The sequence below is a fragment of the Isoptericola luteus genome, assembly GCF_020297055.1.
Classification (GTDB): domain Bacteria; phylum Actinomycetota; class Actinomycetes; order Actinomycetales; family Cellulomonadaceae; genus Isoptericola; species Isoptericola luteus.
The window spans coordinates 192,128-304,133 of sequence record NZ_JAIXCQ010000001.1; the positions used below are offsets into that span (position 1 = coordinate 192,128).

Below are 112,006 nucleotides of genomic sequence, written 5' to 3' on the forward strand. Positions count from 1 at the left end.
GGCGCGCCCCGTCATCCTCCCCCCCCCCCCCCCCCCCCGGGGGGGGGGGGGGGGGGGCCCCGCCCCCCCCCCCCCCCCGGCCCCCCCCCCCCGCTCACAACACTGACTGGGGTCAGCCGAGGAGCGGATGGTTCCCGCGGACGGTGCCCTGCGGGTCGCGGGCGCGCTTGAGGTCCTGCAGCCGTGCGAGGGTCGGCGCGTCGAAGGCGGCGGCGGCCCGCTCGCCCGGGGCGAGGAACGTGACCGGCTTGCGCCCCGAGGCGACGCCGTCCAGGTCGTGCGTCAGCCGGGCGAGACGGTCACCGACCGCCGTCGAGATCCCCGGCTCGAACGCGAGCCCGAAGCCGTAGAGCAGGTAGGGCTCGGTGACCGCGCCGAGCGCGCCCGCGCCCGGGCCCGGCTCGGCGAGCGCGCCGCCCAGGTGCCGCAGCTGGAGCATCAGGAGCGGCGCGACGGGGCTCGTGAACAGGTGCTCGACGGCGCCGCTGTCGACCCCGGTCAGGAGCTCGGCGCGCGACCGTCCCGCGGCGGGGTCGGTCGGGTCGGCGGTGATGCCGCCCACGGCGTCCAGGGCGACGGGTCCGATCTCGTGCGCGACGGCGTCGCCCACCGCCGCGAACGGGCTCAGCAGGTCGCGCGCGGTGGCCGCGTCGCCGAGGAACGCTGCGTGCAGCACCACGACGGCCGGGGCGCCGGGGGCCTCGACCCGCGAGAGCCACAGGCTGAGCTCGCGCGGCGCCGCGGCCGTGACCTCGCGGTAGACGGCGAGGACCTCCCCGGCGCGACGGGCGGGCCATACCGTCCGGCCGCCGGCGAACGCGGGCACGGGCTCGAGGCCGAGCTCCAGCGCCGTGACGACGGCGAGGTCGCCACCGGCCCCGCGCAGGGCCCAGAACAGGTCGGGGTCCCGGGTCGCGTCGACGGTCCGTGGCGTGCCCTCGGCGTCGACGACGTCGATCGAGCGCACATGGTCCGCCGCGAGGCCGAACACCCGGCTGAACCAGCCCAGGCCGCCCCCGAGCGTGTACCCGGCGACCCCGACGCCGGGCGCGCTGCCGAGCAGGCCGGTGAGCCCGTGGGGTGCGGCCGCGGCCTGCACGTCGGCCCAGCGCGCCCCGGCGCCGACCCGCGCGACGCGGGCCGCCCGGTCCACCTCGACGTGGTCCAGGCGACCGGTCCGCAGCAGGATCGTGCCGTCGGCCTCGCCCGTGGCGCCGTGCCCCGTCGACTGCGCCGCCACGGCGTGCCCGGCCGCGCGGGCGAAGCGGACGGTGGCCGCGACGTCGTCGGCGTCCGCGGCCTCGACGACGGCGTCCACGCGCTGCCGCACGGCGAGGTTCCAGGGGGTCGCGGCCCGGGCGAAGGCGTCGTCGCCGGGCCGCAGCAGGCGTCCGTGCAGCGTGTCGGCGAGGGTCTCGGTCGAGGTCGGTGCGGTCATCGGTGCTCCTCGGGGTCTCGCCGGTGTCGGGCCCACATGGTTCCCTGGCACCGGCAGCGTCTGCTGTCCTCCCTCTGACACGACCCGACGCAGGAGTGTGACAGGTGACCGCAGATCTGCTCGCGGAACAGTTCGAGACGTACCGGCCGCACCTGCGGACGGTGGCCTACCGGGTGCTCGGCTCGGGCGCCGACGCCGACGACGCCGTCCAGGAGGCCTGGGTACGGGCCCACGGCGCGGGGGCGGACGGCGTCGAGAACCTGGGCGGCTGGCTCACGACGATCGTCGGCAGGGTCGCGCTCAACCTGCTCCGTGCGCGCACGTCACGCCGCGAGACGGCGTGGGCGACCGGCGAGGAGCGGTGGGGCGACCGGGTGCCCGACCCGGTGCTCGCCGCGGACGTCGTCGCCCCCGCCGGGCCCGAGCAGCGGGCGGTGACGTCGGACGAGCTCGCCGACGCGCTGGTGGTCGTGCTCGACGCGCTGACCCCGGCCGAGCGCGTCGCCTTCGTGCTGCACGACCAGTTCTCCGTGCCGTTCGAGGACGTCGCTCCGATCGTCGGAGAGTCCGTGGCGGCCACCCGCCAGCTCGCGAGCCGGGCACGGCGCAAGGTGCGCGACGCGACCCCGCAGCAGGACGACCTCGCCCGCCGCCGGGAGGTGGTCGCCGCCTACCTCGCGGCTTCGCAGGCCGGTGACTTCGACGCCCTGCTGGCGCTCCTGGACCCCGAGGTGGTGGTGCGGGTGGACTACGGGCCGGGCGCCGCCGCGCGGTGGGTCCGCGGGGCGCGCGCCGTCGCGGACCAGGCCGCGCTGCACTTCGGTACCGCGGCGTTCTCGCGCCGGGTGCTGGTCAACGGCTCGCCGGGCCTGGTCACCGTGCTCGACGACGGCAGCGTCTTCTCGGTGCTCGCGTTCAGCGTGCGCGACGGACGGGTCTCGGGCATCGACATCCTGTCGGACCGCGACCGGCTCAGGGTCCACGACGGGTCGGTGCCGCAGGACTGAACGCTCCGACGCCGTCCCCAGAGCGGCGTCGTGCACAGCCTGCTCGCCGGGTCGTCCTCGGCCGCCCGGCGGCTCCTAGCGTCGCGGCCATGACCAGCCTTCAGCTCCCGGGAGCCGACGTCGCGGGTGCCGCCCGCGCCCATCTGCTCGGCGCGCACGCGCGCGTCACCGACGCGGTCACGACGGCGCACCGCAGCCTGGCGGTCGCGTGGTCGTCGCCCGCGGCGGACGCGTTCCGGGCCGACGTCGGGGACCTCGTCGCGGCGGTCGACGGGGACCTGAGGGTCATCGAGGCGGCGGCGGCGTCGGTGCCCGAGGGGGTGCGGTGAGCGGGGACCCGCTCGGGGGCGGGCTCTCGCCGCGGGACACGCTGACCGTGGTCGGCGGGCAGCGGCTGACCCGGGTGGACGCGGACGCCGTGCTGGGTGCGGCGGCGCTCGTCGCGGACGTCGCGGACGCATTGCGCTCGGCCGCCCTGAGCTGCTCCGCCGTCGCCGGTGACCTGCACCGCTCGACGTGGGTGCCGGTCCTCACGGCGCCGCCGTTCGGCCGTCGTCTCGAGCCCTGGGAGGTCGCCGCGCGCCTGCGGGCCGCGGAGCTCGCCCGCCAGGCCGCAGAGCGTCTGGCGCGGCGGGGCGAGCGGGCGGAGCAGATCGCCCTGCGACTGCGGCTCGCCGCAGGGCTGTACCGGCGCTCCGGGTCGGTGGTGGAACAGATGGTCTCCGCCCGTGTCGCGGGCACCCTCGCCGTCGTCGGTCGGTTCGTGGACGGCGTGGTGCTGCCCCCCGTCCACCTCGCCGCGGCAGTGTCCGGCTGGGTGCTGCCGGAGACGGCGTCGAGCGGGGTCCCGGCACCTCCTGCCTGGGGTGCGGCGCTGCCGCCCGCCACCCGGGAGGTCACCGGCGCCGGCGGCCCGGGCGCCGTCGTGTGGCGGGGGCTGTCGCCCTACGCCGACGAGGTGGTCGCGGGCCTGGCCTGGGGCGTGGACCCGTTCGGCGGCCTCACGGGGTCCGCGGGCGAGCTCGCCGGGCTGGTGCACGCGGCGATGCCCGACACCACGGTGGAGGTCCTCGAGGTCGCGACCCAGGACTCCGGCACCGGACCGCCCGCCTGGGCGGACCGGCCGTCGGGCACCGTCGCCGAGGCGCTCGCACGCACCGCCGACCTCTACCCGCACGGCAGCGGGATCGTGGGACGGCCGGGCACGGGGGCGCCCCCGGGCACGGTCGCGGTCGAGGAGGTGACCCACGACGACGGGACGACGTCGTGGACCGTGCTGGTGCCTGGGACGCAGCAGCTGCTCTCCACCACCCACCCGTTCGACGGGCTCACCGACCTGCAGCTCATGGCGCACCAGGCGGCCGACGTCACCGACGCCGTGAACCAGGCGCTGGAGCAGGCGGGTGCGGCACCCGACGAGCCGGTGGTGCTGGTGGGGCACAGCCTCGGCGGGATCGCCGCCGTCGCGCTCGCCTCGTCCCCGGCGTTCCGGTCCCGGCACCCGGTGGGCGGCGTCGTGACGGCGGGCACGCCCTCAGCCACGTTCACCACCCCGCGCGGGGTCCCGGTGCTGCACCTGGAGAACGACGAGGAGCTGGTCTCCCCGGCGGACGGGCGCTCGAGCGCCCAGAACCCTGGCACCCGGGACCGGGTCACCGTGGGCCGGGCGCTGCGGGCATCCGCGGACCGCGCCGACCGGGCGGCGTCGGGCAGCCTCTCGCTCGCGCACGCGATGCCCACGCACCTGCGCACCCTCGCGGCGGCGCAGGCGTCGCAGAACGTGCAGGTGGCGGGCGTCGTCGAGCGTCTCGAAGGACTGCTCGACGGCCGGTCCGCGCAGACCCGGTTCTACGCCGCCCGACGTGTCGGGGACCCGGGCGTGGTCATGGCGCCCGGGCCCGACGGCGTGGGGGCCCCGGTCAGTCCTTCTTCGGGGCGAACGCCCCGATGATCGCCTGCAGCACCGCGAGGATGAGGGCGATCCAGATGAACCACCAGAACCCGCCGGTGACCTCGACGCCCCAGTCGCCGAACCAGCCCTGGTCGGTGATCCAGGTGGTGAGCCACAGCACGAAGGCGTTGATGACGAGGTAGAAGAGCCCGAGCGTCAGGATCAGCAGCGGGATCGAGATGATGCTGAGGATCGGCTTGACGAAGCTGCTGATCACGGTGAACACCAGCGCCACCCCGAGGATGACGAGGATGCGGTTCAGCGTGCTGTCGTCGCCGCCGTAGATCTCGAGGTTGGTGAAGATCAGGTCGCTCAGCCACAGCGCGACGGCCGTGACGATGGTGCGGACGATGAAGTTCATGCGCGTCATCGTGGCACGTCCGGGGCTCGCGCGGACAGAGGCCCGGCCGCACGGGCCCGCGCCGGGTGGCATCCTTGACGGCTGTGAGCACTGCTGCCGACTCGTCGACCGTCCCGCTGCGCGCCGCCGTCGCCGCGCTGCCCCCCTACGTCCCGGGCGCGCGCCCCGCGCCGGGGGCGAGGCTGTGGAAGCTGTCGTCGAACGAGAACCCGTACGCGCCCCTGCCGTCGGTGCTGGAGGCGATCGCCCGCGCCGCGGCCGAGGCGAACCGCTACCCGGACATGTACGCCACCGACCTGGTCGCGGCGCTCGCAGCGCACGTCGGCGTCCCCAACGACCAGGTCGTGGTCGGCAACGGGTCCGTCGCCGTGCTCAGCCACGTGCTGCAGGCCGTCGTCGAGCCCGGCGACGAGGTCGTGTACCCCTGGCGGTCGTTCGAGGCCTACCCCATCGCGGTCGCCGTCGCGGGCGGTGCCTCCGTCACGGTGCCGGTGGGCCACGACGGGCGGCTCGACCTGCCCGCGATGACGGCGGCCGTCACGCCGCGCACCCGCGTCGTCATGGTCTGCACGCCCAACAACCCCACCGGCCCCGCGGTGCACGCCGACGAGCTCGAGACGCTTCTCGCCGCCGTGCCGGGCGACGTTCTCGTGATCGTCGACGAGGCGTACCTCGAGTTCGTGCGCGACCCGCAGGCGCCCGACGGCGTCGACCTGCTGCGGCGGCACCCGAACGTCGTGCTGCTGCGCACGCTGTCCAAGGCGTACGGGCTGGCGGGCCTGCGGGTCGGCTACGCGGTCGCGGCCCCGCGCCTGGCCGCGGGGATCCGCGCGGTGTCGACGCCGTTCGGCGTCTCGCACGTCGCCCAGGCGGCGGCGCTCGCGTCGCTCGAGGCGGCGGCGCAGGCGGAGCTGCTGGAGCACGTGTCGGCCCTGGTGGCCGAGCGCGACCGGGTCACCGCGGCGCTGCGATCCCAGGGGTGGGAGCTGCCGGAGACGCACGCCAACTTCGTCTGGTTCCCGCTCGCCGAGGCGACCATGGACCGTGCGGCCGAGGCGACCGCGGCCGGCGTCCTCGTGCGGCCGTTCGCGGGCGACGGCCTGCGCGTGAGCATCGGCGAGGTGGAGGCGAACGACGCCTTCCTCGCTCTCGCCGCGACCTGGCGCCCCTGACCCCAACACCCAGGTGGGGTCAGCGGGGGAGGTTGCGCAGGTTCGAGCGCGCCATCGACATGACCTCGCCCATGCCGCCGCCGAAGATCTGCTTGGTCATGGCGGTCGCGAAGCCACGGATCTGACCGGTGGTGATGGACGGCGGGATGGACAGCGCGTTCGGGTCGGTGACGACCTCGATGAGGGCGGGACCCTGGCGGTCCAGCCCGTCCCTGAGCGCCGCGCGCAGGTCCTTCGGCCGCTCGACGCGCACGGACGGGATGCCGACGGCGAGCCCGATGTTGCGGTAGTCGACGGGGGGCGAGTCGGTGCCGTAGGACGGCAGGCCCTCGACGAGCATCTCGAGCTTGACCATGCCGAGGGTGGCGTTGTTGAACACGACGATCTTCACGGGCAGCTCGTGGGTGGCGACCGTGATGAGCTCGCCGAGCAGCATGGACAGACCGCCGTCGCCGGCGAGCGCCACCACCTGACGCCCCGGCTGGGCGAACGCCGCGCCGATGGCGTGCGGCAGCGCGTTGGCCATCGACCCGTGGATGAACGACCCGATGACGCGCCGCTTCCCGTTGGGCGTGAGGTACCGGGCAGCCCAGACGTTGTTCATGCCGGTGTCGACGGTAAAGACGGCGTCCTCGGCGGCCGTCTCGTCGAGCTGCACGGCCGCGTACTCGGGGTGGATCGGCGTGTGCTTCTCGACGTTGCGCGTGTACGCGCCGACGACCTTGGTCATGAGCCCGGCGTGGCGGTCCACCATCGAGCGCAGGAACTTGCGGTCCCGCTTGCGCTTGATCAGCGGGTTGAGCAGCCGCAGCGCCTCGCCCACGTCGCCGTGCACGGGCAGGTCCAACCGGGTGCGGCGGCCCAGGTGCGAGGCGTCGATGTCGATCTGTGCGGTGCGCACGTCGGCGGGCAGGAACGAGTCGTACGGGAAGTCGGTGCCGATGAGCACGAGCAGGTCGGCGTCGTGCATCGCCTCGTGGCACGAGCCGTAGCCGAGCAGGCCGGACATGCCGACGTCGTGCGGGTTCTCGTACTGGATGATCTCCTTGCCGCGCAGCGAGTGGCCGACGGGCGCCGCGGCGAGGTCCGCGAGCTCGAGGACGGCGTCGCGCGCCCCCCGCGCCCCGGCGCCGACGAACAGCGTGACCTTCTTCGCCTTGTTGATCGCCGCGGCGAGGGCCTCGACGTCCTCGTCGTTCGGCACGACGCGCGCCGGGCAGGCGCCGGGCACCAGGATCGGGGCGTCGTCGTCGGGCACGCGCTCGTCGGCGACGTCGCCGGGCAGGGTGAGCACCGCGACGCCGGGGGGCGGCGAGCGCGTGCTGGATGGCGGAGCGGGTGACGCGCGGCAGCTGCGCGGCCGTCGAGATCATCTCCGAGAACACGGACGACTCGGTGAACAGCCGGTCCGGGTGGGTCTCCTGGAAGAACCCCGTGCCGATCTGCGGGCTGGGGATGTGCGAAGCGATCGCGAGGACGGGCAGGCGTGAGCGGTTCGCGTCGTAGAGGCCGTTGATGAGGTGCAGGTTGCCCGGCCCGCACGACCCGGCGCAGACGGCGAGCCCGCCGGTGACCTCGGCGTCCGCGGCGGCGGCGAACGCGGCGGCCTCCTCGTGGCGCACGTGCACCCAGTCGATGCCCTCGGTGCGGCGCACGGCGTCCACGACGGGGTTGAGGGAGTCCCCGACGATGCCGTAGATGCGCTGCACCCCGGCGGCGACGAGCTGGTCCACCAGGTGTTCGGCGACGGTGCGGGCCACGATCGACCTCCGAGAGTTGGGGACGGCGTTCCCTGCCGATCCTGCCCCGGGGCGGGCCCTCGTGCAGGGTGGCCGTGCGGGTCGGCGACGTGGGGCGCACCACAACCCTTGACCTCAACTAAGGTTGAGGTCACACGATCGAGGCATGACGACGACCACCGCACCCTCGACCACGGCCCACGCCGGCGTCCCGCAGCACGTGCTCGACCTCGTCGCCCGCGTCACCGGCGACGAGAAGCACGACCCGAGCGCCCACTCGACGCTCGACGTGGTGTGGACGCTCTACGACCAGGTGCTCCGGGTGGACCCCGAGCACCCCGACGACCCCGACCGGGACCGCTTCCTGCTGTCCAAGGGCCACGGGCCGGCGTCCACGTACGCCGTGCTCGCCGCGAAAGGCTTCTTCCCCGCCGCCTGGCTGGACGACGTCGCCTCCTGGGACTCGCGGCTGGGGCACCACCCCGACCGCACGCTCGTGCCGGGCGTCGAGATCGGCAGCGGCTCGCTCGGGCACGGCCTGCCGATCTCGGTGGGCCTCTCGCTGGGCCTGCGCCACCGCACCGCCGCCCGGGTGGTCGTGCTCGTCGGCGACGCCGAGCTCGACGAGGGCAGCAACGCCGAGGCGATCGCCGTCGCCGGCCGCTTCGGCCTCGGCAACGTCACCTGCGTCGTCGTGGACAACCGCAGCGACAACCTCGGCTGGCCCGGCGGCATCGCCGCCCGGTTCCACGTCGAGGGCTGGGCCACGGCGCACGCGGTGGCCACCGACCACGCCACCCTCGCCGCCGCGCTGCGGCGCACCGACCCGGACCGGCCCACCGCCGTCGTCGTGACCGCCCTGAAGGGGGACGCATGAGCACCGCAGCCCTGACCACGAACGCGCCCACGAACGCGCCCACGAACGCGCCCGCGAACCCGCCCGCCAGCCTTGACATGCGCGAACGGTTCTACGCCGAGCTCGACCCCGTGCTCGACGCCCACCCCGCGGCCGACGTCGTCCTCGCCGTCATCGGAGCCGGCTACATGCAGCGCGCGATCGCGCGCCACCCGGGGCGGGTGTTCGACATCGGCATCCGCGAGCAGGCGCTCGTCGGCGTCGCCGGCGGCCTGGCGCTGGCCGGACGCCGCCCGATCGTCCACACCTTCGCACCGTTCCTCGTGGAGCGGGCCTACGAGCAGGTCAAGCTCGACCTCGGGCACCAGGACGTCGGCGCGCTCCTGGTCAGCGCGGGGGCGTCCTACGACCTGAGCTCGGCAGGGCGCACCCACCAGACGGCGGCCGACGTCGCGCTGATCTCCGCGCTGCCCGGCTGGACGGTGCACGTGCCCGGGCACGCGGACGAGGCCTCCGAGCTGCTGCACCGCGAGGCCGGCGGGACAGGACGCGTCTACGTGCGGCTGTCGGGGCAGCGCAACTCCCGACCCCACCCCGTCGACGGGCGGCTGCACCTGCTGCGCGACGGCGCCGCCGGCGCACCGCTCGTCGTCGCGGTCGGGCCGATGCTCGACACCGTGCTGGAGGCGACCGCCGGCCTGGCCGTCCGTGTCGCGTGGACGGCGACCCCGCACCCGCTGGACGCCGGCGGCCTGCGCGCGCTCGCCGGCCCGGCGCCCGTGCTCGCCGTCGTCGAGCCGTACCTCGAGGGCACCAGCGCGGCCGCCGTGGCCGCGGCGCTCAGCGACCGGCCCGCCCGCGTGCTGCACGTCGGCGTGCCCGGCGAGACCGAGCTGCGCCGTTACGGCTCACCGCGCGACCACGCCGCCGCGCACGGGCTGGACGCCGCGGGCGTCCGGCGTCGGGTCGCCACCCTGCTGACCTGACCCGGCGCCGACCTGACCGACGGGGCGGCGGAGCTCGGCCTCGATGGTGCGCAGCGCGTCGCGCAGTGCCGCCGTCGACGGCGGGGCGTAACCGAGCACGACGCCGTTCAGCACCGGCCCGGAGCCGTCGACGACGTAGTCCTGGAGCTCGGCGACCACGACACCGCGCGCGGCCAGTCGCGCGACGAGGTCGGCCGCCGGGATCTGCTCCAGCTCGAGGACGGCGTGCAGGCCGCCCTCCAGCGCGCGGGCACGGACTCCGGGGACGCCGTCGAACGTCTCGGCGACGAGGCGGCGCCGGGTGCGGTAGTCGCGGCGGCACCGGGCCAGGTGGCGCCGGAACGCCCCCGTCGACATCAGGTGGGCGAGCGCGTGCTGGGTCACCGTCGACACGGTGGCGCCGCGCGCCGCCCGGGCGGCCCGGAGGGCGGCCGCGGCACCCGTGCCGTCCGGCGCCGGGAGCACCAGGTACCCGCAGCGCAGGCGGGGGTCGAGCACCTTGGAGAACGAGCTCACGTGCACGACGACGCCCCCCTCGTCCAGGGCAGCCAGTGCGGGCAGCGGGGCACCGCGGTGGCGGAACTCCGAGTCGTAGTCGTCCTCCACGACCAGCACCCCGTGGGCCCCGGCCCAGGCCAGGAGCTCGTGGCGCCGGGCCACCGGCATCGTCGGGCCCAGCGGGTACTGGTGGCTCGGGGTGACCAGCACGGCGTCGACGCGCTCGCGGGTGTGGGCGTCGTCGAGCGCGGCGAGGTCGATGCCCTCGTCACCGACGGGGACGGGCACCACCACGCCGCCCGCGGAGGCGACGGCGCGGCGACCGGCGCGGTACCCCGGGTTCTCGACGGCGACACGCGGGCGCCCACCGGTCCGAGGCAGGGCGGCGAGCGCCTCCGTGACCAGCGAGAGCGCCTCCGCGGTGCCGCCCGTGACGACGACGCGGCCGGCGTCGGGCGCGAGACCCCGGCTGAGCGCGAGCTGGGCGGCGACCTGGGAGCGCAGGGCGGGCTCGCCGGCCGGGTCGGGGTACGCCGCCTCCATCGGGAGCGACGCCGCGTGCCGCCACGCCGCGCGCCACTCGCGGCCGGAGACGGCGGCGACGGACGGCACGCCCGGCTGGAGGTCGACGACGACGGCGGCTCCGGCGGGGGTGACGGCCCCGACGACGGCGGCGGGGCGGTCCTCGCGGCGGGACTGCGCGGGCCGCCCACCGGCCAGCGTCGCCGCGACCCGCGGCACGGCCCCGTGCCTCAGGATCACGTAGCCCTCGCCGTCGAGCTGCTCGTAGGCGGCCGTGACCGTGCCGCGCGACAGGCCCAGCTCGGCGGCGAGCGACCGCGTGGACGGCAGCGGGTCGCCCTCGCGCAGCCGGCCGTCGTGCACCATGGCGCGGACCAGGCCGGCCACCCGGGCGACCTTCGACGTGACGCCGTCCACGGCATCGGGCAGGGTCGTCATGCTGGTCCAGTCGTTGGCACGGGAAGTGGACCAGACGATAGTCCAGTCGTGCTCCTACCGTCACGGTCGTGAGCAACCACAGCACCCAGACCACCGCCCCGTCCATGCGGGTGGGCCGCAAGCCTCAGCGGCAGACCGACGACCCCGCCGTCCTGGACGAGATCCTCGCCGACGGGTACGTGGCGCACGTCGCGATGGTCCGCGACGGGCTGCCGGTCGTGCTGCCCTACCTGTACGGCGTCGGCGACCTGGGCGACGGGCTGGGCCGCCGCCTCCTGCTGCACGGGTCCACGGGTGGCGGGCTGTTCCTCGACGCCGGGGACGACGGCGTGCCCGTGTCCGTGGGGATCACGCACCTGGACGGGCTCGTCTACGCCCGGTCGTTGAACGACAGCTCGGCCAACTACCGGTCCGCGATGGTCTTCGGCCGCGCCACCGTCGTGCCGCGGGAGCTGCGCACCCGTGCGCTGTGGTGCGTCGGCGACCACCTCATGCCCGGTCGCCGCGAGGAGGTGCGGGAGATGTCGCCCAAGGAGGTGGCCTCCACCCAGGTGCTCCAGGTGCCGCTCGACACCGTGAGCGTCAAGGTCCGCTCCGCCGGGGCAGGGGAGTCGCACGACGACGGCGAGGACCACGGCGTGTGGGCCGGGGTCGTGCCGCTGAGGGTGGTGGCCGGGGCACCCGAGCCCAGCCTGCTCTCGACCGCGACGCGCGTCTCGCCCTCGGTGCTGGCGCTCGCGGCCCGACGCTCAGCGGTCAGCGCGGGGCGCCCCGCGGAGGCGGCGCCGCAGGTCCTGGGGCGCCGAGCCTGACGCTCCCGCCCGCGAGCGCGACCGCGCCACCGAGGAGCAGCAGGACGACCGCCGCCACCCACCACGCCCGTGCCGTCGGCGCCGGCCGCCCGACGTCTCAGGTCGGCACATCTAGTCCAGGCTGCGCAGCGCGCCGGGGATGGGGGTGTCCCCGGCCGAGAAGCGCACGAAGCGGCCGACGGTGGCGGCCTCACGCAGCGCGGCGGCGACCACCTGGGCGACGTCGGCGCGCGGCACGCTCGTGTCCGTGCCCGGCGGGACCGGCCCCGTCTCGGGCAGGACGGCGATGCGGCCGGTGGGAGGCTCGTCCGTGAGCGTGCCTGGGCCGAGGATGGTCCACTCCAGGGCCGTGCCGCGCAGGTGGTCGTCGGCGGCGAGCTTGGCGTCCGCGTACGGGAAGAAGCTCGCGTCGGAGGGGACGCCGTGCTCCGGCGTCGAACCGACCCACGACACCATCACGTACCGGCGTACTCCGGCGCTCGCGGCGGCGTCCATGGAGCGGATCGCGGCATCCCGGTCGACGGCGTAGGTGCGCTCCGGGCTGCCGCCGCCGGCGCCGGCGCACCACACGACGGCGTCCGCCCCCGTGAGCGCGGCGGCGATCTCCTCGGTGCTCGCGTGCTCCACGTCCAGCAGCAGCGGGTCCGCGCCGAGGTCGGCCACCCGGTCGACCTGCTCAGGCTTGCGCACGACGCCGACGACGTCGACGACCGGCCCGGTGCCGCCGTCCGCGAGCAGGGGGACCAGCAGCCGCGCGACCTTGCCGTACGCACCGATGACGACCACGTTCATGACGACCTCCTGCAGGAGCCGGGGAGTCCACCGTGGCGCACTCCGTCGCCTGGCGCCAGCCCCCGCACCGGATCACCGCGGCAGTTCGTGATCACTGCGGCAGTTCGAACTGCCGCGCTGATACCGAAGTGCCGCGCTGATCCGGGACAACGACGCGTCGCAGGGCCGCTCGTCGTGGAATGGCCGTACCTCGCACGGCGCCGGCGGGGGATGATGGACGTCGTGCGCACCATCCGACAGAGCCGCAAGCTGCGCGGAGTCCGATACGACGTCCGCGGTCCCATCCTCGTCGAGGCCCAGCGCCTCGAGGCAGAGGGACACCGCATCCTCAAGCTGAACATCGGCAACACGGCACCGTTCGGGTTCGAGGCGCCGGCGGCCATCCAGGCGGACGTCGTGCACCACCTGCCGGAGGCGCAGGGCTACAGCGACTCGCGCGGGATCTACGAGGCACGCACCGCCGTCGCGCAGTACTACCAGTCGCGCGGCCTGCGGGACACGGCGGTGGACGACGTCTTCATCGGCAACGGCGTCTCCGAGCTCATCTCGATGGTGCTGCAGGCGTTCGTCGACGAGGGCAACGAGATCCTCGTGCCCGCGCCCGACTACCCCCTGTGGACGGGGGCGGTGACGCTGTGCGGCGGCACGGCCGTCCACTACCGGTGCGACGAGGAGAACGGCTGGATGCCGGACCTCGAGGACCTCGAGTCGAAGATCACCGAGAACACCCACGCCATGGTGATCATCAACCCGAACAACCCCACCGGGGCGGTGTACAGCAAGGAGATGGTCGAGGCGATGGTGGACATCGCCCGGCGTCACGACCTCGTCGTCCTCACCGACGAGATCTACGAGAAGATCCTGTTCGACGGCGCCACCCATCACCACGCCGCGGCGGCCGCGGGCGACGACGTGCTGTGCCTGACGTTCAGCGGCCTGTCCAAGGCGTATCGCGTGTGCGGGTACCGGGCCGGGTGGGTCATGGTCTCGGGCCCGAAGGAGACCGCCACCGAGTTCCTCGAGGGCCTCACCCTGTTGGCCAACATGCGCATGTGCGCGAACGTGCCCGCGCAGCACGCGATCCAGACGGCGCTCGGCGGGTACCAGTCGATCGACGAGCTCATCGTGCCCGGCGGCCGGTTCTACGACCAGGCGATGCTCGCGGACAAGCTGCTCAACGAGATCCCCGGCGTCTCGTCGGTGCGTCCGCGTGGCGCGCTGTACTGCTTCCCGCGCCTGGACCCGCAGATGTACCCCATCGACGACGACCAGGAGTTCGTCATCGAGCTGCTGCGTGCCAAGAAGATCCTGGTCACCCACGGCACCGGGTTCAACTGGTTCGAGCCCGACCACTTCCGCCTCGTCACCCTGCCCGACGAGGAGGTCCTCACCGAGGCCATCGGCCGCATCGGGGAGTTCCTGGCCACGCGCCGGCGGTAGGGACGCGGTCACGCGAGGGTCTTGCCCTCCCTCCGCGGGGCTGGTGAGGTGTGCTCATGTCTCGCCGCGTCCGCGCCGTCCTGCCCGCTGTCGCATTCCTGGTCTTGCTGACGGCGTGCGGGACGGAGGGTCCGAGGACCGCTTCGTCACCGTCGGATTCCCCGAGCCCGCTCGCCGCGGCATCCTCTGCCGCCGGTGTCCCCGCGGATCCTTGCGCGCTCGACGGTCGCCTGCTTGCCGGGCTGCTCGACGACGAGGTCTCTGGCGGCCGGCCGGTGTCCGGCGACATGCCGGCGTGCGAGTGGGTCAGTGCCAGTGGTACCGGCGTCGTCGTGATCAGGATCCCGGTCTCGGACTGGCTGGACCTCGGGCAGGGGCTGCCCGGAGGCGTCGACCTCGACTCCGACGACGCCTGTGGAGCCTACCGGCAGGTCTTGGCGCTGACGCCGGAGCCCGACGTCGACCATGTCGTCACGAGCGTCGACGCCGACGCTGGCACGAGGGTGACGTTCATCAAGGGGGCGGAGCAGCAGAGCCTTCACGTCATGACCTGTGCCGCGGGTGTGGTGACGGGGCTGAATCTCACCGGGAGCGGCATCTCGGGGTCGGACGTGGACGTCGCGCGCACGGTCGACGTCGCCGCGCGGCTGTTCGGCGGGGACTGACCTCCTGGCCCGACGCCTCCTGTTGCAACGAATGGTTGCGCATCGCGGAATGTTGTCAGGTGGTGGCCAAGCACCTCGCCGAGGCGGTCCACGACGAACGGCACGGTCGCGAACCGGCTGACGCCGCCCCGGTGTCACGGCGTGCCGGCGGGGCGGCACGCCGTTCCGGTTGCGCCCGTGCGGAGGCAGGGAAGACTGCTTGACCATGGACGACGTGGACTACGACCGGCTCGCGGACGACTACGGCTGGCTCTTCGGGGGCGCGGCCCTGGTGGTCTATCTGGCGATCCTCGTGGTGTTCCTCGTCGCCTACGTCCGCATCATCCAGAAGGCCGGGTACTCGGGCTGGTGGGTGCTCGTCGGCCTCGTGCCGATCCTCAACATCGTGATGTTCCTGGTCTTCGCGTTCGCGCGGTGGCCCGTGCTCCGCGAGCGCGACGCCCTGCGGGTGGGGCAGGTGCCCCCACGCTGACGCTCGTCACGCCGGCCCGGCAGTACGTGTATGCTGAGTCGGCGCACACTGCGAGGACCGTGTCCACGACCGGTTCCACAGCAATCTTCGGTTCCTGAGCATCGAAGCGAGGATCCTGCGCATCACGGCAGCTTGGCTGTCGTCCGACGAATCTCCGCCCATCCGAGCGCGGAGCGAGAGTAGAGAGCATCACTTCTTCCATCCTTGCAAGGCCTGACACCGCATCCGCGGCGCCGGGCGACTCCGGACCGGCCCCCGTGTGGCGCCGCGCCGACGACGACCTGTGGGTCGCGACGGTCGACGGCGAGTACGGCGGCATGGTCACCCGACTTCCTGACGGCTTCCACGTCCACGACCGCTACTCGCGGCCGATCGGCGTGGCGTCATCCTTCGCCGCCGCGACGAGGCTCCAGGCCCCGTCGCGCAGCGGCGCCGCGCGCTCGCACCGGGCGCGCCCCCACCACGTCCGTGCCCGGCTGGGCGCGACGACCGGACCTGTGTTCGCGGGTCCGTCGCATCAACGAGAGAAGACAGCATGACTTCCGGAACTGTGAAGTGGTTCAACGAGGAGAAGGGGTTCGGCTTCATCGCCCCCTCCGACGGCACCGCGGACGTGTTCGCGCACTACAGCGAGATCGCCGGCAACGGCTTCCGCACCCTCGCCGAGAACCAGAAGGTCGAGTTCGACGTCGCCCAGGGCCCCAAGGGTCCCCAGGCCACGAACATCCGCGCCGTCTGACGCGACGACCCGGCGTCTGCCGGGTCGGCACAGGGCGGGGCCGCGATCGCGGCCCCGCCCTTTTGCATGCCCCCGACACCAGGCACCCTTGGAGGATTCCTCCAAAACTGTCCGGGGGACATTGGTACCCGTTGTCGGGGGTGCGCCCCCTGGTCGTCAACCTACGCTTGCGTAGGCTACGAAGGCGTAGGTTCCGGCCGCGAGCGGCAGGAACCTCGTCCATGCCGGAGCAGCCCGCCCTGACGGGGCCGCCAGCGAAGGAGAACGCGTGCCGAACACCCAGCCCGGCGAGATCACCGGCGAGCCCGAGGTCGCGCTCGCCGACGTCACCCCCCTCGTCCAGCTCGTCTCGCCCACCGGCGAGCGTGTCGTCGAACCCGACAACGCGACCTACCGATCGCGTGTCGACCACCTCACCTCCGAGGACCTGCGCGCCCTGTACCGCGACATGGTGCTGACGCGACGGTTCGACGACGAGGCCACGGCCCTGCAGCGGCAGGGCGAGCTCGCGCTGTACGCGCAGGGCCGTGGCCAGGAGGCAGCCCAGGTCGGCTCCGCGTCCGCGCTGGCTCCCCAGGACTACGTGTTCCCCTCCTACCGTGAGCACGGCGTGCTGCACGTGCGCGGCGTCGACCCGGTCGACCGCCTGCGCCTCTACCGCGGCGAGGACCACGGCGGCTGGGACACGGCGGCGTTCAACGTGCACCTGTACACGCTGGTCATCGGCTCCCACGTGCTCCACGCGACGGGGTACGCGATGGGCGTCCAGCGCGACGGTGCCGTCGGCACCGGTGACCCCGCCCGCGACACCGCCGTCGTCACGTACTTCGGCGACGGCGCCACCAGCCAGGGCGACGTCAGCGAGGGCCTCGTCTTCGCGGCCGTGAACAACTCCCCGGTCGTGTTCTTCTGCCAGAACAACCAGTGGGCGATCTCCGAGCCCACCTCCCGTCAGACCCGGGTGCCGCTGTACCGGCGCGGTGAGGGCTTCGGCATCCCCAGCGTCCGCGTGGACGGCAACGACGTGCTCGCCTGCTACGCCGTCACCGCCGAGGCGCTCGAGCGTGCACACTCCGGTGGCGGCCCCACGTTCATCGAGGCGTACACCTACCGGATGGGCGCGCACACCACCTCGGACGACCCGACCCGTTACCGGGACCGGGCCGAGGAGGAGTACTGGCGCCAGCGCGACCCGATCGACCGGCTCGAGGCGCTGCTGCGGGCGGAGGGTGCGTGGGACGACGCCTGGGCGGCGGCCGTCGACGCCGACGCCGACGCCCTCGGCGAGCGGCTGCGCACCGAGGTGCGCGAGCTCGGCGCCCCGCCGACGACCACCATGTTCGAGCACGTGTACGCCACCGAGCACGCGCAGGTCACCACCGAGCGCGCGTGGTTCGAGGAGTACGAGGCAGAGACGGAGGCCTCCCGATGAGCGAGACCCTGACTTTCGCGCGTGCCATCACCGAGGGCCTGCGGTCGTCGCTCGAGAGCGACGAGAAGGTCCTCGTCATGGGCGAGGACGTCGGACGCCTCGGTGGGGTCTTCCGCGTCACCGACGGGCTGCAGAAGGACTTCGGCGCCGACCGCGTCGTCGACACCCCGCTGGCGGAGTCCGGCATCGTCGGTACGGCGATCGGCCTGGCGCTGCGCGGCTACCGCCCGGTCTGCGAGATCCAGTTCGACGGTTTCGTCTTCCCCGCGTACGACCAGATCACCACCCAGCTCGCCAAGATGCACTACCGGTCCCGCGGACGCCTGCAGGTGCCCGTGGTCATCCGCATCCCGTACGGCGGGGGCATCGGCGCCGTCGAGCACCACTCGGAGAGCCCGGAGGCGCTGTTCGCGCACACCCCGGGGCTGCGCGTCGTCTCGCCGTCGACCCCCCAGGACGCGTACGACATGATCCGCGCGGCCGTCGCCTCCCCGGACCCGGTGCTGTTCTTCGAGCCCAAGGGTCGCTACTGGACCAAGGGCGACGTCACCACGAGCGACTACCCGACGACGTCGGCCGCGGGCGCCGCGGACGTGCTGAACCGGGCGCGTGTCGCCCGGGCAGGCACCGACGTCACCCTCGTCGCGTACGGGCCGACCGTCACCACCGCGCTGAAGGCCGCCGACGCGCTGGCCGCGGAGGGCACCAGCGCCGAGGTGATCGACCTGCGCTCCGTCTCCCCGCTCGACGTGCCCGCCGTCGCCCGCTCCGTGGAGCGCACGGGCCGCTGCGTCGTCGTGCACGAGGCGCCGTCGTTCCTGGGCGCAGGCGCCGAGGTGGCTGCGCGCATCAGCGAGGAGTGCTTCTACGCGCTGGAGGCGCCGGTGCTGCGGGTGGGCGGTTTCCACGCGCCGTACCCCGTGGCCAAGCTCGAGCACGAGTACCTGCCGAGCGTCGACCGCGTCGTGGACGCCGTCGACCGCGCCCTGGCCTTCTGAGCACGACCGGAGGAGAACGATGAGCACGCAGCGCTTCCCCCTGCCGGACGTCGGCGAGGGCCTGACCGAGGCCGAGATCGTCGAGTGGCGCGTCGCCGTCGGCGACACGGTGACCGTCAACCAGGTGGTCGTGGAGATCGAGAGCGCGAAGTCGCTCGTCGAGCTGCCGTCGCCGTGGGCCGGCACCGTCACCGCGCTGCTGGTCGAGGAGGGCACCACCGTCGACGTCGGCACGGCGATCATCGAGATCACCACCGACGCCGACGTGCCCGGCTCCGTCCGGCCGGTCGACGACGGCTCGCCGGCCGCTGTCGGCTCGGCGGCCGACGACGGCGGCGCTTCCGGCGAGGGCTCCGGCTCCGTGCTGGTCGGCTACGGCACGGGCGACGGCGCGGGGTCAGGTCGTCGGCGTCGCCGCCGTCCCGGCGCTGCCCCCGTCGTGCCGGCCGCCGCCCCTGCCGTCCCTGCTCCTTCCGCCGCCCCTCCGGCGGCCGCTGCGCGGCCGGTGGCGGCCGCACCGGCCCCCACCGCCGTGCCCGGACCTTCGATCGAGCGGGCGATGGCCAGCGTCCCGGCGGTGGCGGGCGCGTCGTCGTCGACCCCCAGCGCACAGCGTGCGCGGGTGCTGGCCAAGCCGCCGGTGCGCAAGCTCGCCAAGGACCTGGGGGTCGACCTCGCGTCCGTGCACCCCACCGGCCCGGGCGGGATCGTCACGCGAGAGGACGTCGCGGCGCACCACGAGTCCGCCGCGCCGAAGGCTCTCGCCACGTACCCCGACGACGACCGGCCGTGGCTGGCGTCGGGCACGGTCAGCGCGAACGGCCGGCAGACCCGGGTACCCGTGAAGTCCGTGCGCAAGCGCACTGCCGAGGCGATGGTGGCCAGCGCGTTCACGGCCCCGCACGTCACGGTCTTCCAGACGATCGACGTCACCAAGACCATGAAGCTCGTCGCCCGCCTCAAGGAGGACCGGGACTTCGCGGACGTGCGCGTCACCCCGCTGCTCATCGCGGCGAAGGCCGTGCTGCTCGCCGTGAACAGGCACCCCGAGATCAACGCGAGCTGGGACGACGCGGCCCGCGAGATCGTCTACAAGCACTACGTGAACCTGGGGATCGCCGCGGCCACGCCGCGCGGCCTCGTCGTGCCGAACATCAAGGACGCGCACACGCTCGACCTGCTCGGGCTGGCGACGGCCATCGCGGGCCTGACGGCCACGGCGCGCGCGGGTCGCACGCAGCCCGCGGACATGGCGGACGGCTCGATCACCATCACGAACGTCGGCATCTTCGGCACGGACACCGGCACCCCGATCCTCAACCCCGGTGAGGCCGGCATCCTCGCGTTCGGCGCGATCCGCCGGCAGCCTTGGGTGCACAAGGGCAAGATCAAGGCCCGCTGGGTCACCCAGCTCGCGCTCTCCGTCGACCACCGGCTGGTCGACGGCGAGCTGGCCGCCCGCTACCTGGCCGACGTCGCCAAGGTCCTGGAGGACCCGGCGCGCGGGCTCGTCTGGGGCTGAGGGCCGCCTGTCCCCGGGCCGCCTGTCGCCGCGGCCCGGGGGGCGTCCCGTGGGTCAGGGTGTCGTCGGGTCGCCCTGCGCGGGCCTGCGTCCGAGGCGCCACGCCGTCCCGCCGAGCGCACAGGCGACGAGCCCGAGCCCGGTGGCGATCCACGCGGCGACCATGCCGTTCCCCGTGCCGGGGCCTCCGCCCGCCGTGGCCCAGAGGATCGACCCCATGACGGTGGTCGCCGCGCCGAACACGGTCGCGCCGGCTGCGAGCCGCGGGCTCGAGCCAGGGCGACGGGCCCGGGACACGGCGGCCAGGCTCACGCCGAGCGCTCCCGCGGCGAGCAGCGCGGCCGCGGTGGGCAGGAGGCGGCCGGACGTCAGGCCGTAGACGGGTTCCTGGGAGGACATGGCCTCCCACAGCACCTCGGTGACAGTCATGACGTGCTCCTCTCGAAGGGTTCCAGGACTTCATCGTCTCCGGAGGCAGGGGGCCGTGTCGTCGGCCGGAGGTGGGCACTTCGGCCTTCTGCCGGCGCCGTACCGGTGGTCGCGCACGCGGCAGGGCCGACAGGTCCTGCTGCACGCGCAGCAGGCGTGCCTGCTCCGCGGGGACGACGACCGGCCGGCGGTGCCTGGCTAGGGTGACGACGTGGCTGGTTCGAGATCAGGCAGGCGGCCGGGGCGCGCGGGGGTGGGACCGAGCCCGTGGGCCCCGGGCATCGTGGCCATGGTGATCGCTGCGGCCGCCGCCACGGTACAGGTGGGGACGGGCCTGGCCGGGACCGGTCCTCCCCCAGGGCCCGCAGGGGTGCTCGGGCTCGCAGCCCTGGCCGCCGGCGGACTGGCGCTGCTGTTCGCGCGTCCGTGGCCCGTGCCGACCCTCGTGGCCGTGGGCCTGTGCGGGCTGGCCCACCAGGGCGCGGGGCTCGACGTCCCGCTGGTCGCCTTCCTCGTCGCCGTGTACTACGCCGTGCGAGCCGGGAACCGTGCGGTGACGGCACTCGTCGCGGCCGGCATGATCGTGGCGCTGCCGCTCGTCGTTCTGGGCCGCGCGGGCGATCTCGGGAACGCGGTGGCCCAGAGCAGGGACGCCCTGGAGCTGGCGTGGTTGGTGGCCGCCGCCGCGGCCGGGGAGGCGATCCGGCAGGCCGAGCGCCGCGCCGCGGAGGCAGAGCGGACGCGGGAGGAGACCGCCCGGCGGCGTGCGGACGACGAGAGACTCCGGATCGCGCGCGAGCTGCACGACTCCCTGACCCACCAGATCTCGATCATCACGGTCCAGGCGGACGTCGCGGTGCACGGCGCGCGGCGCCGCGGCGAGCCGGTCGCCGCCTCACTGCTCGCGGTCCAGGAGGCAGGTCGCGAAGCGTCGCGGGAACTGCGTGCGACGCTGTCCGCGCTCCGTGACGATGCGACGGCCCCGCCCCGGGGGCTCGCCCAGCTGCCGGACCTCGTGGCCGGCGCGGGGGCGATGGGCCTGGACGCGTCCCTGGCGATCACCGGTGACGTGGGCGACCTGCCGGAGGCGGTCGGCCGGACCCTGTTCCGGGTGGTGCAGGAGGCGTTGACGAACGTCGCGCGGCACGCCGGTGACGTCACCGTCCGGGTCATGGTGGAGCACGAGCCGGACAGGGTCTCCGTGCGCGTCGACGATGACGGTCCGGCTACCACCGGTGACATCGCCCCGGGCAACGGGCTGGTGGGGATGCGCGAACGTGTGCACGCGCTCGGCGGGCGGTTCTGCGCCGGGCCGCGCACCGGAGGCGGATACACGGTCCGGGCGTGCATCCCGGTGCAGGAGCCCCGATGATCCGGGTTCTGCTCGTCGACGACCAGCCCTTGCTGCGCAGCGGCTTCCGCGCGCTGCTGGAGCTCGAGGACGACATCGTCGTGGTCGCGGAGGCGGGTGACGGCGCGCACGGGGTACGGCTGGCCGGCGAGCTGCGGCCGGACGTCGTGCTCATGGACGTGCGCATGCCGGGCGTTGACGGCATCGACGCCACCCGCCGGATCGCCGCAGACCCCGAGCTGTCCGGTGTGCACGTCGTCGTGCTCACCAACTACGGGCTGGAGGAGTACGTCTACGAGGCGCTGCGGGCCGGAGCGGCAGGATTCCTCGTGAAGGACGTGCAGCCCGAGGACCTCGTGCACGCCGTGCACGTCGCGGCCCGGGGCGACGCGCTCCTCGCGCCCACGGTCACCCGGACGCTCATCGAGCACTTCGTGTCCCGGCCGCCGGTGCCCAGCGACCCGTCCGTCCTCGGCCGGCTCACCGGGCGCGAGCGCGAAGCGGTGGTCCTCGTGTCGCGGGGACTCACGAACGACGAGGTCGCCGCGCGCATGGTGATCACGTCACTCACGGCCAAGACGCACGTCAACCGGGCGATGAACAAGCTCGGCGCCCGCGACCGGGCACAGCTCGTGGTCATGGCCTACGAGTCGGGGCTGGTCGCGCCGGGTCAGTACAGCTAGCCCGCGACGCCGCCTGCCCAGGGCGCGAGCTCCCGGGGCGCGGCGACGAGGCCGGGGCGCTCCTCGAGCGGCGTCAGAGCGTGGCGCCCAGCTTGAAACCCTTCTCCGTGTCGCCCTTGCGGGTGTAGGAGAAGCCGTCGGCGCCGACGGTCACCTCCATCTCGGAGTCGTCGGTGCGGGCGACGACGGGCTGCGGGTTGCCGTCGAGGTCCAGCACGAGCGACGCCTCGGTGTACCAGCTCGGCACCACGGGGTTGCCCCACCAGTCGCGGCGCTGGTTGTCGTGCACGTCCCACGTGACCACCGGGTTGTCGGGGTCGCCGGTGTAGTAGTCCTGCGTGTAGATCTCGACGCGGTGCCCGTCCGGGTCGCGCAGGTACAGGTAGAACGCGTTCGACACGCCGTGCCGGCCGGGCCCGCGCTCGATGGCGTCGGACCTCCGCAGCGCGCCGAGCCGGTCGCAGATCGCGAGGATGTTGTGCTTCTCGTGGGTCGCGAAGGCCACGTGGTGCATGCGCGGGCCGTCGCCCCCGGTCATGGCGGTGTCGTGCACCGTGGGCTTGCGGCGCATCCACGCGGCGTACACCGTGCCCTGCTCGTCCTGGATGTCCTCGGTCACGCGGAAGCCCAGGTCCTGCATGAACTTCACGGCGCGCGGCACGTCGGGCGTGACCTGGTTGAAGTGGTCCAGGCGCACGAGCTCGCCGGGCGTGTGCAGGTCGTAGCGCCACGACAGCCGCTCGACGTGGTCGGCCTGGTAGAAGAACTCGTACGGGAACCCGAGCGGGTCGACGACGCGCACGGAGTCCCCGATGCCGCGGGTGAACCCGTCGGGGGCGCGGCGCACCTCGCAGCCCAGCTCGGTGTAGAAGGCGACGGCCCGGTCGAGGTCCTCCGGCGTCCGCACGCGGTAGGAGAACGCGGCGACGGCGGCGGCCTCGCCCCGGCGCAGCACCAGGTTGTGGTGAATGAACTCCTCGGTCGAGCGCAGGTACACGCTCTGCTCGTCCTCCTCGGTGACGTACAGACCGAGCACGTCGACGTAGAAGGCGCGGGAGGCCGCGAGGTCCGTGACCACGAGCTCCATGTAGGCGCAGCGCAGGATGTCGGGCGCCGGGGAGGCCGGGGTGGGCGTGGGGTTGCTGCAGCTGATGGGCGCCTCCTGGGACACGTAGAAACCCGAGGAGGTGAGCGTCATGTCTTTGCGGTCGGTCATGTCAGCGTCCTTGCTGGTCTGCGGCGCGTGGTGCGCGGGGTGGGTCAGTGCTTGCCGAAGGTCGGGTTGTGGACCTTGCCGAGCGTGATGTGCACGGCCTGGGAGTCGGTGTAGAAGTCGATCGACCGGTACCCGCCCTCGTGGCCGAGGCCGGAAGCCTTGACACCCCCGAACGGGGTCCGCAGGTCGCGCACGTTGTTCGAGTTCAGCCAGACCATCCCGGCCTCGACGGCCTGGGAGAAGTTGTGTGCGCGCTTGAGGTCGTTGGTCCAGACGTAGGCCGCCAGCCCGTACCGGGTGCCGTTGGCGAGCTCGAGCGCCTCGGCCTCGGTGTCGAACGGTGTGATCGCCACGACCGGGCCGAAGATCTCCTCGGTGAAGATCCGCGCGTCGGGGGCGACGTCGGCGAACACGGTCGGGGCCACGAAGTTGCCGAAGTCGAAGCCCTCGGGTCGGCCGCCGCCCGCGACGAGCCGGCCCTCGGTCTTGCCGAGCTCGACGTAGCCCATGACCTTCTCGTAGTGCTCCGGGTGCACGAGCGCACCCACCTCGGTCTCGGGGTCGTGCGGGTAGCCGACGCGCACGCGTGCGGCCTGGGCGGCGTAGCGCTCCACGAACTCGTCGTAGACCGGCCGCTCGACGAGGATCCGTGAGCCGGCGGTGCAGCGCTCGCCGTTGAGGGAGAACACGCCGAAGATCGTCGCGTCGATCGCGGCGTCGAGGTCGGCGTCGGCGAAGACGACGGCGGGCGACTTGCCGCCCAGCTCCATCGACAGGCCCTTGAGGTACGGGGCGGCGTTGCCGAAGATGAGCTGGCCGGTGCTGCTCTCGCCGGTGAACGAGATGAGCGGCACGTCGGGGTGCTTCACCAGCGCGTCGCCCGCCTCCTCGCCGAGCCCGTTGACGAGGTTGAACACGCCGGCGGGCAGCCCCGCCTCCTCGAAGATGCCGGCCCACAGGGAGGCGGACAGCGGCGTGAACTCGGCGGGCTTGAGCACCACCGTGTTGCCGGTCGCGATGGCGGGCGCGAGCTTCCACGACTCCAGCATGAACGGCGTGTTCCACGGCGTGATGAGGCCGGCGACGCCGATCGGCTTGCGGTTGACGTAGTTGATCTGGCGCCCGGGCACCTTGTACGTGTCGTCGGCCTGCGCCACGATCAGGTCCGCGAAGAACCGGAAGTTCTCGGCGGCGCGGCGCGCCTGCCCGAGCGCCTGGGTGATCGGCAGGCCGGAGTCGAAGCTCTCCAGCTCGGCGAGTCGGTCGCCCCGCGACTCGACGATGTCGGCGATCTTGTGCAGCACGCGCGAGCGTTCGCGCGGCAGCATGCGCGGCCACGGGCCGTCGGTGAACGCGCGCCGGGCGGCGGCGACGGCGGCGTCCACGTCCCCCTGCTGGCCTGCGGCGGCCTGCACGTACGTCTCGTTGGAGACCGGGTCGAGCACGTCGAACGTCTCGCCGCCGAGGGAGTCCACGAGCTGCCCGTCGATGTAGTGCTGGATGGTGGCGGGCAGGTCGGCCGGGCGGTGCCCGGCCTGGTCGTGCCGGGCGTTCGGCCGGGGGTGCTGGTCGGACATCAGGACTCCTTCGTCGTGAGCGGGGTCAGACGACGCGTGTGCTGGTAGTCCAGCACGGCGTCGAGGGTGGCGGTGCGGTGCCGGCGGGCCGCGATCTCGACACGCAGGGCGGCGTCGCCGCGCGCGTCATCGCCGGTCTGCAGGGTGGAGATGAGGTCGAGGATGTGGTCGTGCTCGGCGACGGACTCCCGTGCCCGGCCGGGCACGAACGAGAATGACGAGTCGCGCAGCGCCCGCATGCGCCGCCAGCCGCGGTGCACCAGGTCGAGCACGTGCGGGTTGGGGCACGGTGTGAACAGGACCGTGTGGAACTCGAGGTTGAGCTCCGTGAACCGGTGCGGGTCGAAGTCGTCGAGGCAGCGGCGCATGCGCTCGTTGACCGCGCGGGCGGCGTCGAGCTGGGCCGGTGTCAGGTGCGGGGCCGAGAGCGCGGTCGCGTGGCCCTCGACCAGGGCGAGCGTCTCCATCGTGTGCTGGTACTCGGTCTCCTTGAGCAGGGCGACCTGGGCGCCGACGTTCCGCTCGAACGTCACCAGCCCTTCGGCCTCGAGGCGTCGGATCGCCTCGCGCACGGGGACCACGGACATGTCGGCCTCGCCCGCGATCTGGCCGAGCACCAGCCGGTAGCCGGGCACGTACCGGCCGTCGTCGATGCGCTCGCGGATGAACGTGTACGCGCGCTGCGACTTGCTCTCGGTGCGAACGCCACCCGTCAGGTCGTCGGTGACCACGGGACCCCCTCGTCGTGTGACCGTGTCGTGTCGTATCCCACATGATATACGATCATCACCATCCACTGCGGAGAGACAGAGAGGTCGACCGCCATGACCGTGCGCACCGATGCCACGACCCTCGATGACGGCCAGCGACGTGAGCTGCGTCGTGTCGCGTTCGCGACCGTCATCGGTACCACCATCGAGTGGTACGACTTCTTCGTGTACGCCAGCGCCGCCGGGCTCGTCTTCGGCACGCTCTTCTTCGAGCCGGCCGGCCCCGCCGTCGCGACCCTGCTGTCGTTCGCGACCGTCGGCATCAGCTTCCTGTTCCGTCCTCTCGGGGCGTTCCTCGCCGGCCACTTCGGCGACCGCCTCGGACGCAAGACCATGCTCGTGGTCACCCTCATCCTCATGGGCGCCGCCACCACCCTCATCGGTCTGCTGCCCACCTACGCCACGATCGGCATCGCCGCGCCGATGCTCCTCGTGCTGCTGCGCATCCTGCAGGGCCTGTCCACCGGCGGGGAGTGGGGCGGCGCCGTCCTCATGGCCGTGGAGCACGCCCCCACCGGCGAGCGCGGCCGGATGGGCGCGTTCCCGCAGATCGGCGTGCCGATCGGCCTGCTGCTGGCCTCCGGCGTGCTCGCCCTCATGACCGGGGTGATCTCGCCGGGCGAGGCGTTCCTCGAGTGGGGCTGGCGGGTGCCGTTCCTGTTGAGCGTGGTGCTCATCGTCGTCGGCATCGTCGTGCGGCGCGCGGTCGAGGAGAGCCCCGTGTTCCTCGAGATCGCCGAGAAGAAGGCGGCGGCGCAGACGCCCGTCGTCACGCTGTTCCGCAAGCACTGGCTGCTCGTGCTGCTGGCCGCGCTCACCTTCGCGGGCAACAACGCCGCCGGCTACATGACCACCGGCGGCTACCTCCAGAACTACGCGACGATGCCGGTCGGCGACGGCGGCCTCGTCGGCATGGACCGCACGCCCGTGCTGCTGGCCGTGGCGGGCGCGTCCGTCGTCTGGCTGGTGTGCACGTTCGCCGCCGGGGCGCTCTCGGACCGGATCGGCCGCCGCAACACCTACATCATCGGCTGGATCGCGTTCCTGGCGACCGTGTTCCTGCTCTTCCCGCTGGTGAACACCGGCAACCCCTGGCTGCTGTTCGTCGGCGTGTCCCTGTTCGCGGTCGGCAACGGGTTCACCTACGGCCAGCAGGCCGCGTACTTCGCCGAGCTGTTCCCCGCGTCGATCCGGTACTCCGGCGTGTCGATCACGTACGCGCTCGGCGCCATCCTGGGCGGCGCGTTCGCGCCGATGATCGCCGCGTGGCTCGTGCAGCGCACGGGCACCGCGCTGTCCGTGGCGTTCTACATCGCGGGCGTCATGGTCGTCGCGTTCGCCGCGACGCTGCTGCTGCGCGACCGCACCGGCATCCCGCTGGGCCCGGAGCACGAGGCCGAGCAGGCCGAGAGCCCGATCTACGGTGTGACCCGAGCCTGACCCGCGCGTCGCGTCCCCGCGCGACCGGGGGCGCGACGACCGATCCTGCTGCTAGGAGAAGGAGCCAACGTGCAGTTCCACCACCACGGCTACGTGTCGGGAGACCCGCGCGTGCTGCCACCCGCGGGCACCGGGCTGGACCGCCCGGCCGAGCTGCCCGACGTCGTCGACGTCCTCATCGTCGGCTCCGGGCCGGCGGGCATGGTCGCCGCCGCCCAGCTCGCGCAGTTCCCCGGCGTCACGACGCGCCTCGTCGAGCGGCGCGCCGGGCGGCTCGTCATCGGGCAGGCCGACGGCATCCAGGCCCGCAGCGTCGAGACGTTCCAGGCGTTCGGCTTCGCGGAGCGGATCGTGGCCGAGGCGTACCGGATCACCGAGATGGCGTTCTGGAAGCCCGACCCCGCGAACCCCGCGCACATCGTGCGCGCGGCCCGGCCCGTCGACGACCCGAGCCACGTCAGCGAGTTCCCGCACCTCATCGTCAACCAGGCGCGGGTGCTGGACTACTTCGCGGAGGTCGCGGCGAGCTCGCCCACCCGGCTCACCCCGGACTACGGCTGGGAGTTCGTGGACCTGCGCGTCGAGGAGGACGGCGAGCACCCCGTCGTCGTGACCCTGCGGGGGTGCGCCGGCGAGCAGGACGGCGTCGAGCGCACCGTGCGCGCGAAGTACGTGGTGGGGGCCGACGGCGCACGCAGCGGCGTGCGCACCGCGATCGGTGCCGAGCACATGGGCGCCGCGGCGAACCACGCGTGGGGCGTCATGGACGTGCTGGCCGTGACCGACTTCCCCGACATCCGGACCAAGTGCTCGATCCAGTCCGAGGCGGGCAACATCCTGCTGATCCCGCGCGAGGGCGGCTACCTGTTCCGCATGTACGTGGACCTCGGCGACGTGGCCGACGGCGACAACCACGCCGTGCGCGCCACCACGATCGACCAGATCATCGCCCGCGCCAACGAGATCCTCACGCCCTACACGCTGGATGTGAAGGACGTCGCCTGGCACAGCGTCTACGAGGTGGGGCACCGGCTGACCGACCGGTTCGACGACGTGCCCGCGGCCGACGTCGGGACGCGGGCGCCGCGCGTCTTCATCACCGGCGACGCGTGCCACACCCACAGCGCGAAGGCCGGCCAGGGGATGAACGTCTCCATGCAGGACGGCTTCAACATCGGGTGGAAGCTGGGCCACGTGCTGGACGGCCGGGCGCCCGCCGAGCTGCTGGCCACCTACAACGCCGAGCGGCACGTGGTGGCGAGCGACCTCATCGACTTCGACCGCGAGTGGTCGACGATGATGGCGAAGAAGCCCGAGGACTTCGACTCGCCGTCGGCGCTGGAGGACTTCTACGTCCGCACCGCGGAGTTCCCCGCGGGGTTCATGACGGAGTACCAGCCGTCGATGGTCGTGGGCCCGGCGACGCACCAGGGGCTGGCGACCGGCTTCCCCGTCGGCAAGCGGTTCCGTTCGGCGCCGGTGGTGCGGGTCGCGGACGCCAACCCGATCCACCTCGGTCACCACCACCGCGCGGACGGGCGGTGGCGTGTGTACGCGTTCGCCGACGCGCCCGCCGCCGGGGAGGCGTCGGAGCTGTCTCGCTGGGCGGAGTGGATCGCGACGTCGCCGTCCTCCCCGCTGGCCCGCACGCCCGAGGGGCTCGACGCCGACGCCTGGTTCGACGTCAAGGTGGTCTACCAGCAGGACCACACGGCGCTGGACATCGGCCGCGTGCCGGAGGTGTTCCTGCCGCGCAGCGGCCCGTTCGGGCTGGTCGACTACGAGAAGGTCTACGCCGCCGGGGCGTCGGTCGAGGTGCCCGACGACATCTTCGACCAGCGCGGCCTGGATCGCGGCGGCGTGGTCGTCGTCGTGCGGCCCGACCAGTACGTGGCTCACGTGCTGCCGCTGACCGCCACCCGCGAGCTGGGGGAGTTCTTCGCCGCGCTGAACGACTGTTGACATCGTGACGGCTCGACGGGACGATGCGGCACGCTGGGGCGAACGTCCCTCGCCCGTCACCCTCGAGGATGAGCTGCCATGACGACGACCCGGTTGCGCCTGCTGTCCGCGGCCTTGCTGCTCGGACTGACGACCAGCGGTTGTGCGACCAGCAGCGAGATCGACATGTCCGCCCCGTACGCCGCTGAGTTCGAGACCGCCTATCAGCAGGCGAAGAGCGACTATGTGCGCGAGGCGTTGTCCGACGGCGAGGTCGAGGCCGCCGAGCTCCAGGACGCCCAGCGGCACGTCCTTGAGTGCCTGAGCCAGGCGGGGATCTCGGCCCGGTACGAGACCGACGAGTTCGGCCAGACCGCGATGGTCGTGACCGGCGACGAGACCCCTGAGCAGCTCAAGGCCGACGTCGCGTGCCACGGCGAGTGGATGGGCAGGATCGAGGAGCTGTACGCCCGCACCACGGGGAACCCGGCGAACGAGGACTGGGACACGATGGTGGCCGCCTGCCTGGTACGTCATGGCCTGGCGCCGGAGGGGTACAGCGGGCAGGACTACGCCGAGCTCTCCATGCAGGGTGCCGTGACCGTGGACCTGTCAGAGGGCGGTGGCGAACAGACGGAGGCGGCGGCGCCGCAGATCCTCCCCGGCGGGGCAGACCTGAACGAGGGCGAGGCGTTGGAGTGCCAGATCAACCCGTCGTCGTGACGCGTCGCCCGTGGCGCGTCGTCGTGCTCGCCGTGGTCGTGGCTCTGGGCGTCGGCGCGGGGGTCACGTGGGCCGTGGCACCAGCCCCGACACCGTCGTGGGTGCAGCCCACCGTGACCGACGCCGCCCAGGTCGAGGTGTCCGCGCGCGATTTCGCCGGGGAACGTTCCGTACCCGTGACGGCGGCGCTGTCCGAGCAGCGTGAGCTCCTGCTCCCTGACGGTGGAGTGCTGCGCGAGACCGCGTGCGCCGTCGGCGAAGCGATCGAGTCCGGGTCGGCGCCGTTCCTGGTGGACGACCACCGGGTTCTCGCGCTGCACACGAGCACGCCCCTGTGGCGGGACCTCGGGGTCGGCATCCGCGGCGACGACGTCAGGGCCGTCCAGGAGGAGCTGACCCGGCTCGGGCACGAGGTCGAGGCGACGGGGTACTACGGTGCCGGCACCGCCGCGGCGATGAGTCAGGTGTGGGTCGACGCCACGGGCGAGGAGAAGGTGACGTCGCTCGCCCTCTCCCGGGTTGTCTGGCTGCCGGACCGGGAGGTCGTCGCCGCCGGGTGCCCGCTGCAGGTCGGTCCGTCGCCGCGGGGGAGGTCGCCGTGGTGGCGGGCGGGGGCCTGACCTCCCTGGCGCTGGACCTCGAAGCACCGCAGGACGACGGCCACCTGGTGGCCGTCGTCGCCGACGACGTGACGACGCCGGTCCCGTCCGACCCGGTGCTCACCGACCCTGGGTTCCTCCGCGCCTACACGACGTCTCGGCAGTTCGTCGCCCATCGGGCCGACCCGTCAGCGCAGCTCACCGTCCAGGTGCGGCTGGGTGAGCCCGTCCGGGTCGTGGCGGTGCCCCCGTCGGCGCTGTACGGGCTGGACGGTACAGCCGCGTGTCTCCTGGCGGACGGTGTGCCACTGCCGGTCGAGGTCGTCGCGTCCGAGCTCGGGCAGAGCCTCGTCTCCGCCGACCCGTCGCCGGCCCGGGTGCAGATCGACGCGGGGCAGGACTCGGCGCCGTGCCGGTGACGGTGCGCGGACTGTCCCACGCCTTCCCCGGGACTGGCACCCTCTTCGCCGGTCTCGACCTGGACCTGCTGCCGGGCGACCTGGTCGCCGTGACCGGTCCCTCCGGCTCGGGCGAGTCCACCCTCCTGTCGTGGCTGCCGGAACCTTCGACGCCTGCTGGGTCGAGACCTGGCCCGAGTCCGAGCACGTCGCGCCGCTGCTCACCCTCCCGGTGGCGGGCGGTAGCGACGTCGAGGGCGAGCAGCTTGTGCCGATGGTCCGGCAGCTCAACCCCACCGCGGGGACGTCCTTCGACGCCGCCGACCGCCTGGCGAACCTCCCGACGCTGCCCCTGACCGCCGCCGCCGTGGTCCTCGCCGTCGCGACCGGACTCGTCCTGGTCCGCGCCCGGCGGCTCGAGCTGGCGAGTGCCCTGCACGCGGGGATCGACAAGGCATCGTTGCTCGTCCAGCTCGCCGTCGAGACGCTCGTGTGGACCGTCACCGCCTGTGCGCTCGTCCTCCCGGTCGTGTGGTGGGCCGCGGCCGCCGGCAACCCGGACCCCGCCTGGAGCGCGTTCTACCCCGCGCTGCGGACCACCGGTCTCGCCGTCGTCGGCGTCCTCGTGGCGACGCTCGTCGTGGGAGCGCTGACGCAGGAGAAGCACCTGTTCCGGTACTTCAAGCACCGCTGACCGCCGGGGTCAGCCGCCCACCAGTGCCTCCCCCAGCGGGGTGCGGACGTGCACGACGCGCGCGCCCTGCCGCCGCGAGTCGACGAGGCGCGCGCCGGCGAGCAGCGACAGGTGATGGGATGCCGTCGAGACGGCCAGGCCGGTGGCCGCGGCGACCTCGCTCGTGGACAGGGGTGCGGCCAGCGCCAGCAGCACCCCGCCGCGGCCCGTGCCAAGCAGGGTGACGAGCCGCTCCGCGGTGTCGGCGCCGTCGTCGGCCCACCGCTCGGAGACGCCGAGCGCGGGATAGAAGAGGGTGGGCTGCGCGGGCGGCTCGGTGACGACGGAGCAGCGCGGCGCCATGACGGACGGCACCAGCACGAGCCCGCTGCCTGCGCAGTCGAGCACCTCGCCGTGCAGCCGCAGCCGGACGCGCACCGCGTCGGGTGCCCAGGTCACCGCGTCGTGCAGGGAGCCGACCATCGCGCCTAGGCCGTCCGTCGTCGTCCGCCGGGACCGCGCGACGACGTCGGCGCGCAGGAGGCGTTCGAGCTGCGGCCAGTGCGGTGCGAGCAGCGCGTCCCAGCACTGCTGCCACGCGTCGGCCACCAGGCCGCGGGTGCGCTCGGCGTGCTCGGCGAGCGCCCGCAGCAGGCGCTGTTCGGCACCGGTGGTGCGGTCCACGCGCTTGAGGAGGTCCGCCCGCAGGGGCGCGAGGTCGGCCACGCTCAGCCGCGCCAGCTCCTCCTCGGGCCCGAGGTCCCAGCCCGGGGTGGAGGTGAGGAAGTCCGGGAGGTAGCCGTCCGGACCGACCAGCAGGCGCATCAGGTCGAGCGCGCGGGCCGGCGCCCGACCACGGGCCTGCCGCAGCCACCCCCACTGCAGCGGGTGGTAGTGCGGGTGCGCCAGCACCCGGACCGCGTGCGCGAGCTCGTGGCCGGGGGACAGGCCGAACCGGATCGCCGAGACGTCTCCGGGGGCGAGGCGGAACTCCACGACGTTTCGATCCACGTCGAAACCGTAGCCGGGGAGCACGCGGCCGACCAGGCTGGACGCACCGACGTCGGCCAGCGACGTCGCCGAGACGCAGGAGGACACATGGCAGCGGTGATCCCCGCCGACGAGATCCGCATCCCCGGCTCGCGCACGCTCCGCTTCGAGGGTCGCGACCACGGGTCCGGGGTGTCGTTCTTCCTCGTCACCAACGCCCCAGGCAAGGGGCCGGACCTGCACCGGCACCCGTACAGCGAGACCTGGTCCGTCCTCGAGGGCGAGGCCACGATCCGCATCGGCGACGACACGGTCGTCGCCCGGGCGGGGGACACCGCCGTCGTGCGGCCCGACGTGTGGCACGGCTTCACCAACACCGGCGCGGGCACGCTGCGGATGATGTGCATCCACGCCTCCGACACGATGACCCAGCAGATGAAGAGCGAGGAGAACCTCTGATGTCCTTCCAGGCCTATCTCGACGCCGTCGAGACCAAGACCGGTCTCACCCCGCGTCAGATCGTGGACGCCGCCGCCGAGCAGGGTTTCGGCGTCGGCAGCAAGGCGACCCCCGTCACGACGTGGCTCAAGGAGACCTACGGCCTCGGGCACGGGCACGCGTCGGCCCTCACCCACGTCATCACCAAGGGTGACCAGATCGGCTCCAAGCACGTCGGTTCGTCCGGTTCGCACCGGGATGCGAGCGACCGCCTGTGGCTCGACGGGAAGGACAGCCGCCCAGCAGACCGCTGAACGTCGAAGGAAAGGCACTCACGGACCTGCGGAATGGCGAGAACGGCGCCGTTCCTCGTTAATATCAGGCCGTGGAGACCGGGTGGTTCGCAGCAGCGACCGAGGGTAGCGACGTCGGCCGGCAGGCCCGGGGCGTCGACTGGTCGCGCACGCCGCTCGGTCACCCGGACTCGTGGCCGGTGGCGCTGCGGCACGCCGTGCGGCTGTGCTACTCGACGCGATTCCCCGTGATGCTGGTGTGGGGCCCGGATCTCACGCTGATCTACAACGACGGCCATCGGAACATGCTCGGCACGGACAAGCACCCCCATGCCCTGGGGGCGCCGGCCCGCGTGGTCTGGCAGGAGATCTGGTCCGAGGTCGGCCCCCTGTTCGACCTGGTGCTGTCCAGCGGACAACCGACGTGGAGTCGTGACCTGCCGCTCCTGATGCGCCGGTCGGGGTTCGACGAGGAGACGTTCTTCACGTTCTCGTACAGCCCGCTCCTGGACGACGACGGCCGGATCGCGGGCGTGCTCGACATCGCGACCGAGACCACGCAGGAGGTCGTGAACCAGCGGCGCCTCGTCACCGTCGGCGAGCTCCACGCCACGCTCCCCACCACCTACTCGGACCTGCGGACGTTCGCAAAGCCTGCGATCGACGTGTTCTCCCAGAGCGCCGACATCTCCCGGGCCGTGCTCTACGACGTCGGGAACCCGCCCCGGGTCCTGCTCGGGACGGGGCGGGAGCCGGACCGGCGCGAGGCCGCCCTGGTCGCCCGCGCGCTCGAGACCGGCGCACGTCAGATCGTCGACGGCATCGTGGTCAAGCCCATCCGGACCGACCGGCGCCGAGGCCTCATGGGCGTGCTCGTCCTGTACGGGACCGCGCTGCGGCCCTGGGACAGGGCGTACGAGCGCTTCCTGTCCGGCCTCGCCTCGACGTTCGCCGCGACGCTGCGGGACGTCGTGCGCCGCAGCCAGGACGCCGAGGCGCTGCGCCGTCGTGCCGCCCGATCGGAGGAGGAGTCCGCCCGCGCCCGCGAGGTGTCCCTGGCGCTGCAGCGCGCGGTGCTCACGGACCCGCCCGAGCTGGACGACCTCGAGGTGGTCGTGCACTACCAGCCGGCGGCGCTCGAGCGTGACATCGGTGGCGACTGGTACGACGCGTTCGTCACGCCGGACGGTGCGACCACGCTGGTCATCGGCGACGTGGTCGGTCACGACCTGGAGGCGGCCGTCGCGATGGGGCAGCTGCGCGCGCTCGTGCGCGCCATCGGGTACGACAGCCTGGCCACGCCCGCCCGCGTCCTGGAGCGGGTCGACAACGCGGTGCAGGGCCTCCGCCTCAGCAGCGCGGCGACCGCCACGGTGCTCGTCGCCCGGGTGGAGCAGACCACCGAGCAGGAGGGCCGCGACGTCCGGACGGTGCGCTGGGCGAGCGCGGGTCACCTGCCCCCGGTCCTGATCCGCGCCGACGGCACGGTGGAGATGCTGAGCATCCGCAACGACCTCGTCCTGGGGCTGATCGCCGAGACCGAGCGCACGGACCACACCGTCGAGATCGGTCCCGGTGACACGCTCGCCCTCTACACGGACGGGCTCGTCGAACGGCGGGACGTCGGGCTGCGCGACCGGCTGCAGGAGCTCTCGCGGGTGCTCGAGGGGACGCAGGACGTCGCCCTGGGCGACGTCCTGGATTCGACGCTGTCCCGCATGCTCCCCGACGCGGTCGACGACGACATCGCGGTCGTGGCGGTCCGGGTCTCCCCGCAGCCGTCAGCCGCGGCGGTTCACCCGCAGGATCTCCTCCTGGTACGGGGCGACGACGGTCGGCGAGACGCGGCAGTCGAGCATCAGGAACTGGCGTTCCGCGACGGGCGTGGCTGACCAGGTCGCGAGCTGGTCGAGATCGGCGAGAGTGCGGACGGCGACGCCCTCCGCACCGACGGCGGCGGCCAGCGCGGCGAAGTCCGTCTCGGGGATGCGCATGGGCTCCTCGGTGATCCCCTGGCGCCCGTACACGTGCACCTCGGCGCCGTAGACGGTGTCGTTCCACACGACCGCGACGCCGCGCCCGCGAGCGGTGCGCACGGCGGTCTCGAGGTCGGACAGCGCCATCAGCCCGCCGCCGTCGCCGGTGGTGAGCACGACGGTGGCGTCGGGGAGCGCGGCGGCCGCACCCGGGACGCTGGGGAAGCCCAGCCCGATCGACTGGTAGGCGGTGCCGACCATCATCATCCGGTCGGGGGACGCGACGGGCCAGTACATGTTGGCCCAGCCGATGAAGTGGCCGCCGTCGGAGACGACGACCCGGTCGGTCGGCAGCAGCCCGGCAAGCCGGTGCGCGACGGCGCGCGGGTCGAGGCGCCCGTCGGCGGCGAGGCCGTCCGCCGGCCCTGTCTCGTACGCGCGCGCCGCGGCGACGTCCACGGACTCCCGCCACCCTGACGGGCTCGCCCCCAGGGACCGGAGCTCGTCGACGAGCGCGCGTGCCACGAGCGCCGCGTCGCCGCGGACGTACCCACCGACGTGCCGGTGGGTCGCGGTCGGCGCGACGTCGACCTGGACGACGCGCGTGCCCGGTGCGAACAGGTCGCCGAACCGCATCGTGAACTGGTTCAGCGACGCCCCGAGCACGACCGCGACGTCGGCATGGCGCACCAGCTCCATCGCGCCGTCGGCCCCGAAACCGCCGGCGACGCCGAGGTCGAAGCGGTCCTGCGGGAACACGCCGCGGCCCAGGGCCGTGGTGGCGGTCAGGGCGCCGGTCGCGTCGGCGAGCTCGCCGAGCGCCTCGCCGGCCCCCGCGAGCCATGCGCCCCGGCCCGCGAGCAGCAGCGGGCGCTCGGCACCGGCCAGCGCGCGCGCCAGCTCGGCGATGGCGGCGGCGTCGAACGGGCCCGCCGGGGCCAGCGGCGCGGGCAGCGCCGGGGCCGGGGCGGGCGGCACCTCGCCCGCCTCGAGCGCCGCGACGTCGTACGGGATGGCCAGCACCACGGGCACGCGGTACGTGAGGGAGTGCTCGATGGCGATCACGGTCGTGGCGGCGGCGTCCGTGCGGCCCACGGTGTACGTGCGGGCACCGACGGCCGCCGCGAGCGCGATCTGGTCCACGTCCCACGGGCGCGGGCCCGACGTCGGCTCGTCGCCGGCGAGCAGCACCAGCGGCACGCGGGCCTGCGCGGCCTCCGCGAGCGCGGTGAGGGTGTTGGTGAATCCCGCGCCGTAGGTGACGGTCGCCGCCGCGATGCGGCCCGACGCGCGGAAGTACGCGTCGGCGGCCACGACGCCCCCGGCCTCGTGCCGGACGGCGGTGAACCGCGCGGTCGTCGAGCGCTCCAGGGCGTCGAGGAACCACGCGTTGCCGTTGCCCATCACGCCGAAGACGTGGTCCACGTGCTGGGCGAGCGTGCGGGCGACGTGGGCGGACACGTGGGTGGGTACGTGGGTGGGTACAGCGGGCACGAGGAGCTCCAGGGGACAGAGACGGATGAGTGGCAGTCCGTATGTGTCCCGCACGAGCCCGGCGCCGGTCGGTGAAGCGACCGGGCCCGCCGTGCGCCCCTTTTTCGAGCGCGGGCGGCACGTGTCCGCCTCGACACCGGGGAGCATAGCCCGAAGCACGGATGCCGTGGTGAGGCGGCGTGGCGCCCCTAGGCACCCACGTAGTCCGCGAGGTGCTCTCCGGTGACGGTGGAGCGGGCGGCCACGAGGTCGGCGGGCGTGCCCTCGAAGACGACGCGGCCGCCGTCGTGCCCCGCGCCCGGCCCGAGGTCGATGATCCAGTCGGCGTGCGCCATGACCGCCTGGTGGTGCTCGATGACGATCACCGACTTGCCGGCGTCGACCAGCCGGTCCAGCAGGCCGAGCAGGTTCGCGACGTCGGCCAGGTGCAGGCCGGTGGTGGGCTCGTCGAGGATGTACACGCCGCCCGGCTCGCCCATGTGCATGGCGAGCTTGAGGCGCTGCCGCTCGCCGCCGGACAGGGTGTTCAGCGGCTGGCCCAGCCGGATGTACCCGAGCCCGACGTCCTCCAGGTGCGCGAGGATCTTGTGCGCCGCCGGGATCTTCGCCTCGCCCTCACGGAAGAAGGCGTGCGCCTGGGCGACGGACAGGTCGAGCACCTCGGCGATGTTCTTGCCGCCCAGGGTGTACTCCAGCACCGATGCCATGAACCGCTTGCCGCCGCAGTCCTCGCAGGGCGTCTCGACCGTCTCCATGAAGCCGAGCTCGGTGTAGATGCGCCCGTTGCCCTTGCAGGTGGGGCACGCGCCCTCGGAGTTGGCGCTGAACAGGGCGGGCTTGACGCCGTTCGCCTTGGCGAACGCCTTGCGGATCGGCTCCAGCAGACCGGTGTAGGTGGCGGGGTTGGAGCGTCGGGAGCCCTTGATCGCGCCCTGGTCGACGACCACCACCCCCTCGCGTCCCGCCAGGTTGCCGTGGATCAGGGAGCTCTTGCCGGAGCCGGCCACGCCCGTGACGACGGTCAGCACGCCGGTGGGCACGTCGACGTCGACGTCGACGAGGTTGTTCTGCGAGGCTCCGCGGATCTCCAGCGCGCCTGACGGCGTGCGCACGGACTCCTTGGTCCGCGCGCGGTCGTCCAGGTGCCGGCCCGTGAGCGTGCCGCTGGCCCGCAGGCCCTCGACGGTGCCCTCGAAGCAGATCGTGCCCCCGTCGGAGCCGGCGCCCGGCCCGAGGTCGACGACGTGGTCGGCGACGGCGATCGCCTCGGGCTTGTGCTCGACGACGAGCACCGTGTTGCCCTTGTCGCGCAGGTCGACCAGGAGCTTGTTCATCCGCTGGATGTCGTGCGGGTGCAGGCCGATGGTCGGCTCGTCGAACACGTAGGTGACGTCGGTCAGCGCGGACCCGAGATGCCGGATCATCTTGGTGCGCTGCGCCTCACCACCCGACAGCGTGCCCGCAGGCCGGTCCAGGGAGAGGTAGCCGAGGCCGATCTCGACGAAGGAGTCGAACAGGTGCAGCAGGCTGCCGACCAGCGGCGCGACGCCCTTGTCCTCGATGCTGCGCGCCCAGGCGGCGGCGTCGGTGATCTGCATCCGGCACACGTCGGCGATGCCGGCGCCGTTGATCCTCGCGGACCGGGCGGAGTCGTTCAGCCGCGTCCCGTCGCAGGCCGGGCACGGCACGAACACGGCCGCCCGCTCGACGAACGCGCGGATGTGAGGCTGCAGCGACTCGGGCGCCTTGCTGAAGATCGACTCGCGCAGCTTGGGGATGAGGCCCTGGTAGGTCATGTTCATCCCGAGCGCCTTGACCTTGCCCTTGTCCCGGTACAGGAAGTCGTGGCGCTCCGTCTCGGTGTACTCGCGCACCGGTTTGTCGCCGTCCACGAACCCGGACTCGGAGTACCCCCGCACCATCCAGCCGTCGGCCTTGTACCCGGGCACGAGGATCGCGCCGTCGTTGAGCGACCTCGACTCGTCGACGATGACGGTCAGGTCCAGGTCGGAGACCGTGCCGCGCCCCTCGCACTCGGGGCACATGCCGCCCAGGTACACCTGGTTGCGGACGACCTTCTTCTCCGTCTTCCCGTCCGCCTTGCCCGTGCTGAAGACGCCGCTCGCCGTCGACGTCGGGATGTTGAACGAGAACGCCGTGGGCGGTCCCACGTACGGGTCACCGATGCGGCTGAACAGGTTGCGCAGCATCGCGTTCGCGTCGGTCACCGTGCCCACGGTGGAGCGCACGTTCGCGCCCATCCGCTCCTGGTCCACGAGGATGGCGGTGGTGATGCCCTCGAGCGTGTCGACGTCGGGCCGCGGCAGCGACGGCATGAAGCCCTGCACGAACGTCGAGTACGTCTCGTCGATGAGCCGCCGCGACTCGGCCGCGATCGTCGCGAACACCAGCGAGCTCTTGCCCGACCCCGAGACGCCGGTGAACGCCGTCAGGCGGCGCTTCGGGATCTCGACGTCGACGGCCCGCAGGTTGTTCTCCCGCGCGCCGCGCACCCGGATCACGTCGTGCGTGTCGGCGGCGTGCGAGGGCGTCGTGGTGCTCCGGGACTCCGTGGTGGTCACGTGGGCATCTCCTTCGAGTGGGGCGGCGCGGGCGCGCCGTGGACACAGGGGTGGGTCGGCCTCGTCGCGGTCACACGCGGGCGAGCGGCAGGTGCGGCGGGTCCGGGAGCGCGACGTCGATCGCGTCCCCGGGGCGGATCGTCCCGCCGCGCGACACGATCCCCATCACCCCGGCGAGCCGCTCGACCTCGCCGTCGTCCCGGCGGCGCAGGACCTGCTTGAGCAGGCCCGGCCGGAAGTCGTTGATCTGCTGGCACGGATTGCGGAGCCCGGTGAGGGTCACCACCGCCTCGCCGACGGTCAGCCGCGTGCCGACGGGCAGCGCGAGCAGGTCGATCCCGCGGGTGGTGACGTTCTCCCCGAGGTCACCGGGAACCAGGGAGTACCCGGCCGCGGCGAGCCGGTCGAAGAGCTCGGCGTGGATGAGGTGCACCTGGCGCAGGTTCGGCTGCGACGGGTCGGCGGCCACCCGGCTGAGGTGCTGCACGGTGACCCCGGCGTGGGCGTCGCCCTCCACGCCCACGCCCTCGACGAGCAGGACTCGCTCGATCGCCGGCTTGCTGAAGCCGTGCTCGCCGCTGACCTGCACGGACACGACGCGGCCGGCCTGCGGTCCGGTCGTCGGCGAGGGGAGGTTCGAGGGCTCCGTGACGGTCACGGCGTTCTCCTTCGGTCGGGGTGCGGTCAGCCGGGAGGCTCGGCACGAGCCTCGTCGATGCGCCGGCCCCGTGTCGAGACCCGCCCGGCACCGGCGAGCACAAGCTCGGCCCGCCCGGCCGCCGGCACCTCGAGGCCCGGGTCGTGCCCGGCCGGTCCGCCGCCTGCCCGGGGCCTCGCGTCGTCACCGGCGTCCACCCGCGGCATGGTGCTTCGGGTGAGCCGGGGGAGCCCGGGGACGCACACGTCAGGCCTCCACCGGGACGAGCCGGACCACCGGGTAGCGCCGCTCGCTCTTGCGCTGGTGCTTGTCGATGGTCGGTGCGGCGGCCGCGATGCCGGGCCAGACGCGCGCCCGCTCGGCGTCGTCGAGCACGTGCGCCGTCACCGGGACCACCCCGGTGCCGTGCACCTCGACGGCGGCCCGCTCAGGCGCGGCGACGAGGTTGGCGAACCAGCCGGGGTGGCGGCTGCCGCCGCCGGAGGCGACGACCAGGCGCCCGCCCTCGCCGTCGTCGAACCAGGCGAGCGGGTTCTCCCTGACCTCGCCGGTGCGGCGTCCGACGGTGTGCAGGACCAGCAGCTCCATCCCCATCATCCGACCGCCCTTGCGGCGGATCTTGGTGGCGGTGCTGGCGTTCGCGCGGCGCTGGATCCACAGGGAGAGCGCGCCGGGGGTGCCCTTCGGTCGGCGCGGCCGCGCCGTGGCGGTGGGGTCGACGGACGCCATCGTGATCACCGGACCTCGTCGATGCGGACCATGTTGCCCGCGGGGTCGCGGAACGCGCAGTCGCGCACGCCCCACGGCTGCTCCGTGGGCTCGGAGACCACCTCGGCGTCGGCGGCCTGGAGCTTGGCGAAGGCGCCGTCCAGGTCCTTCGTGCCGAGGATGATCGACTGGTAGCTGCCCTTGGCCATGAGCTCGACGATGGTGCGGCGCTCGTCGTCGGTGACGCCGGGGTCGGCGGCGGGCGGGGTGAGGACGAGCCGGACGTCGCGCTGGGCGGGGGAGACGAACGTGAGCCAGCGCATGTCGCCGCGGCCCACCTCCTGCACCAGCTCGAAGCCGAGCAGGTCGCGGTAGAAGCCCAGGGAGGCCTCCGGGTCGGTGTGCGGGAGGAACGTGGTGTGAATGGTGATGTCCATGGACTTCACGCTAGGTGGACGCCCGTAGCCGGCGCTTCTCGATTCCTGATCGGTCTGGTGACCTGTTTGGTGACGCACGACGGCAGCTCCCCCGATCCCGCCGTGCGAGCCCTGCGCGCGTACTCGCTGGGCGCCATCCCGACCAGCTCCGTGAACCGTGTGCTGAACGTGCCGAGCGACGAGCTGCCGACGGCGAAGCAGACCTCCGTCACGCTGAGGTCGCCGCGGCGCAGCAGCGTCATCGCACGCTCGATCCGGCGCGTCATCAGATAGCTGTACGGCGACTCGCCGTACGCCGCGCGGAACTGCCGGCTCAGGTGCCCGGCGGACAGGTGCACGCCGCGCGCGAGCGCCTCGACGTCGAGCGGCTGGGCGAACTCCCGGTCGATCCGGTCGCGGACGCGGCGCAGGAGCGCGAGGTCGCGCAGGTGCTGGCTCGACGTCGACGCGCTGGTCACGCCCTCGATCGTTCCACGTCCCGGCCGTCCGCGCCCTGCGCGGCACGCGACGGCATAGGCTCGTCCCGGCTCAAGACGGTCGACGACGACACAAGGAGACAGATGACGCAGACGAGACGGGCGCTCGTCGTCCGCGGTGGATGGGACGGGCACTCGCCCGAGGCCACGACGGATCTGTTCATCCCGTTCCTGCGGGCCCACGGGTTCGACGTGCGGGTGGAGACGGACAACGAGGTCTACGCCGACTCCGACGTGATGGCGGGCACCGACCTGGTGCTCCAGTGCGTGACGATGTCGACGATCAGCGGACCCGCGCTGGCGGGCCTGCGGGCGGCCGTCGAGGCCGGCACGGGGCTCGCCGGGTGGCACGGCGGCATCGCGGACTCCTACCGCGACAGCTCGGACTACCTGCAGCTCGTGGGCGGCCAGTTCGCAACGCACCCGGCCAAGGCCCCGGACGAGCGCGTCGGCGACGGGTCCGACAACTTCCTGCGGCACACGATCGAGATCACCGACCTCGGCCGGGAGCACCCGATCACGGTGGGCCTCGACGACGTCGAGCTCGTGAGCGAGCAGTACTGGGTGCTGCACGACGACCTCGTCGACGTGCTCGCCACCACCACGCACCCGGCGCCGGACTGGCACCCGTGGCACCGGCCCGTGACCTCCCCCGCGGTGTGGACACGGCGGTGGGGCGCCGGGCGCGTGTTCGTCGCGACGCCCGGCCACTCCTGGGACGTGCTCGAGCACCCGACCATCCGCACCATCGTCCGAAGGGGGCTCCTGTGGGCGAGCCGCTGAGCAGGAGCGGCGCCGTGGGCGTCGGCATCGTCGGCCTGGGGGTCATCTCCCGGCAGTACCTGGACACGCTCACCGGGCACCCCGGAGTGCGCGTCGCCGCCGTCACCGACCTCGACCGGTCGCGGGCGGAGGCGGTCGCCGCCGGGCTGCCGGGCGCGCGCGTCGCGCACGACCTCGACGCGCTGGTGTCCGACGACGAGGTCGAGGTCGTCCTCGACCTGACGACCCCCGGCGTGCACGCGCACGTCGCGAAGGCCTGCGTGGCGGCGGGCGTCGACCGGTACGGGGAGAAGCCGCTGGCGGCCGACCTGGCCGCGTCCCGCGAGGTGATGGCGACGGCCGCCGCGGCCGGCGTCCGCGTGGGCTGCGCCCCCGACTCCGTGCTCGGCACCGGCGTCCAGACCGCGCGGGCGGCGGTGGCCGACGGGCTGATCGGCACGCCGACGTCCGCCGTCGCGACCTGGGTCTCGCCCGGTCACGAGGCCTGGCACCCGCACCCGGACTTCTACTACGCGCTGGGTGGCGGCCCGCTGCTCGACATGGGGCCGTACTACCTGACGAGTCTCGTGCAGATCCTCGGGCCCGTGGCCTGGGTGCAGGGCGCAGCGTCCCGGTCGCGGGACGTGCGCACCGTCGGGACCGGCCCGCGCGCGGGGGAGCAGGTGCCCGTCGAGGTCGCGACGCACGTCACCGGAGTGCTCGCCCACACGAGCGGCGCCCTGTCGACCGTCACGATGAGCTTCGACGCCGTGGCGTCCCGCTCCCGGCCGATCGAGGTGCACGGCACCGCCGGCTCGCTCGCCGTGCCGGACCCGAACCACTTCGACGGCGACGTCGAGCTGCTCCGCGCGGGCTCGTCCGCGTGGGAGGTGCTGCCCCCGAGCGCCGGGTTCGCCGGCGCCGGTCGCGGCGTGGGGCTGCTCGAGATGGTCGGTGCGGTGGGCCTGGGCGCCGCACCGGCCTCCCCGCGCGCCGGCGGCGACGTGGGCCTCCACGCCATGGAGGTGATGGCGGGCCTGCTCGCGTCCGCGGACGACGGCCGGCGCGTCGGGCTGACGACGGCGCCCGCCGTCCCGCCGCTTGTGCCGCTCACGCCCGCCGCCTCGTGGCGCCGCACCGGCGAGGTGGCCCGATGACCGGGCCCGCACGCCTCGTCTTCGTCGGGGACTCGATCACGGACGCCGGCCGGGATCGGGACGACGCCGCGTCGCTCGGCGACGGGTACGTCAGCCTTGTCGCGCGCGACCTGTCCGACGTCGAGGTCGTCAACCTCGGCGTCGGCGGGGACCGGGCCGTGGACGTCGAGCGCCGCTGGCAGGCCGAGGTCGCCCCGGCCGCCGCCGACGTGCTCACCGTGTACGTCGGCGTCAACGACACGTGGCGCCGGTACGACAGCGACGACCCCACGAGCGCGGCCGACTTCGAGGCCACCTACCGCCGCCTGCTGGCCCAGGTCGACGGCGCGACCCGGCTGGTGCTCGTCGAGCCGTTCCTCCTGCCGGTGACCGAGGAGCAGCGCGGCTGGCTCGCCGACCTCGACCCCAAGCGGGCCGTCGTCGCCCGCCTGGCGGCCGAGCGCGGCGCGGCCCTGGTGCCGCTCCACACGCTGCTCACCGACGCGGCGGCCGCCGCCGGGGCCGAGGCCCTCGCGCCGGACGGCGTGCACCCCACGTCGGCCGGCGCGCGGCTCATCGCCGACGCGTGGCTCACCGCCTACGGACGCCCGGCCTGAGCCGCCTCCCACTCGGTGGCGAGCAGGGACCAGACCTCGATGTCGAGACGGTCGCCGCGGTGCAGGTGCTGCGCCCGCAGCACGCCGTCGCGCCGCATCCCCAGACGCCGCGCGACGGCGATGCTGGCGGTGTTGGCGGCCGCGGCGCGCCACTCGACCCGGTGGATCCCGCGCTCGCGGACGGCCCAGTCGATCAGCAGCCGCGTCGCCCGCGTCACCAGGCCGCGGCCCACGGCCGACGGCTCGAGCCAGCAGCCCGCCTCGGCGGTGCCCTGGCCCAGGTCCATCGTGCGGAACAGGACCCCGCCCACCAGGGTGTCGTCCAGCCAGATGCCGTAGACGCGGCCCGTGTCGGTCGCGGCCTTCTCGGCGTACGCCGTCAGGAACGCGCGGCTCGAGGCCAGGTCGGTCACGGCGTCCGGCAGCCCGACGAACCGCCCGACGAAGTCCCGCCCGCGATCTATGTGCGTGAGCAGCTCCGCGGCGTGCCACGGCTCCAGCGGGCGCAGCTCGGCGCCGTCGTCTCCGAGGGATCTCGCGAACATCGTTCCTCCTGCAGCTCCACGGGGCCGGGGTACCGGTGCGCCGGATTCTGCCACCCGTGCCGACGCCACGGGCCACGGGCCTGCACCCGGCCGGGGTGCCGCGGGCGGGCGGGCGGCCGCGCGTCACACCGGGAACGACCTGGACCACCCCCGCGCACGCCTAGTCTGGTCGGGTGACCTCTACCGCCACCGCCGTCGCGCGGCCGGGGGGCAGCCCGAGCGTGCCGCCGCGGCCGTGGTGGCTCGTCGCCGCCGGACCGGGCGCGGTCCTCGTCGCCGTCCTCGCCGTCCTGCTGGCCGGCGCCTACTCCGGGGCGTTCCAGGCCCTGGGCGGGTTCACCGACCCGGGCGCGCTCGTGCGCTTCGGCCTGCCCGTCACGACCGTGCTCACCGAGCTGTCCGTCTCCGTCACGCTGGGCGCGCTCGTCACCGCCGCATGCCTCGTCCCGCCCGGCCGGGCGCAGTCGAAGGTGCTGGCGGCCGCGGGGGCGGCGGCCACCGTGTGGGCCGTGGCCGCCGTCGCGCAGCTCGTGCTGCGGTACGCGAACGTGTCGGGGGTGTCGCCGGCCGCGCCGAGCTTCGGCCCCGGCCTCGGCCAGTTCGTCACCGAGCTCGAGCTGGGCCGGCTCTACCTCGCGATCATCGTGGTCGCGGCGCTGACGTCCGCGCTGGCCATGGCCGTGCGGGGTCCGGTCGGGGCGCTGTGGACGACGCTGCTGCCGCTCGCCGCGCTCGCGGCACAGTCCACCACCGGGCACGCCGCCGGCGCGTCGGACCACGAGCTCGCCGTCGGCGCGATGCTCATGCACCTCGTCGGGGCGGCCCTGTGGGTCGGCGGCCTGGGCGCACTGGTGGTCGTCGTCCTGGTGCGCGGCGAAGGGCGGTCCGACGACGGCCGGGCGGCCGCGGCGACGGTCGCCCGGTTCTCCCCCGTCGCCGGGTGGTGCTTCGCCGCCGTCGGGGTCTCGGGCGTCCTCAACGCGTGGATCCGCATGGCGTCCCTCGGGGACCTCCTCACCCCGTACGGGCTCATCCTGCTGACCAAGGTGGTGCTCATGGTCGCCCTCGGCGCCGTCGGCTTCGCGCATCGCGCCGCCGTCGTCGACCGGCTCGGGCGCGCGGCCGACCAGGGTGCCGTGCGCCGGCTCTTCTGGAGGCTGCTCGCCGTCGAGCTCCTCGTCATCGGGGCGGTCTCCGGCGTCGCCGTGGCGCTCGGCTCGACTGCGCCCCCGGTGCCCGACGAGGTGCCCGTCGACGTGTCGCCCGCCTACCAGCTCACCGGCGCGGCGCTGCCGCCCGAGCCCACGATGGCGCGGTGGTTCACGCAGTGGAGCCTGGACCCGCTGTTCGCGTTCGCGTGCGTGGCCGGCCTGGTGGTCTACGTGCGCTGGGCGGCCCGGCTCGCGCGGCGCGGTGACAGGTGGCCCGTCGGGCGCACCGTCTCGTGGTGCCTGGGCATGGTCGTGATGTTCTGGGTCACCAGCGGGGGGCCTGCCGTGTACGGCCACGTGATCTTCAGCGGCCACATGGTGCAGCACATGATCCTCGCCATGCTGGTGCCGCTGTTCCTGGTGCTGGCCGCGCCGGTCACCCTGCTGCTGCGTGCCGTCGGAGCCCGCAAGGACGGCAGCCGGGGGCCGCGGGAGTGGGTGCTGGGGCTGGTGCACTCGCGGTACGGCCAGTTCCTCGCCCGTCCGGTCGTGGCCGCCGTGATCTTCGCGGGCGGCATGATCGCGTTCTACTTCACGCCCGCGTTCGAGTTCGCCCTGCGCAACCATGCCGGGCACGTGTGGATGATCGTGCACTTCACGCTTGCCGGGTACCTGTTCGCCAACGCGCTGGTGGGCATCGACCCGGGGCCGAAGCGGCCCGCGTACCCGCAGCGGTTGCTGCTGCTGTTCGCGACCATGGCGTTCCACGCGTTCTTCGGCGTCGTGCTCACCTCCGGCACGTCGCTGCTCGTGGCCGACTGGTTCGGCAACATGGGCAGGCCCTGGGGCCTGCCCGCCATCGACGACCAGCAGCGCGGCGGCGCCGTCGCGTGGGGCATCGGCGAGCTGCCCACGCTGGCGCTGGCGATCGCCGTCGCCGTGCAGTGGACGACGTCGGACGAGCGGGAGGCGCGGCGCCGCGACCGCAAGGCCGACCGCGACGGCGACGCCGAGCTCCACGCCTACAACGACATGCTCGCCAAGATGGCCGAGCGGGACGAGCCGCGCCGCTAGAGCAGGCCGTCGACGACCTTCGCCGCCAGCCCCAGCGCCGTCGTGGTGCCGAGCCCGTCGGCGACGGTGACCGTCGTGACGCCGGGCACGGGGTCGAGCACGAGGAACGGGGTGCCCGCGAACGGGCCGCGACGGGCGCGGGGCAGCACGACGTCCGGCACCGTCCAGCGGCGCTGGACCCGCAGCGGGCCGCCCAGCAGACCGGACGCCGCGCGCAGCAGGAGCTCGTCGGCGGCCTCCGAGCGGGCGGGGGAGCGTTCGAGGCCGGAGCCGTCGTGCCCCCGGGGTTCCGGGTCCCGCGCGTCGCCGACCACGACCGACCCGTCCCCGTGCTCCGCGTGCCGCGTGAACGACAGGTGCACCCCGGCGTCCAGCAGTTCGGGGGACTCGGCGAGCAGCCGCGCCCGCACGTCCGCGCGCGACGGGCTGTGCGCGTAGGCGGCGTCCCGCAGGAGCGTCGTGCCGTCGAGCACCACGGGCGCGGCCGGCCCGTGGCCGGGGTCGGCACCGGGAGCCGCCACCCGCAGCACCTGCCGGACGTCATGACGCAGGCCCGCCCGGGCCGCCTCCGCCGGGTAGAACCGGTCCAGGTCGGCCCCGACGGCGACCAGCACGCGGCGGGCCACGACGTCCCCCCGCGACGTCCGCACGAGGCTGCGCCCGCTGCCCGCCTCGAACGTCCACGCGGTGGTGCCCCACGCGACGTCGGCTCGCGGCTGCGCGTCGAGCCAGGCGGCGATCGAGGCGAGCGCGTCCCGCATCTCCACCCGCAGGTCGAGCGGCAGGAACGCGCCGCCGACGAGGTCGTCCCCTGGTACCCCCGCCCGGTCCCGCGCCGCCGCGGCGTCGAGGAGCTGCGCGTCGCCGTCGCGGGCCGCGACCAGGTCGTCGAGCACCGCCAGCTCCGCCGCCGTGCGGGCCACGACGACGGCGCCCGTGTCCTTGGCCCAGAACCCTGCCTCGCGCGCCAGCTTGAGCCACCTCTCCCGGGTGGCGAGGGCGCACGAGAGGGTCGCGGCGTCCTGCGTCGTGACGGCGACGTGGCCGCTACGCCGCGCGGAGGCCCCGCCCGCGTGCGGGTCACGGTCGACGACGAGGACGGAGTGGCCGCGGGCGTGCGCCTCCACGGCGTGGGCGAGCCCCACGACACCGGCGCCGACGACGACGAGGTCGACCGAGGCGGGCAGCGGCGGCAGGTGGGCGGTGCGGGGCGACAGGGGTCTCACGACGAGACAGTGCCCCGTCGTGACCGGCCGGTTCAACCGCAGACGACGTCACCGGAAGAAGTTCAGGAGCTGTTCACCGGGAGTTCCGCAGGCGGTCGATCAACGCGGCAGTTTGGGATCTGTGCGGCAGTTCGAACTGCCGCACAGATCACGAACTGCCGCACTGATCGGGCAGGATGGCGGCCGTGCGGATCCTCGTGGACGACCCGGCGCAGGGGGCTTCCGCTCGCCGCTGGCCGGGAACCCGCACGCGATCCTCACCCCGCACGTCGCGGGGATGACGTGGAGCGCGATGCGGGAGTCGTCGCGACGGCTGGTCCGGGAGATCGCGGCGGCGCTGACCGACCTGTCGTCGGCGGGCCGTGATAGACCAGGGCGCGTGACCCAGGACACTTCCGCCACGCCATCCGCTGCCACGTCCTTCCACGACCTCGACGCCTTCCTCGCACTGCCGCGGGTGGGCGGGCTCGACCTCAGCCCCGACGGCACCCGCCTGGTGACCACCGTCCAGACGCTCGACGCGAAGCGCACCGGCTACACGACGGCCGTGTGGGAGGTCGATCCCGCCGGAGTGGCGCCGGCGCGCCGCCTGACCCGCAGTGCGAAGGGCGAGTCGTCGGCTGTGTTCACCGCGGCGGGCGACGTCCTGTTCACCTCGGCCCGGCCCGACCCGGACGCCACGGACGCCGACGAGGACCCGCGGCCCGCGCTGTGGCTGCTGCCCGCCGGGGGCGGCGAGGCGCGCGTGGTCGCGACGACGCCCGGCGGGGTCGGCGGCGTGGTCGCCGCACGGGAGGCCGACGTCGTCTCCGTGAGCACGTCCGTGCTGCCGCGCGCCACGGGCCTCGCGGAGGACGCCGAGCTCCGCAAGGCCCGCAAGGACCTCAAGGTGAACGCCATCCTGCACTCCGGCTACCCGGTGCGGTTCTGGGACCACGACCTCGGCCCCGACGAGCCCCGGCGCTTCGTCGCAGCCCTCGGCGACGCACACGGCGACGACCGGGTCGAGCTGCGCCAGCTCACCGGCGCGGGCCGCCAGCTCCTCGAGCACCACGCCGCCCTGTCGCCCGACGGCGCCACGCTGGTCACGACATGGGCCGTCGGAGACCCCGGGGCCGCGCTGCGTCCCCTGCTCGTCGCCGTCGACACGACGACCGGCGAGCGGCGCACGCTCGTCGACGACCCGGACGCGGAGGTGGGGTCGCCCGCCGTCTCGCCGGACGGCCGCTGGGTGGCGTTCGTCTCCGAGACGATCACGACGCCGACCGACGCGCCGCGGTTCCGCCTCGGGCTGGTGCCTCTCGATCCCGGCACCGCCGGCGACGACGACGCGGCGCCCGAGGTCCTGGCCGAGGACTGGGACCGGTGGCCGACGTCGGTCGGCTGGTTGCCGGACGGGTCCGGCCTGGTGGTCACCGCCGACGAGGACGGGCGTGGCCCGGTGTTCCTGCTGAGCTTCGGGCCGGCGGGCCCTGGCGGCGGGGACGACGTCGTCGTCGAGCGGGTCACCGCGGACGACGCCACGTTCACCGACGTCCGCGTCGCCCCGGACGCCTCCGCGCTGTACGCCCTTCGGACGTCGTACCGCGCGCCGTCGGAGCCGGTGCGGGTCGACCTCGCGGCGTTCGTCGCCGGGGGAACCGCGGGGGAGCGGTCCCCGGTGCGCGCCACGGCGTTGCGTTCCCCGGCCCCCGCCCCGGAGCTGCCCGGCACCCTGACCGAGATCGAGACGACGGCCGAGGACGGGACGCGGGTGCGCGCCTGGCTCGCGCTGCCGCACTCGGCGTCGGCGGACTCCCCGGCACCGCTGCTGCTGTGGATCCACGGGGGGCCGCTGGGCTCGTGGAACGCGTGGAGCTGGCGGTGGACGCCGTGGCTGATGGTCGCCCGCGGGTACGCCGTCCTGCTGCCCGACCCGGCGCTGTCCACCGGTTACGGGCAGGACTTCGTGCAGCGCGGCTGGGGCGCGTGGGGTGCTGCGCCCTACACCGACCTGCTGGCGATCACGGACGCGGCCGAGGCCCTGCCGGGGGTCGACGAGACGCGCACGGCTGCCATGGGCGGGTCGTTCGGCGGGTACATGGCGAACTGGGTGGCCGGCCACACGGACCGGTTCGCGGCGATCGTCACGCACGCGAGCCTGTGGGCGCTCGACCAGTTCGGCCCGACGACGGACGCGAGCTTCTACTGGGCCCGCGAGATGACGCCGGAGATGGCCACGGCCCACAGCCCGCACCGGTTCGTGGGGGACATCCGCACCCCGATGCTGGTCGTCCACGGCGACAAGGACTACCGGGTGCCGATCGGCGAGGGCCTGCGCCTGTGGCAGGAGCTGCTCACGAGGTCGGGGCTGCCGGCCGCCGACGACGGCTCCACGGTGCACCGGTTCCTGTACTTCCCGGACGAGAACCACTGGGTGCTCAGCCCGCAGCACGCGAAGGTCTGGTACTCCACGGTGCTCGCGTTCCTCGGCGAGCACGTGCTCTCCGAGGTCGCGGAGCTCCCCGACGTGCTCTGACCCGCCTGCGCGGCGGCGTCAGGCGGGCGTGACGAGGAGGTCGACGAGGGTCTCGATGAGGGTGCTGGGCCGGGCGTCGTCGCTGCCGGTGAGCAGCGCCGTGCGCTGACCCGCCTCGAAGGCGCCGAGCAGCAGGTCCACCGCGTCGTGCGAGCCGACGGCGAAGCGGAGCCCGAGGTCCTTCATCAGCCGGTCGAGGGTGTCGACCAGCTCGTTGCGGAGCCGTCGCTGCTGGGCGGAGTACCGGGTCGCGACCTGTGGGTCGCGCAGGGCCATGAGCTCGAACTCGAGCGCCATGACGCTCCAGGACTGCTTGGCCGCCGGGTCGGGCATCACGGCGGCGAGCACGCACCGCACGGCGTCGCGGATCGGTGCGTCCGCGCCCACGGGGTCAGGCCCGAGGTTGACGGCCGCCGCCTCGAGCGCGGTGAGCTGGGCGCGGGTCTCGCGCTCGGTGAGGGCGAGGAAGAGCTCCTCCTTGCTCGCGAAGTTCGAGTAGAACGCGCCGCGCGTGAAGCCGGCCGCCTCGCAGACCGCCTCGATGGACGCGGCCTGGACGCCGTGGCGCGCGAAGACGTCGAACGCGGCGTCGAGGAGCCGCCCACGGGTGCGCTCGCGTCGCGGCGAGATCGTCTCGCTCGGTGTCGCCACGGTGACCTCCTTCAGGGGCCGGCGTTGATCGGGGGCCGACGCCGATCCTATCGACGAATCCGGTTCTCGATACATCCACGTATCCGATACAGTGACGTATCGACTGCGGTGTCGACGGCAGCACGCCGGCCTCGCGCCGTGCGTCGCCGTCGCGCATCGTGGTGGCATCCGCCGTCTCGACCTGCCCGGGAGCTCGTGTGTCCTCCGTCCTGTACTCGCTCGGCCGCTGGGCGGTCCGGGCACGCCGGCTCGTCGTGGTCGGCTGGCTGCTCGTCCTCGTGGTCGTCGGCGCCGCCGCCGGCCTGCTCTACCAGGGCTTCGACAACTCGGTGACGATCCCCGGGACGGAGTCGCAGGAGGCCCTGGACAGCCTCGCGGGCACATTCCCCCAGGTCAGCGGCGCCTCCGCACAGATCATCGTCGTCGCACCCGAGGGCGCCACCATCGAGGACGACGGCGTCCGCGGCCCCGTCGAGGACGCCGTCGAGGAGATCGCGGACCTCGAGCAGGTGTCCGCCGTCGCGTCGCCCTGGGACGAGGTGGGCGGCGCCTCGGTGAGCGACGACGAGCGGTCCACGCTCCTGACGGTCCAGCTCGACGGCGACCAGTCCGTCATCACCACCGAGACCAAGGACGCGCTGGCCGCGACGACCGACGACCTCACCGCGGCGCTGCCGGCCGGTGCGCAGGCGAGCCTCGGCGGCCAGCTGTTCAGCACGGAGTTCCCCCACTTCAGCCTCGTCGAGGTGGTGGGGCTCGTCGTGGCGCTCGTCGTGCTGCTCATCACCCTCGGCTCCTTCGTCGCTGCCGGGCTCCCGCTGATCAACGCGTTCCTGGGCGTGGGCATCGCGATGCTGGTGCTGCTCTCGACGACGGCGCTCGGCGCGATCAACTCCACGACGCCCATGCTCGGCGCCATGCTCGGCCTCGCCGTCGGCATCGACTACGCCCTGTTCATCGTCTCGCGGCACCGCGACCAGCTCCGTGACGGGCTCGGCGTCGAGGAGTCGATCGCCCGGGCCACCGCGACGGCGGGCTCGGCCGTCATCTTCGCCGGCCTCACGGTGATGATCGCCCTCGTCGGTCTCGGCGTCGCCGGCATCCCGTTCCTCACGGTCATGGGTGTCGCGGCCGCGGCCACCGTGGGACTCTCGGTGCTCGTCTCCCTCACGCTGCTGCCGTCGCTGCTCGCGTACGGCGGCGAGCGGCTGCGGCCCAGGCCGCGCCGCGAGCGCAAGGCCGAGGAGCGCACGGCCGGGCGGCGCAAGGGCCGTCGTCAGGCGCCCGCGACCGGCGCCCACGAGAACAGGTTCTTCGCGGGGTGGGTGGGCGCCGCGACCCGCTACCCGCTGCTGACGATCGTCGTCATCGTCGGCGCCATCGCGGCCCTCAGCTGGCCCGCGACGGGCCTGCGGCTCGCGCTGCCCGACGCCGGCTCGCTGGCGGAGGAGAACCCCGCCCGTGTCACGTACGACCTCGTGGCCGAGGAGTTCGGCGAGGGGTTCAACGGGCCGCTCATCGTCACCGGCTCGATCGTCACGAGCAACGACCCGCTGCAGCTCATGGATGACCTCAAGACCGAGATCGAGGATCTGCCCGGGGTCGCGGACGTGCCGCTGGCCACGCCCAACGAGACCGCGGACACCGGCATCATCCAGGTGGTCCCCACGGGCGGCCCGGACTCGGAGGAGACCAAGGCTCTCGTCGAGGAGATCCGGGGCCTGCACGACCACTTCTACGAGACCTACGGCGTGGACCTGTCCGTCACCGGGTTCACGGCGGTCGGCATCGACGTGTCCGACAAGCTCGGGGAGGCGCTGCTGCCCTTCGCGTTCGTCGTGGTGGGTCTGTCGCTGGTGCTGCTGACGATGGTCTTCCGCTCGATCTGGGTGCCGGTCAAGGCGTCGCTCGGCTACCTGCTGTCCGTCGGGGCGGCGTTCGGGACCGTGGCGCTGGTGTTCGAGAACGGGGTCTTCGCCGAGGCGCTGAACGTGACCCGCCTGGGCCCGGTGATCAGCTTCATGCCGATCATCCTCATGGGCATCCTCTTCGGCCTGGCCATGGACTACGAGGTGTTCCTCGTCTCGCGCATCCGCGAGGACTACGTGCACGGCGGGGACGCCCGGCACGCGATCCGTACCGGCTTCCTCAGCTCGGCCAAGGTGGTCACCGCGGCCGCCGTCATCATGTTCGCGGTGTTCGTCGCCTTCGTGCCCCAAGGTGACATGACGCTCAAGCCCATCGCTCTCGGGCTCGCCGTGGGCGTGGCCGTCGACGCGTTCGTCGTGCGGATGACACTGGTGCCGGCCGTGCTGGCGCTGCTCGGCGACCGCGCCTGGCACATGCCGCGCTGGCTCGACCGCGCGCTGCCCACGTTCGATGTCGAGGGCGAGGGGCTGACCAAGGAGCTGCGCCTCGCGGACTGGCCGGAGCCCGGTGCCCGCGACGCCGTCGTGGCCCGCGACCTCGAGGTCGCCGGCCCCGGGGGCCCGGGTCGCGGCGTGCCCGTCGTCGGCCCGGTGAGCGTGCGCGTCCCGGAGGGCGGGACCCTGTGCGTGCACGGCGACGCCGCTGCCCCCGTGACGGCGCTGCTGCTCGCGCTCGCCGGCCGGATGGCGCCCGACGCCGGCGCCGTCAAGGTCACCGGGCTGGTGCTCCCCGAGCGGGCCATGTCGGTGCGCGGCCGCGTGGCCGTGGTCGACGGCGTGGCCGAGGGTGGGCGTCCCGCCCCCGCCGTGGACGCCGCCCTGCGCGACGGCGCGAGCGTCGTCGTCGTGGACCGCACCGAGGCGGTGGCGGACCGGCCGGAGCGGGAGGCGCTCGTCGGCGCCCTCGCCCGGGCGCGCGCCGCCGGGGTCGCGGTGCTGCTCGGCGCCAGCGGCGTCGACGCCACGGACCTGCTCCCGGGCACGTCGGGCGTCGCCGTGCTCGACGTCGGCGGCGGCTGGGGCGCGCCGACGACGCTCACCGGGGCCGACGTCCCGCCTCCGGTGGAAGCTTCCCCCGAGCACGCCACCGACGACCTGATCGACGAGGACACCCACGTGCAGGAGGTGCGGGCATGACCGCCCCGACCAACGTCACCCGGAACACCGCCCCCGCCCTGGCCGGCGCGGTCCGCCGCGACCCGTGGCGCATCGCGGCCGTCGCGCTGCTGCCCCTCATGGTGCTGGGACTCCTGCTCGCCGCCCTGTGGAACCCGCAGGACCGGCTGGACACGGTCCCGGCCGCCATCGTGAACCTCGACGAGCCGGTGGAGGTGGACGGCCAGACCGTGCCGCTCGGCCGCCAGCTCGCCGCGGGCCTGGTGAGCGGCGGTGAGACCGCCGACGGCGCAGCGGCGGCCGTCCCGGCCGACGACGCCACCAACTTCGCGTGGCAGATCACCGACGCGGACAGCGCGGCCGCGGGGCTGACCGACGGCACGTACGCCGCCGTCGTCACCATCCCCGAGGGCTTCTCGGCCGCCGCGACGTCGTTCGGCGGCGAGGACGCCTCGCAGGCCCGCCAGGCCACGATCGACGTCAGCACGGCGCCCGGCGGGCGGATCGCGGACGACGCCCTCGCCCGGGTCGTCGCCACCACGGCCACGTCGGTGATGTCGAGCACCCTCACCGAGACGTACGTGGACAACGTCCTCGTGGGCTTCGGGGACCTCGCCGACGGCATCGGCGAGGCCCAGGACGGCGCCTCGCAGCTCGCCGACGGCGCGGGAGACGCGGCCGACGGCGCGGGCCAGCTCGCCGACGGCGCGGGCCAGCTCGCCAGCGGGGCGGATGCCGCGGCGACCGGCGCGTCGGGCGTCGCGTCGGGCGCGTCGGGGCTCGCGGACGGCGCGAGCCAGCTCTCCGGCGGGGCCGCCCAGCTTGCCGACGGCGCGGGTCAGGTCGCCGCCGGGGCGCGCGGCATCGCCGGCGGCATCGGTGAGAGCGCGGCCGGCGCGGACGACCTCGCCGCGGGCGGCGACGAGCTTGCCGCGGGGGCGGCCAAGGTCGCGGAGGGCAACCGCATGCTGGCCGACCAGGTGGCGGCCATTGACGAGGTCGTGCCCGACGTGGCCGCCCTCGAAAAGTCGCTGGCCGACGCGGATCGCCAGGCGCACGAGCTCGCGGCCGCCGCGAACGACGCCTTCGGGTGCGGCACGGACCCGTCGACCGCGGCGTGCGAAGCGCTCACGGAGATGCTCACCGCGATGCAGACCGACACCGACGCCGTGCAGGACACGGTCGACGGCATCATCGAGGCGCGTACCCAGCTCGACGGCCTCGCCGACGCGACCTCCCAGCTCGCGACCGGCGCCGAGGGCGTGGCCGGCGGCATCACCGGCATCGCGGACGGCAACCGTGAGCTCGCGGACGGCCTGCGCCGGCTGCAGGGCGGCGCGGGGCAGGTGGCCGACGGCGCGGACGGTGTCGCGTCGGGGGCCAGCGGACTCTCGGGCGGTGCCGGCGAGCTGTCCGGCGGGGCGGGGCAGCTCGCCTCCGGCGCGTCGGAGCTCTCGTCAGGAGTGGGCCAGCTCGCCGACGGCGCCGACGGCGTGTCCACCGGAGCGGGCGACCTGTCCGACGGCGTGGGGCAGCTCGCGGACGGCGCGGGCGACCTCGCGTCCGGCCTCGGGGAGGCCGTCGAGCAGATCCCGTCGTACACGGACGACGAGCGCAAGACCCTCGCGCAGGTGGTGGCGGACCCGGTGACGGGCCCGTCGGTGGACAGCCTGAGCATGGGCGCGTCCGGGCCGCTGTTCGCCGTCGTCGCCCTGTGGCTGGGCGCGCTGGCGCTGCTCACGGTGTTCCCGCCGGTCGCGGCGCGCGCCCTGGGGTCGACCCGCGACTCGCTGCGGCTCACGCTGTCGGCGTTCGCGCTGCCCGCGCTCGTCGCCGTGGGCACGGGCGTGGCGGTCGGCGCGATCCTGGCTGCGGTGGAGCATCTGAGCCTCGGCGGCTGGCTCGCCGCGACCACGATCGGGGCGTTCGCGTCGGTCTGCTTCGTCGCCGTGCACCAGGGCTTCCTGGGCCTGCTGGGCAACCTCGGGCGGGGGATCAGCCTGCTCATCGCGGTGCTCATCATCGCGACGGGCGTGGTGTCGACCGTGCCCGCCGTCATGCAGACCGCCGTGGACGTGCTGCCGATCGGCGCCGCGCGCGACGCGCTGGTGGCCGTGGTCGTCCCCGGTGCGGGCGGGCTGGGGCTCGCCCTGGCGGGCCTGGTCGTGTGGGGCCTGGCCGGGATCGCGCTGACCACGCTGGTCACCGCGCGGGGCCGGAGGCTCGGGGTGCGGGCGCTGCTGCGGGCCTGACCGCGGCCTTTTCGGGCCGCGGCCGGCCGCGGCGGTCCTCGCCGTCCTCGTGGTCGTTGGCCCGGCCCGCAAGGACCGCGGCCCGACGCGCGGGCAGCAGGCCGAGCACCAGCCCGAGCGCGGTGAGGACCGTCCCGGCGACGGCGTGCGGTGTCACGGCCTCGGTGCCGAGGGCGATCGACGTCGCGAGGGCCGCCACGGGCATCAGCCCCGCGAACAGCCCCGCCCGCGCGGCACCGATCCGCGCGAGCCCGCCGTACCAGAGCAGGAACGCGACGGCGGTGACGACCACGGCGAGGTAGGCGAGGGCGGCCAGCTCCTCGGCGCTGGGGACGGCGAGGAGCGGGCCCGGGGCCAGGAGGCCCAGGACCACGAGCTGCGGCACGGCCGCGCAGCACGCGTACGCGGACACCCGCAGCGCGCCGAGGGACGGCAGCAGCGGTACCGCGACCAGGGAGAACGCCGCCTCGCAGGCAAGGGCTCCCGCCGCGAGCGCCAGCCCCAGCGGGTCGGCGGACCCGAACCCCTCGATCAGGACGACGCCCGCCGTCACCGTGGCGGCCGCCGCGAGGGTGCGGACCGCCGGCCGCCGTTCGCGCACGGCCTGGGTGACGGCGAGGACCACGGGCGTGGCTCCCACGACCGCGCCGACGAGCGACGGGTCGGCGTGCCGGGTGGCGAGCACGACGAACACGCTGAACCCGGTCAGGCCCGTCGCGGCGAGCGCGGTCAGCCGACCGGCCTGGCGCGGGCTCGGCAGCACGAACGGCAGCCGGCGCCACCGCAGCACGGCGAGCAGGCAGAGGGCCGCCACGGCGTACCGCACCGCCTGGCCGCCGAACAGCGGGTACGTGGACAGCGCGGCGGAGGCCACGATCGAGGCGCCGACGATCGACATGGCCACGGCGCACCGGAGGGCGGGGGCCAGGGACGCGGAGGAAGGCATGGCGTCGACGCTACGGACCGGCTGGCCCGGGCAGCAGGGCCACCTCGTTGCTGGTTCACTGGGCCAGATGATGCGGATGCAGCCTGACGACCTGGCCCTCGCGCTCGGCCCCAGGCCCCGGGCCGACGTCGGCGCCTGGCTGCGTGACGGGCTGCGCGACGCCATCCGGTCGGGACGGCTGGAGGCGGGCCTCGCGCTGCCGTCGGCGCGCGCGACCGCCGCCGAGCTGGGCGTCGCCCGGGGCACGGTGTCGGCGGCGGTGGACGAGCTGGTGGGGGAGGGCGCCCTCGTGAGCCGGCCGCGGTCGGGCGTCGTCGTCGCGGACCTCGCGCTGCGCCCGCCCGCCGAGGCGCGCGCCGCGGCGTCCTCGGCGTCGTCGGCTCCCGCGCCTCCCGCGCGGCCGGCCAGCGTCGGGACCCCGGACCCCGCCCTCTTCCCGCGTCCCGCCTGGGCGCGGGCGACCCGCGACGCGCTGCGCGAGCTGCCCGACGCCGGCCTGGGGTACCCGGACCCCCAGGGCCTGCCCGCGCTGCGCGAGGCGCTCGCCACGCACCTGCGCACCACGCGCGCGGCCCCGGTGGCCGCGGACGACGTCGTCGTGGTCAGCGGTGTCGCGCAGGGTCTGTCCCTGCTCGGCGAGGTGATCGCCGGGTCGGGCGGGCCCACGCCGCCCCCGGGTCGTCGTCGAGGACCCCGCGTCGGCCGGCGCCCTCGCCCAGCTGCGGGACGCCGGGCTGCAGACCGTGCCCGTCCCGGTCGACGACCACGGGATCCGGACCGCGGACCTACCGGACGCTGTCGCCGCGCTCGTGACGCCGGCGCACCAGTTCCCGCTGGGCGTCGTGCTCGCCCCGGAGCGGCGCCGCGAGCTGGTCGCGTGGGCGCGCGAGGGCGACCGGCTCGTGCTGGAGGACGACTACGACGCCGAGCTGCGGTACGACCGTCAGCCGGTCGGGGCGCTGCGCGGCCTCGACCCGGAGCGCGTGGTGCTGATGGGCTCCGTGTCCAAGCTGCTGTCCCCGGCGCTGCGCCTGGGATGGGTCGTCGCGCCGCCCGAGCTGCGGGCTGCGCTGGTGGACGCCAAGCGCCGCGCCGACCTGGGCTGCTCCGTGCCGGAGCAGGCCGCGTTCGCACGGCTCGTCACCACCGGCGCGTACGCGCGCCACCTGCGCCGGACCCGCCTGGTGTACAAGCACCGGCGCCAGGTGCTGCTCGCCGCGCTGTCACGCGCGGTGCCGCACCTGCGGGTGGAGGGGGTGGCCGCCGGCCTGCACCTCGTCGTGCGGCTGCCGGACGGCGATGTCGAGGCTCGCGCGGTGGCCGGGCTGCGCCGGTGCGGGGTGCCCGCCGACCCGTTGTCCGCCGCGTCGGAAGGCGCCGCGTCCTGGGGCGCCGTCGTGGGCGTGGCGAGGGTTCAGGGGGCGGCGGTCGGCGACGTGGTGGAGGTGCTGCGCAGGTCCCGGTGACCCGAGCGTCAGCGGCAGGGGCGGGTGGCGATCCGCCAGCGGGTGACCAGGGTCGAGTCGGCCCGGCGTCGGGCGGCTCCGCCCAGGTGGGCGACGGTGCGGTGCTCCAGGAGCGCGGGCAGGTTGTGGTCCAGGGCCCAGCGCAGGGCGGTGCTGACCTGGTCGCTGCTCGGCACGGTTCGTGTTGCTCTCACGGCATGCAGAGATGTCCGACTCGCCGGTTTGTGACATGGTCTGTGTCACCAGCGTGGGTCAGACTCGCGGCATGGATCTCACGGAGGCGCGCAAGGCCAAGTCCGAGCTGGTGGATCTTGCCCGTGACCTGGCCGAACGGCACGGCGTCCCCACCCCTTACGGCGCCGGGGCGGACGTCGCGCCCGCCGACATGGTCCGGGCGCCGACCCTCTCGCTCGGCATCGCCCCGCAGGAGGACGGGTACGGGATCGCGGTCCGCTACCGGCTCGGCATCCCCACGGCGCGGGCGTTCGTGCGTCGCGTCAGCGCGGAGATCGGGCCGCGCGCCGACGTGCGCCGCACGGGCCGCATCCGCACCCTGAGCTGGGGGAGCCCCCGCCCGCCGGTCGCGACGGCGCTCGCCGCCGGGGAGACGGACCGGGTGCGGCCGCTGCGGCCGGGGGTCTCGATCGCGCACGTCGACGTCACCGCCGGGACGCTCGGCGCGTTCGTGGTGCGGGCCGACGAGCCCGGCGCCCGCTACGCGCTCTCGAACTTCCACGTGCTCGCCGGGTCACTGGCCGCGCAGCCCGGGGACGTCGTCGTGCAGCCGGGCCCCGCCGACGGCGGCCGGTCGCCCGCGGACCGGGTGGGCACGCTCGCCCAGGTGGTGCCGCTGGCCGAGGGAGGGCCCGCGACGGTCGACGCCGCATTGGCCCTGCTCGACGACGGCATCGGGATCGACCCCGCGTACCCCGTCGGTCCCGTCACCACGACGGCCGTGGCCGCGGGCGGGGAGACGGTCGAGAAGGTCGGACGCACCACGGCGCGCACGCACGGCCGGGTGACGGCGATCGAGCTCGACGACGTCGTCGTGGGCTACGGCGACGACCTGGGCGTGCTGTCGTTCGACGGCCAGATCGAGGTGGAGGCCACCGGCGACGGCCCGTTCTCCCGCGGCGGCGACTCCGGGTCCCTCGTCTACCGCGAGGACGGCGTGGCCCTGGGGCTGCTGTTCGCCGGCTCCGAGACCGGTGGTGCCAACGGCACGGGCCTGACCTACTGCAACCCCATCGACGCCGTCCTCACCGCGCTGACCGTCACCCTCTCGCCGAGATAGAGAGGTCAGACCTTCGAGATAGAGAGGTCCCCCGCCGAGATAGAGAAGCCCCCTCTCTATCTCGGTACCGAAGGGTCTCTATCTCGGCACGGAAGGGTCTCTATCTCGGCGGGCTGGGGCTCGTCAGGCCCAGGTGAGCAGGTCCTCGCCGTGCTCGACCGCGGTGCCGACCTGCGCGAGCGCGTCGACGACGTCGGCGGACGCCTCGAGCGCCACGACGGGGCAGACGGCGGACTTGCCGCCGTCGCGCACGGCGGCCGGGTCCCAGGTGACCAGCACGGTGCCGCGCTGCACGACGTCGCCCTCGCTGACGTGCGTGGTGAACCCTTCGCCGCCGAGCTTCACCGTGTCGATGCCGAGGTGCACGAGCACCGCGCGGCCGTCGTCGTGCTGCACGACGAACGCGTGCGGGTGGAGCTTGACGATCTTGCCCGCGATGGGCGCGACGGCTTCGGTGCCGCGGACGCCGTCGGGCTCGATCGCGAGCCCCGGTCCCACGAGCCCGGCGGCGAAGACCGGGTCGTCCACCTCGGACACGTCGACCACGGTGCCGGTGACGGGCGCCAGCACGGTGAGTGCCGCCATCAGCGCAGGTCCTCGATGTCGGAGGCGAGGGTGTCGGCCTCGGGCCCGACGATGACCTGGATGGCGATGCCGGAGCGCACGACCGCGATGGCACCGGCGGCGGTGAGCGCCGAGTCGTTCACCTTGGCCGGGTCGGTGACCTCGACGCGCAGCCGCGTGATGCACGGCTCGAGGTCGATGATGTTGTCGTCGCCGCCGAGGGCGTCGAGGATCTGCTGTGCCTTGCTCATGATGCTCCTTGGATCTGCTCGGGCTGCTGGGTGACGGTGCCGGGGCCTGCGGGTGCGGGGCTCACATGAGCTCGGCGAGGTCGGAGGCGATCGTGTCCACGCGGGGCCCCACGACGACCTGGACGACCCGCCCGTTGATCATCACGCCGAACGCCCCGGCGCGCCGCAGGAGCGCGGGGTCGACGAGGGCGGGGTCCTTGACCAGCGAGCGCAGGCGGGTGGTGCAGGGGTCGATCTCGTCGATGTTCTCCACGCCGCCGAGTCCGGCGAGGATCGATGCGGCGATGTCGGCGTCGGACGGGGTCATCGGGGGCTCCCTTCGGGGACGCGTCCGGCCGGCGTCGTCGCGGCCGGGGCGGAGGCTCGGGTACGGGGCACGAGCGTGGGGCGGGCCTCGCGGAGCGGTACGAACACGCTGTACCGGTCGCCGCGGTAGCTGGCCCGCGAGTACATCAGGGGGGCGTCGCCGCCGAAGGTGCGGCGGCTGGTCCGCATGACGGCGTGCGACCCCTGCATCTGCAGGGTCTCGCGCTCCTGGGGTGTGGCGTCCGCGGCGGTGATGGTCTCCTCGCCCCAGGTGGGGTCGAGGCCGCGGGCGCGCAGCGCGCCGTAGATGCTCTCCGGGACGCCGTCGGAGAGCAGGTCGGGGGCGAGGTCCACCGGCACCCACGTCTCTTCGAGGCTCATGGGCGTGCCGTCGGCCGTGCGCAGCCGCAGGACGAAGTGCATGGGGGTCGCGACGTCGCGGTCGAGGGCCTCGGCGACGGTGCGCGGCGCGGGGACGACGGCGGTCTCGAGGATGTCGGCGCCGGGGGTCAGGCCGCGACGGCGGGCCTCCTCGCCGAACGTGGTGAGCCGCATCTCGAAGTCGGCGCGGGGCGGGGCGACGAACGTGCCGCGGCCCTGGGCGCGCTCCAGGATCCCCTCGGTGACGAGGGCGTCGACCGCCTGGCGGACCGTCATCCGGGAGACGCCGAACCGCTCCGTGAGGCTCCGCTCGGAGGGGACGGCGTCCCCGACCGAGAGCTCGTTCGCGACGAGCTCGGAGAGGTAGGCGCGCACCGCGAGGTACTTGTGCTCGCTGCCGCGGTCCCGCGCCCTGACCATCGTCGTGTCCTGTCCTGCTGGTGTGCTCCGGTGCTCACCGGGCGGAGTCCCGGGGGTTGACACATCATGAGGTCTAGACCACTCTTCCTGCAAGTGGTCCAGACAACTTGGTCCGGACCCTCGGCAACGGCGCCGCAGGCGTCGCGACACTGCCGCCGGACGACGACCGCCCGGGCCAACTGCATGCCCACCCGCCCGATCAGGGCCACCCCACGGAGGAGAACCATGACCACGGTCGCTGAGACCAAGGAGAAGCGGGGCTTCCCAGGCCTCGCGCAGCTGCAGCGCGTCGGACGCTCGCTCATGCTGCCGATCGCCTCGCTCCCTGCCGCCGCGCTGCTGCTGCGGCTCGGTCAGGCCGACATGCTGGGCGCCGACGGTGTCGCCGGGACCCTGCCCTGGATGCAGCCCGTCGCCGACGTGCTCGGCGCCGCCGGCAACGCCCTGTTCGCCAACCTGGCCGTGATCTTCGCCCTCGGCGTGGCGGTCGGCTACGCCCGCAAGTCCGACGGCTCGACGGCGCTGGCCGCGCTCATCGGCTACTTCGTCTTCTCGGGCGTCAGCACCGCCCTGTCGCCCTACGTGCTGGGCAAGCCCGACCAGGTCCTCGCCGAGGACGTCCTGGACACCGCGGACCCCGGGGCCGTGACCGCGGCGCAGAACGGCGACTTCACCGAGCTGCTCACGCACGCGATCACCGTCGGCGGGACCGCCCCCGGGCAGAACGTCATCAACTACGGCGTGCTCGGCGGCATCGTCATCGGTCTGACCGCCGCCCTGCTGTACCAGAAGTACTACCGGATCAAGCTGCCCCCGTACCTGGCCTTCTTCGGCGGCCGCCGCTTCGTCCCGATCATCACGGCCGGCGTCTCCGTCCTCATCGCCGTCGTCGGCGCCCTCGTGTACCCCGCGTTCGACTGGCTCATCAACGACCAGATCGGTGGCTTCGTCACCGGCTCCACGATCTTCGGCGCATTCATCTACGGCACGCTCAACCGGCTCCTGGTGCCGATCGGCCTGCACCACCTGCTGAACTCGCTGCCCTGGTTCCAGTTCGGGGAGTACACGGACGGCAACGGTGCCGTCTGGCAGGGCGACATCGCCCGCTTCCTGCACGGCGACCCGACGGCCGGCACGTTCATGACCGGGTTCTTCCCCATCATGATGTTCGCGCTGCCCGCCGCGGCGCTCGCCATCATCCACACCGCCAAGCCGCAGAACCGCAAGGTCATCGCCGGCGTGATGGGCTCGGCCGCCCTGGTCTCCTTCGTCACCGGTGTCACGGAGCCGCTCGAGTTCGCGTTCGTCTACGTCGCCTACCCGCTGTACGCGATCCACGCGGTGCTCACCGGTACCTCGATGGCGCTCGTCAACGCGCTCGACATCCGCAGCGGCTTCGGCTTCTCCGCCGGCGCCATCGACTACCTGCTGAACTTCCGGATCGCGGAGATGCCGCTGCTGCTCCTCCCGATCGGCCTGGCGTACGGCGCCCTGTACTACTTCCTGTTCCGCTGGGTCATCACCAGGTGGAACCTGAGGACGCCGGGCCGTGAGGACGACCCGGAGGCCGCGGCCGCCGTCGTCGGCGAGTCCGCCGCCGTCGGTGCCGCCGTGCCCCCGGTGACCGCGGAGACCGAGCGGACCCCGGAGACCGGCACGCCGCCGGGCGACTCCCGGGCGGCGAGGGGCGAGGACCCGGTCTGATGAGCACCACCCTCACCGGTGCCCCGGTGAGCCCGGGGCGGGCGACCGGCGTCGTCGTGACGATGCCGGCCCCCGTCCCGGAGCCCCCGGAGGGGACCGTCGCACCGGCCGAGGCCGAGGCCGCCGTCGATCGACTGGCGGCGGCGACCGACGCCGTCCGTGAGCGGCTCGAGGCGCTGGCCGGCACCGCGACCGGCACCGCCGCGGAGGTGCTCACCGTGACGGCCGCGATGGCGGCCGACCCGACCCTCGCCTCGGACGCGCAGCGGCGCGTCCGGGACGAGGGCCGCACTCCGGAGCGGGCGGTGTGGGACGCGGCGAACGCGCTCGCCGCCCAGCTCGAGCCCCTCGGCCCGCCGCTGAGCGAGCGTGCCCGCGACGTGCGCGACGTGCGCGACCGCATCGTCGCGGAGCTCACGGGGGTGCGCCCCCCGGGCGTGCCCTCGCCCGGGCACCCGTTCGTGCTGCTGGCCGAGGACCTGGCGCCGGCCGACACGGCCACGCTCGACCCGGCCGTCGTCGTCGCCATCGTCACCAGCGGCGGCGGCCCGACGTCGCACACCGCGATCCTCGCGCGGGCGCTGGGCATCCCGGCGGTCGTCGCGGTCACCGGCGCCCTGGAGCTCGCCGAGGGCGAGCGGGTCGTCGTCGACGGCGGGGCGGGCACCGTGGTGCGTGACCCGTCCGACGCCGAGGTGGCGGCCGCCGAACGTGCGGTGCACGTCGAGCGCACCTTTGACGGCCAGGGCCGCACGTCCGACGGGCACCGCGTGGAGCTGCTGGCCAACGTGGCCGACCCGGCGGCCGCGAAGGCGGCCGTCGACGCGCACGCCGAGGGCGTCGGGCTGTTCCGCACCGAGTTCTGCTTCCTCGGCCGCGACACCGAGCCGCCGGTGGCGGAGCAGGTCGAGGCCTACCGCGGGGTGCTCGGCGCGTTCGCCGGGAAGAAGGTCGTGGTGCGCACCCTGGACGCGGGGGCGGACAAGCCGCTGCCCTTCGTCACCGCCGACGACGAGCCCAACCCGGCGCTCGGCGTGCGCGGCCTGCGCACGGCCGCCGGCCACCCCGAGGTGCTGGACCGCCAGCTCCAGGCGATCGCCGAGGCGGCCGCGGCCGAGGAGGCCGACGTGTGGGTCATGGCGCCGATGGTGGCCACGACCGCGGAGGCGCTCGGCTTCGTCGACGCCTGCGAGCGGCACGGGCTGCGGCGGGCGGGGGTCATGGTCGAGGTGCCCGCGGCGGCCCTGCGGTCGCGGTGGATCTTCGCCCACGCGCGGTTCGGCAGCATCGGCACGAACGACCTCGTGCAGTACACGATGGCGGCGGACCGGATGCTCGGTCCGCTCGCGGCGCTGTCGACGTCGTGGCAGCCGGCCGTGCTGGAGCTGGTCCGGTCCACCTGCGAGGGGGCCGCGCAGCACGCGCGCCCGGTCGGGGTGTGCGGGGAGGCGGCGGCCGACGCCGTGCTCGCGCCCGTGCTCGTGGGGCTCGGCGTGAAGTCGCTGTCCATGACGCCGCGGGCGCTCGCGGACGTCGCGGCCGTGCTCTCGCGGGTGTCGTTCGCGCACTGTCGCGCCCTGGCGCACCTGGTGCTCGAGGAACCGGACGCCGACGCCGCGCGCGCCGCCGTCCGGCGCGAGCTGGCGGACGTCCTGGAGGAGCTGGCCCTCTGACCTGCCCTCTTCGGCTGAGTGTTGTGAGCGGGCGTTTGGCCCCCTTCTCGTCCGAGAAGGGGGCCAAACGCCCGCTCACAACACTCAGCCGAAGAGGGCGGCGCCGTACTTCAGCAGCACCCCGGCGGCGAGCAGCAGGAACCACGCCGCGGTGAGGATGCCGAACGCGCCGGACCGCACCAGGGACATGGCCCAGGACTGCAGCCACCGGGGCCAGTAGAGGTTGTCCTCGAGGATGTTCCAGTGGAGCATCGAGACGAACACGAGGGTCGTCGAGACGGTGATGGTCAGGCACCACGGGCACAGGGCGCCGATGACGAACATCGACTGCCAGAAGAGCCAGTAGGCGAAGACGAGGCCCAGCAGGTAGACGGTCTGCGCGGCCGTCATGAACCACCGCGGGAACCGCACCCCCGCCAGCCCCGACACCGCCACGGTGATGACCACGGACTCCGCGACGAGCCCGAGGAACGCGTTGGGGAACCCGAACAGGCTCGCCTGCCACGACGTCCCCACGGCGCCGCAGGACAGCACCGCGTTGATGTTGCACGACAGTGCGGCGTCCGGGTTCGCGGCCAGCTCCACCGCGTCGACCGACAGCACGAACGCGGCGACCAGGCCGATCAGCGCCCCGACGAGCATCTCCCCGAACAGCCAGCGTGCCGAGTGGAAGAAACCGCCGGGTCGCTGCGTCACGGCGTCAGGCTACTTCCTCCTGCGAGAGGAACTCGACGAGGGCGTCGAGGGCGGCCGTGGCGTCCGCGCCGTCGGCGTCGGTGCTCAGCACGACCTCGTCGCCGGCCCCTGCGCCGAGCGTCATGATGCCGAGGATGCTCGCGGCGTCGACCGGGTCGCCGCCCGTCTTGGCGATCTGGACCCCGACGGGCTGGGCGCCGGCCTTCTGGGCGAACAGTGCGGCGGGGCGTGCGTGCAGGCCCTCGGTGATGGCGACGACGACGGTGCGTTCCACGGTTCCTCCGGTGCGACAGGTGGTCTGGACCAGTTCATCGTAGGGATGCCGCGGGCGGTTGGGAAGGGGGCTCAGCCGTCGCTCTGGCGCGCGCGCTCGATCGCCGACCCGACGGCGTCGAGCAACCGCTCCAGCGGCCCCGTCAGCGGGCCCCGGCTCGACGTGTCGAAGCCGCCGGCGTTCCAGATCCGCGTCATCGTCGGGTAACGCTCCTGGTCGAAGTAGTCCACCCAGAAGCTGCTCATCGACGTCCAGTACTCGTCGTTGCTCTGCCCGGAGCTCGCCTTGTCGACGGCCTCCGCGACGGCCGCGCGCGCGAGCCCCCGGACGAACGCGTCGAGCAGCCCGACGATCTCCACCACCTGCGCCTCGGGCAGGCCCGTGTCGACCAGGGTGCGCAGACCGGCCTCCTGGGCGTCCAGGACCGACGGCGTCGGCGGGAGCCGCCACATGCTCGTCTGCAGGATCCACGGGTGGCGCCCGAAGAGGTCCCACTGCTGGTGCGCGTACCGGGTCAGGCCCTCGCGCCAGCCGGTGCCCGGGTCGGGCAGGTCGAGCTCGGCGAAGGCGCGGTCGATCATGAGGTCGACCAGCTCGGTGCGCCCCGGCACGTACGTGTAGAGGGACATCGCGCCGACGCCGAGCCTCGCCGCGACCTTGCGCATCGACAGGCCTTCGAGGCCCTCGGCGTGCGCCACCTCGATCCCCGCCCCGACGACCTGCTCCAGCGTGAGCCGCGCCTTGCGCCCGCGCCCGGACGGCTGCGGCGGGTCCCACAGCAGCGCGAGGCGCCGCACGACGTCGGGCGGGCGGGGGACCTGTTGCTCCGCCTCGGGGTCCTCGGCGTGCGGCTCGGCGTTCGACATGCCCGCATCCTCCCACCGTGGCGGCTGGGTCGAGGGGTGGGCCGAGGTGGCTGTCGGTGCCTCGGTCTAGCCTCGAACCATGATCCAGTACAGCGTACGAGAGTGGGTGGGACGATGATCCGAGCACGGGGACTGACCAAGACGTTCCGACGGGGCAAGGAGGTGGTCGAGGCCGTCAAGGGCATCGACGTCGACGTGGCCGAGGGCGAGCTCGTCGCCTTCCTCGGCCCCAACGGGGCGGGCAAGTCGACGACCCTGAGGATGCTGACCTCGCTGCTGGAGCCGACGGCGGGCGAGGCGGAGGTGGCGGGGCACGACGTCGCCCGCAGCCCGGCGCAGGTGCGCGCCAGGATCGGGTTCATCGGGCAGGGCAACGGCGGCGGGTTCAGCTACCGGGTGCGCGACGAGCTGCACAACCAGGGCCGGTTCTACGGCCTGTCGTCCGCCGTCTACACCGAGCGCGCGGCCGACCTCCTGGCGGCCCTGGAGCTGGGCGGGCTCGAGAAGCGGTCGGTGCAGTCGCTCTCCGGCGGTCAGCGCCGCCGCCTGGACGTGGCGCTCGGCCTCATGAACCACCCGCCCCTGCTGTTCCTCGACGAACCCACCACGGGCCTCGACCCGCACTCGCGGGCCAACCTGTGGGAGCACATCTCGGCGATGCGCGAGCGGTACGGCATGACGGTCGTGCTCACCACGCACTACCTCGACGAGGCGGACAGCATGGCCGAGCGCGTCGTCGTCATCGACCACGGCCAGATCATCGCGGACGCCGCGCCGGACGCGCTCAAGCGCGAGCACGCCGACGACCGTCTCACGCTCGTCGTCGACGGGGACGAGGCCGCCGTCCGGCAGGCGCTCCCCGTCGGGCTCGGCGAGGTGACCACGCGGCCCCACGACGGGGGGCTGATGGTCCAGGTCGCGACGGCGCACGGCGCGGCCGCCCTGCCGGGGGCCATCGAGGCGCTGCGCCTCGCCGGCGTCCCGACCACGTCGGCGGACGTGCGCCGGGCCAGCCTCGACGACGTCTTCCTCAACCTCACCGGACGCAGCCTGCGAGAGGAGGCGGCAGCATGAGCCGCCCGACCGATCCCCCGACCACGACCTCCACGATCGTCACGCCGGCGCCCGTCCACGAGGCTCCGCGGATCGTCAGCCGCACCGGCCCGGGCAAGTTCCTCGCGGACACGGGCGCCGTGTTCACGCGCGAGATCCTGCTGGTGCTGCGCGACCCGTTCACGCTGATCTTCTCGCTGCTCCAGCCGCTGATCTTCCTGGGGCTGTTCGGGCCGCTGCTCACCGGCACGTTCGGCGGCGGGTTCGGCGGCGAGGGCGCCAGCACCGCCGACACCCTGCAGTGGTTCGTGCCCGGCGTCATCGTGATGATCTCGCTGTTCGGCACCTCGATGGCGGGCTCGAACCTGCTCTACGAGATCATGACCGGCTCGTACGAACGGGTGCTCGCCACGCCGCTCGACCGGTCGGCGATCCTCGTGGGACGGGCGCTCAAGGAGTTCGCGCCGCTGCTGGTGCAGGGGCTGCTCATCGCGGTGGTGTGCATCCCGTTCGGGTTCCGGTTCCACGTGCTGCCGGCACTCACCGGTCTGGTGCTGCTCGGCATCTTCGGCATCGGGGTCGGGGCGCTGTCGCACTCGCTGGCGCAGGCGGCCAAGGGCCGCGAGTGGCTGTTCTGGGGGGTGCAGCAGTCGTTGCTGTTCCCGCTGCTCATCCTGTCCGGGATGATGCTGCCACTCGAGGCCGCGCCATCGTGGATGCAGACCGCGGCGCTGTTCAACCCGCTCACGTACATGGTCGACGCCGAGCGGGCGCTGTTCGCCGGCACGTTCGACGACCCGGCGGTGCTGTGGGGGGCCGTGGCGGCGGCCGTGACGTGCGCCGTCGGCCTCGTCGTCGGCATCCGCTCCACCCGCAGGGCGGTCTGAGCCCCGCCCCGCGGATCGAGGTACCCGTGCCGAGATCGACCTTCAGAAGGTCGATCTCGGCACGGGTACCTCGATCTCGCGGGAGGAGACCTCAGCGGCCGGTGTTGTTCATCTCGTCCGGGTGCGAGCCGACGCGCTCGCCCCGGTCCAGCGCGGTGATGTCGGCCAGGTCGGCGGCGCTGAGCTCGAAGTCGAACAGGGCGAAGTTCTCCTCGATGCGCGACGGCGTCACCGACTTGGGGAAGACGACGTCCCCGCGCTGCAGGTGCCAGCGCAGCACCACCTGGGCGGGCGTGCGGCCGTGGTCGGCGGCGATGCGCACGATCGTCGGGTCCGCGAGGACGGCGCCGCGCCCGAGCGGGGACCACGCCTCCGTGACGATGTCGTGCTCGGCGTCGACGGCGCGCACGTCCTCGTTGCCGAGCCACGGGTGCACCTCCACCTGGTTGACGGCCGGCACCACCGTGGTCTCCGCGAGCAGGCGGCGCAGGTGGTGGGGTTCGAAGTTGGAGACCCCGATCGCCCGGGCACGCCCCGAGCGGTAGATCTCCTCCAGGGCACCCCACGCCTCCACGTACCTGTCCACGGCGGGCAGCGGCCAGTGGATGAGGAACAGGTCCACGTGGTCCAGCCCCAGCTCGTCGAGCGAGCGGTCGAACGCGGCGTGCGCGTCGTCGTGCGCGTGGAACGCGTTGTTGAGCTTGGTGGTGACGAACAGCTCGTCGCGCGCGACGCCGGACGCCGCGATCGCCTCTCCCACGCCCCGCTCGTTGCGGTACATCTGCGCGGTGTCGAGATGCCGGTAACCCGTCTCGAGGGCGGTCAGCACCAGGTCGCGGGTCTGCTCCGGCGGGATCTTGAACGTGCCGAAGCCGAGCTGCGGGATCGTCGTGCCGTTGTTGAGGGCAAGGGTGGGGATCGTGGTGCTCATACGTCCCATCCTGTCCCGCGCCGGGAGTCCTCGCAGCGGCCGTCGCGGGACCGGCGATCGAGATGACCGGCGTGCGTGATCGATCCCATCGCGCCCGCACTGGCCCGCGGGCGCCCTTCAGGAGCACGCTGGGAGCGTCGTCCCGGCCGCCCAGCGGCCACCCCGCGAGGAGGTCCGATGTCGCTCGACCAGGTGCTGCCGGACCCGCCGCCGTCCGAGGTCCAGGTCTACTTCGCGTCGTCCGCCTCGGGGATGGTGCGGCAGTTCTGCGAGCGCCTCGGGCGGCCCGCGCACGACCTGGCCGACCGTGAGGTGCGCGGGTCCGTGCCCACCGGCCCGTGGGTGCTCGTGACGCCGTCGTACAAGACGGGCAACCCGGACAACGACACCCTGCCCGAGCCGGTGCGCCGGTTCCTGCGCCACCCCGTCACACGCCGTCGACTGGTGGGCGTCATGGGGTCGGGCAACCGCAACTTCGGCACGCACTACCAGGCGGCCGCCCGGCAGGTGGCGCAGGCGTCGGGGCGCCCGGTGCTGTTCGAGTTCGAGCTCCAGGGCACGCGGTGGGACGTCGAGCAGGCACGCGAGACCCTCGCCGCTCTCGACCGCCGGATCCGGGCAGGGCACGCGCGGACGCCCGCCTGAGCCCGGCGGGGTGGCCCGGCGTCGACGACGCGCCGGACGTCAGCGTGGACCGGCCGCCCCGCCCGGAACCGCACCCGCCCTGCACCCACCCCGTACCCACCCCGTACCCACCCCTGGGCCGGGCGTCGGCGGCGGGGGCACAATAGAGGGACCCGGAGGTGTTCCATGGTCACGATCGACAAGGCACGGGCCGCCAAGCCCGCCCTGCGCGCCGCGCTCGAGAGCGTCGAGGGGGTGTGCGGCGTCGGGCTCGCCCAACGCGGCGACGAGTCGGACTGGGTGCTGCGGGTCAACGTCTACACGCTGAGCGCCCGCAAGGACGTCCCCCCCGTCATCGACGGCGTCCCCGTGCAGGTCGCGGTCGTGGGAGCGGTCACCGCCCTCTGACGCAGGGACCGTGGGCGCCACCGCCACCTTCCGGCAAGGCTCGAATGCTGCGGGTATGACCGTCCGCCTGCTGCTGGAAACGCTGGCGCAATGGCTCGCGGCACACGCCCGGCCACGATGAGGTGGGTCGGGTGTCTCCGCACGCGCCGCCTCCGGGCGGGCTCGGGCCGTGCCAGCCGCCCCACACGATGCCCCAGAATGGCCGGGTGGCTTCCTCGTCTCGTCTGCCCCGTGTCCGCGCCTCCGAGCTGGTCGGGCGCGGCTGGCTCAACACCGGCGGGCGCGACGTCTCGCTCGCGGACCTGCGCGGCAAGGTCGTGGTGCTCGACTTCTGAACGTCGTTGACAGTAGCACTAAACTTTCCCCATGACGACGGACGCGCCGACCCCGGGAAGGTGCTGCGCCCTTTACGTGCGCCGCTCCTCCGCTGCGAAGACCGGAAACCGGACACTCGCCGAACAGGAGGCGGAGGCGCGCGCCCTCGCGACGAGGGAGAGCCTTCACGTTGTTGAGGTCTACGCGGAGCGGGAGGGGACCGGAGCGTCCGCGCGGAGTGGCAAAAAGCGGCCTCAATGGGAGGCGGCCCTCGCCGCCCTCGACAAGGGCGACCGTTTCCGGACGGTGATTGCCTACGCCCTCGATCGCGCCGACCGTCGCGGCGCGGACACGCTCGGGAACATGCTCACCAAGCATGCCGCGACGGGCCGCCGCGTCTTGACGTGCGACGGCGTCGACACGTCCGACGAGAAGCAGCGCATGACGACCATCATTCGCGGCGAGGTGGCGCGCGATTACTCGGAGCGTCTCGGAGACAACATTGCCCGGACGAAGCGCTACCGCCGCGAGGAGGGTCGTTGGCTGGGTGGCCGCCCGCCCTGGGGGCTCCGCGTCGAGTCGGTGCCGGACCCTGTGACGGGTGACCCCGTAAAGACGGGTCGCTTGGTGCATGACCCTGTGACGTATCCAGAGGCGCGCAAGGCGGCCGAGGCTCTCCTTGCGGGCGCGTCCTTGTGGTCGGTCGTGAACGATTTGAACGCGCGCCAAGTGACGCCCCTTGCCTCCGGCGTCGAGTGGGGCGCGCGGGTCACCCGCAAGGCTCGCAATGGCCCGGAGGACGTGGTGAGCGCGCCCCAGGGCTGGAGGGTGCCGAGCCTGGCGAACCTCGTACGTCAACCGTCGTGGGCAGGGCTGCAAGGCATCCGTCACCGCAAGCGGGATGGGGACGGGAAACTCCTGCCGTGGCCCGCTGTCGCCGAGGTCTACCGTTCGACGGAGACGGGCGAGCCCGTGAGCATCGGTGAAGGCGTGGTGACGCCCGAGGAGCGGCTTCTCATCCTCGCGCACCTCGATGCCCGGACGGCAGAGGCCGTTGGCGCGGTGCCGACCGTCCAGGGTCGGCCCCGTCGTCACGTCGCCAATCAACCAACGTCGCTTTTGGGTACACGCCTCGTGTGTTCCTCGTGCGGCTCCCGGTGCGTCGTGAACAATGCGAAGAAGAAGGACGGCACGCGGTATCGCTATTACCGTTGTTCCTCCGCGGCCCAAGGCGGGAGCCGCTGCCCCGGCTTTTCGGCCCCGCTCCTCGACCTAGACGACTATGTCGGCTGGCGAGTGCGCTCGTACATTGCGAGCCTCACGCCGGAGGATGACGCCCTATGGGCCGCTTCCGCGGTGTGGGCCGCGACCGAGGATCCAGCCACTCGCGACGCGCTGAAGAGTGCGGAGGCCGCCTTGAACGCCGCCCGGGCGAATTTGGAGCGCATCCGGCGCTTGGTGGCCGCGGGTGTCTTCCTGGAGGAGGACGCCGCGGTCGAGATGCCCCGTGCCCGAAAGGCGGTCGAGGTAGCCGAGCGGGACGTCGCCGATGCTGGCGGAGGAACGCCCGACGTTGGAGCACTCCTCGACGCTGCGGGTACGGAGGATGCGTGGGAGGCCCTAGACACGCTCGCACGTCGCCGCGTGATCGAGTCGGTCGTGGAGCGCGTGACCGTCACCCGTGCTGGTCGGCGCGGCGTGAGGTTTTCTCCGGAGCGCGTGACGGTCACCTGGGCGCATACCTCGGCGCCCATCGACGCTGATTCCACCGGTGCCCCGTCGCCCGTCTCGGATCGTCCGTGGGGAGAGAAGCGGCGAGGCGGCTTGAAACGCTGACGCCCTCTTGCGGCCCTGAACGAAGGCTCGACGCCCGATCCCCGGGCGCCAGGCTTTCGTCGTCTCTACAGATTTGTCTGCATTTCCTAGGGCGTCATACGCGCCGGGTGCGGTCGCCGGGGAAGGCGTCCCGCTCATCCTCGTTTACTCGGGTGTACCGAATGGCTACATCCCTATGTTCTCTCTCTAGACGACGACGTCTTGAGAGAGAACATAGGGATGTAGCCATTCCGTACACCCCGCCATACCCCACCCGGCACCCGTTCCACGGCGACGCGGCGGGCGGCGTGCGAATTAGCACCGGAAGCCGGCTAGTGGCCGCTACGGGCAACCCCCTGCGCACTGTCTCTACGGAGAACGAATCGCGCGACGCTGCCGAGCGCCGCCCCGGCTGAACTTGGAGGCCACCCGCTATGACACCGAGGCACTGCCACGCACCGGACTGCACGGAGGGCCTCCTCCCAGGCGTTCGCCGTGATGCACGGTACTGCTCTTCACGTTGCAAGGCGGCCGCCGCCCGCGCTCGCAAAGTCACGGTCCTCGGCCTCTAATTCGCCCGCGCCGCTGGACCGGCGCGTTCCACTCGCTCTCCGCTGCCGCCACCCCAGCGTTGAGCGCGTCCAGGCCCCGGCCTCCCTCGTAGCGAGTCCAGTCGCTCGGGAGGCCGGGGCCTTTCTTCGTACCGGCGTTGAGCGGTACCACGCTCCGCCCCACTGACTTGACGCGGGAGACGCCCGCGGGAACGGAACGAGCCGACCATGGCTGACGACGTCAACGAGACAGAGATCCCCGAGGAGTCCGTGGGAATGCTCCTAGCCCGAGCCGCCTTCGCGGAGCCAGGGAGCCCCGAGCACGCCGAGCACACCGAGGCCGCCGCGCGAGCCGCAGGCATCGTCCCGTGAGCCGCTCCCTGACGTCCGGGTCATGGCACCGCTGGTCCCGGCCGTTCTACACGCCCGTGTCCCTGGCGTCCGGGACGCACGTCCCACGGGCCGACGCTCCCGAGCGTCCCGCCCGCCCCGTTCGTTCGGTGAGCCCGCCGAGCCCGGCGCCCTCCGACGCCCCATCGCTCCGGTTGCACCCGGGCGAAGGAGCCCTCCGCATCTGGAGCGTGCCGTCCCAGGACGACGGCCAGGCTCGCGGGCTGGACGCCGCCGAGGTCGTCCTAGAGCACCTTGTCTCGTCCTGTCCCACTCTCACCCGCAAGGAGGCCCACCGTGGCCGCTAGCAAGTCCCGCAACATCACGACCGCGCCCGGCCTGGTGAGTCTGGCCGACCTTCTCCCGCCCACCGGTCACTACAACGTGAGTGTCGCCCTGCATCCGGAGTCCCTCCGCGAGGTTCTCTCTGGCGACCTCCGGAGGACCACCGCACTCCGCGACCTGCCGCCTGCGTTCAAGGATGGCCCGCTGGCCGCGCCCGGCACCGGCGAGGCCCTCCAGGCTCTCGCGGAGGAGCGCACGGCGCACAACGCCGCGGTCGCGGCTTTCCGCGCCGCCCGCGCCGACCGTGCTGCCCTGCCCTCGGACTCCACTCCCGGCGAGGTCGAGGGTGCCGAGGTTGCTCAGCGCGACGCCCGGCGCGCCGAGGTAGCGGCCGAGCGCGCGAAGGTTGGTGCCGAGCACGATGCGGTGCGCGTCATCTACGACGTGACCGAAGACCTTGTGACCCGACGCCGCGAAGCGTATGCCGCTGCTCGGGCGGTCGCCGTGAACCAGGCGACCGAGGCGATTGCATCTCTGACCGAGGCGCTGACCGTCACCGCGGCTGACGAGTACGTCAACGGCGACCGCACCAAGCCTCGGACCTTCGTTGTGAACACCCCGGCCGGGAGCGAGCATCTTGCCGCGCTCATTCAGCACGTCGAGACGCTGAACGGCACCGCAGAGCCCGAGTGGAGGCAAATCTGATGCCCGTCGGTTTCGACCGTGCCGAGCGCGTCGCCACCGCTCTCCGCCAGCGCGAAGAGGACCACGCTCGCGCGGAGCGTGCCGCTCTCGGCGAGATGACTGCCGAGGACCTGGACGCGATCGCGGCGGCTGCCCGCCGCTGACCCCCGGGGGAGGCGCGACGCCGCGTCTCCACTCCCGGAGTGGCATGGCACCTCCCTGTACGCGCGGGTTTGGAGGTCGCAATCAAACCCGCCGCACCGCGGACGCCCAGACCCACGCGAACCCCTCCCGTCCGCCCGGATCGATGTAGCGAACGTGGACCTGCGGGTGATCGCACACCGTCCATGCATCTGCCTCCGCTGTCTCGGCGAGGAACTCCCTACCGCGCCCGCTCACGACCCACACCCGCACCGGCACCGGCTCCGAAGGCCGCGCCTGGCGTGCACCGTCGCGCGCCGACCGCGGCGCGTCCGTCGCGTGCTCGTGCAGCGGCACCTGTTCCAAGCCCTTCGAACGCACGTTCGAAGCCTACGCCTGCCCGGAGGGCACGCCCTCCGGCCCCGCCCACTGGAGAATTCTGTGACAACCACCGCCCGAGCCCGTGAACTTGTCGAGATGCTCGACGCGGAGAAGCGCCCAGGCGCCCGGCTCGACCTCGCGCGCCGCTATGCCTACACGGGTGACCACGACCTGCCGTACATGCCCCGTCGCGTCGGCCGGGAGTTCCGCGCCCTCGCCGAGTCCTCCCGTGAGCACCGGATCCCTGCCGTCCTCCAGACCCTTTCGGCGCCCCTTCGAGTCGTCGGCTTCCGCACTTCCGGGACAAGCGAGAACGCTGCCCCGTGGGCAAACTGGCAGGCGAACGGCCTGGACGCCAGGCAGGACGGCGTGCACTTCGACGCTCTCGCGGCTGGGGTGTCCTACGTCCGCGTCGTGCCCAGCGGCAACCGCGGCGACGTCGCCGCCATCACCCCGTGCGGGTTCGATTCCGTCCTCGCCCTCTACGCGAGCGCTGACGCCGAGTGGCCCATTGAAGCTATCCACCACGTGGGCCGCGGCACCGACTCCAACGGAGTCACCCGGAACATCTACGACGTCTGGACGCCGTCACACCGCCAGCGCTTCGAAGAGGCCGACCGATCCACCAACACCGACGGCCTCGCTGCTAGCGAGCCGGTGCCACACGGCCTCGGCGTCGTGCCCTTCGTCCGCTTCGTTGAGCGGTTCGGCGCCCCCTGCCAAGGCCTCGCGTCGACGCTGAAGCCCCAGGCCGATCGCTTGAACCGTGCTCTGCTCTCCCTGGAGGTCGTCCAGCAGTACGCCTCCTTCCGCCAGCGTTGGGCGACCGGCCTTGCCATCCCGGTGGACGAGGAGACAGGCGAGCCGCTGGAACCGTTCGAGGCAGCCGTGAGCCGGCTATGGGTCTCGGACTCAACGGATGCCAAGTTCGGCGACTTCGCCCAGAGCGACCCGAGCGGCGTTCTGGCGAACATCGCCGACGCACGGACCGCCATGGCGGTCCTCGCGGGAGTCCAACCGGGCCTCGTGGAGGGTCTGGACGTCGCGGGCGCCAAGGCAGGCGCCGCGGCGACGTCGTCCAGCCTGATGGATCGCCGGATCCGCTCCCTGTCGGCTTCGTTCGGCGAGGCCTGGGAGCAAGTCCTCCGCCTCGCGGCCAAGGTCACCGGCGACTCCCGCGCCGCCTCTGATAATGCCTCCCGCGTCACCTGGGAGACCGTCGAAGCCGAGTCCGTCCAGGCCACGGTGACCGCCCTAGCGACCGCAGTCGGAGCCCTCGGCCTTCCGCCGGAGGCGACTTGGCCCGCCCTGGTTGCCACGATCCCCGGCGCCACTGCGGATGACCTGGAGACCTGGCGCGCCCTGGCCGCCGAGCGCGACGGGACCGTGAGGCTCGCCTCCGACTACGTCCGTGGCGGCACGACCGCGGCCGAGCCCTCCGAACCCGCCGACGGCGCGGCGGTCCTCTCCGAGGCTGCGTGACACCCGAGGAAGTCGCCGCCTGGGAGGCGCTCCGAAAGGCCGTCGCCGCCCGGTCCGACCGGGTCGGCGAAGCCCTCGGCGCCCTCTGGCGAGGCCGAGTGGCGCCTGGGACCTTCGGGTCCTCGATGTCCCGGGCGCGGTTCCTCGCGGACGTCGTGGAGGTTGTCCTGGTCGGATACGGCGACAACGCCGCCGACGCCCTCCGCGCGTACGACCTCGCGCGCAAGGCTGCGGGGCTCGGCCCCCTGCCCGCGGATTTCGCACGCGTCGCGACTGCCGACCCTGGCGCCATCCTCGCGGCCGTGGATGAGACCGTGACTCGACGCCTCGCCTCGGAGGCCACGTCGAGCCTGACGACCGCCCAGGCGGTCCTCGCGGCGGCCTCGGCCAGGGCGGCCACTCTCGCCGCCTACGGCGCCACGGACACGGTCACGACCGCGGTTCGTCGTGACCCCCGTGCGGTCGGCTGGGAGCGTTTCGACGACGTCGGCACGACGTGCCACCGATGCCTAGTCCTCATCGCCCGCGGGCCGGTGTACGACGTGCTTTCGGGATCCTTCGCCCGACACCCTGGCTGTACCTGCGGCGCCCGGGCGGTCTTCCGGGACCGCGGACCCTCCCCGGAGGCCCGCGAGGCGTACGGGCTCTATTTGGCCGTCGACCGTCAAGAATTCGTCTACCCCGACGGGCACCGCTTCGGGGGGCAGCCGCTATCGCTCCGCTCTGTCCTCGCGGCCGAGCGCGCCGGAACGCTGGACGCCTACCGCCCGCCCACGGCGTGACAAAGGCCCCGACCCTCACACCCGAGGGCCGGGGCCTTCCGCCGTTTACACGCCCGGATCTGGCAGGAGCACCGAACGGCCCCACAACTGCCAATCGCCGTCGCTGCGGTGTTGCCAACCGTCCATCTCCATGGCTCGTTCGAAACCATGCTCGCCAATCCGAGACAGCAGCCCCGCGGCCCACGACCGCACGGTGTCCACGCGCTCGTCTGGGATATCGGGGTTCACCGTGAGCCAGTAGGTCACTCCCTCGGGCCGCTTGCCCACGAGGATGCACGCATCGCGGTCCGGCATCTCGCGCCACGCAGCCGGGTCGTGCGGCTCAATCTGTACGTCGCTGGGATCCATCCCGCGATCATCCCTGCGGCCGCTGACACACTCCGCGGGGCAATGCCCTGACATCCGGTGGTCCTTCGCGCGCCACGAGGGCGGAACATAGTGCTGGTGCAGTCTTCAGCGGCCGCCCCGGGTCGGTGCCCGCAAGGCAAGGTGCTCAATTGCGTCGAGCCGGCAGTTCGCCCGCGCTGCTAGTGGGATGCTAGTGCCGAAAATTCTTCCTTCACTTTATCGTCCATCCCGTGCCAGATCTCGTCGATACCGACCCGGAATTGGTCAGACGTTGAGGTGGCGAGATATTCCTCAAACTTGATATCGATTCCCAGAATGGTTACCACCATAAAGAACCAGGCGGCCATGGACATTTTGTGACGATCGGTCTCGGCGTCGCTTGGCCCGGGGTGTCCAGGTCCATGCTTTCGGACAAGCTGATTGATTCTGGCGAGGTCTTCGTCGGTCATCTCGAATTCAAGATTGTGAACCGCGTTGTTTCTGTCGCGATTCATGATTCGAATGCTGCTCATAAGTTCCGATGATGCAAGGCCGATGGCGTCGACCATTCTCGCTTTCTGCGAGAAGGTGAACCGGTCGCCGAGCGCTGTCGGGCGTTTGAAATGTCGACGAAGGGTCTCGTCCATTGCGTGCTCGACCCAAAGATGTCCCTTCAGGAACATGGTCATCGAGTTCTCTTCGCGGTAGACCTGCCGCCCGAACGCTTCGAAGTCAAAGAGCATGTTCGAAGTATGGCGGCGATGCTCTTGCTCGCCAAGGTTGAAGCGCGGCCTTCGGGCACTCGGTTGCGTCCGGTGCGTCAGACGCTGCCCATATGCTCGCCTCATGACGCCCGCCGATGCCCTCCGCAACGCGCGCCCCCGCATCCAAGCCGCCCTTGCCGAGGGCTCGTTCCTGGCTGTCCAGGAGGCCCAGGGCTCCGGAGCGACAGACGCCGAGGCGGCCGAGATCCTGGCGGCCTACGGCGCTGGCTGGCGCGAGATGGCGGAGTGGCTCGACGCGCGCGGCGCGACGGCGTAGCCTCGGCTTCGAAAGTTCATCCTTTCTGCCCGGCGCCCGGAGTTCTACTGTCCGTCCGTGCCTAACTCCGGCGGTCGGCGACTCGCGATAGTCGCCCTTGCGTGCTCGTTGACGGTCGGCCCTGCCGCGGGAGCCGTCGTTGGGTACGCGGTGGCCGACGCGAAGGCGTCGCAAGGGCCGGAGGGGCCAGCGGGACCGCAGGGCACGAGGGGCGCAACGGGTGAGTCTGGTCCCCAAGGTCCGCCCGGGGTGTCCCTGTCCGGCGCTGTTGTCCTCAAGAGTCGATTCGGCTCCTGCCCTGACGGCACTTGGTGGCTCATCGGCGATTCGGTCTATATCGCCGATGGCGAGGAGCGCGACCTCTGCGAGGTTGAGTAGTCAAATTGCGACGAGTGTGCAAGCCGTGTGCCCGCGAAGTGCGAGATTTTGGGCGGTCCGGCCTAACGCTGAGGTTCAATATCTTCCAGACCTTGAAGCCCTAGATGTCGCCTCGCTTCATCGACGAGCCGATTCACCGCTTTGCGAATCTTCTTTATCTCGTCGCTGGAGAGGTCTTCGTGATCGTCGAAGTTCAGCACTCTGCTCGCGGTTGTGATTAGGTTGTCAAGTGCATCGCAAATGTCTCTTGATGCCACGAGACTGATGCTTGCGGTCAGCGTGAAGGCCCGCTCCCAGGCGGCCCTGCTGCGCTTCTCGCTCTTCTTGTAGATGGGAGATTCTGCGCGGCTGGTATTGACCGTGTCACGGATTAGCTTTCGCATTTCCTCACTCGGATCAGCCGTGAGGTTGTGTCCGATGACAACCTCCGTTGCCTCTCCCAATTTCTGTTCAAGAACCCAGACCATACCTTTTGTAAAGGCTCCTCGTCGGGAGCGCTCTTTAATCAGGGTTTCGACAACTCCAACGAGTTCGGCGACGTACTGTCGAATGTCGCCGTCCCAGCGGATCGCTTCCGATCGTCCCTGCCTGCGTCCTTCGAGAATCCAATTAAACCAAAAGCCCAGCGCTCCACCGACTATCAGGAAGGATCCTGCGATCGCGGGCACCCCCCACCACGGCGCCGCAGTGCTCTGGGCGGCGGCCATGAGGCTAGACATGGGCGACATAGGTGGAAGATAGCAGTTGAGTCATGAGGCGTCGACCGAAACGAATTGTATTCCCCGCCTTACGCCAGGCCCCGACTAATGGCGCGATGGTCCACGACGAGAGGCCCGCATCGGCGCGGGCGGCGATGGGAGGCTAGGAAGCCACGGTCCGCAACCGCCGCGCGACAGCCGACGCATGGCACCCGAACGCCGCGCCGACCTCGCGCAACGTCGCGCCTCCGTCACGCATGGCGCGCATGGCCGCGACGTCGCCCAGGGCCGCAAACTCGCCGAATTCGTCGCCCTCTGCTCGGCGCTCACGATCACCGGCGCGCCGTCCGTAACGGGCGCCGCAACACGTGCACCTTGTGGTACAGCCAGTGTTGTTGCGAGGACGTGCGACGCTTGCGAGCGTCCGAACCCGCTGCCCCGCACACGCAACGCGAGCCCGGCGAACGTGTAGGCGAGAGTTCTGGGGGCGACCATTGCGGGTTCCGTCTGCGCGAGCCTTGGGCCAACGGCGACACGTCGCGACATCGGCGAGGGCCGCCGCCGAGGCTTTCCTCGACGACGACCCTCGCGATGAACGACCTCAGGCCGCCTTGTCGAACCACTCCCACATGTCCTTGTCGAGCCATCCCTGTCGGGCCTGGCCCGTGATGTCGACGCAGAACAGGCTGGTCGACTTGTCCATGACGGCACGAAGCGTGTCGGACACCGAGTACGGCGTGAGCCCGACGCCGCTGACGGCCCACGTGGAGTCCATGAGGTGGGCCCACCCCGGGAACTTCTTGATCGCCTCGTGCACAGCCTTGTAGTCCTGGCCGGGCTTGTTGAGGTCGTACGTGATGAGGATGGTGGCCATGCGCCTACCTCCGATCCGTGAGGCGGCTCATGGCTGCTGCACGCGGTGCGCCGTTGCGCGATCCGCGTTCGCCGGGTCTAGGGTGTGATTGCCTACCAAGCGAATCACCCGCTCGTCCCGCCAGGCTTCGGCCATTCCCGCGGTGGGATGAGCGCCGCCTCACTGCGTGGAGTCTGGCATCTGTCACTGACACCCAGAACGCGACACGCCGAGGCGACGTCCAAAAGCCCGGGCCTGCCGTGTGGCAGAGTCCGGGCTTTTGTAGTTGAGGCCGGGGTATCTCGCTACGCTGCCCGCAGGATCGATGCAGGTCTACGCGGCATCGTTCACCGTGGGTGTCCCAATCGGCACGCGTCACGCTCTGTCGGCCCCATCTAGCACCCGACAGCCCTCGAATCTCGCCGAGGCGATGTCTGACGGGGCCACCGGGCCCTCACCTAGCGACTGCGGCGAGGCGCCGCGACACGGTCGAAGCATGGACCCCGAATCGCTCGCCGATCGTTCGAAGCGACGTTCCTGCGTCGCGCATCGCGAGCATGGCCGCGATGTCGTCCGCGGGGTCGTCGTCTCTCTCGCTCACGGCGTCTGCAACGTCGTCCGCGGGGGTGCTGCACTCGGCCGCCTCCGGCGCGTCGCTGGCCAGTTGTCTCGCCTCGGGAGCAATTAGCGACGCGAGGGTGTGCGTCGTGACGAGCACGACAACTGGCGCGAGCCCGACGACCGCAACGCCCACCGCGACGCGCACTGCCTCGCCGACGTGCAGGCCGAGCCCGTGCGCGACGTTCGCCGCAACACTGACGACCGCCAGGACGCCCAGGCTCGCCCACTCCACGCGCGCCCCGCGCCCCTGCCCCCGGCGCACGAGCGCGGCGTGCGAGAACGCGAGCGCGCCGCCGTCGGCGAGCACGGGCGCACACCACGCAAGCGGACCGCGCACCCCCGCCCATCCCGCAACGGCCACGAGAGCCGACGCCGAGAGTGCGAACGAGACCGCGGCGACGATCCCGACGAGTGCCGCCACGGCCCACACGATGCCCTTGTTGCTCACGTCTTCCCCTCTCACGCGCCGACCGGCGCGGCGTACTTACTTCCCTGTCGGGCCGCGGCGATCGCCGCCCGGATGCTGTCCCGTGCGATGCGGGCCGCGGGGGAGTGCGTCGTGGCCCTGGCCGCCCGCTCGGCGACACGCTCGGCTGCCCTTCGTCGCTCCCGCTCGGTCCGCGCCTCGGCGTCCCTGGTGGCCCGTTCCGCGGCCGTAGCAAAGCCCCTGGAGCGTCCAGCGCGGATCCGGGCACCGAGCCAGCCCCACACGTCCCGCACGCCCTCCAGAGCCCACACACGACCGGCGCCCCCGGCCTCGGCGATCCTGAAGACGTCGGCCACCCTCGCGGTCTCGACGGCCTCGCCAAAAGCCCGAGCGAGCACGTCCGCCAGCCCGCCGAGGTGGCGCCCCTCCGGCGCGAGACCTGGCGACCGTCGGGCGACCTCGGCCGTGAGCCGCTGGAGCGCGAGGGACCGCGGAGCGGTGTCCCTGGCCGTCGTCTGACGCTTGCGCTTGGTCCCGGCGCGACGCGCCTGGGGGAGTTGAGACTTCCTGGAGATACCCGAGACCTCTACGAGGTCCGGGTGGGCGGCACCGATCGGCTCATGCGTGAGCGCCCACACCGACGCCGTCACGATGCCGCCACGCCCCAGCGCACGCCGCGCCTGCCGCTCGGCGCGCGTCAGGTGGCGACCACGCACGGCCTCAACCGCGAGCCCCTCGACCGCGAGCCACGCCCGCACGTTGCGGACGGACCGCTCCGACACCTCGGCCCGCTCGGCGATCGTCTCGACCGCCAGCGCAACACCGCGCCCGGTATGGCCGTCGGCTGCCGCGGCGAGTACCTCGGCGACCGCGAGGCGCACCCGAGCCCGCCGAGGCTGCCCAGCCGCCCGCTCGGCGACGAATGCGAGCCACGTGCGCCGCGAGGCCCACACCGGGACGTGCGAGTAGGCGCCCGGCTCCACAACGTCATGCCAAGCCCGACGACGCCCCCGACGGGACGCCGACGGGCGGCCCGCCCCCGAAGTGGGAGCGGGCGAACCCGCCGCGCTCACGCGGCGACGGCCTCGGAGAAGAACGCGGCGCCGAGGCGAACGCGCTCCACGACCACGGCCAGCACGCGAGCCCAGGCCGCCGCATCCTGGAGCGAGAGCCCCGCGTCCCGCACGTCGTCACGCTCGGCGAGCACGAGGAGGACGCGCCCGTGGAGTACACCGGAGACCGGGAGCCTGGTTGTCTCCTGGGCGTCCACGACGGCGCGGCGGAGGAGTCCATCCGCCTGGGCGACCTCCTCGGCGAGGCTCGGCGCTGGGAGGCTCTTGGGCTCGGCCGCCGTCGTGTGGTCGTCGGCCTCCCACGAGTCCGACCACTCGGCCTGCCAATCGGCGATCGTCGCGACCGCTTCGGCGACCTCGGCCGCCCCGGCCTCGGTCGGGTCGAACGCCGACGCGCCGCACTGGAGGCAGTCACGCCGGTACTGGTCACGCCGCATCGTCGCGGCGTGCAGGCACTCCAGCGACTCCGCGCCAGACGCATAGAAGAAAGTAGGGTTGTGCACGTCGGTGTCTCCTCACCGGCCATGCCCTCGGACGGTTGCCGCCGTCGCGAGGGCTCCTTCGTCGGTGACCCAACGCGGTGCCGCACAATGGGCCTGTGACCGCTACATCCCGCCTGCCCCGCGTCCGCGCATCCGAACTCGTCGGGCGCGGCTGGCTGAACACCGGCGGTCGGGACTTGTCACTGGCCGATCTGAAGGGCCGTGTCGTTGTCATCGACTTCTGGACCTTCTGCTGCATCAACTGCCTGCACGTGCTGGACGAGCTGCGCGAGCTGGAGGAGCGGCACCGCGACGAGCTGGTGATCGTCGGTGTCCACTCGCCCAAGTTCGCGCACGAGGCGGACCCGGTGGCGCTCGCGGCCGCCGTCGAGCGGTACGAGGTGCACCACCCCGTCCTCGACGACCCGGAGCTCGTCACCTGGGGCGCTTACACCGCGCGCGCCTGGCCGACGCTCGTCGTCGTCGACCCGGAGGGGTACGTCGTCGCGCAGATGGCGGGGGAGGGGCACGCGTCCGCGATCGAGGCGATCGTCGAGGAGCTGGTCGCCGAGCACGAGGCCAGGGGCACGCTGCACCGCGGCGACGGCCCGTACGTGCCGCCCGAGCCGACCGCGGGCACGCTGCGGTTCCCCGCCAAGGCCGTCACGCTGCCGGGCGGGAACCTGCTGGTCGCGGACGCCGGGCACCACTCGCTGGCCGAGCTCGCCCCCGACGGCGAGACGCTCGTGCGGCGCATCGGGTCCGGGGAGCGAGGCCTGGTCGACGGCGCGCCCGACGGCTCCGGCTCCTCGACGGCACGGTTCAGCGAGCCGAACGGCCTGTGCCTCGTGCCCGCCGGGCTGCGGGCGTCGCTCGGCTACGACGTCCTCGTCGCGGACACCGTGAACCACGCGCTGCGCGGCGTGCGCCTCGCCGACGGTGCGGTGACGACCGTGGCCGGCACGGGCGAGCAGTTCATGGTCGGCGGCCAGGAGAACGTCGTGCGGGACATCGAGCCCGGTGCGCCCGGCGAGACCGGTCCGTTCGACGACGGCGCCTCGTACGCCGCGCGCCGCGTCCGGCTGTCCTCGCCGTGGGACGTCGAGTGGTCCGGAGCGTTGGGTGCGTTCGTCGTCGCGATGGCGGGCAACCACACCCTGTGGTCGTTCGACCCCGTGGGCGGCAGGGTCCGGCTGCTGGCCGGGACGATGAACGAGGGCCTGGAGGACGGCCCCGGCGACGGCGCGTGGTTCGCCCAGCCGTCGGGCCTCGCTCCGGCGTCCGGCGCCGACGTGCCCGGTGGCCTGTGGCTCGCCGACGCGGAGACGTCGGCCCTGCGGCTCGTCACCCCCGACCTGTCAGGGTCACCTGCTGGTTCTGATGCTCCTGGTCCTGACAACTCAGAAGCCCGGGAGCTGTCAGGTTCTCGTGCAGGTTCTGATGGTCCTGGGCCTGACAGCTCGGCCGGGTCGGGCGGGGTGACCGTCACGACCGTCGTCGGGCAGGGGCTGTTCGACTTCGGCCACCGGGACGGCCCGGCCGCCGACGCGCTGCTGCAGCACCCGCTCGGCGTCGCCGCCCTGCCGGACGGCAGCGTCGTCGTCGCCGACACGTACAACGGCGCGCTGCGCCGCTACGACCCCGCCACAGGTGAGGTCACGACCGTCGCGACGGGCCTCGCCGAGCCCAGCGACGTCGTCGTGCAGGTCGCGGACGACGCGGGGTCGCCCGCCGTGCACCTCCTCGTCGTGGAGTCCGCCGCGCACCGGCTCACGCGGGTCGCGCTGCCGGCCGACCTCGCCGGCCGGGTGCTCGACGGGGGCGCGCACCGCGTCGCCCGGCCGGCCACCGAGGTCGCACCCGGCCCGCTGCGGCTCGACGTGCCGTTCGTGCCCGCGCCGGGGCAGAAGCTCGACGACCGCTGGGGCCCGTCCACCGAGCTGCGGGTCAGCGCCACCCCGCCCGAGCTGCTGCTCGACGGCGCCGGTGACGGCGTGGACCTGGTGCGCGACCTCGTGCTCAACCCCGAGATCTCCGAGGGCGTGCTGCACGTGACGGCGAAGGCGGCGTCGTGCGACGTCGTGCCGCTGGGCCCGGACGGCGAGCCCGACCCGGACGTCTTCCCCGCCTGCCACCTGGCGCAGCAGGACTGGGGCGTGCCGGTGCGGGTCACCCCGACGGGTGAGGCGGCGCTCAGCCTTCCCCTGCGCGGCTGAGGCATCGGTCGGCTTTGATGAGAGGAGCCTCATCGGGGCCACACGGTCGGCTCATTCACGGCGCGGACGGTGGTGCGTGTCCACACCCGGACCGACACGGAGGTTTCATCATGAGAACCACCACGTTTCGCGCCACCCGCACCGGGCGGCTGGCGGCACTTTCTCTTGCGACGCTGACGGCGGCGGGCCTCTCGGTCACGGCCACCGCCACGTCGGCCCAGGCGGCGACCCCCACGTGCCACGGGCTGCGCGCCACGATCGTCGGCACGAACGGTGCGAACGAGATCAACGGCACGTCGGGTCGTGACGTGATCGTCGCGCGCGGCGGCGACGACGAGATCGACGGCCGCGGTGGGCACGACGTGATCTGCGCGGGCGGCGGCGACGACGAGGTCGAGGGCGGTTCCGGCAACGACTGGATCCACGCCGGCAGCGGCCACGACGAGGTCGAGGGCGAGCGCGGCAACGACCGCCTCTACGGTGGTACCGGCAAGGACGACCTGGAGGGCGACTCCGGCCGTGACAGCATCAGCGGCGGGAGCGGCAACGACCACATCGAGGGCGGTTCAGGGCGAGACCGGCTCCACGGCGGTTCCGGGCGCGACCTCGTCGAGGGCGAGGGCGGCCGCGACCGCGTCAGCGGCGGCTCGGGCCAGGACGTCGTGCGCCAGGGCAGCGCCTCCGAGCGGGTCGAGGACCGCTGGGAGGACAGGTACGGCCACGATGACTGACCGCACCGGTGACTAGGGTGTCCACGTGATCTCACCGCACGTGCTCGTGGCCGGTCCCGCCTCGTGGAACCGGGTCGTCCACGTGGACACCCTGCCGGAGCCGACGCCGCACACGACGTTCGCCCGTGACAGTTACGACGTCGTGGGCGGCACGTCGGCCGGCAAGGCGCTCAACCTGTCACGGCTCGGGCGCACCGTCGTGCTGCGCACGGTGCTCGGGGACGACGACGAGGGCCGCCGGGTGCGCGAGGCGCTCGCCGGCGGGGGCGTCGGGCTGATCGTGGAGCCGTCGCCCGACGGGCGCACCGAGAGCCACCTCAACCTCATGGACGGGGACGGCGGGCGGCTCTCCGTGTACCTGCGCGCGCCGGGGGCCGTTCCGGCGTCGGGTCCGGGCTGGGCCGCGACGCTCGCCGCGCTGGACGACGCCGAGGCCGTCGTCGTGGACCTGGCGCTGCCCGCGCTGCCCGTGCTCACGGCAGCGTTCGAACGGGGCCGCGATGTCTGGGTGGACCTGCACGACTACGACGGCTCCGCCGACTTCCACCGCCCGTGGGTCGAGGCGGGGTCGCACCTCTTCCTGAGCTCCGACCGGCTGGCCGACCACCGTGCGTTCATGGCCGCGCGGCTCGACGCCGGGGCGCGGCTCGTCGTGTGCACGCACGGGGCGCGGGGGGCCACCGCCCTGGACGCGGACGGCTTCGTCGACGTGCCCGCGGTGGCCGTGCCCGACGTCGTCGACACGAACGGCGCGGGCGACGGGTTCTTTGCCGCGTTCCTCGACGCCCACTTGAGCGGCGCGGGCGTCGGGGCCGCGATGCGGGCCGCGGCCGCGCACGCGGCCGACGTCGTGCGGGGCCGGGGCCTGGCGCCCGGCGCCTGACGCCCGACCGCTGGCACCGAGGCGCCCGGCCGCCGTCAGACCAGGCCCGCGTCGCGCGCGACGACGGCCGCCTGCATGCGCGACGTCACGGCCAGCTTCGCCAGCACCCGCGAGACGTGCGTCTTCGCGGTGGCCTCGGTGATCACCAGCTCGGCGGCGATGCCCTGGTTGGACAGCCCGCGCCCGAGCGCCGCGAGCACGTCCGTCTCGCGCGGCGTGAGGCCGGCGAGGCGGGGGTCGGGCGCCGGCCGACCGTCGCCACCGGGAGTCCCGGCGGCGGGCACCGGCCCACCGGCGTAGCCCGCGAGCACGCGCCGGGTCACCTCCGGCGCGAGGACCCCGTCTCCGCGGGCCACCCGGCGCACGGCGTCGAGCAGGGCCGCGGGCTCGGCCGACTTCAGCAGGAACCCGGCGGCCCCCGCCCGCAGGGCGCCGTCGACGTACTCGTCGAGGTCGAAGGTGGTGAGCACGAGCACTTCCGCCAGCCCCTCGGCGCGGATGGCACGGGTCGCGTCGATCCCGTCCACGCCGGGCATGCGCAGGTCCATGAGGACGACGTCCGGCCGCAGCGACCGGGCGTTCGCCACGGCGGACGTCCCGTCGGCGGCCTCGCCCACCACGTCGACGTCGTCCGCCGCGTCGAGCAGCAGCCGCAGCCCGGCGCGGATGGCTGCGTGGTCGTCGGCGATCAGCACCCGCACCGGCGTGCGGCCGGTGGCCGTCATGGCCGGACCTCCGGCACCGGGACGTGGGCGCGCACGACCCAGCCGTCGTCGTCGAGCCCCGCCTCCAGGCTCCCGCCGAGGCCTTCGGCCCGCTCGCGCATGGTGACCATCCCCGTGCCCGCGCTGAGAGCGGGCTCCGCCAGGGGCACCCGGGCCCCGGAGGGCGACGCGTTGCGGACCTCCAGCAGGACGCCGGTGCCGGCTCGCGCGAGCCGCACGTGGACCGGTGCGCCTGGTGCGTGCTTGCGGGCGTTGGTCAGGGCCTCCTGCGCGATGCGGTGCAGGGCCTGGCCCGCTGCCGCCGGCAGGGCGGTCTTGGCCATGTCGTCCGGGTCGTCGACCGTGACGTCCACGCCGGCGTCGCGCGCGGCCCCGACGAGGTCGTCGAGCCGGTCCAGCCGTCCGGGGGCGGTCAGGGGGTCGCGCGGCGCGTCCGCGCGCAGCAGCTCGATCATCGAGCGCATCTCCGACAGGGAGGCGACGGCGCTCTGGCGCACCTGCGTGAGGGCGGCCCGGTCCCGCTCGGTGTCCGGCGGGCTCGACAGCACCGCGCCGGAGTGGATCGCGATCGTGGACAGGTGCGAGGCGATGACGTCGTGCAGGTCGCGGGCCATGGCCGCGCGCTCCGCCTGCACGGCTTCGTGGCGCTCGGCGGCGCCGAGCCGCACCAGGTCTGCCGCCCGTTCCCGCTCGAGCTGCGCGGCCAGTGCCGCGGAGTCGGCACGATCCCGCTCGAGCGCGGCGAGCTCGGACTTCTGCCGCACGTTCGTCGCCCACCACATCGGCACCAGGAGGACCGCACCGATGTTCAGGCCCGTGTACACGAAGGCGCGCACGTCCCGCTCCACCTCGCCCGCGACGACCGCGACACCCACCGTGACCGCGAGCATCGTGACCCACAGCCACCGGCGCGCCGTCGGGCGGGTCCACATCGCCGCCGCGTACAGCAGGTCCCAGAACACGAGCAGGACCGCCAGGCTGCCGCCCCAGGTGATGTCGACCGCGGTGACGGCGACCCCGCCCGCGAGCGCGGTGAGGGGGTGGGTCCGCTTGGCGAGCGTCAGGGCGCACCCGAGGGCCAGCAGCGCGACGCGCCACCACGGTTGCGGCGTCACGCTGCCCAGCACGCCACCGGAGAACAGGTCCACCAGGCCGACCTCGAGGAAGAGCAGGCCGAGGAGGAACAGCATGACCGCGGTCGTCACGTCGCCGCGGCGGTCGTCGCCGCCCCAGGTCTCCAGCAGCGTGCGCAGCCGGCGCTCGGCGGTGTCCACACTCACCGTGCCATCCCAGCACAGGTGGCCGGCCGGCGGATCGCCCGAAGGGTGTACGACGCGCCGGGGCCCGGCACGACGGCGCCGGAGGATCACTCGTTCGGCCGACGACGGCGCCCGCGGCGCGCCGCGAGGATCGTCGGCATGGAAATCCTGGACCTCGGTGGCATCGAGGGTGCCGGGCTCGGCGCCATGGCCGGAGTGCTCGTGGTGCTCGCGCTCGTGGACTCGACCAGCTTCGGCACCCTGCTCATCCCCGTGTGGCTGCTCATGGCGCCCGGCAGGCTCCGGCCGGCACGGCTGCTCGCGTACCTGGGCACCGTCGCGGGCTTCTACCTCGCCGTGGGCATCGCGGTCATGCTCGGGGCGGGCGCGCTGCTCGCGCTGTACGGGGACGTCCTCGAGTCCCGGCCCGTCATGATCCTGCAGCTCCTGCTGGGCATCGGCCTGTTCGCGATCAGCTGGCGCTTCGACGGCAAGAAGGCCGAGGCCCGCGCCGAGCGGCGCGGCGGTCGCCCCGGGCGCCTCGTCCGCTGGCGGGCGCGGGCGATGGGGGTGGAGGCGGTCGCCGCCGGCACCGCTGGCACCGCCGGAGCGGAGCTCGCCGTGGGGGGTTCGCTCCCGGCGCCGACGACGGCGTCCGCGCCCACCGGCTCCGCGCCCACGGCCTCCGTGGCCGCGCGGCCCTCCTTGCTCCCGCTGCTGGGGCTGGCGCTCGGCGCGGTCGCGCTGGAGGTGGGCACGATGCTGCCGTACCTGGCGGCGATCGGTCTGATCACGACGTCGGACCTGCCGACCCTCACCGGGGTGGGCGTGCTCGCGGTCTACTGCGTGGTCATGGTGCTCCCGGCGCTGCTCCTGCTCGGTGGGCGGCTGCTGGCCGCGCGGTTCGTCGATCCGCTGCTCCGCAGGCTGGAGAGGTGGCTGACCAAGAACGCCGCGGACATGACGGGGTGGGTGCTCGGCATCCTCGGCGTGCTGCTGGCCCTGGGTGCGATGGGCAACCTGGGCTGGACGGGCTGACGGCGGAGGCCGGGCGTCGGCGCGGGCGCCGCGCGTCAGCGAGGCGGGTCGAGCTCATCGAGCTCGTCGAGCTCGTCGAGCAGTCGTGCCAGGTTGGCGCGCGCGAGTCCCGACTGCCACTCGGCCTGGTCCGGTGGGTAGCCGCGGGGCACCACCTCGACGACGAGCAGGCACGCGAAGTAGGCGCGGTACAGCCGCAGGCGGGTCCAGGCCTCGCGGTCGCCCGAGCCGGGGGTGCCGTCGCCGAGACCCGTCTCGCGACCGGCCTCCCGGTACCCGGCCAGCAGGTCGGGATCGACGGCACCCGTGCTGAACTGGTCGGCGCCGACGAGCTCGAACAGCGGGTCGCCCCACAGCGCGCGCTCGGCGTCGAGCACCCCCGTGACGCGCTGCGTGCCAGGGTCGAGCAGGAGGTTGCCTGCCCACAGGTCCGCGTGCACGAGCCGTGGCGTCGTGACGGTGGCGAGGACGTCGCGGTGTGCGGCCACGGCCGCGGTCAGCCGGGCCGCGGGCAGGTCCACCGCCCAGCGGGCGGCGTCGTCGAGCACCGCCGCCACCATCGCGGCGAACGCGTCGGGCCAGGTGTCCCGCGCCAGCCCGGACCCGGGGGCGGGGTACCCGTACCGCCCGGCGACCGGCAGGGAGTGCAGCCGGGCCATGAACGCCCCGAGCGAGCGTCGGGCGCGGGTGGTGCCGACCTGGTCCAGGTCGAGCTCGCTCCACAGATCGCCGTCGAGGAACGTCGTGACCATCGCGTCACCGGCGACGTGGCGCCGGGTCGCGTCGTGCAGCAGCACCCGCGGCAGCGGCAGGCCCGCAGCGTGCGCGAGGCGGTTCACCTCGACCTCCGTGCCGAGCAGGCCGCGCTCGTAGCGCAGCAGGCGGGCCTGGTCGGCGCCCGTCACCTTGACCACGACGCGGCGGCCGTCGACCAGGTCTGCCCGCAGCACGCTCGCGAACAGCCCGCCCGCCAGCGGGGCGACCTCCCGCACGGCGCCGAGCGGGTCGAGGACCGCCGCCACCTGGGCGTCGCTGACCGGTGTCTTGGTGAGCATGCGCGCGAGCGTAGCGGCCGGTTCCGACCGGGCCGCTACGTCGCTGCGTCGCAGGGGGGCGTCCGGCGAGCTCAGCGAACCCGCCGGCGGTAGCGCGCGACCGCGAGCCCGTAGGCGACGGCGAGGATGCCGACGAGCCACGCGAGGGCGACCCAGATGTCCGCGCCGACGGGCTGCTGGGCGAACAGGGCCCGGACGGTGTCCACGATCGACGTCACGGGCTGGTTCTCCGCGAACCAGGCGACCGGGCCCGGCATCGTCTCGGTGGGCACGAAGGCCGAGCTGACGAACGGCAGGAAGATCAGCGGGTAGCTGAAGGCGCTCGCGCCGTCGACGGTCTTCGCGGAGAGCCCGGCGATCACGGCCAGCCAGGTCAGTGCGGACGTGAACAGGACCAGGATGCCGGCGACCCCGAGCCAGGCGCCCACGGACGCCCCGGTACGGAACCCGATGAGCAGCGCGACGCCGATGACGATCGCGACCGACACGATGGTGGCGAGCACCGACGTGAGCACGTGGGCCCACAGCACGCTCGAGCGCGCGATCGGCATGGACTGGAACCGGTCGACGATCCCGCCCTGCAGGTCGAGGAACAACCGGTAGGACGTGTACGCGACGCCGGACGCGATCGTGATGAGCAGGATGCCGGGAAGCATGTAGTCCACGTAGGACTCTCCGGAGCCGGTGTCGATCGCGCCGCCGAGCACGTAGACGAACAGCAGCATCAGGGCGACGGGCGTGACGGCGGTGGTGATGATGGTGTCGGGGCTGCGCAGGACGTGACGCAGGGAGCGGCCCGTGAGGGCGCTGGTGTCGGCGAGGGCGGCGGTGCTCATCATGCTTCCTTCCGGGTGCTGGTCGGCGCTTCGGTGACGAGGGCGAGGAAGACGTCCTCGAGGGTCGGCTGCTTCTCGACGTACTCGACCGTGGCGGGCGGCAGGAGCTGCTTGAGCTCGGCGAGGGTGCCGTTCTGGAGGATCGTGCCGTCGTGCAGGATGGCGATCCGGTCGGCGAGCTGCTCCGCCTCCTCCAGGTACTGCGTGGTGAGCAGCACGGTGGTCCCGCCGGCGGCGAGGGCCCGCACGGTCTGCCACACCTCGATGCGGGACTGCGGGTCGAGGCCCGTGGTGGGCTCGTCGAGGACGATGACCGGAGGGTCGCCGATGAGGCTCATCGCGATGTCGAGCCGACGCCGCATGCCGCCGGAGTAGGTGCCCGCCCTGCGGTCACCGGCGTCGGTGAGCGAGAAGCGGGCGAGCAGGTCGTCGGCCACGGCCCCCGGGTTCTTCAGGTGCCGCAGCCGCGCGACGAGCACGAGGTTCTCGCGGCCGGTGAGGACCTCGTCGACCGCGGCGAACTGGCCGGTGAGGCTGATCGTCCTGCGGACGTCGGCCGCCTGCGTGGCGACGTCGAAGCCCTGCACGGTGACGGTCCCGGCGTCGGCGCTCAGCAGCGTCGACAGGATGCGCACGAGCGTGGTCTTGCCCGCGCCGTTCGAGCCGAGCAGCGCGAGGATGCTCCCCGCGCGGACGTCGAGGTCGACCCCGCGCAGCACGTGCAGGTCGCCGAAGGACTTCTCGACGCCCCGTACGCGGATCGCGGGTGCCTGGGTCTGGTCGGTGGTCATGGGGTCTCCTCGGGTGGGGGCGTGGCGTCAGGGGCGCCGGACGACGATGTCGCCGTAGCCGGTGCTGGCGTGGACCTCGGCGGTCGACTCGTCGTCCACCGGGCCTTCGGCCGGGGTGAGCTGGTTGCGGACCTTGCCGTGCTGCGACTCGACGTCGAGGTACGCCGCGGTGCCGTGGGGCACGCCGACCTCGATCGCGCCGAAGGAGGTGGTGAGCGTGGCACTCCCGGACACGAGGCTGCCGACCCGGACGTCGCCGTTGGCCGACCGTGCGACGACGGTGCCGCGGACCTGGTCGACCGTGATGTCGCCGTGCGCCCCGTGCACCTCGAGGGCGCCGGTGACGGTGCCGACGGCGGTGCCCCCGGCGCTCGTGCGGATGCTGGCCTGGCCCGCCGCGTGGTCGACGCGCACGGAGCCGGCGCTCGCCTTGACGTCCGCGGTGCCCCGGGCCTGGCCCACGGTCACGGAGCCGGCGGCGACCTTGACCGCGAGCCGGTCCACGTCGTCGACCCGGACGTCGCCGGCCGAGAGCGTCATGTCCACGACGGCGAGCGGGCCCTCGGTCTCGAGGCTGCCCGCCTTGCCGCGTACCTCGGAGCTCGTGGGCAGCTCGACCGTGATGTCGGCGGTGCCGGCCGCGAAGGGGAGGACGTACTGCTTCCACGAGCCGGGGAAGGTGATCGTGATCGTGTCGCCGTCGCGGGCGACGCGGACGTCGGCGGCGGCGCGCGTGCTGCCCGACCGCGAGGGGTCGGTCGGCAGCACGGTCACGACGACGTCGTCCCGTGCGGAGGCCACGACGCGCAGGTTCGCGAAGGGGACGTCCACGACGACAGGGACGGGGTGGGGGGCGGGGAAAGTGGGCATGACGAAGCTCCTGTGGTGGTGTCAGGCTGCTGAAGTGTGGTGTCAGTAGTGGTGTCGGTGAGGCGAGGTGCTCAGCGCACCCAGCCCGTGACGCGGCCGGCGCCGCGCCGGCCAGGGCTCGGCCGGGACTGCTCGGCCGGATGACGTGCGGGTTGCTCGAGCGCGGCGGAGACCGCCCGCACGAGCCACGTGTTGACCGAGACGCCGTCGCGCGCCGCGGCGACCTCGACCTGCGCCTTGATGCGGTCGGGCAGGCGCAAGGTGGTGCGGGTCGTGGAGGTGTCCTCCGGCGAGGTCTCCGCGGCAGGTGCCGCGGGCAGAGCAGGCACGACGTGCATGGCGGGCGCGGCGGGGCTCGACGGCGAAGGCAGGGCCGGCGTGACGACGAACTCGGGCGAGCCGCCGCGCAGGCGGAGGTCGACGGCGCCGGGGGCGAGGTCCGCGGAGATCTCGCCCACCGCGTCCGAGAGCGCGTCGAGCAGCACGAGCCGGGCGGCGGAGTCGAGCGGGGCGGTGAGACGGTCTGCGAGCTCGCGGGCCTCGTCGCCGCCGGCGGCCGCGGCCGTGGCGAGCTGGCGACGTAGCGTCTCGACGTATCGGTTCAGGTCCATGACGCCACTATGACACCACCATGGTGTCATCGCAAGGGGTATGGCGTCACCGGGTGCTCAGGCCAGGAGCGCGGGCAGCTCGAGCAGCGAGTCGACGACGGTGGCGCGGGCAGCTTCGGGACGCTCCGCGTGCAGGTGGCCCCAGGGGCCGCGGCGGATCAGGATCGGCCGCATCCCGGCGTCGGCCGCGGGCAGCACGTCGTTGTCGAGCCGGTCGCCCACGTAGGCGATCTCGGCCGCGGGGACGCCGCTGAGCTCCGCGACCTTCGCGAAGAAGCCCGGGTCGGGCTTCTGGACGCCCCACTCGTCGGACGTGCGGATCGCGTCGACGGGCAGGTCCATCGCCTCGAGCGCCGCGCGGGCCTGCGGCGGCTGGTTGCCCGCGATGACGACGGCGAGCCCGGCGTCGTGCAGCGCGGCGAGTCCTTCGCGCACGTCGGGGTACAGGTCGTCGGCGTCGAAGTTCTCGCGCAGGCCGTCGGGGTCGTCGTCGGCCCAGCGCGCGATCTCGGCGTCGACGTCCAGCCCCGGCCGGACGAGGTCGAAGGCGTGCCGGTGCGGCCTGTCGAGCGCCGCGCAGGCGCCGAGGACGCCCAGGAACGTCAGCGCCGGCACGCCGAGCCGACCCGCCCAGCGGGTCCAGATCCGGGTCTCGTCGATGAGGGTCTCGCCGACGTCGAAGACCACGGTGCGCACCATGCGCCCGACCTTAACCGGGGTTCACCGGGTAGCGTGTCGGGAGTGGGGTCAGTCGACGTTCAGCGTCTCGTCAGCCGGGGTGGCGAGGATGTCGGGCATGCCTGAGACGACGATCCCCGTCAGCCTGTCGACCGCGTCCGTCTACCCGCGGCGCGCGGCGTTCGCCTTCGAGGCGGCGGCGGAGCTCGGGTACGACGGCGTCGAGATCATGGTGTGGTCGGACGACGCCACGCAGGATCCCGCGGCGCTGACCCGCCTCGCCGCCGACCACGGCGTGCCCGTGCGCTCGATCCACGCGCCCACGCTGCTGGTGAGCCAGCGGGTGTGGGGCCGGGCTCCGGCGTCCAAGCTGCGCCGGAGCGTCGAGATGGCCGGAGAGCTCGGGGCGAGCACCGTCGTCGTGCACCCGCCGTTCCGCTGGCAGTACAAGTACGCGCGTCAGTTCCAGGAGCTCGTGCACGAGCTCAACGAGAGCGGCGACGTCACCATCGCCGTCGAGAACATGTACCCCTGGCGGCCCCGGTCGAAGGGCGAACGCGAGCTCAAGGCCTACCTGCCCGGCTGGGACCCCGCCGACCACGACTACGACGCGGTGACCCTCGACCTGTCCCACGCCGCCGTCGCGCAGCAGGACGGGCTGGAGCTCGTGGCCGGGTTCGGCGACCGGCTGCGGCACGTGCACCTCGCGGACGGCACGAGCTCGGCGCGCGACGAGCACCTCGTGCCCGGCCGGGGCGACATGGGCTGCGACAAGGTCCTCGAGGAGCTGTCCCGCCGCGGCTACGCGGGCGACGTCGTCGTCGAGATCACGACGCGCAAGGCGCGCACGGCCCACGAGCGGCATGCGGACCTCGAGGCCTCGCTGCGCTTCGCCCGGGCGCACCTGGCGCCCGTCCCGGAGCCCTACACGCCGCCCGCCCCCGAGCATCGTCACCGCCCGGCCGACGCCTGGGAGTGACGCCGGGGCGCCTCGGGCGGCGCCTGGATGTCAGGCCGGGGCGCCTCGGGTGGCGCTCGGGAGTCAGGCGGCGACGCCGCGGGCGCCCACGGCGCGCAGGACGAACGCCTCCGCGGCGCGGATCGCCCGCTCGCGGGCGACGGGGTCGTCCGGGATGAGGCGCCCGGAGAGGCAGGCGTTGACGAGCTGCACGGTCGGCTCGATGTCCTGCTCCGGGAACTCACCGAGGCCGATGCCGGCCCGCAGGATGCGCTTGAGGATCGACTCGACGATCTCCGCGTGCTCGCGCAGCCGGGACTGCGTGGAGCGCGACAGCACCGAGCGCAGGTCCGGGCCGGGGGCGAGGTGGAAGACGCGGGCGAGCTGCGCCTGCTGCCGGATGTACGTGCGCAGCTGCTCGACGGGGTCGGAGACGTCCGCCAGCGCCCGCTCCAGGGTCTGCGCGTACTGCTCCGTCTCGTGGGTGATGAAGCCCAGCAGCAGCGCCTCCTTGTCCGGGAAGTGGTTGTAGACCGCGGTGCGACCCACGCCCGCTGCCGTCGCGATGTCGGCCAGCGTGATGGAGTCGAAGCCTCGTTCCGCCATCAGCGTCGACAGGGCGGCGAACAGCTTGTGCCGGGTCATCTGGCGGTGCTCGTGGAGGCTGTTGCCGATGATCTTGGGCATGCTGACATCATAGGCACTCGTTGTCAGCACCTCTGACCACGGGCCGGGCGTTATGGTGCAGTTGTGACGGACTCCACGACACCCCGCCCCACGCCGGGAGACGCCGGCGTCCCGGACGCGATCGTCCCCGACACCAAGGACTGGACCTGGGTGCTCCGGGAACGCTGTCCCGAGTGCGGGTTCGCCGCCGCTCAGGTGGAGGTGCCGGACGTCGGTGCGGCGGTCCGCGACTCGCTGCCGCGCTGGCGGGCCGTGCTCGCCCGGCCGGACGCGCGGGAGCGCCCCGAGCCCGGCGTGTGGTCCCCGCTCGAGTACGGCGCCCACGTCCGCGACGTCTTCCGGATCTTCGACGAGCGGCTCGGCCTCATGCTCTCGCAGGACGACCCGCTGTTCGCCAACTGGGACCAGGACGTCGCCGCGATCGAGGGCGGCTACGCGTCGCAGGACCCGGCCCGGCTCGCGCACGAGCTCGAAGAGTCCGGCGCCGTCGTCGCCGACCGGTTCGACGGGGTCGACCCGGCGGACGTCGGGCGGGTCGGACGACGGTCGGACGGGTCGCAGTTCACCGTGCGAACCCTCGGCCAGTACTTCCTGCACGACATCGTGCACCACCTGTACGACGTGCGCGCCTGAGCCTCCCGTCGAAGCCCACCGGCGGTCGTCGGGGCTGCCGTGCGGCGCCGCGCGGCCGCCCGCCGTCGCTCGGTGCCACGCATCGTGACCGGCTTGTCACACGATCGTCATAGACCGTGACCTGCGGGATCACTAGCGTCCTGGTATGTCACCCGTCCAGACGCTCGTCCCCGCGGAGCACGCGTCGGACCATGTGCTCGTCGTCCCCGCGGCTGCTCTCACGGTGCCGGACCTCGCGCCGGCCTGGTTCGACGACGTGGACTGGCTGGTCCCGCCCCGGACCACCCGAGAGCCGAAGGCCGTCGGCGCGAGGTTCCGGGGGATGCGGACGGCGGAGGTGGTCGCCGCCGAGCCCGGCGTGCTGAGGCTCGGCGAGGTGCATCGCGCCGTCGGGCCCTTCCCTGTCGCCGCCGAGGCCGCCGAGGCCGTTGGGGTCGTCGGGGCCGCCGAGGCCGTCGGGGTCGTCGGGGCCGCTGGCCCCGCCGAGGCCTGGGCGCTCGGTCGTGCCGACGGCCTGCCCGACGTGCGCGGGGTGCGACCCACGTCGTACGACGACCGTGACGGCATCCGCCGCGTGTTCGCGAGCGGGCTGCCCGAGGGTCCCGAGCTGCACCTGGTGCGCTGGGGCGTCGCCGTGGCACGGCGGGCCGGCGGGGTGCTGCTCGCGGACGGTGCCCAGGCGCTGCGGCCGGATCCGGAGGGCGGCGTCGACCTCGTGCTGCACGCCGACCGCGCGCTCGACCCGGCCGAGCTCCTGGCGGCGGTCCGGTCGGTGGTGGCGAACGCCCAGCCGGCGGACCGGACGCCCGGCGCCTCGTACGGCGTCGTCGCGTCCACGTCGTACGACGGGAGCCTCCTGGCAGACGTCGTCCCGGGCGCGCCTGCGCCTGGCGCGACGGCGACGGTCGGTGGCGGCGTGGCCCACCGGCTGCGCTGGCTGCCGCCGGACCCTTTCGAGCTGGAGGTGGAGCACCCCTCCGGGCTGCACCTCATCGCCCGGTCGCGCGTGCGGGCGCTGCTCGCCCGGCTGGCGATCGTGCTGGCGCAGCGGGCCGGGGGCGAGGTGGTCGACGACGGCGGTTTCGCGCTGCGCAACCCGGACCTGGAGCGCCGGACGGCGGCGGGGGCGTCCGGCGTCCGCGCCTGGAGATCGTGAAAGTTGTCCACAGCCCTGTGTGCAGACGGACGTCTGAACGGCTCAGAGCGCGCTCACCTGGGGCGTTCCTCGTCCGTGCGGGTCCCGGGGCGAGCGGATCGGGCCGCCGAGGGCGTCACCGCAGCGGTCGTCGGGCGCGGAAACCGCGAGATCTCGCCGATTGTGAACGTTCATGCGGGTTCCGGCCAGACCGCCGGCTCGCCGGCGGGGTCGCGCGGAGCCCCGCTCGGCCGCGGTGGGCGGGGTGCGGGACGGAGTGACTGTCCACAGATTTCTTCCACAGGCCTGTGGGCGGTGTGGGGATTCCGGGCCAGCGCCTGTGGACGAACCTGTGGTCAAAGTTCGGCCCCAGAAAACCTCCCGTTCACCCCTTGCACCCGCTCCGTTGCGGGTCTAGAAACGTGGCTACCGGTCTCGAAGAGGTCGGGTCGCCGATCGCCCTTCAGGGCATGGTCGTGCACCCGCACCGAGAGGCGTCGGTCGACCGGAGAACGACGGGTCGCCCCGTACCGCGGTACGGGCTGCGGGTGACGACGCAGGCACCTGTACGGGGCCGGAAGACCACCCGCGACTGGCGTGCTCGTGGAGAACGGGCTCGTGAGGCAGCGACGCACGGCGTCGTGCATGCGCCTCACGGGGGCCGACGAGCCGTCGGGGCCGTGACGTCGACCACGGCGCCCCTGATCCCCGGGACCGTCGATCAGGGGTTCGCGGTGATCTCCGAGGCCCCCCGGCCGCCCCGGGGGGCCTCGGCATCTCCCGCGCGGCTGTGAGACGCTCGCCGTCATGAGCAACCTCGAGACCCGCCCGGCGGAGCGCGCGTGCACCGCGGGCGACCAGCCCGCCGGCGTGGAGCTGCTCACCGCGCGGGACGTGCCGCTCGGCGGACTGCGCGCGATGACCGTGCGCCGCACCATCCCGCAGCGCCGGCGCTCCCTGGTCGGCGCCTGGTGCTTCTGCGACCACTACGGGCCCGACGACGTCAGCCGCTCGGCGGGGATGCAGGTGCCGCCGCACCCGCACATCGGGCTCCAGACCGTCTCGTGGCTCTTCGCGGGCGACATCGTGCACCGGGACTCGGTGGGTTCGCTCGTGACCGTCCGGCCAGGAGAGCTCAACCTCATGACCGCCGGCGCGGGGATCTCGCACTCCGAGGAGACGCCCGCCGCCGGCCGCGCGCCCACGCTGCACGGTGTCCAGCTGTGGACGGTGCTGCCCGCCGAGCACAAGGACGTGGCCCCGCACTTCGAGCACCACGAGGACCTGCCGGTCGCCGAGGTCGACGGCGCGCGGGTCCAGGTGTTCATGGGCGCCCTGGACGTCGCGGAGCGCACGCTCGTCTCGCCCGCCAGGACCTACAGCCCGCTCGTGGGCGCGCAGCTCGACCTGGCCGCAGGCTCACGCGTCGAGCTCGACGTGGACCCGGCGTTCGAGCACGCGCTGCTCGTGGACACGGGCGACGTCACGCTCGCGGGCGACGTCGTCCCCCCGGCGGCGCTCGGCTACGTGGCTCCGGGCCGGGACCGCCTGGTCGTGACGGCCGGCGACGCGCCCGCGCGTGCCGTCCTCATCGGGGGCGTGCCGTTCGACGAGGACATCCTCATGTGGTGGAACTTCGTGGGCCGCACCCACGACGAGATCGTCCGCGCCCGCGACGACTGGACGGCCCAGGTGGGCGAGGGCGCGGGCGGCGACGTCGAGACCGCCTACGTCGCCGGCGCTTCCGCGCTCCGGTTCGGCGAGGTCCACGGCTACGAGGGCGGCGGTCCGCTGCGGGCGCCGGCGCTGCCCGACGTCCGGCTCCGGCCCCGGACGCGCCGCCGGCCCTGACCGCCCCCGCGCCCTCCCGCTGTGAGCGGACGTCTGGCCCTGTTGGCGCGCCGCAAGGGGGCCGAACGCCCGCTCACAGCGCAGCGCCGGCCGGCGGAGGTCAGTCGAGCTCGAGCCGCAGCTCCACCACGGGGACGACGCGCAAGGAGTCGTCCAGCCCGCGCTCGCGGGCGAGCGGCTCGGCCCACTCCGCCACGACGGGCTGCAGCGCGTTCCAGGAGCCCGGGTGCTCCGCGGCATAGCGCGCGAGCATCGCGGCGCCGTCGTCGGGCGACATGACGGCGGCCCGCGCCCGGACGTCGCGCCGACGCCCGATCGACACCAGCACCCGCGGGTCCGCCTGGATGTTGCGGAACCACTGCGAGCGGGGGCCGAGCCCGGCGACGACGACGATCCGGTCCGGCGCCGGGCGGTCCGACACCTCGAGCACCACGTACCGGGGCTCGCCGCTCGTGCGCCCACGGTGCGTGAGCATCAGCATCCGGTCGCCGAGGAGGAACCCCAGGCCGCTGCGGTACAGCCTGATGGGGGAGCGGACGAACCAGCGGGTGTGCAGCGCGCGCGAGACGAGGCCCATGGATGCAACGTAGCCCGGACGGCACGGCAGGTGGGGGACGACGAAGGCCCGGGCCGTCGATGCGGTCCGGGCCTTCCGTGGAGCGGGTGACGGGAATCGAACCCGCGCTATCAGCTTGGGAAGCTGAAGTTCTACCATTGAACTACACCCGCGCAGCAGCACCGCTGATGGTGTGCGCGCCCCGATCATACCCAACTGGCGCCCATACTCCGAACCGATGTGAGGTCGCGCCGTGTTCGCCCGGTGATCGCGCCACCTCGGCGCGCCTGGGGTGTCCGCCGAGACGTCCGGGCGACCGTGGACGTCTTCACTCCCGGACGTCCGGCCAGGGGGCGGGTCCGGCGGCTACCGTGTGCTCGTGCTGCTCTCCGACCGCGACATCCGTGCCGAGCTCGACGCCGGGCGGGTGGTCCTCGACCCCTATGAGCCCTCGATGCTCCAGCCGTCCAGCATCGACGTCCGGCTCGACCGCTACTTCCGGCTGTTCGACAACCACAAGTACCCCTTCATCGACCCGTCTCAGGAGCAGCCCGAGCTGACGCGCCTCGTCGAGGTGGCGTCCGGCGAGCCGTTCGTGCTGCACCCGGGCGAGTTCGTGCTGGGCTCCACGTACGAGGGCGTCACGCTGCCCGACGACGTCGCCGCGCGCCTCGAGGGCAAGTCCTCCCTCGGCCGGCTGGGCCTGCTCACCCACAGCACGGCCGGCTTCATCGACCCGGGGTTCTCGGGGCACGTCACCCTCGAGCTGAGCAACGTGGCGACGCTGCCGATCACGCTGTGGCCGGGCATGAAGATCGGTCAGCTGTGCTTCTTCCGGCTCTCGTCGCCGGCCGAGCACCCGTACGGCTCCGACGCCTACGGCTCGCGGTACCAGGGCCAGCGCGGCCCGACGGCGAGCCGCTCCTGGCAGTCCTTCCACCGGAGCGGGCTCTGACCAGGACCGCTCCCGGCGGGGAGCCGGGCGGAGGGCTGTTCCGTGGCGGGGGCAGACGTCGCTACGCTCGGTCCCGCCGCGCCGGTACCGGTGCGGGGCGCCCCGCGCCCACGTCCCGGAAGGAAGCCCGCCTGATGGCCCAGAACGCGTCGGTCCCCGTTGCCCTGCCCCCGCTGCCGCGGGCCGCGGCCCAGGGGCACCAGGCGCGCCACCTGCTCGCGGTACCGGCGGACGTCGTCGTCGACGAGGTCGAGGTGCTCGCGATGTCGCGCTTCGTCGGCACCCGCTGGGACGTGGTGCCCGCGGACCTGCCGGGCGCCGACGTGCCCGTCGGGCGGATGGCGAACCCTGGCGAGCCCGGGGTGCTGCGCCTCTCGCGGCACAGCACCATCACCGGCCCGTACGCGCCGCAGGCCGCGGGCATGGACCTCGGGCTGCCGGGCGGCACCGCGCTGGTGTTCGACGTCGTGTGCCCGCGCGAGCGCTGGGACGAGCCGCAGAAGTACGGCGGTGACAGGGACGGCCTGGCGCGGGCGTTCCCCGCCGGCCTGCCGAACCGGGAGGAGGAGCGGGTCGCGGTCTGGCTGATCCAGGCGGCCCGGCGGCTCGGGGGGTCGGTGCGGTTCGACGTCGCCGGCACCTGGGACGAGGCGGACGGCGGCCGACGCGGCCCCGGTCCTGGCCACGTCCTGACGCCGGACCCGGGCGTCGCCGTCGACCTGACGGTCTACACGGACGTCTGGCTCGACCCGCAGGCCGCGCACCGGGTGCTGCAGGGAGCGCACCCGCGCGTCCGTCTCGCCACCGAGGGCAAGCCGTACCAGGGCCCCCCGAAGGGGCTCGCAGAGCGCCCGCTGTACCCGGGCGAGCCGCTCGACGACGAGGCCCGCCGCGCGCTGCACGCCCGTGCGGACGACTTCGACATCGACGCGCTGCAGGCCCCGATGGTGCTCGACGCCTACGGGCTGGTGACCGACCTCGGGGTGGACGGCTCGATCACGGTCGAGGTGTCCGGCGAGGAACGCCTGCCGCTGCTGGTGCGGGACCTGCCGTGGGCCGCGTCGGGCGCCGTCTGCTACCACGTGCGCTGGGACGCGCCCGACCTGGTGGAGTCGCAGCGCGAGTTCCCCCAGCCGGGCCACGTCGTCGCGCGCAAGCGGGCGGCGGACCTCGTGGGCAGGATGGCGGTGGCGATCCATGCCGCGACGGGCGGCGAGATCGCCGACGAGGCGGACTTCCTGCTCGCGCCCGAGGACCTGTAGCAGCACCTGTAGCGGCACCTGTGGCGGCACGGCCGGGGGGCGGGGCCACGACGAGCCGCCCGGGAAGTCGTAGGGTCGGGTCGAGATCCACGTCACGTCCGCAGATCACGCCACCGGAGCCGGTGGGCCGCAGGGACCGATTAGAGTAAAGCCCTGCCCCGCCCCTCGACCGGACGGAGTGCTGTGCTCCCAGTGCTGCTGCTCACCTTCTTGCTGGCCCTCATGGCGCCGGCTCTGGTGTCATGGCTCGGTCGGCGTGCCTTCTGGGTGCTCGCCATCGGTCCCGCGGCGGCGACGGGCTACGCACTGGCGAACACCTCACGGGTCCTGGCGGGCGACCTCCCCGTCTCACGCACGGCCTGGGTGCCCGGCCTCCAGCTGTCGATCGACCTGCGTCTCGACCTCCTTGCCTGGTTCATGCTGCTGGTCGTCGGCGGCGTCGGTGCCCTGGTGCTGGTCTACTGCTCGGCGTACTTCGCGCGTGACGCCCTCGGCACCGGCCGGTTCGCCGCGATCTTCACCGCCTTCGCGGGCGCGATGGTCGGCCTGGTCACGTCCGACGACCTGCTGATGCTCTTCGTGTTCTGGGAGCTCACCACCGTCTTCTCCTACCTGCTGATCGGTCACTACGCCGACCGCAAAGCGTCCCGGCGCGCGGCCATGCAGGCGATCGTCGTCACGACGGCGGGCGGCCTGGCGATGCTCGTCGGCCTCATCGTGCTCGGCGTGGGGACGGGCACGTGGCGGATCTCCGAGGTGGTCGCCGACCCGCCGACGGGCACCCCCGCGGTCGTCGCCGCCGTGTGCCTCCTGGCCGGCGCCGCCACGAAGTCCGCCCTGATCCCGTTCCACTTCTGGCTGCCGGCCGCGATGGCCGCGCCGACGCCGGTGTCCGCGTACCTGCACGCGGCGGCGATGGTCAAAGCCGGGGTCTACCTGGTCGCCCGGTTCGCCCCGTCGCTGTCTGACCTGCCCGTGTGGCGGTGGCTCGTCGTCGTCCTGGGCGGCGGCACCCTGCTGCTCGGCGGCTACCGCGCGCTGCGCCAGCACGACCTCAAGCTGGTGCTCGCCTTCGGCACCGTCTCCCAGCTCGGGCTGATCATCCTGCTGCTGGGGAGCGGCGAACGCGCGCTCGCGCTCGCCGGGCTCGCCCTGCTGGGGGCGCACGCCATGTTCAAGGCGGCGTTGTTCCTCGTCGTCGGCGGCATCGACGTCGCCACCGGGACGCGCGACCTGCGCAAGCTCTCCGGGCTGTGGCGCACGATGCCGTTCACCACCGCGGCGGGCCTGCTCGCCACCGCCTCCATGATCGGGTTCCCGCCGTTCGCGGGCTACGTCGCCAAGGAGGCCGCGCTCGAAGGGCTCTGGCACGACGTCACCCACGGGGGCGACGCGCTGGCGACCGCGACCCTGCTCACCGTCGCCGCCGGGTCGGCCCTCACCGTCGCGTACGGGCTGCGCTTCGCGTGGGGCGCGTTCGGCACGAAGCGGTCCGTGGCACCTCAGGTCACGGTGCCCACCCCGGTGCGCCGCCAGCCGTGGCTGCTCGTCGGCCCGCCGCTCGCCCTCGCCCTCATGGGCCTCGTGCTCGCCCTCACGCCGGGGGTGGGGGAGCGGCTGCTCGCGCCCTACGCGGACCTGTACCCGAAGGGTGATCCCGGCCACCTCGTCCTGTGGGGCGGCTTCACCCCGGTCCTCGCGGTCACCGTGCTCGTGCTGCTCGGCGGCGCCGCCATGTTCTGGGGCCGGGCGCGCGTCGAACGGCTCCAGGACGCGCTGTGGTCCCCCCGCGGTGCGGACGTCGTCTACCGGCGCACCATGCGCCGTCTGGACGACGTCGCCGCCGACGTCACGGCGGCCACGCAGCGCGGCTCACTGCCCGTCTACCTCGGCATCATCCTCGTGGTCCTCGCTGTCGCCCCGGGCGCGATCATCGCGAGCGGCCTCGCCGGCGGCACCACCGTCCCGGTGGAGGTGGTGCCCTGGGACGAGCCCGCCCAGCTGGCCGTCGTGCTGATCATCGCCGCGTCGGCCGTCCTCGCCGCCCGCGCCCGGCGGCGCCTCAAGGCGGTCCTGCTCGTCGGCGTCGCCGGCTACGCCAACGCGGCGCTGTTCCTGCTGCACGGCGCCCCCGACCTCGCCCTCACCCAGGTGCTCTGCGAGACGGTGACCCTGGTGGTCATGGTGCTGGTGCTGCGCCGGATGCCCCCCTACTTCACGGATCGGCCTCTGGCCGCGAGCCGATGGCTGCGCCTGTTCCTCGCGGTGGTCACGGGCCTGGTCATGATGGGCCTGACCATTGCCGCACCGCTGGCGCGCGTCGCCACCCCGATCAGCGTCGACTTCCCGTCGGAGGCGGTGGAGTTCGGCGGCGGCAAGAACATCGTCAACGTCACCCTCGTCGACATCCGTGCCTGGGACACCGTCGGCGAGATCTCCGTGCTGCTGGTCGCGGCCACCGGCGTCGCGTCCCTGGTCTTCCTGCGCCAGCGCAACGCCGAGGCGCTGCGGCTCTCCAGCGGCGACGACGTCCCGCCCGACACGTTCACGCGCCGCGTGTGGCTCGCGGCCGTGAGCACGGTCGCCCCCGAGCGGCGCTCGGTGATGTTCGAGGTCGTCACGCGCGTGATCTTCCACGTGATGATCCTGTTCGCGCTCTTCCTGCTGTTCAGCGGGCACAACGCGCCGGGCGGCGGCTTCGCCGCGGGCCTCGTCGCCGGCATCGCGCTGACCGTGCGGTACCTGGCGGGCGGCCGCTACGAGCTGGCCGAGGCGCTGCCGGTGCACCCGGGCCTCCTGCTCGGCACCGGGCTGTTCCTGTCGGCGGGCGTGGGGCTGGCGTCGCTGGTGTCCGGGCACGACGTGCTGGAGAGCTTCATCGTCGACCTGCACGTGCCGGTCATCGGCACCGTGCACCTGGTGACGTCGCTGTTCTTCGACATCGGCGTGATGCTCGTGGTCGTCGGGCTGGTGCTCGACCTGCTGCGCGCGCTCGGCGCCGAGCTCGACCGGCAGGGCGACCTGAGCCGTCGTGAGCTGGAGCAGGCCGGGGAGGGAGCGCGATGACCGTCCTGGACACCACGCCGTCCCTCGCCCTCGTGATCGCCGTCGGCGTGCTCTGCGGCACCGGCGTCTACCTGCTGCTGGAGCGGCCGCTGACCCGCGTGCTGCTCGGCTTCGTCCTCATCGGCAACGGCGTGAACCTCATGCTCGTCGTCGCGGGCGGACGGGCGGGCGCCCCGCCCATCGTCGGGAACTCCCCCGCGAGCGAGCGGATGAGCGACCCGCTCGCCCAGGCGATGGTGCTCACGTCGATCGTCATCACGCTGGCGCTCACCGCGTTCGTCCTGGCGATGGCGTACCGCTCGTGGCAGATGCACGGGCACGACGAGGTCGCGGACGACGTCGAGGACCGCCGGGTCGCGCGGCACGCCGCGCTCAACGCGCCCGCGTTCGAGGACGCGGACGCCGCGGAGACGGGCGAGACGCTGGACGAGGAAGCCGCCGACGTCTTCGACGACGTCGACGACGACGAGGACGAGACCCAGGGGGCCCGATGACCACCGAACCCCTGTGGAGCGCCGCGACGCTGGTGCCGCTTCCTGTGCTGCTGCCGCTGTTCGCGGCCGGGCTGACGCTCGCCCTGCACCGGTTCCCTGTCGCGCAGCGGGTCATCAGCGTCGCCGCCCTCGCGGCCACCACCGCCGCGTCGGCCGCGCTCGTCGTGGTGGTCGACTCCGGGCCGATCGTCGTCGACGTCGGCGGCTGGGCCGCGCCCGTCGGCATCGACCTGGTCGCGGACCGGCTGTCCGCGCTCATGCTCACCGTCAGCGGCGTGATGCTGCTCTGCGTGCTCCTGTACTCCCTGGGGCAGGGCGTGCCCGAGGGCGACGAGATCCCGGACAAGGGCCAGCGCGTCGCCAACCTGCCGGTCGCGATCTTCCACCCCACCTACCTGGTGCTCGCTGCGGGCGTGGCCAACGCGTTCCTCACAGGCGACCTGTTCAACCTCTACGTCGGCTTCGAGATCCTGCTCGCGGCGTCGTCGGTGCTGCTCACGCTCGGTGGCACGGCCGAGCGGATTCGCGCCGGGTCGGTCTACGTCATCGTCGCGCTCGTGGCCTCCCTGCTGCTGCTCGCCGCCATCGGCCTCATCTACGCGGCCACCGGCACCGTGAACATGGCCCAGCTCGCGGTGCGGCTCCCCGAGATCGACCCGACGGTCCGCGTCGCCCTGCAGACCCTGCTGCTGCTCGCGTTCGGCATCAAGGCGGCGATCTTCCCGGTCTCGGCTTGGCTGCCCGACTCGTACCCGACCGCGCCCGCCCCGGTCACCGCCGTGTTCGCGGGCCTGCTCACCAAGGTCGGCGTGTACTCCATCCTGCGCACGCAGACCGTGCTGTTCCCCCAGCACGACACGGTCGACCAGGTGCTGCTCGTGCTCGCGCTGCTCACCATGATCATCGGGATCCTCGGTGCCGTGGCGCAGAACGACCTCAAACGACTGCTGTCCTTCACCCTCGTCAGCCACATCGGCTACATGATCTTCGGCGTCGCCCTCGCCTCCGAGGCGGGCACCGCCGCGGCCATCTACTACGTGGTGCACCACATCTCCGTCCAGACGGCGTTGTTCCTGGTGGTGGGCCTGGTGGAGTGGCGGGGCGGCTCGACGTCGCTCGACCGGCTGGGCGGGCTGGCCAAGCTCGCCCCGGGGCTCGCGATCCTGTTCTTCATCCCCGCGCTGAACCTCGGCGGGATCCCTCCGATGTCCGGGTTCCTCGGCAAGGTGGGCCTGCTCACCGAGGGCGTCGCCGACGGTTCCGGTCTCGCCTGGGCGCTCGTCGTCGGGTCGGTCGTGACGTCGCTGCTCACCCTGTACGCGGTGGTCAAGGCATGGAACAAGGCGTTCTGGCAGACGGCGCCGCCCGAGATCGAGCCGCACGTGGCGCTGCCGCGCGGGATGGTGTGGCCCGCCGGTGCGCTCGTCGCGTTCGGCCTGATGCTCACGGTCGCGGCCGGCCCCCTGTACGGGTACGCGGAACGGGCCGCCAGCGCCGCCATGGACGGCCACACCTACGTCGACGCGGTGTTCCCGGGCGGCTCCGAGCGCGGCACTGGCGAGTCGGTCGAGGTCGCGGACGAGACCGGCGGGGGTGACCACCCGTGAGCCTGCATCCCCGGCGACGGACCGTGCGCACCGTGCGCGGGATCGTGGCCCAGTGGCCGGCCATCGCCGTGCTCGCCGCCATCTGGGTGCTGCTGTGGGGCGACCTGTCCTGGGCGAACGTCATCGCCGGGGCGCTCCTCGCCGTCCTGATCATGGTCGTCTTCCCCCTTCCCCCCGTCGCGGCGCAGGGCAGGTTCCGGCTGGGGCCGTTCCTCGTGCTGGCGGGGCGGTTCGTCGCGGACCTCGTCGTCGCGTCGTTCCACGTGGCGTTCATGGCGCTGCGTCCCCGGTACGTGCCGCGGGGCGCCGTCGTCGTCGTGCAGCTGCGCAACCCCGACGACGTCTTCCTCACGATCACCGCCGTCCTGTCCACCCTCGTGCCGGGGTCGCTGGTGGTCGAGGCGCAGCGGCGCACCGGCCTGGTCTACCTGCACGTGCTGGACATCGAGGACTCCGGAGGGGTCGAGGGCGTGCGTCGCAACGTGCTGCAGCTCGAGGAGCGGGTGCTGCGGGCGTTCGCCTCCGACGACGTGCTCGCGCAGTGCGACGTGCCGCAACCCGGCGGCCGGACGTCGAACGAGGAGGTGGCCTGATGGTCGTCGTCGTCATCGTGGCGGTCACGCTCGTGGTGACCGCCGCCGTGCTCGCGCTGATCCGGATCGAGAAGGGCCCGTCGATGCTCGACCGGGCCCTCGGGCTCGACCTCCTCACCGCGAGCCTGGTGGGCGCCATCGCGATCGAGGCCGCGTGGGTGCGACGGACCGAGACCATCCCCATCCTCGTGGCGCTGTCGCTCGTCGGGTTCGTGGGGTCCGTCGCCCTGTCCCGGTTCGCGGCGCGCGAGCCGGAGGGCGAGGGCCGCGTGCGCTCGCCCGAGGAGGTCGCCGCTCAGGCTCGGGCCTCCGACGTCATGCGCACGGAGCACGGTCACGGCGGCACCGCCGCCGCCGAGGCGCCCGACGAGCAGGACGAGCAGGACGGCGGCCGGACCTCCGGGCGGGGGTGGCGGTCGTGATGCTCTTCGACGCCGGGACCTGGTCCCTGATCACCGACGTGCTGGCCGCGGTGTTCATCCTGGCCGGGGCGTTCCTCACGTTCGCCGCCGGCATCGGGGCCCTGCGGTTCCCCTCGCTCCTGGCGCGCATGCACGCCGTGACCAAGCCGCAGGTGCTCGGGCTCATCCTGCTGCTCATCGGCCTGTCGCTGCGGGTACGCAGCTGGTCGGCCGTGGCCATGCTGGCGCTCGTCGTGGCGTTCCAGCTCCTCACCGCCCCCGTCGGCGCGCACCTGGTCAGCCGGGCCGGGTTCCGCACCGGCAAGGTGGACGAGTCCGAGCTCCAGCCCAACCAGATGGAGCCGGACGACGACGAGCACACCGCCTGACGTCGCCGGCCCGGCCTCCGTGACGGACCGGCCTTGCCGGGCCTGGCCTCGGACGGCCCGTCGAGCACGCAGCGCGGGCGGCTGGAAGACCGGCTGCTGCCCCTCGACGACCTGGAGCGGGCGGCCACCCGGGTGCCCGCCGTCGCCGGGGCGGTGTCCACCGTCTCGATGCCGGAGGAGCCCTCGCTCGTCCCGGCCGTCACCGGGCGTGCAGCGCCTCGTGGTCCAGCAGCCGGCGCTTGACGTCGACACCGTAGCGGAAGCCGCCGAGCCCACCATCGGTGCGCAGCACGCGGTGGCACGGCACGAACAGCGCGACGGCGTTCATCGCGCACGCCCCCGCCGCGGCGCGGACGGCGGCAGGCCGCCCGGAGAGCTCCGCATAGCGGGTGTACGTGACCGGGTCCCCGGGAGCGACGGTGCGGAGCACGTCCCACGCGTGGCGCCGGAACGGACCCGACTGCTGCTGGACGGCGACCTCGTCGATCGCGTTCACGTGCCCGGCGTAGTACCGGCGCACCGCGGCGACGGCCGACGCGACGGCGGCGTCGTCGCCGGGCGCGCGGGTGACGTCGGCGGGGCGCACGTCCGGGTGGACGAGCGCGACCAGGTCGTCGACGTCGGCGGTCCACCCGGAGGCGAGCACGACCCCGTCGGGGGTGGCGACCACGGTGAACGGTCCGTCGGGGGTGGTGACGGTGGTGCTGCGGGCGGTGCTGCTCATGGTGCTCTCCTCGGGTCGGGCGGCACGGGGCCGGGGGGTCAGGCGAGGCGCCACAGGTGCATGGCGGCGTAGGAGCGCCACGGCGCCCAGCGGGCGGCGTGGTCGCGCAGCGCACGGTTCCGGGCGGGCCGTCCGCCGTCGGGCAGCGGCACCCCGACTGCCGCGGCGCCCGAGAGCAGCGCGACGTCGCCGTCGAGCCAGGCGTCCGGGTCGCCGATGACGCGCATCGCGACGTATGCGGCGGTCCACGGCCCGATACCCGGCCGGGCGACGAGCGCGGCACGCAACGCGTCAGGATCGGCCCCGACGTCGACGACGAGGTCGCCGTCGGCCAGCGCGCGGGCGGTGCCCACGACGGCGGCGCGTGACCGGGCGGGCAGGCGCAGGTGCTCCTCGGCGCCGCCGGCGACCTGCGCGGCGGTGGGGAACAGGTGGGTCAGGCCGTCGATCCGGGAGGCGTACGGGGTGCCCGCAGCCACCGTCAGCCGGCCGAGGTGCGTGCGCGCGGCGGCGACGCTGATCTGCTGACCGACGATCGCGCGGACCACGAGCTCGTGCGGGTCGACCGTGCCCGGCACGCGGATCCCGGGCACGGCGGCGACGTGCGGCGCAAGTCCAGGGTCGCCCCCGAGGGCCTGGTCGACGGCGACCGGGTCGGCGTCCAGGTCGAGGAGCCGGCGCACCCGGGCGACCACGACCGGCACGTCGGCGAGCGAGCGGAGCTCCAGGTGCAGGTGCAGCCGGCCGTCCCACCGCACCTCGAACGCGCCCGGTCCGTGCGGCAGGCGCAGCGTACGGGCATAGCGGGGTGCGGGGCCGTCGAGGTCCGCCGTCTCCACGCCCGCGACGGCGCGCGCGGCGAGG

At 73.5% G+C, this 112,006-nt stretch carries 111 protein-coding genes, 1 tRNA gene and 3 pseudogenes (1 of these 115 only partly in view); 66 read left to right on the forward strand and 49 right to left on the reverse strand.

What is annotated here, in order from left to right; all coding sequences use genetic code 11:
• Positions 1-112 precede the first annotated feature (112 nt).
• Positions 113-1,438, reverse strand: a complete 1,326-nt coding sequence (locus LEP48_RS00905) for an FAD-binding oxidoreductase (RefSeq protein WP_225563633.1) — start codon at positions 1,436-1,438, stop codon at positions 113-115.
• 104 nt (positions 1,439-1,542) lie between these two features.
• Here LEP48_RS00905 and LEP48_RS00910 point away from each other — a divergent pair, with 104 nt between their 5' ends.
• The 3 genes from LEP48_RS00910 (at position 1,543) to LEP48_RS00920 (ending at position 4,396) form a co-directional block, all read left to right on the forward strand.
• Positions 1,543-2,445: a sigma-70 family RNA polymerase sigma factor gene (locus LEP48_RS00910; protein ID WP_225563634.1), complete on the forward strand. Its 903-nt coding sequence runs from the start codon at positions 1,543-1,545 to the stop codon at positions 2,443-2,445.
• 89 nt (positions 2,446-2,534) lie between these two features.
• Positions 2,535-2,774 (forward strand): hypothetical protein, encoded by a 240-nt coding sequence (locus LEP48_RS00915; RefSeq protein WP_225563635.1) that lies wholly within the window; start codon positions 2,535-2,537, stop codon positions 2,772-2,774.
• Positions 2,771-4,396, forward strand: a complete 1,626-nt coding sequence (locus LEP48_RS00920; RefSeq protein ID WP_225563636.1) for a GPI inositol-deacylase — start codon at positions 2,771-2,773, stop codon at positions 4,394-4,396. The genes LEP48_RS00915 and LEP48_RS00920 overlap by 4 nt, the downstream gene beginning before the upstream one ends.
• Here LEP48_RS00920 and LEP48_RS00925 read toward each other — a convergent pair.
• Positions 4,365-4,757: a phage holin family protein gene (locus LEP48_RS00925; RefSeq protein WP_225563637.1), complete on the reverse strand. Its 393-nt coding sequence runs from the start codon at positions 4,755-4,757 to the stop codon at positions 4,365-4,367. The two genes, LEP48_RS00920 and LEP48_RS00925, sit on opposite strands and share 32 nt — an antisense overlap.
• 83 nt (positions 4,758-4,840) lie before the next feature.
• On the opposite strand from LEP48_RS00925, the gene hisC reads away from it, so the two are divergent.
• On the forward strand, positions 4,841-5,929 hold the full coding sequence (hisC, locus tag LEP48_RS00930) for a histidinol-phosphate transaminase (protein WP_225563638.1): 1,089 nt from the start codon (positions 4,841-4,843) through the stop codon (positions 5,927-5,929).
• A gap of 19 nt (positions 5,930-5,948) precedes the next feature.
• Here the strand turns inward: hisC and LEP48_RS00935 are convergent.
• Positions 5,949-7,689, reverse strand: a pseudogene (locus tag LEP48_RS00935) (pyruvate dehydrogenase).
• Positions 7,690-7,834: 145 nt separating this feature from the next.
• On the opposite strand from LEP48_RS00935, the gene LEP48_RS00940 reads away from it, so the two are divergent.
• Complete coding sequence (locus LEP48_RS00940; protein ID WP_225563639.1) at positions 7,835-8,545, forward strand: thiamine pyrophosphate-dependent enzyme; 711 nt, start codon at positions 7,835-7,837, stop codon at positions 8,543-8,545.
• A complete protein-coding gene (locus LEP48_RS00945) occupies positions 8,542-9,510 on the forward strand; it encodes a transketolase family protein (protein ID WP_225563640.1) in 969 nt (322 codons plus the stop codon). The genes LEP48_RS00940 and LEP48_RS00945 overlap by 4 nt, the downstream gene beginning before the upstream one ends.
• Here LEP48_RS00945 and pdxR read toward each other — a convergent pair.
• Entirely contained in the window at positions 9,433-10,968 is a 1,536-nt protein-coding gene (gene pdxR, locus LEP48_RS00950; protein WP_225563641.1) for a MocR-like pyridoxine biosynthesis transcription factor PdxR, read from the reverse strand. The genes LEP48_RS00945 and pdxR overlap by 78 nt on opposite strands.
• A 68-nt stretch (positions 10,969-11,036) precedes the next feature.
• Here pdxR and LEP48_RS00955 point away from each other — a divergent pair, with 68 nt between their 5' ends.
• Complete coding sequence (locus LEP48_RS00955) at positions 11,037-11,780, forward strand: pyridoxamine 5'-phosphate oxidase family protein (RefSeq protein WP_225563642.1); 744 nt, start codon at positions 11,037-11,039, stop codon at positions 11,778-11,780.
• A 111-nt stretch (positions 11,781-11,891) separates the two neighbouring features.
• Here LEP48_RS00955 and LEP48_RS00960 read toward each other — a convergent pair whose 3' ends face one another.
• On the reverse strand, positions 11,892-12,572 hold the full coding sequence (locus LEP48_RS00960) for an SDR family oxidoreductase (RefSeq protein WP_225563643.1): 681 nt from the start codon (positions 12,570-12,572) through the stop codon (positions 11,892-11,894).
• Between the two features lie 222 nt (positions 12,573-12,794).
• Between LEP48_RS00960 and LEP48_RS00965 the strand changes: the two genes are divergently transcribed.
• The 8 genes from LEP48_RS00965 (at position 12,795) to LEP48_RS01000 (ending at position 19,840) form a co-directional block, all read left to right on the forward strand.
• A complete protein-coding gene (locus LEP48_RS00965) occupies positions 12,795-14,012 on the forward strand; it encodes a pyridoxal phosphate-dependent aminotransferase (protein WP_225563644.1) in 1,218 nt (405 codons plus the stop codon).
• A 332-nt stretch (positions 14,013-14,344) separates the two neighbouring features.
• Entirely contained in the window at positions 14,345-14,677 is a 333-nt protein-coding gene (locus LEP48_RS00970; RefSeq protein ID WP_225563645.1) for a hypothetical protein, read from the forward strand.
• Between the two features lie 205 nt (positions 14,678-14,882).
• Complete coding sequence (locus LEP48_RS00975; protein WP_422723789.1) at positions 14,883-15,149, forward strand: DUF805 domain-containing protein; 267 nt, start codon at positions 14,883-14,885, stop codon at positions 15,147-15,149.
• Between the two features lie 257 nt (positions 15,150-15,406).
• The gene (locus tag LEP48_RS00980; RefSeq protein WP_225563647.1) at positions 15,407-15,688 is read left to right on the forward strand and encodes a hypothetical protein; all 282 of its coding nucleotides are present in this window, start codon (positions 15,407-15,409) and stop codon (positions 15,686-15,688) included.
• Positions 15,685-15,888, forward strand: coding sequence for a cold-shock protein (locus LEP48_RS00985; protein ID WP_225563648.1), 204 nt, complete (start codon positions 15,685-15,687; stop codon positions 15,886-15,888). Before LEP48_RS00980 ends, LEP48_RS00985 begins: the two co-directional genes overlap by 4 nt.
• A 268-nt stretch (positions 15,889-16,156) precedes the next feature.
• Entirely contained in the window at positions 16,157-17,320 is a 1,164-nt protein-coding gene (gene pdhA / locus LEP48_RS00990) for a pyruvate dehydrogenase (acetyl-transferring) E1 component subunit alpha (protein ID WP_422723785.1), read from the forward strand.
• Positions 17,317-18,318 carry an alpha-ketoacid dehydrogenase subunit beta gene (locus tag LEP48_RS00995; RefSeq protein ID WP_225563649.1) on the forward strand — a complete coding sequence of 334 codons (1,002 nt, stop codon included), beginning with the start codon at positions 17,317-17,319 and terminating at the stop codon, positions 18,316-18,318. The genes pdhA and LEP48_RS00995 overlap by 4 nt, the downstream gene beginning before the upstream one ends.
• 19 nt (positions 18,319-18,337) lie before the next feature.
• The gene (locus tag LEP48_RS01000) at positions 18,338-19,840 is read left to right on the forward strand and encodes a dihydrolipoamide acetyltransferase family protein (protein WP_225563650.1); all 1,503 of its coding nucleotides are present in this window, start codon (positions 18,338-18,340) and stop codon (positions 19,838-19,840) included.
• Between the two features lie 54 nt (positions 19,841-19,894).
• On the opposite strand, the gene LEP48_RS01005 is transcribed toward LEP48_RS01000, so the two are convergent.
• Positions 19,895-20,269, reverse strand: coding sequence for a DUF6223 family protein (locus LEP48_RS01005; protein WP_225563651.1), 375 nt, complete (start codon positions 20,267-20,269; stop codon positions 19,895-19,897).
• A 289-nt stretch (positions 20,270-20,558) separates the two neighbouring features.
• Here LEP48_RS01005 and LEP48_RS01010 point away from each other — a divergent pair, with 289 nt between their 5' ends.
• Together LEP48_RS01010 and LEP48_RS01015 are read left to right on the forward strand one after the other, a co-directional pair.
• A complete protein-coding gene (locus LEP48_RS01010; RefSeq protein WP_225563652.1) occupies positions 20,559-21,641 on the forward strand; it encodes a sensor histidine kinase in 1,083 nt (360 codons plus the stop codon).
• Complete coding sequence (locus LEP48_RS01015; protein WP_225563653.1) at positions 21,638-22,303, forward strand: response regulator; 666 nt, start codon at positions 21,638-21,640, stop codon at positions 22,301-22,303. Before LEP48_RS01010 ends, LEP48_RS01015 begins: the two co-directional genes overlap by 4 nt.
• 73 nt (positions 22,304-22,376) lie before the next feature.
• On the opposite strand, the gene hpaD is transcribed toward LEP48_RS01015, so the two are convergent.
• The 3 genes from hpaD to LEP48_RS01030 are packed head-to-tail and all read right to left on the reverse strand — an operon-like array spanning position 22,377 to position 25,827.
• Entirely contained in the window at positions 22,377-23,519 is a 1,143-nt protein-coding gene (hpaD, locus tag LEP48_RS01020; RefSeq protein ID WP_225563654.1) for a 3,4-dihydroxyphenylacetate 2,3-dioxygenase, read from the reverse strand.
• A 44-nt stretch (positions 23,520-23,563) separates the two neighbouring features.
• Positions 23,564-25,096: a 5-carboxymethyl-2-hydroxymuconate semialdehyde dehydrogenase gene (gene hpaE, locus LEP48_RS01025; protein WP_225563655.1), complete on the reverse strand. Its 1,533-nt coding sequence runs from the start codon at positions 25,094-25,096 to the stop codon at positions 23,564-23,566.
• Entirely contained in the window at positions 25,096-25,827 is a 732-nt protein-coding gene (locus LEP48_RS01030) for a GntR family transcriptional regulator (RefSeq protein WP_225563656.1), read from the reverse strand. The genes hpaE and LEP48_RS01030 overlap by 1 nt, the downstream gene beginning before the upstream one ends.
• A 93-nt stretch (positions 25,828-25,920) precedes the next feature.
• On the opposite strand from LEP48_RS01030, the gene LEP48_RS01035 reads away from it, so the two are divergent.
• From LEP48_RS01035 to LEP48_RS01060, 6 genes are all read left to right on the forward strand, one after another.
• Positions 25,921-27,306 carry an MFS transporter gene (locus LEP48_RS01035; protein WP_225563657.1) on the forward strand — a complete coding sequence of 462 codons (1,386 nt, stop codon included), beginning with the start codon at positions 25,921-25,923 and terminating at the stop codon, positions 27,304-27,306.
• 69 nt (positions 27,307-27,375) lie between these two features.
• Positions 27,376-29,268: an FAD-binding monooxygenase gene (locus tag LEP48_RS01040; RefSeq protein WP_225563658.1), complete on the forward strand. Its 1,893-nt coding sequence runs from the start codon at positions 27,376-27,378 to the stop codon at positions 29,266-29,268.
• 78 nt (positions 29,269-29,346) lie between these two features.
• Positions 29,347-29,970: a hypothetical protein gene (locus LEP48_RS01045; RefSeq protein WP_225563659.1), complete on the forward strand. Its 624-nt coding sequence runs from the start codon at positions 29,347-29,349 to the stop codon at positions 29,968-29,970.
• A complete protein-coding gene (locus tag LEP48_RS01050) occupies positions 29,967-30,590 on the forward strand; it encodes a peptidoglycan-binding domain-containing protein (protein WP_225563660.1) in 624 nt (207 codons plus the stop codon). Before LEP48_RS01045 ends, LEP48_RS01050 begins: the two co-directional genes overlap by 4 nt.
• The gene (locus LEP48_RS01055) at positions 30,569-30,988 is read left to right on the forward strand and encodes a hypothetical protein (RefSeq protein ID WP_225563661.1); all 420 of its coding nucleotides are present in this window, start codon (positions 30,569-30,571) and stop codon (positions 30,986-30,988) included. Before LEP48_RS01050 ends, LEP48_RS01055 begins: the two co-directional genes overlap by 22 nt.
• A gap of 130 nt (positions 30,989-31,118) precedes the next feature.
• Entirely contained in the window at positions 31,119-31,661 is a 543-nt protein-coding gene (locus LEP48_RS01060; RefSeq protein ID WP_225563662.1) for an FtsX-like permease family protein, read from the forward strand.
• 9 nt (positions 31,662-31,670) lie between these two features.
• Here the strand turns inward: LEP48_RS01060 and LEP48_RS01065 are convergent, their stop codons facing one another.
• Positions 31,671-32,651, reverse strand: coding sequence for a DUF5937 family protein (locus tag LEP48_RS01065; RefSeq protein WP_225563663.1), 981 nt, complete (start codon positions 32,649-32,651; stop codon positions 31,671-31,673).
• 87 nt (positions 32,652-32,738) lie between these two features.
• Between LEP48_RS01065 and LEP48_RS01070 the strand changes: the two genes are divergently transcribed.
• The 3 genes from LEP48_RS01070 (at position 32,739) to LEP48_RS18660 (ending at position 35,253) form a co-directional block, all read left to right on the forward strand.
• On the forward strand, positions 32,739-33,089 hold the full coding sequence (locus LEP48_RS01070) for a cupin domain-containing protein (protein ID WP_225563664.1): 351 nt from the start codon (positions 32,739-32,741) through the stop codon (positions 33,087-33,089).
• A complete protein-coding gene (locus LEP48_RS01075; protein ID WP_225563665.1) occupies positions 33,089-33,382 on the forward strand; it encodes a DUF4287 domain-containing protein in 294 nt (97 codons plus the stop codon). Before LEP48_RS01070 ends, LEP48_RS01075 begins: the two co-directional genes overlap by 1 nt.
• Before the next feature lie 71 nt (positions 33,383-33,453).
• Positions 33,454-35,253, forward strand: a complete 1,800-nt coding sequence (locus LEP48_RS18660) for a PP2C family protein-serine/threonine phosphatase (RefSeq protein WP_225563666.1) — start codon at positions 33,454-33,456, stop codon at positions 35,251-35,253.
• Here LEP48_RS18660 and LEP48_RS01085 read toward each other — a convergent pair.
• The 6 genes from LEP48_RS01085 to LEP48_RS01110 all read right to left on the reverse strand — a co-directional run bounded on the left by LEP48_RS01085 (position 35,143) and on the right by LEP48_RS01110 (position 41,674).
• The gene (locus LEP48_RS01085; RefSeq protein WP_225563667.1) at positions 35,143-36,831 is read right to left on the reverse strand and encodes a thiamine pyrophosphate-binding protein; all 1,689 of its coding nucleotides are present in this window, start codon (positions 36,829-36,831) and stop codon (positions 35,143-35,145) included. The genes LEP48_RS18660 and LEP48_RS01085 overlap by 111 nt on opposite strands.
• 188 nt (positions 36,832-37,019) lie before the next feature.
• A complete protein-coding gene (locus LEP48_RS01090; RefSeq protein WP_225563668.1) occupies positions 37,020-39,413 on the reverse strand; it encodes an ATP-binding cassette domain-containing protein in 2,394 nt (797 codons plus the stop codon).
• A 70-nt stretch (positions 39,414-39,483) separates the two neighbouring features.
• Positions 39,484-40,071 carry an MOSC domain-containing protein gene (locus LEP48_RS01095; protein ID WP_225563669.1) on the reverse strand — a complete coding sequence of 196 codons (588 nt, stop codon included), beginning with the start codon at positions 40,069-40,071 and terminating at the stop codon, positions 39,484-39,486.
• Between the two features lie 246 nt (positions 40,072-40,317).
• Entirely contained in the window at positions 40,318-40,800 is a 483-nt protein-coding gene (locus tag LEP48_RS01100) for a nitroreductase family deazaflavin-dependent oxidoreductase (RefSeq protein WP_225563670.1), read from the reverse strand.
• 5 nt (positions 40,801-40,805) lie between these two features.
• Positions 40,806-41,216, reverse strand: coding sequence for a VOC family protein (locus LEP48_RS01105; protein ID WP_225563671.1), 411 nt, complete (start codon positions 41,214-41,216; stop codon positions 40,806-40,808).
• Between the two features lie 5 nt (positions 41,217-41,221).
• Positions 41,222-41,674, reverse strand: coding sequence for a helix-turn-helix transcriptional regulator (locus LEP48_RS01110; RefSeq protein ID WP_225563672.1), 453 nt, complete (start codon positions 41,672-41,674; stop codon positions 41,222-41,224).
• 102 nt (positions 41,675-41,776) lie between these two features.
• Between LEP48_RS01110 and LEP48_RS01115 the strand changes: the two genes are divergently transcribed.
• From LEP48_RS01115 to LEP48_RS01125, 3 genes are read left to right on the forward strand one after another with little or no spacing between them, the layout of a single operon-like run.
• Entirely contained in the window at positions 41,777-42,475 is a 699-nt protein-coding gene (locus LEP48_RS01115) for a ThuA domain-containing protein (protein ID WP_225563673.1), read from the forward strand.
• Positions 42,460-43,611 (forward strand): Gfo/Idh/MocA family protein, encoded by a 1,152-nt coding sequence (locus LEP48_RS01120; protein ID WP_225563674.1) that lies wholly within the window; start codon positions 42,460-42,462, stop codon positions 43,609-43,611. Before LEP48_RS01115 ends, LEP48_RS01120 begins: the two co-directional genes overlap by 16 nt.
• On the forward strand, positions 43,608-44,207 hold the full coding sequence (locus tag LEP48_RS01125) for an SGNH/GDSL hydrolase family protein (RefSeq protein ID WP_225563675.1): 600 nt from the start codon (positions 43,608-43,610) through the stop codon (positions 44,205-44,207). Before LEP48_RS01120 ends, LEP48_RS01125 begins: the two co-directional genes overlap by 4 nt.
• Here LEP48_RS01125 and LEP48_RS01130 read toward each other — a convergent pair.
• A complete protein-coding gene (locus LEP48_RS01130; protein ID WP_225563676.1) occupies positions 44,189-44,752 on the reverse strand; it encodes a GNAT family N-acetyltransferase in 564 nt (187 codons plus the stop codon). The genes LEP48_RS01125 and LEP48_RS01130 overlap by 19 nt on opposite strands.
• Before the next feature lie 173 nt (positions 44,753-44,925).
• On the opposite strand from LEP48_RS01130, the gene LEP48_RS01135 reads away from it, so the two are divergent.
• On the forward strand, positions 44,926-46,977 hold the full coding sequence (locus LEP48_RS01135) for a bifunctional copper resistance protein CopD/cytochrome c oxidase assembly protein (protein ID WP_225563677.1): 2,052 nt from the start codon (positions 44,926-44,928) through the stop codon (positions 46,975-46,977).
• Here the strand turns inward: LEP48_RS01135 and LEP48_RS01140 are convergent.
• Positions 46,974-48,203, reverse strand: a complete 1,230-nt coding sequence (locus LEP48_RS01140; RefSeq protein WP_225563678.1) for an FAD-dependent oxidoreductase — start codon at positions 48,201-48,203, stop codon at positions 46,974-46,976. The genes LEP48_RS01135 and LEP48_RS01140 overlap by 4 nt on opposite strands.
• Positions 48,204-48,480: 277 nt before the next feature.
• Between LEP48_RS01140 and LEP48_RS01145 the strand changes: the two genes are divergently transcribed.
• A complete protein-coding gene (locus tag LEP48_RS01145; RefSeq protein WP_225563679.1) occupies positions 48,481-50,721 on the forward strand; it encodes a S9 family peptidase in 2,241 nt (746 codons plus the stop codon).
• Between the two features lie 18 nt (positions 50,722-50,739).
• On the opposite strand, the gene LEP48_RS01150 is transcribed toward LEP48_RS01145, so the two are convergent.
• The gene (locus LEP48_RS01150; RefSeq protein ID WP_225563680.1) at positions 50,740-51,372 is read right to left on the reverse strand and encodes a TetR/AcrR family transcriptional regulator; all 633 of its coding nucleotides are present in this window, start codon (positions 51,370-51,372) and stop codon (positions 50,740-50,742) included.
• Positions 51,373-51,569: 197 nt separating this feature from the next.
• Here LEP48_RS01150 and LEP48_RS01155 point away from each other — a divergent pair, with 197 nt between their 5' ends.
• Both LEP48_RS01155 and LEP48_RS01160 read left to right on the forward strand, forming a co-directional pair.
• Positions 51,570-54,437: an MMPL family transporter gene (locus tag LEP48_RS01155; protein ID WP_225563681.1), complete on the forward strand. Its 2,868-nt coding sequence runs from the start codon at positions 51,570-51,572 to the stop codon at positions 54,435-54,437.
• On the forward strand, positions 54,434-56,668 hold the full coding sequence (locus LEP48_RS01160; RefSeq protein WP_225563682.1) for a YhgE/Pip family protein: 2,235 nt from the start codon (positions 54,434-54,436) through the stop codon (positions 56,666-56,668). Before LEP48_RS01155 ends, LEP48_RS01160 begins: the two co-directional genes overlap by 4 nt.
• On the opposite strand, the gene LEP48_RS01165 is transcribed toward LEP48_RS01160, so the two are convergent.
• Entirely contained in the window at positions 56,619-57,614 is a 996-nt protein-coding gene (locus LEP48_RS01165; protein WP_225563683.1) for a DMT family transporter, read from the reverse strand. The genes LEP48_RS01160 and LEP48_RS01165 overlap by 50 nt on opposite strands.
• Positions 57,615-57,690: 76 nt before the next feature.
• Here LEP48_RS01165 and LEP48_RS18910 point away from each other — a divergent pair.
• Positions 57,691-57,921 (forward strand): annotated as a pseudogene (locus LEP48_RS18910) (GntR family transcriptional regulator); the annotation flags it as partial.
• A 379-nt stretch (positions 57,922-58,300) separates the two neighbouring features.
• Positions 58,301-59,080 (forward strand): annotated as a pseudogene (locus LEP48_RS01175) (aminotransferase-like domain-containing protein); the annotation flags it as partial.
• An 8-nt stretch (positions 59,081-59,088) separates the two neighbouring features.
• Here LEP48_RS01175 and LEP48_RS01180 read toward each other — a convergent pair.
• Positions 59,089-59,256 (reverse strand): hypothetical protein, encoded by a 168-nt coding sequence (locus LEP48_RS01180; RefSeq protein WP_225563684.1) that lies wholly within the window; start codon positions 59,254-59,256, stop codon positions 59,089-59,091.
• Between the two features lie 89 nt (positions 59,257-59,345).
• On the opposite strand from LEP48_RS01180, the gene LEP48_RS01185 reads away from it, so the two are divergent.
• Positions 59,346-60,374: a chymotrypsin family serine protease gene (locus LEP48_RS01185; RefSeq protein WP_225563685.1), complete on the forward strand. Its 1,029-nt coding sequence runs from the start codon at positions 59,346-59,348 to the stop codon at positions 60,372-60,374.
• 123 nt (positions 60,375-60,497) lie between these two features.
• Here the strand turns inward: LEP48_RS01185 and LEP48_RS01190 are convergent, their stop codons facing one another.
• The 4 genes from LEP48_RS01190 to LEP48_RS01205 all read right to left on the reverse strand — a co-directional run bounded on the left by LEP48_RS01190 (position 60,498) and on the right by LEP48_RS01205 (position 62,296).
• Positions 60,498-60,959: a PTS sugar transporter subunit IIA gene (locus tag LEP48_RS01190; protein WP_225563686.1), complete on the reverse strand. Its 462-nt coding sequence runs from the start codon at positions 60,957-60,959 to the stop codon at positions 60,498-60,500.
• Entirely contained in the window at positions 60,959-61,189 is a 231-nt protein-coding gene (locus LEP48_RS01195) for a PTS sugar transporter subunit IIB (RefSeq protein ID WP_225563687.1), read from the reverse strand. Before LEP48_RS01195 ends, LEP48_RS01190 begins: the two co-directional genes overlap by 1 nt.
• Positions 61,190-61,250: 61 nt before the next feature.
• On the reverse strand, positions 61,251-61,496 hold the full coding sequence (locus LEP48_RS01200; protein WP_225563688.1) for a PTS sugar transporter subunit IIB: 246 nt from the start codon (positions 61,494-61,496) through the stop codon (positions 61,251-61,253).
• Complete coding sequence (locus LEP48_RS01205; protein ID WP_225563689.1) at positions 61,493-62,296, reverse strand: GntR family transcriptional regulator; 804 nt, start codon at positions 62,294-62,296, stop codon at positions 61,493-61,495. The genes LEP48_RS01200 and LEP48_RS01205 overlap by 4 nt, the downstream gene beginning before the upstream one ends.
• A gap of 225 nt (positions 62,297-62,521) precedes the next feature.
• On the opposite strand from LEP48_RS01205, the gene LEP48_RS01210 reads away from it, so the two are divergent.
• Positions 62,522-64,000, forward strand: a complete 1,479-nt coding sequence (locus LEP48_RS01210) for a PTS transporter subunit EIIC (protein WP_225563690.1) — start codon at positions 62,522-62,524, stop codon at positions 63,998-64,000.
• The gene (gene ptsP, locus LEP48_RS01215) at positions 64,000-65,673 is read left to right on the forward strand and encodes a phosphoenolpyruvate--protein phosphotransferase (RefSeq protein WP_225563691.1); all 1,674 of its coding nucleotides are present in this window, start codon (positions 64,000-64,002) and stop codon (positions 65,671-65,673) included. Before LEP48_RS01210 ends, ptsP begins: the two co-directional genes overlap by 1 nt.
• A gap of 84 nt (positions 65,674-65,757) precedes the next feature.
• Here ptsP and LEP48_RS01220 read toward each other — a convergent pair whose 3' ends face one another.
• From LEP48_RS01220 to LEP48_RS01230, 3 genes are all read right to left on the reverse strand, one after another.
• On the reverse strand, positions 65,758-66,369 hold the full coding sequence (locus tag LEP48_RS01220; RefSeq protein ID WP_225563692.1) for a vitamin K epoxide reductase family protein: 612 nt from the start codon (positions 66,367-66,369) through the stop codon (positions 65,758-65,760).
• Positions 66,370-66,373: 4 nt separating this feature from the next.
• On the reverse strand, positions 66,374-66,643 hold the full coding sequence (locus LEP48_RS01225) for an HPr family phosphocarrier protein (protein WP_225563693.1): 270 nt from the start codon (positions 66,641-66,643) through the stop codon (positions 66,374-66,376).
• Positions 66,644-66,714: 71 nt separating this feature from the next.
• Positions 66,715-67,509: a TetR/AcrR family transcriptional regulator gene (locus tag LEP48_RS01230; protein ID WP_225563694.1), complete on the reverse strand. Its 795-nt coding sequence runs from the start codon at positions 67,507-67,509 to the stop codon at positions 66,715-66,717.
• Between the two features lie 114 nt (positions 67,510-67,623).
• On the opposite strand from LEP48_RS01230, the gene LEP48_RS01235 reads away from it, so the two are divergent.
• Positions 67,624-68,583: an ABC transporter ATP-binding protein gene (locus LEP48_RS01235; RefSeq protein ID WP_225563695.1), complete on the forward strand. Its 960-nt coding sequence runs from the start codon at positions 67,624-67,626 to the stop codon at positions 68,581-68,583.
• Positions 68,580-69,449: an ABC transporter permease gene (locus LEP48_RS01240; protein WP_225563696.1), complete on the forward strand. Its 870-nt coding sequence runs from the start codon at positions 68,580-68,582 to the stop codon at positions 69,447-69,449. The genes LEP48_RS01235 and LEP48_RS01240 overlap by 4 nt, the downstream gene beginning before the upstream one ends.
• Before the next feature lie 91 nt (positions 69,450-69,540).
• Here the strand turns inward: LEP48_RS01240 and LEP48_RS01245 are convergent, their stop codons facing one another.
• Positions 69,541-70,380 (reverse strand): aldo/keto reductase, encoded by an 840-nt coding sequence (locus LEP48_RS01245; RefSeq protein WP_422723786.1) that lies wholly within the window; start codon positions 70,378-70,380, stop codon positions 69,541-69,543.
• A gap of 177 nt (positions 70,381-70,557) precedes the next feature.
• Here LEP48_RS01245 and nrdI point away from each other — a divergent pair, with 177 nt between their 5' ends.
• The 9 genes from nrdI to LEP48_RS01285 all read left to right on the forward strand — a co-directional run bounded on the left by nrdI (position 70,558) and on the right by LEP48_RS01285 (position 78,238).
• Complete coding sequence (gene nrdI, locus LEP48_RS01250; protein ID WP_225563698.1) at positions 70,558-71,025, forward strand: class Ib ribonucleoside-diphosphate reductase assembly flavoprotein NrdI; 468 nt, start codon at positions 70,558-70,560, stop codon at positions 71,023-71,025.
• 165 nt (positions 71,026-71,190) lie between these two features.
• Positions 71,191-71,412 (forward strand): hypothetical protein, encoded by a 222-nt coding sequence (locus tag LEP48_RS01255; protein WP_225563699.1) that lies wholly within the window; start codon positions 71,191-71,193, stop codon positions 71,410-71,412.
• Between the two features lie 206 nt (positions 71,413-71,618).
• A complete protein-coding gene (locus LEP48_RS18315; RefSeq protein ID WP_255640479.1) occupies positions 71,619-71,747 on the forward strand; it encodes a hypothetical protein in 129 nt (42 codons plus the stop codon).
• A gap of 31 nt (positions 71,748-71,778) precedes the next feature.
• On the forward strand, positions 71,779-73,563 hold the full coding sequence (locus tag LEP48_RS01260; RefSeq protein ID WP_225563700.1) for a recombinase family protein: 1,785 nt from the start codon (positions 71,779-71,781) through the stop codon (positions 73,561-73,563).
• A 758-nt stretch (positions 73,564-74,321) separates the two neighbouring features.
• Positions 74,322-74,465 (forward strand): hypothetical protein, encoded by a 144-nt coding sequence (locus LEP48_RS01265; RefSeq protein ID WP_225563701.1) that lies wholly within the window; start codon positions 74,322-74,324, stop codon positions 74,463-74,465.
• A gap of 315 nt (positions 74,466-74,780) precedes the next feature.
• Positions 74,781-75,473: a hypothetical protein gene (locus LEP48_RS01270; RefSeq protein WP_225563702.1), complete on the forward strand. Its 693-nt coding sequence runs from the start codon at positions 74,781-74,783 to the stop codon at positions 75,471-75,473.
• Positions 75,473-75,616 (forward strand): hypothetical protein, encoded by a 144-nt coding sequence (locus LEP48_RS01275; protein ID WP_225563703.1) that lies wholly within the window; start codon positions 75,473-75,475, stop codon positions 75,614-75,616. The genes LEP48_RS01270 and LEP48_RS01275 overlap by 1 nt, the downstream gene beginning before the upstream one ends.
• Positions 75,617-76,034: 418 nt before the next feature.
• Positions 76,035-77,456 (forward strand): phage portal protein, encoded by a 1,422-nt coding sequence (locus LEP48_RS01280; protein WP_225563704.1) that lies wholly within the window; start codon positions 76,035-76,037, stop codon positions 77,454-77,456.
• On the forward strand, positions 77,453-78,238 hold the full coding sequence (locus LEP48_RS01285) for a VG15 protein (RefSeq protein WP_479691261.1): 786 nt from the start codon (positions 77,453-77,455) through the stop codon (positions 78,236-78,238). Before LEP48_RS01280 ends, LEP48_RS01285 begins: the two co-directional genes overlap by 4 nt.
• A gap of 45 nt (positions 78,239-78,283) precedes the next feature.
• Here LEP48_RS01285 and LEP48_RS01290 read toward each other — a convergent pair whose 3' ends face one another.
• Both LEP48_RS01290 and LEP48_RS01295 read right to left on the reverse strand, forming a co-directional pair.
• Complete coding sequence (locus LEP48_RS01290) at positions 78,284-78,586, reverse strand: hypothetical protein (RefSeq protein ID WP_225563706.1); 303 nt, start codon at positions 78,584-78,586, stop codon at positions 78,284-78,286.
• 179 nt (positions 78,587-78,765) lie between these two features.
• The gene (locus LEP48_RS01295) at positions 78,766-79,308 is read right to left on the reverse strand and encodes a hypothetical protein (RefSeq protein ID WP_225563707.1); all 543 of its coding nucleotides are present in this window, start codon (positions 79,306-79,308) and stop codon (positions 78,766-78,768) included.
• 103 nt (positions 79,309-79,411) lie between these two features.
• Here LEP48_RS01295 and LEP48_RS01300 point away from each other — a divergent pair, with 103 nt between their 5' ends.
• Positions 79,412-79,606, forward strand: a complete 195-nt coding sequence (locus LEP48_RS01300; protein WP_225563708.1) for a hypothetical protein — start codon at positions 79,412-79,414, stop codon at positions 79,604-79,606.
• Between the two features lie 440 nt (positions 79,607-80,046).
• Here the strand turns inward: LEP48_RS01300 and LEP48_RS01305 are convergent, their stop codons facing one another.
• The 5 genes from LEP48_RS01305 to LEP48_RS01325 form a co-directional block, all read right to left on the reverse strand.
• Complete coding sequence (locus tag LEP48_RS01305) at positions 80,047-80,691, reverse strand: hypothetical protein (RefSeq protein WP_225563709.1); 645 nt, start codon at positions 80,689-80,691, stop codon at positions 80,047-80,049.
• Positions 80,692-81,283: 592 nt separating this feature from the next.
• Positions 81,284-81,556: a hypothetical protein gene (locus LEP48_RS01310; protein ID WP_225563710.1), complete on the reverse strand. Its 273-nt coding sequence runs from the start codon at positions 81,554-81,556 to the stop codon at positions 81,284-81,286.
• A 433-nt stretch (positions 81,557-81,989) separates the two neighbouring features.
• Positions 81,990-82,604, reverse strand: coding sequence for a helix-turn-helix domain-containing protein (locus LEP48_RS01315; protein ID WP_225563711.1), 615 nt, complete (start codon positions 82,602-82,604; stop codon positions 81,990-81,992).
• An 11-nt stretch (positions 82,605-82,615) separates the two neighbouring features.
• Positions 82,616-83,464, reverse strand: a complete 849-nt coding sequence (locus LEP48_RS01320) for a hypothetical protein (protein ID WP_225563712.1) — start codon at positions 83,462-83,464, stop codon at positions 82,616-82,618.
• Between the two features lie 188 nt (positions 83,465-83,652).
• Complete coding sequence (locus tag LEP48_RS01325; protein WP_225563713.1) at positions 83,653-84,159, reverse strand: hypothetical protein; 507 nt, start codon at positions 84,157-84,159, stop codon at positions 83,653-83,655.
• Between the two features lie 95 nt (positions 84,160-84,254).
• Between LEP48_RS01325 and LEP48_RS01330 the strand changes: the two genes are divergently transcribed.
• From LEP48_RS01330 to LEP48_RS01340, 3 genes are all read left to right on the forward strand, one after another.
• Entirely contained in the window at positions 84,255-86,354 is a 2,100-nt protein-coding gene (locus LEP48_RS01330; RefSeq protein ID WP_225563714.1) for an NHL domain-containing thioredoxin family protein, read from the forward strand.
• 110 nt (positions 86,355-86,464) lie between these two features.
• Positions 86,465-87,085, forward strand: a complete 621-nt coding sequence (locus tag LEP48_RS01335; RefSeq protein WP_225563715.1) for a calcium-binding protein — start codon at positions 86,465-86,467, stop codon at positions 87,083-87,085.
• Between the two features lie 25 nt (positions 87,086-87,110).
• Positions 87,111-87,968 carry a carbohydrate kinase family protein gene (locus LEP48_RS01340; protein WP_225563716.1) on the forward strand — a complete coding sequence of 286 codons (858 nt, stop codon included), beginning with the start codon at positions 87,111-87,113 and terminating at the stop codon, positions 87,966-87,968.
• Between the two features lie 35 nt (positions 87,969-88,003).
• Here LEP48_RS01340 and LEP48_RS01345 read toward each other — a convergent pair whose 3' ends face one another.
• Complete coding sequence (locus tag LEP48_RS01345) at positions 88,004-88,693, reverse strand: response regulator (protein WP_225563717.1); 690 nt, start codon at positions 88,691-88,693, stop codon at positions 88,004-88,006.
• Positions 88,690-89,973, reverse strand: coding sequence for a sensor histidine kinase (locus tag LEP48_RS18665; RefSeq protein WP_225563718.1), 1,284 nt, complete (start codon positions 89,971-89,973; stop codon positions 88,690-88,692). Before LEP48_RS18665 ends, LEP48_RS01345 begins: the two co-directional genes overlap by 4 nt.
• Positions 89,974-90,111: 138 nt before the next feature.
• Here LEP48_RS18665 and LEP48_RS01355 point away from each other — a divergent pair, with 138 nt between their 5' ends.
• A complete protein-coding gene (locus LEP48_RS01355) occupies positions 90,112-90,990 on the forward strand; it encodes a GAP family protein (RefSeq protein ID WP_225563719.1) in 879 nt (292 codons plus the stop codon).
• 35 nt (positions 90,991-91,025) lie between these two features.
• Here LEP48_RS01355 and LEP48_RS01360 read toward each other — a convergent pair whose 3' ends face one another.
• From LEP48_RS01360 to LEP48_RS01385, 6 genes are all read right to left on the reverse strand, one after another.
• The gene (locus tag LEP48_RS01360) at positions 91,026-92,045 is read right to left on the reverse strand and encodes a phosphotransferase family protein (protein ID WP_225563720.1); all 1,020 of its coding nucleotides are present in this window, start codon (positions 92,043-92,045) and stop codon (positions 91,026-91,028) included.
• Positions 92,046-92,116: 71 nt separating this feature from the next.
• Entirely contained in the window at positions 92,117-92,881 is a 765-nt protein-coding gene (locus LEP48_RS01365; RefSeq protein ID WP_225563721.1) for an ABC transporter permease, read from the reverse strand.
• Complete coding sequence (locus LEP48_RS01370) at positions 92,881-93,672, reverse strand: ABC transporter ATP-binding protein (protein WP_225563722.1); 792 nt, start codon at positions 93,670-93,672, stop codon at positions 92,881-92,883. Before LEP48_RS01370 ends, LEP48_RS01365 begins: the two co-directional genes overlap by 1 nt.
• Positions 93,673-93,699: 27 nt before the next feature.
• Positions 93,700-94,542 (reverse strand): DUF4097 family beta strand repeat-containing protein, encoded by an 843-nt coding sequence (locus tag LEP48_RS01375; RefSeq protein WP_225563723.1) that lies wholly within the window; start codon positions 94,540-94,542, stop codon positions 93,700-93,702.
• Positions 94,543-94,613: 71 nt separating this feature from the next.
• Positions 94,614-95,153 carry a histidine kinase gene (locus tag LEP48_RS01380; RefSeq protein WP_225563724.1) on the reverse strand — a complete coding sequence of 180 codons (540 nt, stop codon included), beginning with the start codon at positions 95,151-95,153 and terminating at the stop codon, positions 94,614-94,616.
• Between the two features lie 57 nt (positions 95,154-95,210).
• Positions 95,211-95,852 (reverse strand): HAD family hydrolase, encoded by a 642-nt coding sequence (locus LEP48_RS01385; RefSeq protein WP_225563725.1) that lies wholly within the window; start codon positions 95,850-95,852, stop codon positions 95,211-95,213.
• Between the two features lie 97 nt (positions 95,853-95,949).
• On the opposite strand from LEP48_RS01385, the gene LEP48_RS01390 reads away from it, so the two are divergent.
• On the forward strand, positions 95,950-96,810 hold the full coding sequence (locus tag LEP48_RS01390; RefSeq protein ID WP_225563726.1) for a sugar phosphate isomerase/epimerase family protein: 861 nt from the start codon (positions 95,950-95,952) through the stop codon (positions 96,808-96,810).
• 63 nt (positions 96,811-96,873) lie between these two features.
• Here the strand turns inward: LEP48_RS01390 and LEP48_RS01395 are convergent, their stop codons facing one another.
• Entirely contained in the window at positions 96,874-97,476 is a 603-nt protein-coding gene (locus LEP48_RS01395) for a TetR/AcrR family transcriptional regulator (protein ID WP_225563727.1), read from the reverse strand.
• A 63-nt stretch (positions 97,477-97,539) separates the two neighbouring features.
• Between LEP48_RS01395 and LEP48_RS01400 the strand changes: the two genes are divergently transcribed.
• From LEP48_RS01400 to LEP48_RS01410, 3 genes are all read left to right on the forward strand, one after another.
• A complete protein-coding gene (locus LEP48_RS01400; RefSeq protein ID WP_225563728.1) occupies positions 97,540-98,109 on the forward strand; it encodes a DinB family protein in 570 nt (189 codons plus the stop codon).
• Positions 98,110-98,254: 145 nt separating this feature from the next.
• On the forward strand, positions 98,255-99,265 hold the full coding sequence (locus tag LEP48_RS01405; protein WP_225563729.1) for a hypothetical protein: 1,011 nt from the start codon (positions 98,255-98,257) through the stop codon (positions 99,263-99,265).
• Between the two features lie 786 nt (positions 99,266-100,051).
• Entirely contained in the window at positions 100,052-101,095 is a 1,044-nt protein-coding gene (locus LEP48_RS01410) for a pirin family protein (protein ID WP_225563730.1), read from the forward strand.
• 100 nt (positions 101,096-101,195) lie between these two features.
• On the opposite strand, the gene LEP48_RS01415 is transcribed toward LEP48_RS01410, so the two are convergent.
• Positions 101,196-101,672 (reverse strand): nitroreductase family deazaflavin-dependent oxidoreductase, encoded by a 477-nt coding sequence (locus LEP48_RS01415; protein ID WP_225563731.1) that lies wholly within the window; start codon positions 101,670-101,672, stop codon positions 101,196-101,198.
• A gap of 78 nt (positions 101,673-101,750) precedes the next feature.
• Positions 101,751-101,824: transfer RNA gene (locus LEP48_RS01420), tRNA-Gly, on the reverse strand.
• Positions 101,825-102,030: 206 nt separating this feature from the next.
• Between LEP48_RS01420 and dcd the strand changes: the two genes are divergently transcribed.
• The 8 genes from dcd (at position 102,031) to mnhG (ending at position 110,418) form a co-directional block, all read left to right on the forward strand.
• The gene (gene dcd, locus LEP48_RS01425; protein ID WP_225563732.1) at positions 102,031-102,606 is read left to right on the forward strand and encodes a dCTP deaminase; all 576 of its coding nucleotides are present in this window, start codon (positions 102,031-102,033) and stop codon (positions 102,604-102,606) included.
• A gap of 134 nt (positions 102,607-102,740) precedes the next feature.
• Positions 102,741-103,868, forward strand: coding sequence for a hypothetical protein (locus LEP48_RS01430; RefSeq protein ID WP_225563733.1), 1,128 nt, complete (start codon positions 102,741-102,743; stop codon positions 103,866-103,868).
• Between the two features lie 183 nt (positions 103,869-104,051).
• On the forward strand, positions 104,052-106,934 hold the full coding sequence (locus tag LEP48_RS01435; RefSeq protein WP_225563734.1) for a Na+/H+ antiporter subunit A: 2,883 nt from the start codon (positions 104,052-104,054) through the stop codon (positions 106,932-106,934).
• Positions 106,931-107,428, forward strand: a complete 498-nt coding sequence (locus LEP48_RS01440; protein ID WP_225563735.1) for a Na(+)/H(+) antiporter subunit C — start codon at positions 106,931-106,933, stop codon at positions 107,426-107,428. The genes LEP48_RS01435 and LEP48_RS01440 overlap by 4 nt, the downstream gene beginning before the upstream one ends.
• Positions 107,425-109,035 (forward strand): Na+/H+ antiporter subunit D, encoded by a 1,611-nt coding sequence (locus LEP48_RS01445; protein WP_225563736.1) that lies wholly within the window; start codon positions 107,425-107,427, stop codon positions 109,033-109,035. Before LEP48_RS01440 ends, LEP48_RS01445 begins: the two co-directional genes overlap by 4 nt.
• A complete protein-coding gene (locus LEP48_RS01450) occupies positions 109,032-109,628 on the forward strand; it encodes a Na+/H+ antiporter subunit E (protein ID WP_225563737.1) in 597 nt (198 codons plus the stop codon). Before LEP48_RS01445 ends, LEP48_RS01450 begins: the two co-directional genes overlap by 4 nt.
• Complete coding sequence (locus LEP48_RS01455) at positions 109,628-110,050, forward strand: MrpF/PhaF family protein (RefSeq protein ID WP_225563738.1); 423 nt, start codon at positions 109,628-109,630, stop codon at positions 110,048-110,050. Before LEP48_RS01450 ends, LEP48_RS01455 begins: the two co-directional genes overlap by 1 nt.
• A complete protein-coding gene (mnhG, locus tag LEP48_RS01460; protein ID WP_225564092.1) occupies positions 110,050-110,418 on the forward strand; it encodes a monovalent cation/H(+) antiporter subunit G in 369 nt (122 codons plus the stop codon). The genes LEP48_RS01455 and mnhG overlap by 1 nt, the downstream gene beginning before the upstream one ends.
• 199 nt (positions 110,419-110,617) lie before the next feature.
• Here the strand turns inward: mnhG and LEP48_RS01465 are convergent, their stop codons facing one another.
• Both LEP48_RS01465 and LEP48_RS01470 read right to left on the reverse strand, forming a co-directional pair.
• Positions 110,618-111,142, reverse strand: coding sequence for a methylated-DNA--[protein]-cysteine S-methyltransferase (locus LEP48_RS01465; RefSeq protein ID WP_225563739.1), 525 nt, complete (start codon positions 111,140-111,142; stop codon positions 110,618-110,620).
• Positions 111,143-111,180: 38 nt separating this feature from the next.
• Positions 111,181-112,006, reverse strand: the 3' portion of a protein-coding gene (locus LEP48_RS01470) for an AlkA N-terminal domain-containing protein (protein WP_225563740.1). Its footprint extends 701 nt past the window's final position; 826 of the gene's 1,527 nt are visible here — the last part of the coding sequence; the start codon falls outside the window, past its right edge — the gene reads right to left on this strand; the stop codon is at positions 111,181-111,183.

Coding starts and splice junctions, on each gene's coding strand:
- LEP48_RS00915 (WP_225563635.1), top strand. CDS start 2,535: ATGACCAGCCTTCAGCTCCCGGGAGCCGACGTCGCGGGTGCCGCCCGC.
- LEP48_RS01445 (WP_225563736.1), top strand. CDS start 107,425: ATGACCACCGAACCCCTGTGGAGCGCCGCGACGCTGGTGCCGCTTCCT.
- LEP48_RS01395 (WP_225563727.1), bottom strand. CDS start 97,476: ATGCCCAAGATCATCGGCAACAGCCTCCACGAGCACCGCCAGATGACC.
- LEP48_RS01205 (WP_225563689.1), bottom strand. CDS start 62,296: ATGGTCAGGGCGCGGGACCGCGGCAGCGAGCACAAGTACCTCGCGGTG.
- LEP48_RS01370 (WP_225563722.1), bottom strand. CDS start 93,672: ATGACCACCGACCAGACCCAGGCACCCGCGATCCGCGTACGGGGCGTC.
- LEP48_RS01390 (WP_225563726.1), top strand. CDS start 95,950: ATGCCTGAGACGACGATCCCCGTCAGCCTGTCGACCGCGTCCGTCTAC.
- nrdI (WP_225563698.1), top strand. CDS start 70,558: ATGTCGCTCGACCAGGTGCTGCCGGACCCGCCGCCGTCCGAGGTCCAG.
- LEP48_RS01105 (WP_225563671.1), bottom strand. CDS start 41,216: ATGGACATCACCATTCACACCACGTTCCTCCCGCACACCGACCCGGAG.
- LEP48_RS01115 (WP_225563673.1), top strand. CDS start 41,777: ATGACGCAGACGAGACGGGCGCTCGTCGTCCGCGGTGGATGGGACGGG.
- hpaD (WP_225563654.1), bottom strand. CDS start 23,519: ATGACCGACCGCAAAGACATGACGCTCACCTCCTCGGGTTTCTACGTG.
- LEP48_RS01145 (WP_225563679.1), top strand. CDS start 48,481: ATGACGTGGAGCGCGATGCGGGAGTCGTCGCGACGGCTGGTCCGGGAG.
- LEP48_RS01430 (WP_225563733.1), top strand. CDS start 102,741: ATGGCCCAGAACGCGTCGGTCCCCGTTGCCCTGCCCCCGCTGCCGCGG.
- LEP48_RS01045 (WP_225563659.1), top strand. CDS start 29,347: ATGACGACGACCCGGTTGCGCCTGCTGTCCGCGGCCTTGCTGCTCGGA.
- LEP48_RS01165 (WP_225563683.1), bottom strand. CDS start 57,614: ATGCCTTCCTCCGCGTCCCTGGCCCCCGCCCTCCGGTGCGCCGTGGCC.
- LEP48_RS01365 (WP_225563721.1), bottom strand. CDS start 92,881: ATGAGCACCGCCGCCCTCGCCGACACCAGCGCCCTCACGGGCCGCTCC.
- LEP48_RS00995 (WP_225563649.1), top strand. CDS start 17,317: ATGAGCGAGACCCTGACTTTCGCGCGTGCCATCACCGAGGGCCTGCGG.
- pdxR (WP_225563641.1), bottom strand. CDS start 10,968: ATGACGACCCTGCCCGATGCCGTGGACGGCGTCACGTCGAAGGTCGCC.
- LEP48_RS00905 (WP_225563633.1), bottom strand. CDS start 1,438: ATGACCGCACCGACCTCGACCGAGACCCTCGCCGACACGCTGCACGGA.
- LEP48_RS01190 (WP_225563686.1), bottom strand. CDS start 60,959: ATGGCGGCACTCACCGTGCTGGCGCCCGTCACCGGCACCGTGGTCGAC.
- LEP48_RS01260 (WP_225563700.1), top strand. CDS start 71,779: ATGACGACGGACGCGCCGACCCCGGGAAGGTGCTGCGCCCTTTACGTG.
- mnhG (WP_225564092.1), top strand. CDS start 110,050: ATGCTCTTCGACGCCGGGACCTGGTCCCTGATCACCGACGTGCTGGCC.
- LEP48_RS01305 (WP_225563709.1), bottom strand. CDS start 80,691: ATGGCCGCCGCCCAGAGCACTGCGGCGCCGTGGTGGGGGGTGCCCGCG.
- LEP48_RS01200 (WP_225563688.1), bottom strand. CDS start 61,496: ATGACCCCGTCCGACGCCGACATCGCCGCATCGATCCTCGCCGGACTC.
- LEP48_RS01465 (WP_225563739.1), bottom strand. CDS start 111,142: ATGAGCAGCACCGCCCGCAGCACCACCGTCACCACCCCCGACGGACCG.
- LEP48_RS00945 (WP_225563640.1), top strand. CDS start 8,542: ATGAGCACCGCAGCCCTGACCACGAACGCGCCCACGAACGCGCCCACG.
- LEP48_RS01235 (WP_225563695.1), top strand. CDS start 67,624: ATGATCCGAGCACGGGGACTGACCAAGACGTTCCGACGGGGCAAGGAG.
- ptsP (WP_225563691.1), top strand. CDS start 64,000: ATGAGCACCACCCTCACCGGTGCCCCGGTGAGCCCGGGGCGGGCGACC.
- LEP48_RS01360 (WP_225563720.1), bottom strand. CDS start 92,045: ATGCTCACCAAGACACCGGTCAGCGACGCCCAGGTGGCGGCGGTCCTC.
- LEP48_RS01070 (WP_225563664.1), top strand. CDS start 32,739: ATGGCAGCGGTGATCCCCGCCGACGAGATCCGCATCCCCGGCTCGCGC.
- hpaE (WP_225563655.1), bottom strand. CDS start 25,096: ATGTCCGACCAGCACCCCCGGCCGAACGCCCGGCACGACCAGGCCGGG.
- LEP48_RS01240 (WP_225563696.1), top strand. CDS start 68,580: ATGAGCCGCCCGACCGATCCCCCGACCACGACCTCCACGATCGTCACG.
- LEP48_RS01015 (WP_225563653.1), top strand. CDS start 21,638: ATGATCCGGGTTCTGCTCGTCGACGACCAGCCCTTGCTGCGCAGCGGC.
- LEP48_RS00975 (WP_422723789.1), top strand. CDS start 14,883: ATGGACGACGTGGACTACGACCGGCTCGCGGACGACTACGGCTGGCTC.
- LEP48_RS01255 (WP_225563699.1), top strand. CDS start 71,191: ATGGTCACGATCGACAAGGCACGGGCCGCCAAGCCCGCCCTGCGCGCC.
- LEP48_RS01210 (WP_225563690.1), top strand. CDS start 62,522: ATGACCACGGTCGCTGAGACCAAGGAGAAGCGGGGCTTCCCAGGCCTC.
- LEP48_RS00940 (WP_225563639.1), top strand. CDS start 7,835: ATGACGACGACCACCGCACCCTCGACCACGGCCCACGCCGGCGTCCCG.
- LEP48_RS01160 (WP_225563682.1), top strand. CDS start 54,434: ATGACCGCCCCGACCAACGTCACCCGGAACACCGCCCCCGCCCTGGCC.
- LEP48_RS01300 (WP_225563708.1), top strand. CDS start 79,412: ATGACGCCCGCCGATGCCCTCCGCAACGCGCGCCCCCGCATCCAAGCC.
- LEP48_RS01075 (WP_225563665.1), top strand. CDS start 33,089: ATGTCCTTCCAGGCCTATCTCGACGCCGTCGAGACCAAGACCGGTCTC.
- LEP48_RS01355 (WP_225563719.1), top strand. CDS start 90,112: ATGGAAATCCTGGACCTCGGTGGCATCGAGGGTGCCGGGCTCGGCGCC.
- LEP48_RS01415 (WP_225563731.1), bottom strand. CDS start 101,672: ATGGGCCTCGTCTCGCGCGCGCTGCACACCCGCTGGTTCGTCCGCTCC.
- LEP48_RS01310 (WP_225563710.1), bottom strand. CDS start 81,556: ATGGCCACCATCCTCATCACGTACGACCTCAACAAGCCCGGCCAGGAC.
- LEP48_RS01345 (WP_225563717.1), bottom strand. CDS start 88,693: ATGACGGCCACCGGCCGCACGCCGGTGCGGGTGCTGATCGCCGACGAC.
- LEP48_RS01010 (WP_225563652.1), top strand. CDS start 20,559: ATGGTGATCGCTGCGGCCGCCGCCACGGTACAGGTGGGGACGGGCCTG.
- LEP48_RS01035 (WP_225563657.1), top strand. CDS start 25,921: ATGACCGTGCGCACCGATGCCACGACCCTCGATGACGGCCAGCGACGT.
- LEP48_RS01440 (WP_225563735.1), top strand. CDS start 106,931: ATGACCGTCCTGGACACCACGCCGTCCCTCGCCCTCGTGATCGCCGTC.
- LEP48_RS01005 (WP_225563651.1), bottom strand. CDS start 20,269: ATGACTGTCACCGAGGTGCTGTGGGAGGCCATGTCCTCCCAGGAACCC.
- LEP48_RS01295 (WP_225563707.1), bottom strand. CDS start 79,308: ATGCTCTTTGACTTCGAAGCGTTCGGGCGGCAGGTCTACCGCGAAGAG.
- LEP48_RS01125 (WP_225563675.1), top strand. CDS start 43,608: ATGACCGGGCCCGCACGCCTCGTCTTCGTCGGGGACTCGATCACGGAC.
- LEP48_RS01290 (WP_225563706.1), bottom strand. CDS start 78,586: ATGGATCCCAGCGACGTACAGATTGAGCCGCACGACCCGGCTGCGTGG.
- LEP48_RS01375 (WP_225563723.1), bottom strand. CDS start 94,542: ATGCCCACTTTCCCCGCCCCCCACCCCGTCCCTGTCGTCGTGGACGTC.
- LEP48_RS00925 (WP_225563637.1), bottom strand. CDS start 4,757: ATGAACTTCATCGTCCGCACCATCGTCACGGCCGTCGCGCTGTGGCTG.
- LEP48_RS01245 (WP_422723786.1), bottom strand. CDS start 70,380: ATGAGCACCACGATCCCCACCCTTGCCCTCAACAACGGCACGACGATC.
- LEP48_RS01230 (WP_225563694.1), bottom strand. CDS start 67,509: ATGTCGAACGCCGAGCCGCACGCCGAGGACCCCGAGGCGGAGCAACAG.
- LEP48_RS01455 (WP_225563738.1), top strand. CDS start 109,628: ATGGTCGTCGTCGTCATCGTGGCGGTCACGCTCGTGGTGACCGCCGCC.
- LEP48_RS00985 (WP_225563648.1), top strand. CDS start 15,685: ATGACTTCCGGAACTGTGAAGTGGTTCAACGAGGAGAAGGGGTTCGGC.
- LEP48_RS01335 (WP_225563715.1), top strand. CDS start 86,465: ATGAGAACCACCACGTTTCGCGCCACCCGCACCGGGCGGCTGGCGGCA.
- LEP48_RS01000 (WP_225563650.1), top strand. CDS start 18,338: ATGAGCACGCAGCGCTTCCCCCTGCCGGACGTCGGCGAGGGCCTGACC.
- LEP48_RS01185 (WP_225563685.1), top strand. CDS start 59,346: ATGGATCTCACGGAGGCGCGCAAGGCCAAGTCCGAGCTGGTGGATCTT.
- LEP48_RS01385 (WP_225563725.1), bottom strand. CDS start 95,852: ATGGTGCGCACCGTGGTCTTCGACGTCGGCGAGACCCTCATCGACGAG.
- LEP48_RS01265 (WP_225563701.1), top strand. CDS start 74,322: ATGGCTGACGACGTCAACGAGACAGAGATCCCCGAGGAGTCCGTGGGA.
- LEP48_RS01275 (WP_225563703.1), top strand. CDS start 75,473: ATGCCCGTCGGTTTCGACCGTGCCGAGCGCGTCGCCACCGCTCTCCGC.
- LEP48_RS01100 (WP_225563670.1), bottom strand. CDS start 40,800: ATGGCGTCCGTCGACCCCACCGCCACGGCGCGGCCGCGCCGACCGAAG.
- LEP48_RS01130 (WP_225563676.1), bottom strand. CDS start 44,752: ATGTTCGCGAGATCCCTCGGAGACGACGGCGCCGAGCTGCGCCCGCTG.
- LEP48_RS01380 (WP_225563724.1), bottom strand. CDS start 95,153: ATGGACCTGAACCGATACGTCGAGACGCTACGTCGCCAGCTCGCCACG.
- LEP48_RS01195 (WP_225563687.1), bottom strand. CDS start 61,189: ATGAGCAAGGCACAGCAGATCCTCGACGCCCTCGGCGGCGACGACAAC.
- LEP48_RS01410 (WP_225563730.1), top strand. CDS start 100,052: ATGAGCAACCTCGAGACCCGCCCGGCGGAGCGCGCGTGCACCGCGGGC.
- LEP48_RS00960 (WP_225563643.1), bottom strand. CDS start 12,572: ATGAACGTGGTCGTCATCGGTGCGTACGGCAAGGTCGCGCGGCTGCTG.
- LEP48_RS01405 (WP_225563729.1), top strand. CDS start 98,255: ATGTCACCCGTCCAGACGCTCGTCCCCGCGGAGCACGCGTCGGACCAT.